The 115,343-nt window shown below is 45.0% G+C and carries 102 protein-coding genes and 1 tRNA gene (2 of these 103 running past the window's edge); 89 read left to right on the top strand and 14 right to left on the bottom strand.

Going from position 1 to position 115,343, the window contains the following annotated elements; all coding sequences use genetic code 11:
- Together hisC and NSQ50_RS20515 are read left to right on the top strand one after the other, a co-directional pair.
- Window positions 1-371: the 3' portion of a histidinol-phosphate transaminase gene (gene hisC / locus NSQ50_RS20520; RefSeq protein ID WP_076223090.1), read on the top strand. Its footprint begins 727 nt before the window's first position; only the last 371 of its 1,098 coding nucleotides appear in the window; the start codon falls outside the window, past its left edge; its stop codon occupies window positions 369-371.
- Window positions 372-417: 46 nt separating this feature from the next.
- Window positions 418-1,512, top strand: a complete 1,095-nt coding sequence (locus tag NSQ50_RS20515; protein ID WP_036676253.1) for a prephenate dehydrogenase — start codon at window positions 418-420, stop codon at window positions 1,510-1,512.
- Window positions 1,513-2,002: 490 nt separating this feature from the next.
- On the opposite strand, the gene NSQ50_RS20510 is transcribed toward NSQ50_RS20515, so the two are convergent.
- Both NSQ50_RS20510 and NSQ50_RS20505 read right to left on the bottom strand, forming a co-directional pair.
- Window positions 2,003-3,307 carry a CynX/NimT family MFS transporter gene (locus NSQ50_RS20510; protein WP_081386863.1) on the bottom strand — a complete coding sequence of 435 codons (1,305 nt, stop codon included), beginning with the start codon at window positions 3,305-3,307 and terminating at the stop codon, window positions 2,003-2,005.
- 219 nt (window positions 3,308-3,526) lie between these two features.
- The gene (locus NSQ50_RS20505) at window positions 3,527-4,093 is read right to left on the bottom strand and encodes a helix-turn-helix domain-containing protein (protein WP_038572428.1); all 567 of its coding nucleotides are present in this window, start codon (window positions 4,091-4,093) and stop codon (window positions 3,527-3,529) included.
- A 196-nt stretch (window positions 4,094-4,289) separates the two neighbouring features.
- Between NSQ50_RS20505 and NSQ50_RS20500 the strand changes: the two genes are divergently transcribed.
- From NSQ50_RS20500 to NSQ50_RS20445, 12 genes are all read left to right on the top strand, one after another.
- Window positions 4,290-4,466: a hypothetical protein gene (locus tag NSQ50_RS20500; protein WP_179087736.1), complete on the top strand. Its 177-nt coding sequence runs from the start codon at window positions 4,290-4,292 to the stop codon at window positions 4,464-4,466.
- Between the two features lie 551 nt (window positions 4,467-5,017).
- The gene (locus NSQ50_RS20495) at window positions 5,018-5,605 is read left to right on the top strand and encodes an RNA polymerase sigma factor (protein ID WP_036676255.1); all 588 of its coding nucleotides are present in this window, start codon (window positions 5,018-5,020) and stop codon (window positions 5,603-5,605) included.
- Window positions 5,606-5,757: 152 nt separating this feature from the next.
- Window positions 5,758-6,204 (top strand): hypothetical protein, encoded by a 447-nt coding sequence (locus NSQ50_RS20490; protein ID WP_051490909.1) that lies wholly within the window; start codon window positions 5,758-5,760, stop codon window positions 6,202-6,204.
- Between the two features lie 178 nt (window positions 6,205-6,382).
- Entirely contained in the window at window positions 6,383-6,970 is a 588-nt protein-coding gene (locus NSQ50_RS20485; protein WP_036676257.1) for a histidine phosphatase family protein, read from the top strand.
- An 89-nt stretch (window positions 6,971-7,059) separates the two neighbouring features.
- Complete coding sequence (locus tag NSQ50_RS20480) at window positions 7,060-8,145, top strand: hypothetical protein (RefSeq protein ID WP_036676259.1); 1,086 nt, start codon at window positions 7,060-7,062, stop codon at window positions 8,143-8,145.
- Between the two features lie 246 nt (window positions 8,146-8,391).
- A complete protein-coding gene (locus tag NSQ50_RS20475; protein ID WP_036676261.1) occupies window positions 8,392-8,571 on the top strand; it encodes an IDEAL domain-containing protein in 180 nt (59 codons plus the stop codon).
- 184 nt (window positions 8,572-8,755) lie between these two features.
- Window positions 8,756-9,175: a DUF2487 family protein gene (locus NSQ50_RS20470; RefSeq protein WP_076223054.1), complete on the top strand. Its 420-nt coding sequence runs from the start codon at window positions 8,756-8,758 to the stop codon at window positions 9,173-9,175.
- Window positions 9,176-9,414: 239 nt separating this feature from the next.
- Window positions 9,415-9,969, top strand: a complete 555-nt coding sequence (locus NSQ50_RS20465) for a QcrA and Rieske domain-containing protein (RefSeq protein WP_036676264.1) — start codon at window positions 9,415-9,417, stop codon at window positions 9,967-9,969.
- A 5-nt stretch (window positions 9,970-9,974) separates the two neighbouring features.
- A complete protein-coding gene (gene qcrB / locus NSQ50_RS20460) occupies window positions 9,975-10,646 on the top strand; it encodes a menaquinol-cytochrome c reductase cytochrome b subunit (RefSeq protein WP_036676266.1) in 672 nt (223 codons plus the stop codon).
- Window positions 10,647-10,672: 26 nt separating this feature from the next.
- Window positions 10,673-11,545 carry a menaquinol-cytochrome c reductase cytochrome b/c subunit gene (locus tag NSQ50_RS20455; protein ID WP_076223056.1) on the top strand — a complete coding sequence of 291 codons (873 nt, stop codon included), beginning with the start codon at window positions 10,673-10,675 and terminating at the stop codon, window positions 11,543-11,545.
- A gap of 91 nt (window positions 11,546-11,636) precedes the next feature.
- On the top strand, window positions 11,637-12,284 hold the full coding sequence (locus tag NSQ50_RS20450; protein ID WP_051490910.1) for a DUF1405 domain-containing protein: 648 nt from the start codon (window positions 11,637-11,639) through the stop codon (window positions 12,282-12,284).
- Between the two features lie 153 nt (window positions 12,285-12,437).
- On the top strand, window positions 12,438-13,340 hold the full coding sequence (locus NSQ50_RS20445; RefSeq protein ID WP_076223058.1) for a sporulation protein YpjB: 903 nt from the start codon (window positions 12,438-12,440) through the stop codon (window positions 13,338-13,340).
- Between the two features lie 60 nt (window positions 13,341-13,400).
- Here the strand turns inward: NSQ50_RS20445 and NSQ50_RS20440 are convergent, their stop codons facing one another.
- Entirely contained in the window at window positions 13,401-14,270 is an 870-nt protein-coding gene (locus tag NSQ50_RS20440; protein WP_036676270.1) for a YitT family protein, read from the bottom strand.
- Window positions 14,271-14,437: 167 nt separating this feature from the next.
- Between NSQ50_RS20440 and NSQ50_RS20435 the strand changes: the two genes are divergently transcribed.
- The 26 genes from NSQ50_RS20435 (at window position 14,438) to NSQ50_RS20310 (ending at window position 39,607) form a co-directional block, all read left to right on the top strand.
- Complete coding sequence (locus tag NSQ50_RS20435) at window positions 14,438-14,767, top strand: nucleotide pyrophosphohydrolase (RefSeq protein ID WP_036676271.1); 330 nt, start codon at window positions 14,438-14,440, stop codon at window positions 14,765-14,767.
- A 59-nt stretch (window positions 14,768-14,826) separates the two neighbouring features.
- Window positions 14,827-15,348 carry a tetratricopeptide repeat protein gene (locus NSQ50_RS20430; RefSeq protein WP_036676272.1) on the top strand — a complete coding sequence of 174 codons (522 nt, stop codon included), beginning with the start codon at window positions 14,827-14,829 and terminating at the stop codon, window positions 15,346-15,348.
- A gap of 34 nt (window positions 15,349-15,382) precedes the next feature.
- On the top strand, window positions 15,383-16,186 hold the full coding sequence (dapB, locus tag NSQ50_RS20425) for a 4-hydroxy-tetrahydrodipicolinate reductase (protein WP_036676273.1): 804 nt from the start codon (window positions 15,383-15,385) through the stop codon (window positions 16,184-16,186).
- 15 nt (window positions 16,187-16,201) lie between these two features.
- A complete protein-coding gene (gene mgsA, locus NSQ50_RS20420) occupies window positions 16,202-16,624 on the top strand; it encodes a methylglyoxal synthase (protein ID WP_036676275.1) in 423 nt (140 codons plus the stop codon).
- Window positions 16,621-17,313 carry a bacillithiol biosynthesis deacetylase BshB1 gene (bshB1, locus tag NSQ50_RS20415; protein WP_038572419.1) on the top strand — a complete coding sequence of 231 codons (693 nt, stop codon included), beginning with the start codon at window positions 16,621-16,623 and terminating at the stop codon, window positions 17,311-17,313. Before mgsA ends, bshB1 begins: the two co-directional genes overlap by 4 nt.
- A gap of 234 nt (window positions 17,314-17,547) precedes the next feature.
- Window positions 17,548-18,708 carry an N-acetyl-alpha-D-glucosaminyl L-malate synthase BshA gene (gene bshA, locus NSQ50_RS20410; protein ID WP_038572418.1) on the top strand — a complete coding sequence of 387 codons (1,161 nt, stop codon included), beginning with the start codon at window positions 17,548-17,550 and terminating at the stop codon, window positions 18,706-18,708.
- A gap of 10 nt (window positions 18,709-18,718) precedes the next feature.
- Window positions 18,719-20,068, top strand: a complete 1,350-nt coding sequence (locus tag NSQ50_RS20405) for a CCA tRNA nucleotidyltransferase (RefSeq protein ID WP_038572416.1) — start codon at window positions 18,719-18,721, stop codon at window positions 20,066-20,068.
- Window positions 20,058-20,858 (top strand): biotin--[acetyl-CoA-carboxylase] ligase, encoded by an 801-nt coding sequence (locus NSQ50_RS20400; protein ID WP_051490911.1) that lies wholly within the window; start codon window positions 20,058-20,060, stop codon window positions 20,856-20,858. Before NSQ50_RS20405 ends, NSQ50_RS20400 begins: the two co-directional genes overlap by 11 nt.
- A gap of 337 nt (window positions 20,859-21,195) precedes the next feature.
- Window positions 21,196-22,062 carry a 3-methyl-2-oxobutanoate hydroxymethyltransferase gene (panB, locus tag NSQ50_RS20395; protein ID WP_038572415.1) on the top strand — a complete coding sequence of 289 codons (867 nt, stop codon included), beginning with the start codon at window positions 21,196-21,198 and terminating at the stop codon, window positions 22,060-22,062.
- A complete protein-coding gene (gene panC / locus NSQ50_RS20390) occupies window positions 22,063-22,953 on the top strand; it encodes a pantoate--beta-alanine ligase (RefSeq protein ID WP_076223060.1) in 891 nt (296 codons plus the stop codon).
- Window positions 22,946-23,329 (top strand): aspartate 1-decarboxylase, encoded by a 384-nt coding sequence (panD, locus tag NSQ50_RS20385; protein WP_036676288.1) that lies wholly within the window; start codon window positions 22,946-22,948, stop codon window positions 23,327-23,329. The genes panC and panD overlap by 8 nt, the downstream gene beginning before the upstream one ends.
- Before the next feature lie 111 nt (window positions 23,330-23,440).
- The gene (locus NSQ50_RS20380; RefSeq protein ID WP_076223062.1) at window positions 23,441-24,082 is read left to right on the top strand and encodes a tetratricopeptide repeat protein; all 642 of its coding nucleotides are present in this window, start codon (window positions 23,441-23,443) and stop codon (window positions 24,080-24,082) included.
- A gap of 126 nt (window positions 24,083-24,208) precedes the next feature.
- Window positions 24,209-27,070 carry an ATP-dependent DNA helicase DinG gene (gene dinG / locus NSQ50_RS20375; protein WP_076104447.1) on the top strand — a complete coding sequence of 954 codons (2,862 nt, stop codon included), beginning with the start codon at window positions 24,209-24,211 and terminating at the stop codon, window positions 27,068-27,070.
- A 130-nt stretch (window positions 27,071-27,200) separates the two neighbouring features.
- Window positions 27,201-27,854 carry a redox-sensing transcriptional repressor Rex gene (locus NSQ50_RS20370; RefSeq protein WP_036676294.1) on the top strand — a complete coding sequence of 218 codons (654 nt, stop codon included), beginning with the start codon at window positions 27,201-27,203 and terminating at the stop codon, window positions 27,852-27,854.
- The gene (locus NSQ50_RS20365; protein WP_076127547.1) at window positions 27,841-29,142 is read left to right on the top strand and encodes an amidohydrolase; all 1,302 of its coding nucleotides are present in this window, start codon (window positions 27,841-27,843) and stop codon (window positions 29,140-29,142) included. Before NSQ50_RS20370 ends, NSQ50_RS20365 begins: the two co-directional genes overlap by 14 nt.
- A 171-nt stretch (window positions 29,143-29,313) precedes the next feature.
- Window positions 29,314-29,832, top strand: coding sequence for a cell wall elongation regulator TseB-like domain-containing protein (locus NSQ50_RS20360; protein ID WP_036676299.1), 519 nt, complete (start codon window positions 29,314-29,316; stop codon window positions 29,830-29,832).
- A 410-nt stretch (window positions 29,833-30,242) separates the two neighbouring features.
- Window positions 30,243-30,785: a hypothetical protein gene (locus NSQ50_RS20355; protein WP_036676301.1), complete on the top strand. Its 543-nt coding sequence runs from the start codon at window positions 30,243-30,245 to the stop codon at window positions 30,783-30,785.
- Entirely contained in the window at window positions 30,778-32,280 is a 1,503-nt protein-coding gene (locus tag NSQ50_RS20350) for an AAA family ATPase (RefSeq protein ID WP_038572410.1), read from the top strand. The genes NSQ50_RS20355 and NSQ50_RS20350 overlap by 8 nt, the downstream gene beginning before the upstream one ends.
- Window positions 32,281-32,413: 133 nt before the next feature.
- On the top strand, window positions 32,414-33,286 hold the full coding sequence (locus tag NSQ50_RS20345) for a 3-hydroxyacyl-CoA dehydrogenase family protein (RefSeq protein WP_036676304.1): 873 nt from the start codon (window positions 32,414-32,416) through the stop codon (window positions 33,284-33,286).
- The gene (locus tag NSQ50_RS20340) at window positions 33,283-34,491 is read left to right on the top strand and encodes an acetate/propionate family kinase (RefSeq protein ID WP_036676305.1); all 1,209 of its coding nucleotides are present in this window, start codon (window positions 33,283-33,285) and stop codon (window positions 34,489-34,491) included. Before NSQ50_RS20345 ends, NSQ50_RS20340 begins: the two co-directional genes overlap by 4 nt.
- 21 nt (window positions 34,492-34,512) lie before the next feature.
- On the top strand, window positions 34,513-35,811 hold the full coding sequence (asnS, locus tag NSQ50_RS20335; RefSeq protein ID WP_038572408.1) for an asparagine--tRNA ligase: 1,299 nt from the start codon (window positions 34,513-34,515) through the stop codon (window positions 35,809-35,811).
- Window positions 35,812-35,842: 31 nt separating this feature from the next.
- Complete coding sequence (locus NSQ50_RS20330) at window positions 35,843-36,595, top strand: DnaD domain-containing protein (protein WP_038572407.1); 753 nt, start codon at window positions 35,843-35,845, stop codon at window positions 36,593-36,595.
- A 71-nt stretch (window positions 36,596-36,666) separates the two neighbouring features.
- Complete coding sequence (locus NSQ50_RS20325; RefSeq protein WP_179087738.1) at window positions 36,667-37,275, top strand: sigma-70 family RNA polymerase sigma factor; 609 nt, start codon at window positions 36,667-36,669, stop codon at window positions 37,273-37,275.
- A complete protein-coding gene (locus NSQ50_RS20320) occupies window positions 37,266-37,763 on the top strand; it encodes a hypothetical protein (RefSeq protein WP_143760466.1) in 498 nt (165 codons plus the stop codon). Before NSQ50_RS20325 ends, NSQ50_RS20320 begins: the two co-directional genes overlap by 10 nt.
- Window positions 37,764-37,778: 15 nt before the next feature.
- Complete coding sequence (locus NSQ50_RS20315) at window positions 37,779-38,885, top strand: hypothetical protein (RefSeq protein ID WP_076223066.1); 1,107 nt, start codon at window positions 37,779-37,781, stop codon at window positions 38,883-38,885.
- Window positions 38,882-39,607 (top strand): hypothetical protein, encoded by a 726-nt coding sequence (locus NSQ50_RS20310; RefSeq protein WP_051490914.1) that lies wholly within the window; start codon window positions 38,882-38,884, stop codon window positions 39,605-39,607. The genes NSQ50_RS20315 and NSQ50_RS20310 overlap by 4 nt, the downstream gene beginning before the upstream one ends.
- A 52-nt stretch (window positions 39,608-39,659) precedes the next feature.
- Here the strand turns inward: NSQ50_RS20310 and proC are convergent, their stop codons facing one another.
- From proC to proB, 3 genes are read right to left on the bottom strand one after another with little or no spacing between them, the layout of a single operon-like run.
- Window positions 39,660-40,529, bottom strand: coding sequence for a pyrroline-5-carboxylate reductase (gene proC / locus NSQ50_RS20305; RefSeq protein ID WP_038572403.1), 870 nt, complete (start codon window positions 40,527-40,529; stop codon window positions 39,660-39,662).
- A 49-nt stretch (window positions 40,530-40,578) separates the two neighbouring features.
- Window positions 40,579-41,826 carry a glutamate-5-semialdehyde dehydrogenase gene (locus NSQ50_RS20300; RefSeq protein ID WP_076223068.1) on the bottom strand — a complete coding sequence of 416 codons (1,248 nt, stop codon included), beginning with the start codon at window positions 41,824-41,826 and terminating at the stop codon, window positions 40,579-40,581.
- Window positions 41,827-41,864: 38 nt separating this feature from the next.
- Complete coding sequence (gene proB / locus NSQ50_RS20295; protein WP_076101454.1) at window positions 41,865-42,968, bottom strand: glutamate 5-kinase; 1,104 nt, start codon at window positions 42,966-42,968, stop codon at window positions 41,865-41,867.
- Between the two features lie 432 nt (window positions 42,969-43,400).
- On the opposite strand from proB, the gene NSQ50_RS20290 reads away from it, so the two are divergent.
- The gene (locus tag NSQ50_RS20290; protein WP_036676321.1) at window positions 43,401-43,598 is read left to right on the top strand and encodes a hypothetical protein; all 198 of its coding nucleotides are present in this window, start codon (window positions 43,401-43,403) and stop codon (window positions 43,596-43,598) included.
- An 85-nt stretch (window positions 43,599-43,683) separates the two neighbouring features.
- Here NSQ50_RS20290 and NSQ50_RS20285 read toward each other — a convergent pair whose 3' ends face one another.
- The gene (locus NSQ50_RS20285; RefSeq protein WP_076101451.1) at window positions 43,684-44,595 is read right to left on the bottom strand and encodes a LysR family transcriptional regulator; all 912 of its coding nucleotides are present in this window, start codon (window positions 44,593-44,595) and stop codon (window positions 43,684-43,686) included.
- A 669-nt stretch (window positions 44,596-45,264) separates the two neighbouring features.
- Here NSQ50_RS20285 and leuC point away from each other — a divergent pair.
- The 17 genes from leuC to mglC all read left to right on the top strand — a co-directional run bounded on the left by leuC (window position 45,265) and on the right by mglC (window position 70,127).
- The gene (gene leuC / locus NSQ50_RS20280) at window positions 45,265-46,689 is read left to right on the top strand and encodes a 3-isopropylmalate dehydratase large subunit (protein ID WP_036676324.1); all 1,425 of its coding nucleotides are present in this window, start codon (window positions 45,265-45,267) and stop codon (window positions 46,687-46,689) included.
- A gap of 29 nt (window positions 46,690-46,718) precedes the next feature.
- Entirely contained in the window at window positions 46,719-47,321 is a 603-nt protein-coding gene (gene leuD, locus NSQ50_RS20275) for a 3-isopropylmalate dehydratase small subunit (RefSeq protein ID WP_036676325.1), read from the top strand.
- 186 nt (window positions 47,322-47,507) lie between these two features.
- Window positions 47,508-49,100 (top strand): N-acetylmuramoyl-L-alanine amidase family protein, encoded by a 1,593-nt coding sequence (locus tag NSQ50_RS20270; RefSeq protein WP_081386864.1) that lies wholly within the window; start codon window positions 47,508-47,510, stop codon window positions 49,098-49,100.
- A gap of 149 nt (window positions 49,101-49,249) precedes the next feature.
- Complete coding sequence (locus NSQ50_RS20265; protein ID WP_038572397.1) at window positions 49,250-50,689, top strand: N-acetylmuramoyl-L-alanine amidase; 1,440 nt, start codon at window positions 49,250-49,252, stop codon at window positions 50,687-50,689.
- Between the two features lie 116 nt (window positions 50,690-50,805).
- The gene (locus NSQ50_RS20260; RefSeq protein WP_036676330.1) at window positions 50,806-51,465 is read left to right on the top strand and encodes a GerMN domain-containing protein; all 660 of its coding nucleotides are present in this window, start codon (window positions 50,806-50,808) and stop codon (window positions 51,463-51,465) included.
- Between the two features lie 87 nt (window positions 51,466-51,552).
- Window positions 51,553-54,285 (top strand): S-layer homology domain-containing protein, encoded by a 2,733-nt coding sequence (locus tag NSQ50_RS20255; protein ID WP_081386865.1) that lies wholly within the window; start codon window positions 51,553-51,555, stop codon window positions 54,283-54,285.
- A gap of 313 nt (window positions 54,286-54,598) precedes the next feature.
- On the top strand, window positions 54,599-55,279 hold the full coding sequence (gene nth / locus NSQ50_RS20250; protein WP_036676333.1) for an endonuclease III: 681 nt from the start codon (window positions 54,599-54,601) through the stop codon (window positions 55,277-55,279).
- Window positions 55,280-55,311: 32 nt separating this feature from the next.
- Complete coding sequence (locus tag NSQ50_RS20245; RefSeq protein WP_036676334.1) at window positions 55,312-55,578, top strand: hypothetical protein; 267 nt, start codon at window positions 55,312-55,314, stop codon at window positions 55,576-55,578.
- Between the two features lie 337 nt (window positions 55,579-55,915).
- Window positions 55,916-59,608 carry a dynamin family protein gene (locus tag NSQ50_RS20240; protein ID WP_076223071.1) on the top strand — a complete coding sequence of 1,231 codons (3,693 nt, stop codon included), beginning with the start codon at window positions 55,916-55,918 and terminating at the stop codon, window positions 59,606-59,608.
- A gap of 149 nt (window positions 59,609-59,757) precedes the next feature.
- On the top strand, window positions 59,758-60,948 hold the full coding sequence (gene purT / locus NSQ50_RS20235) for a formate-dependent phosphoribosylglycinamide formyltransferase (RefSeq protein WP_076218863.1): 1,191 nt from the start codon (window positions 59,758-59,760) through the stop codon (window positions 60,946-60,948).
- Complete coding sequence (locus NSQ50_RS20230) at window positions 60,938-61,402, top strand: GNAT family N-acetyltransferase (protein ID WP_232061416.1); 465 nt, start codon at window positions 60,938-60,940, stop codon at window positions 61,400-61,402. Before purT ends, NSQ50_RS20230 begins: the two co-directional genes overlap by 11 nt.
- A gap of 194 nt (window positions 61,403-61,596) precedes the next feature.
- Window positions 61,597-63,249 (top strand): response regulator, encoded by a 1,653-nt coding sequence (locus NSQ50_RS20225; RefSeq protein WP_036685685.1) that lies wholly within the window; start codon window positions 61,597-61,599, stop codon window positions 63,247-63,249.
- A 2-nt stretch (window positions 63,250-63,251) separates the two neighbouring features.
- Window positions 63,252-65,081, top strand: coding sequence for a sensor histidine kinase (locus NSQ50_RS20220; RefSeq protein WP_081383399.1), 1,830 nt, complete (start codon window positions 63,252-63,254; stop codon window positions 65,079-65,081).
- Complete coding sequence (locus NSQ50_RS20215; protein ID WP_038572394.1) at window positions 65,078-66,100, top strand: substrate-binding domain-containing protein; 1,023 nt, start codon at window positions 65,078-65,080, stop codon at window positions 66,098-66,100. The genes NSQ50_RS20220 and NSQ50_RS20215 overlap by 4 nt, the downstream gene beginning before the upstream one ends.
- 198 nt (window positions 66,101-66,298) lie before the next feature.
- A complete protein-coding gene (locus tag NSQ50_RS20210; protein ID WP_143760467.1) occupies window positions 66,299-67,369 on the top strand; it encodes a galactose ABC transporter substrate-binding protein in 1,071 nt (356 codons plus the stop codon).
- A gap of 146 nt (window positions 67,370-67,515) precedes the next feature.
- Entirely contained in the window at window positions 67,516-69,027 is a 1,512-nt protein-coding gene (locus NSQ50_RS20205; protein WP_076141297.1) for a sugar ABC transporter ATP-binding protein, read from the top strand.
- A gap of 92 nt (window positions 69,028-69,119) precedes the next feature.
- A complete protein-coding gene (gene mglC, locus NSQ50_RS20200) occupies window positions 69,120-70,127 on the top strand; it encodes a galactose/methyl galactoside ABC transporter permease MglC (RefSeq protein WP_036685697.1) in 1,008 nt (335 codons plus the stop codon).
- A gap of 379 nt (window positions 70,128-70,506) precedes the next feature.
- Here the strand turns inward: mglC and NSQ50_RS20195 are convergent, their stop codons facing one another.
- Window positions 70,507-70,734 (bottom strand): hypothetical protein, encoded by a 228-nt coding sequence (locus NSQ50_RS20195; protein WP_143760468.1) that lies wholly within the window; start codon window positions 70,732-70,734, stop codon window positions 70,507-70,509.
- A gap of 295 nt (window positions 70,735-71,029) precedes the next feature.
- Entirely contained in the window at window positions 71,030-71,182 is a 153-nt protein-coding gene (locus NSQ50_RS20190; protein WP_155288159.1) for a hypothetical protein, read from the bottom strand.
- A gap of 187 nt (window positions 71,183-71,369) precedes the next feature.
- Between NSQ50_RS20190 and NSQ50_RS20185 the strand changes: the two genes are divergently transcribed.
- Window positions 71,370-73,955 carry a WG repeat-containing protein gene (locus tag NSQ50_RS20185; RefSeq protein WP_340949692.1) on the top strand — a complete coding sequence of 862 codons (2,586 nt, stop codon included), beginning with the start codon at window positions 71,370-71,372 and terminating at the stop codon, window positions 73,953-73,955.
- Window positions 73,956-74,259: 304 nt separating this feature from the next.
- The gene (locus tag NSQ50_RS20180) at window positions 74,260-74,976 is read left to right on the top strand and encodes a CAP domain-containing protein (RefSeq protein WP_036685704.1); all 717 of its coding nucleotides are present in this window, start codon (window positions 74,260-74,262) and stop codon (window positions 74,974-74,976) included.
- A gap of 133 nt (window positions 74,977-75,109) precedes the next feature.
- On the opposite strand, the gene NSQ50_RS20175 is transcribed toward NSQ50_RS20180, so the two are convergent.
- Window positions 75,110-75,182: transfer RNA gene (locus tag NSQ50_RS20175), tRNA-Lys, on the bottom strand.
- A gap of 239 nt (window positions 75,183-75,421) precedes the next feature.
- Between NSQ50_RS20175 and NSQ50_RS20170 the strand changes: the two genes are divergently transcribed.
- From NSQ50_RS20170 to NSQ50_RS20145, 6 genes are all read left to right on the top strand, one after another.
- The gene (locus NSQ50_RS20170) at window positions 75,422-76,261 is read left to right on the top strand and encodes a GDSL-type esterase/lipase family protein (protein WP_076147235.1); all 840 of its coding nucleotides are present in this window, start codon (window positions 75,422-75,424) and stop codon (window positions 76,259-76,261) included.
- Window positions 76,262-76,363: 102 nt separating this feature from the next.
- On the top strand, window positions 76,364-77,344 hold the full coding sequence (locus tag NSQ50_RS20165; RefSeq protein WP_036685707.1) for an ABC transporter ATP-binding protein: 981 nt from the start codon (window positions 76,364-76,366) through the stop codon (window positions 77,342-77,344).
- Window positions 77,337-78,326: an ABC transporter permease gene (locus tag NSQ50_RS20160; protein WP_036685819.1), complete on the top strand. Its 990-nt coding sequence runs from the start codon at window positions 77,337-77,339 to the stop codon at window positions 78,324-78,326. The genes NSQ50_RS20165 and NSQ50_RS20160 overlap by 8 nt, the downstream gene beginning before the upstream one ends.
- Window positions 78,327-78,495: 169 nt before the next feature.
- On the top strand, window positions 78,496-80,478 hold the full coding sequence (parE, locus tag NSQ50_RS20155; protein WP_036685709.1) for a DNA topoisomerase IV subunit B: 1,983 nt from the start codon (window positions 78,496-78,498) through the stop codon (window positions 80,476-80,478).
- A gap of 178 nt (window positions 80,479-80,656) precedes the next feature.
- Window positions 80,657-83,098 (top strand): DNA gyrase subunit A, encoded by a 2,442-nt coding sequence (gene gyrA / locus NSQ50_RS20150; RefSeq protein ID WP_036685712.1) that lies wholly within the window; start codon window positions 80,657-80,659, stop codon window positions 83,096-83,098.
- A 192-nt stretch (window positions 83,099-83,290) separates the two neighbouring features.
- Window positions 83,291-83,722 (top strand): MarR family winged helix-turn-helix transcriptional regulator, encoded by a 432-nt coding sequence (locus NSQ50_RS20145; protein ID WP_036685713.1) that lies wholly within the window; start codon window positions 83,291-83,293, stop codon window positions 83,720-83,722.
- Between the two features lie 727 nt (window positions 83,723-84,449).
- On the opposite strand, the gene NSQ50_RS20140 is transcribed toward NSQ50_RS20145, so the two are convergent.
- Together NSQ50_RS20140 and NSQ50_RS20135 are read right to left on the bottom strand one after the other, a co-directional pair.
- Window positions 84,450-85,196 carry an RluA family pseudouridine synthase gene (locus NSQ50_RS20140; RefSeq protein WP_076223075.1) on the bottom strand — a complete coding sequence of 249 codons (747 nt, stop codon included), beginning with the start codon at window positions 85,194-85,196 and terminating at the stop codon, window positions 84,450-84,452.
- A 3-nt stretch (window positions 85,197-85,199) separates the two neighbouring features.
- Window positions 85,200-86,063, bottom strand: a complete 864-nt coding sequence (locus NSQ50_RS20135; RefSeq protein ID WP_036685718.1) for a class I SAM-dependent methyltransferase — start codon at window positions 86,061-86,063, stop codon at window positions 85,200-85,202.
- Window positions 86,064-86,294: 231 nt separating this feature from the next.
- Here NSQ50_RS20135 and NSQ50_RS20130 point away from each other — a divergent pair, with 231 nt between their 5' ends.
- The 4 genes from NSQ50_RS20130 to NSQ50_RS20115 all read left to right on the top strand — a co-directional run bounded on the left by NSQ50_RS20130 (window position 86,295) and on the right by NSQ50_RS20115 (window position 88,969).
- On the top strand, window positions 86,295-87,125 hold the full coding sequence (locus tag NSQ50_RS20130) for a helix-turn-helix domain-containing protein (RefSeq protein ID WP_076223077.1): 831 nt from the start codon (window positions 86,295-86,297) through the stop codon (window positions 87,123-87,125).
- Between the two features lie 85 nt (window positions 87,126-87,210).
- Window positions 87,211-87,576 (top strand): VOC family protein, encoded by a 366-nt coding sequence (locus NSQ50_RS20125; protein ID WP_076104466.1) that lies wholly within the window; start codon window positions 87,211-87,213, stop codon window positions 87,574-87,576.
- 171 nt (window positions 87,577-87,747) lie between these two features.
- Window positions 87,748-88,200, top strand: coding sequence for a flavodoxin (locus tag NSQ50_RS20120; protein ID WP_076104467.1), 453 nt, complete (start codon window positions 87,748-87,750; stop codon window positions 88,198-88,200).
- A 13-nt stretch (window positions 88,201-88,213) separates the two neighbouring features.
- Entirely contained in the window at window positions 88,214-88,969 is a 756-nt protein-coding gene (locus NSQ50_RS20115) for a hypothetical protein (RefSeq protein ID WP_179087737.1), read from the top strand.
- A gap of 97 nt (window positions 88,970-89,066) precedes the next feature.
- Here the strand turns inward: NSQ50_RS20115 and NSQ50_RS20110 are convergent, their stop codons facing one another.
- Both NSQ50_RS20110 and NSQ50_RS20105 read right to left on the bottom strand, forming a co-directional pair.
- A complete protein-coding gene (locus NSQ50_RS20110; RefSeq protein WP_038572386.1) occupies window positions 89,067-89,912 on the bottom strand; it encodes a GNAT family N-acetyltransferase in 846 nt (281 codons plus the stop codon).
- An 82-nt stretch (window positions 89,913-89,994) separates the two neighbouring features.
- Window positions 89,995-90,288, bottom strand: coding sequence for a GNAT family N-acetyltransferase (locus NSQ50_RS20105; protein WP_038572385.1), 294 nt, complete (start codon window positions 90,286-90,288; stop codon window positions 89,995-89,997).
- Window positions 90,289-91,047: 759 nt separating this feature from the next.
- On the opposite strand from NSQ50_RS20105, the gene NSQ50_RS20100 reads away from it, so the two are divergent.
- The 19 genes from NSQ50_RS20100 to NSQ50_RS20010 form a co-directional block, all read left to right on the top strand.
- Window positions 91,048-91,365 (top strand): transposase, encoded by a 318-nt coding sequence (locus NSQ50_RS20100; protein ID WP_036683594.1) that lies wholly within the window; start codon window positions 91,048-91,050, stop codon window positions 91,363-91,365.
- Complete coding sequence (locus NSQ50_RS20095; protein WP_143760599.1) at window positions 91,314-92,240, top strand: IS3 family transposase; 927 nt, start codon at window positions 91,314-91,316, stop codon at window positions 92,238-92,240. Before NSQ50_RS20100 ends, NSQ50_RS20095 begins: the two co-directional genes overlap by 52 nt.
- A gap of 1,477 nt (window positions 92,241-93,717) precedes the next feature.
- Complete coding sequence (locus NSQ50_RS20090) at window positions 93,718-94,620, top strand: ArsR/SmtB family transcription factor (RefSeq protein WP_038572383.1); 903 nt, start codon at window positions 93,718-93,720, stop codon at window positions 94,618-94,620.
- Between the two features lie 233 nt (window positions 94,621-94,853).
- Window positions 94,854-96,602: an ABC transporter substrate-binding protein gene (locus NSQ50_RS20085; RefSeq protein ID WP_076148359.1), complete on the top strand. Its 1,749-nt coding sequence runs from the start codon at window positions 94,854-94,856 to the stop codon at window positions 96,600-96,602.
- Window positions 96,603-96,666: 64 nt separating this feature from the next.
- Window positions 96,667-97,620, top strand: a complete 954-nt coding sequence (locus NSQ50_RS20080; RefSeq protein ID WP_076130810.1) for an ABC transporter permease — start codon at window positions 96,667-96,669, stop codon at window positions 97,618-97,620.
- A gap of 16 nt (window positions 97,621-97,636) precedes the next feature.
- Complete coding sequence (opp4C, locus tag NSQ50_RS20075; RefSeq protein ID WP_036685740.1) at window positions 97,637-98,560, top strand: oligopeptide ABC transporter permease; 924 nt, start codon at window positions 97,637-97,639, stop codon at window positions 98,558-98,560.
- 11 nt (window positions 98,561-98,571) lie between these two features.
- Window positions 98,572-99,555, top strand: a complete 984-nt coding sequence (locus tag NSQ50_RS20070) for an ABC transporter ATP-binding protein (protein WP_076148357.1) — start codon at window positions 98,572-98,574, stop codon at window positions 99,553-99,555.
- The gene (locus NSQ50_RS20065; protein ID WP_036685744.1) at window positions 99,548-100,513 is read left to right on the top strand and encodes an ABC transporter ATP-binding protein; all 966 of its coding nucleotides are present in this window, start codon (window positions 99,548-99,550) and stop codon (window positions 100,511-100,513) included. Before NSQ50_RS20070 ends, NSQ50_RS20065 begins: the two co-directional genes overlap by 8 nt.
- Window positions 100,514-100,723: 210 nt before the next feature.
- The gene (locus tag NSQ50_RS20060; RefSeq protein WP_051491406.1) at window positions 100,724-101,332 is read left to right on the top strand and encodes a 50S ribosomal protein L25; all 609 of its coding nucleotides are present in this window, start codon (window positions 100,724-100,726) and stop codon (window positions 101,330-101,332) included.
- Window positions 101,333-101,656: 324 nt separating this feature from the next.
- The gene (locus NSQ50_RS20055) at window positions 101,657-103,504 is read left to right on the top strand and encodes a fibronectin type III domain-containing protein (protein ID WP_218641104.1); all 1,848 of its coding nucleotides are present in this window, start codon (window positions 101,657-101,659) and stop codon (window positions 103,502-103,504) included.
- 271 nt (window positions 103,505-103,775) lie between these two features.
- Window positions 103,776-104,420 (top strand): YhbD family protein, encoded by a 645-nt coding sequence (locus NSQ50_RS20050; protein WP_038572382.1) that lies wholly within the window; start codon window positions 103,776-103,778, stop codon window positions 104,418-104,420.
- A 12-nt stretch (window positions 104,421-104,432) separates the two neighbouring features.
- Window positions 104,433-105,119 carry a hypothetical protein gene (locus NSQ50_RS20045; protein ID WP_036685749.1) on the top strand — a complete coding sequence of 229 codons (687 nt, stop codon included), beginning with the start codon at window positions 104,433-104,435 and terminating at the stop codon, window positions 105,117-105,119.
- A complete protein-coding gene (locus tag NSQ50_RS20040; RefSeq protein WP_038572381.1) occupies window positions 105,112-105,783 on the top strand; it encodes a hypothetical protein in 672 nt (223 codons plus the stop codon). The genes NSQ50_RS20045 and NSQ50_RS20040 overlap by 8 nt, the downstream gene beginning before the upstream one ends.
- A 40-nt stretch (window positions 105,784-105,823) precedes the next feature.
- Window positions 105,824-107,371 carry an MDR family MFS transporter gene (locus tag NSQ50_RS20035; RefSeq protein WP_076148353.1) on the top strand — a complete coding sequence of 516 codons (1,548 nt, stop codon included), beginning with the start codon at window positions 105,824-105,826 and terminating at the stop codon, window positions 107,369-107,371.
- A gap of 1,677 nt (window positions 107,372-109,048) precedes the next feature.
- Window positions 109,049-110,008: an ABC transporter permease gene (locus NSQ50_RS20030; RefSeq protein WP_036685755.1), complete on the top strand. Its 960-nt coding sequence runs from the start codon at window positions 109,049-109,051 to the stop codon at window positions 110,006-110,008.
- Window positions 110,009-110,025: 17 nt separating this feature from the next.
- Entirely contained in the window at window positions 110,026-110,922 is an 897-nt protein-coding gene (locus tag NSQ50_RS20025) for a carbohydrate ABC transporter permease (RefSeq protein WP_036685756.1), read from the top strand.
- Window positions 110,923-111,013: 91 nt separating this feature from the next.
- Window positions 111,014-112,849, top strand: coding sequence for an ABC transporter substrate-binding protein (locus NSQ50_RS20020; RefSeq protein WP_036685758.1), 1,836 nt, complete (start codon window positions 111,014-111,016; stop codon window positions 112,847-112,849).
- 134 nt (window positions 112,850-112,983) lie between these two features.
- Window positions 112,984-114,729 carry a sensor histidine kinase gene (locus NSQ50_RS20015; RefSeq protein WP_038572378.1) on the top strand — a complete coding sequence of 582 codons (1,746 nt, stop codon included), beginning with the start codon at window positions 112,984-112,986 and terminating at the stop codon, window positions 114,727-114,729.
- A protein-coding gene (locus tag NSQ50_RS20010; protein WP_038572376.1) for a response regulator transcription factor crosses the window boundary here: on the top strand, window positions 114,722-115,343 show its 5' portion. The gene runs 785 nt beyond the window's last position; 622 of the gene's 1,407 nt are visible here — the first part of the coding sequence; its start codon is at window positions 114,722-114,724; the stop codon falls past the right edge of the window. Before NSQ50_RS20015 ends, NSQ50_RS20010 begins: the two co-directional genes overlap by 8 nt.

The raw sequence follows: 115,343 nt of genomic DNA, 5'->3' as shown, positions 1-115,343 counted from the left end.
TGATCAACAAGGTACGCGAGCCATTTAATACCTCTCGTATTGCTCAAGCTGCAGCTCTTGCTGCTTTGAATGACCAAGATTATGTGCAGGAATGCCGTCGTCTTAATAGCGCGGGTATTGTTCAATTGCAAGGTGAATTCAAACGCCTGGGCCTAGAATCCTTCCCGGCACACGGTAACTTCATTATGGTAGATGTTCGTAAGCCTGCTGCAGAGGTCTTTGATGCTTTGATGCGTAAAGGAATCATCGTAAGAGCGGGTCATCAGGTTTATCCGACTTATATTCGGGTTACTGTGGGCTCGGCTGAGCAGAATACAGCTTTTATCACCGCGCTGGAACAAACTCTTATAGAGAGTGGAGTACGCGCCTAGTAATAACAGCAAGTCAAGACTAAAGAAGGCAGGTAGTTCAAAGAACATGACGACAAAAATAGCAATATTCGGTGTCGGTCTGATCGGAGGCTCACTGGCCCTTTGCTTTAAAGGCAAGGAGGGCCTGACCGTCGTTGGCCATGCCCACCGTCCTGAATCCGCGAGTAAGTATATTAGCAGAGGTGTGGTCGATAGTGCCACATTGTCTGTGGAGGAAGCGGCAATCGATGCCGATTTCATTTTTTTATGTGTGCCGGTGGGTATGCTAGAGGATTATTTGCAGCAGTTAAGCAAATTGCCGCTCAAGCCCGGCTGCATCATTACAGATGTTGGAAGTACGAAAGCTAGTATTGCCGCATGCGCAGTCTCTTTGGATATTCCTGGAGTACATTTTATCGGCGGTCACCCTATGGCAGGATCAGAGCGTTCAGGTGTTGAGGCAGCTTCATCGCTGTTGTTTGAGAATGCCTATTACGTATTAACGCCTCCACCGGGAGTGCCAGACGAGGCTTATCACGCGTTGGAGTCCTTACTCCACCTTACTAGAGCGCAGATTGTACGCCTTAATCCAGAACGTCATGATGAGATTGTAGGTGCCATTAGTCATTTGCCACATATTATTGCGGTTGCGCTGGTAAATCAGATTAAAGCTTATGATGATACTGACTCCTTGTATAGTACGTTAGCTGCAGGGGGCTTTCGGGATATTACACGGATTGCGTCCAGTGATCCAATTATTTGGCGTGATATCTTGTTAAACAATCGTTCAGTGATGCTTCGATTGTTGAAGGATTGGAACGAGGAAGTTTCTTCTTTTGTTCGTTTGCTGGAAAGTGAAGATGGTGTTGGGATTGAAGAGGCATTTCATGAAGCTAATGGCTTCCGTAGTCAATTGCCTGAACGGCGTAAAGGTATGATAGCACCTTTATTTGACCTACATATTGATGTACCCGATCATCCGGGGATTATCGGTCGTATTGCTACAGAGCTGGGGGATCAAGGAATTAACCTTAGCAACGTACAAATTATCGAAAGCCGTGAAGATGTTCCGGGGATTATGCGTCTCTCTTTCCGTCAGGAGAACGATATGGAGCGGGCGAAGATCCTGTTGCAGCATCATGATTATACGGTATACGTGTAGTATTAAGGTTCGCTCAGGTTCATTTTCAAATCGTAATAAACAGCAAAACAGCGATTCTCATGTGAATAGAGAATCGCTATTTTTTTTGTTTGTTGGTTTGTTGGCTGCTTACTTCAACATGCCGCCGTCAGTATCATCGGTATCGCCATCGCCATCGGTATCACTATAAGTACCAGTATAAGTACCACTATAAGTACCACTATAAGTACCACCTAGTACTTACGGACCCTAATGACGTTATTTGCTCGTTTTTTGCCTTTGAAGCAGTCTTTCGGACTCCACTGACACTATTTCATATGAAGAGGCTTATATTGTGTGTTTTTCGTGACAATAGCTGCTATGGGGTCCGTTAGCATCCCAAATGTGGATTAATGCTGCATTTAAGGTCATCTGTGTCCGATAGCGTCTTCGTACAAGCTAAATGTTTATTGGATCAACGAAGAAAAGAAAGGAGTGCCGCAAAATGCTTCCGGATTTATACCCGCAGACTCTAATTTAGGTTTGGTTTGTTGCAACTGTTCCCAAACTCGCTTTCTTCATTTCGATCAGTATTTCTTCCAAGAAATTCTCTGGTACTTGAATTTTCTTCGTCGTAACTAGCTTGGCTACCTACAAAACGATTTCTTGCTGCTCCTAGACCGACAATAAAGAGTAAAACCGAAGCGCCAAGCAGTATGAAAAGTGGCAGGTTCCAACTATTTGTCGTGTCATGCAAATATCCTATAAGGGCAGGACCAATTGCGGCAAGCAGATATCCGATCGATTGCGCCATACCAGACAGTTCCGCTGCTTGATGCGCACTTTTAGTACGTAAACCGAAAAACATCATGGACAAGCTAAAGGCGCAGCCTCCACCAATTCCGAGTATGATAATCCACAACAGAATGATATTGGAGCTTCCGTAAAGCAGTCCGAGCGTTCCCGTCAAAAGCAAAATGGTTGTGATGAACACTAACGAACGTTGATTTGACATTCGCCCTGCAATAACGGGGACAATAAAGGTAAATGGAAGCAGCGCTAACTGCATTATTGAGAGGTACCATCCTGATTGGCTTGAGTCAATGCCTTGCTGTTTTAAAATTTCAGGCAACCATGCGATTAGCACATAGAAAATCATGGACTGCATCCCCATAAACAAGGTTACTTGCCAGGCAAGAGGGGAACGCCAAACATTCACATCATTGCCGGCCATCTGTTGACTCGTCGAGGCTGTTTGCTTCGTATGCTTTCTTAATTGAGGCAACCAGCAGAGGATCGATATAAAGCTTAGGATCGCCCAAATTCCCAATGCACCCTGCCATTTTAAACCTGCGTTTGCAGCTAGCGGTACACTGATTCCCGAGGCGATCGCTCCAGATAAACTCATTGAAATTGCAAATACACCAGTCATGGCACCGATTTTATTAGGGAAATCGCGTTTGATTAAACTTGGCATTAATACATTACAAACGGCAATTGCAAATCCAAGAATTGCAGTTCCAATATACAGATTTGCAGCCCCAGATAAAGAACGTATTACAATACCAACAGTCAAAAAGATCAGGGCAAACAAAATTAAAAGTTCTACTCCATACCTACGTCCTAGTTTTGGTACTAGAGGCGATATTAAAGCAAAGGTAAGTAAAGGTACCGTTGTTATCAGGCCTGCTAAAGTATTGGAAATATGAACGTCACCCCTTATGAGACCCACTAAAGGACCGACCGAGGTTAAGGGAGCACGTAAATTTGCGGCAATAATAATAATGCCGAGTAGTAGCAGCCCTAAAGATGATGTTACAAATTTTTTATTCGGCATTCTTCATTTTCCCTCCCAGAATTAATGCGTACTAATATCCGCGCGGACAATGAAAGTATAGTATAATATATTTAATTTAACAATAAGTATTTCAAAGTTTACTTTTGTTGAGATAGTTCTATAACTTGAAATGCTTATATTAGTTAAAAAAAATACAACTCAGAGTATCCATATAGAATGGAATACTGAGTTGCATTTTATAGGTGAAATTTTCGACTTTTAGAAACCATATTTTAAGGAGATATGGAGCACTGTTTCGCTATTTGTATGATTGGTATAAGAGTGAGGGCGATCTGCACGAAAACTGATCGTATCATATTGATTCAATGTGTACATTTCTCCATCGACTCGAATTTCAATGGAACCAGTCATTACTGTCGCAATTTCAGTTGTATTCACATGATGACCTTCAGGGTGATACGAACTATTTGGCTGTAAGTAAGCCCGACACATTTCAATATCGTTGCTTACGTTTTTAAAGACGGGTTCAATGATCCAATTCTTTTGATCATTAGAAAACCGGAGACCTTCACCTGCTCGATACAGACTAACAGGGTCTTCAGATTTGAACAAAGCTAATAGGGGCAAAGATATGCCTTTTGAAATTTTCCATATTATCGCCAAAGTTGGATTTGTCTCGCCACGTTCGATATTCCCCAGAGTAAGTTTGCTTACGCCTGTTAATTCCGCTAAGTCATCTAAGCTCATGTTTTTTTCTTTTCTGTACTTTTTCAAGGCACCGCCGATTTGTAGTACCAGTTGTTTTGATTCATCGATTTCATCCATTTCAAATTCACCTCAATAAATAACTTTATAGCTAGTATATTGTTTATTTTGACTCTTTTCCATACGATTAGGATTAGAGGGTGGATAACACACGCAGCTAAACAAAATCTGACGTCTATGTAACGAACCTGCCCGTAGGTTTATCACCGTCCCCGGTTTAATCCTTTATTTTTGAAAAAGGAAGGATACCAATGGGGTGAGCGCAGAGGAGGCTATATTTGTAGTTGATCATCCAATGAATGACGTACAAGCGAGCCGTAACGCAGGGCTGCAAGGCATTTGGAAACGTAATGAGCATATACCTCTTCAAGTGGACGCAGACGGGGTAATAGATGATTGTGGGGATTTGTGGAAGCTAATTCGCTCGCTATAGTAAAATAATCTGATATTGACCATCTAAAAAAGGTAGAGCGCTTTCAGGACAAAAAAAGACCGCTTACAAAGTAAGCGGCTACAGTTCACAATAAATTGGAACCGTTAAGTATTGGATAGGAGTGGAGAGAAACCATACTGTACTTTTATTATATGTATACGTTTACATTTTGTCAACAGTTTTTAAAAATTGATAAATGTGTTATTTTTAAAGCCGGAATCTATGTCAGAAATCCAATGTCGGGTCTTGTTGGCGAGAGGACCTATCTTAAGTCTATTAATGTCATCCTATGAGAATATGTGGTACAATAGAGCAGGTATGTTTCTAGATTCGTTTCTATATTTATTTAAAATTAGAAGTATGCCTTATTTCTTTTTGTCTTCTTCATATACATCATGCCTTAATTATCGGGTAGTTGAATATACATAGGTGTATTTCATAAAAAAACTAAAAATTTGCAGTAACACCGCAACTTTTAAAGCCCAAACCGGTATAATAAGTACGGACCGGATGGGAAAAGACGTGCAAGGGCGAGGAGGGCCAATCTCACCATGACGGATTCCCAGTTGATCCAGCAAATCAAACAAGGAAACACAGAATTATATTCAGAATTAATGCGTCGTTATCAACGTAAAATACTAGCATTTGTATATCATATGCTTAGAAATTCACATATGGAGCTTATCGCAGAGGACCTTTGTTCGGAGACCTTCTACAAGGCATTTCGTAGCTTGCATTCCTTTCGAGAGGTAGATGCTTCATTCTCAACATGGCTGTACACTATCGCCCGCAACACTGTGCTAAGTGAGCTTCGCAAGAACCGTGCCGGTAATGTATCTCTGGAAGAGAGTGGATATACACCAGTAGCACCGTTTGAAGTTGCACCCGAGCAGGCTGCATTGCGCAATGAACGGATGAATTTGGTCCGTGAGGCGATAAATAATCTTCCCGAAAAACAACGCTCTGCACTTATCCTACGTGAATATGATCAAATGGACTATCAAGAAATCGCAGAAATTTTAGATCAGAGTGTAAGCTCAGTGAAATCATTATTGTTTCGTGCCAGGAGTAGTGTGAAGCTTCAACTCGAATCCTATTTCAATGAGCCTGAAGTTGAAGAGCAGGTTGAGAGGGTGTAAGGCGAATGAATTGCAGGGAAGCGCAAGAATGTATTCCGCTCTTGTGGGACGCTCCCCCCACACATCCTAGGCGGATTTTACTTGAAAGACATATTGAAACTTGTCCTTACTGCGCTGCAGAATGGGCTCTATGGCAAGAGAGCAGCCTGCTTATGCAAGATTTGAGGGAAGAGATCAGTGAAGAGCGTGCTGAAGCCATAAATGTTAAAGTCATGGAGCGGATTTATTTAGAGAGTCCATGGTTGATGCCCGGTGACGGGAAATCTGCTGGGACCTCTGCTATTGTTCGCCATCGGCTTAGCTTATGGATCGCATGCTTTCTGGCAATATTTCTGTCCAGCGTTCTTTATTTTACGATGTTCAGAACTCCAGGTGATGCAGTTGTTGCTCAGAGTGGAATTGTGGAGACAGGTGTCGCTGGATCCTCGATGGAATGGCAATCAACGTATCCAATCTTGGGCTCTGAAGGTGGGATCATTGAACCCCTTGTTGTAAGTATGGGACCCACTCATCCTCAATACTGGATGATGTTATCGATGTTAGGTGTAGGCTTTGCAGTATTTTCATTAACTAGGCTGAATCGTTATCGCCGATCATAGAGGGTTATTAGACGTATGTCTTTGCTTCCGTTGTTTATAATATTCAGAACATTGAAGGAGTCCCTTTACTTAATGTAATGAGGGGCTTTTTGCATTGTAAAACTCATAAAAAGAAGACTTTTTATTTCATCCATGTTACATTAAGAGACAAATACTTTGCTGAAAAGGGGGAGGCAACATGCTAATCGGCTTGATACGCCATGGATTGACGGACTGGAACGCGATAGGGAAAATACAGGGACAAAGTGATATTCCACTTAATGATGAAGGACGGATGCAAGCTGCAATGCTTGCTGACCGCTTATTACAGGAACCGTACAGCTGGGACTACTGCGTTACTAGTAATCTTTCCCGCGCTGCTGAGACCGGTAAGATTATTGCTGACAAGTTAGGAATTCCGCTATTAGAACCTGATCAGCGTATCCGGGAACGTGCTTATGGGCAGGTAGAAGGGCTTACTGCCGCAGAACGTGAAGAGAAGTGGGGTAAGGAATGGAGCCAGCTCTCCCTCGGTCAAGAAACCGACGAACAGCTTCAGGCTCGGGCTCTTGCTTTTATGGAAGATATTTCTGCACTGCATCCCAATCGGAATATACTCGTCATATCCCATGGAGGATTTCTTGCTCAGCTGTATACTGCTCTTTACAAGGATAAGTATTCTGAACGAATTGGCAATCTATCCTTGACGATTCTGGAGAAGAAAGAGCGGGAATGGAATCCTATTTTATATAATTGTACTCGCCATATCCTGCAAAATCAGCATTAACCCGGGCTTCGGGTTATTTTTTTTGCAATAAAGGGAATAAAATAGGCAGTATTCCCCATAATGGTAGTAAAACGGTGAGGCGATAAAACATGAATCTGGCGGATATGCTTACTTATGCAGATATTGGACAGCTGACCGCCATAGCGGGCCGCTACCGGTGTGAATGCAAACAGAATTCCAAACACGACTTGATCCAAAGTATTTTGATTATGCTTGGAAGCAGAAGTTTTATGGAGTCTCATATCCGGGAATGCGCTCCGGAGGATTTACGGTTTTTGAATACATTGCTTTTTGATGAACGCACCTACTTTAGTCTTGAGGATTTGTTGGCCGTGGCAAGGCAAGCGTCCTTTGATGCACCTGAAGGGAAAACTGGAGGTTTCCGGGAGATGGTCTCTCGTTTCAAAAGTGGAGGCTGGCTTTTTAGTGGTTCCTCACAGCAGACCAGATATTTGTACCAGGTACCCAAGGATTTAAAAGAACGTTTTCGGGAGACGATGAGTGCACATATCAAAGAGAGCATCGCAACTAGCCCTGAACCTGTTATGTATCGCAGTGAAGGAGAATTAATGATCAGTGATCTGGTAATGCTGCTGAGATATATTAAGGACAATGAGCCAGAACTGAATCAGGAAGGGGCAATGTATAGGCGGTACCAGCAAGGTGTGATGAACGCGCTTCATATTCCGGAGGAGCTTCTTAGCAAAGGCGGTTGGAGATTTGGTTATGGGAGAGCTTGTGAGCATTATCCTCCAAGATTTGCGCTTTTGTATGACTATATTCGTCACCGCCGCTGGATCTCTGAGGAAGGCTTCCGGCTAAGGCTTACTGCGACCGGTGAGGCTGTGTTAAACGATGGAAAATGTGATTCGTTGATGCAGATATTCTCTTTTTGGTTAAGACTATATAAAGGGGCTGTGCCAAATCTACCTTCACTTGTGTATTGGATAAGCATCAGCGCCAGTAATTGGGTGACAGTACCTTCTTTAGTGGATGGTGTGGGGTGGCTAATTAAACCGTTTTATTATGACAGTGCTGCTTCTATTCTAGAGCAACGAATAATACGGATGATGGTGCACCTAGGGATGCTTAAATTGGGCGAGACTTCTGGTGGACTCGCTGTGATGATGACGCCATGGGGGATAGAGACAGCCGTACCTAAGTATCTTCGGTAGAGGTGCGCATGCGAAAAGGCTTATGGGGATTACATACGCAGATGTAGGAATCCGTTAATGCTGCTGATGGGTACAATAGAAGAAGTATTGAGCGTAATGGGCAAATATGTAGAACGAAGACAGGATTGATGAATATGCTTTAGTAGGTGCCGCTTCTCTTGAAACCGAAAACATAATCATCTTGATGGATATCAAAATATCAAATAACAAGAAAAAAGGATCTCTTAAACAGCGGAGGTGTATCGAATGGACAAAATGAAGGCTACGTATGAAGTGATGCTAGGACTTGCGGCAGAAATGGTGTGGGATGAAGCGCTGCGAAAGCGTCGCTCCGACATCTTGCACCGTGAGATTGACACGGCGCTGGCTACCGGAGATGAGATGGCTTTCCGAAATCTTACTGAGGAACTTAAAAGTTTGGCATAAAGAAATGCGCTTAGCGCATTTCTTTTTTTGCTTATAATCTACTCACTTTGCTTAAACGAACGAAAATAAAAAATCTAAATCTGGACGTTCATCCTCCTCCTTCAATATAATGGGTTCTATAACTTCAGGAAGATCTGCGAAAGATCAAAAAGATTAACAATTATACATAGGGAGATGAATGGAAATGAAATTCAGCGATTTTGAAGTGGACACTTGGGAAGAAAATCGAAAATTCTATGATACATGTCTCATACCTTTTACAGGATTAACTGGACTTGAGAGTCCTCCTGAGACCGTTCAGGCACTCGAAAGATTACGTAATTTCATGGATATGGTGGAAATACCGTTCAAGGGGCGGATCGTGACTTACCCAGCCATTCAGTATGCTGGAGAGGGTTATGTGAATTTAATTAATGAGATTTGCCAAAAAGTCAAATCCAGTGGTTTCCAGCATGTTGTGGTGTTGACAGCGGATGTACCTCTCCAAGAAAGCCAAATCTATGAAAGCGATTTAGTTCTCTCTCTGCCTATCATTGAGGCTTCTCCAGAAGGGGAGAATAACAGTGGAATTAGTATCAAAATTCAAGAGATGTGGCGGAGATGAACTCCTTATAAATGTGACAGAAAATCAACAATTACAGGTTGAAACCGCTTTTTAGCCTGTCACAAATTAGACAATATTCTTGACGGGTTTTGGAGCCTAAGCTATTATTAGGTTGAATCCAAATGGTATGTGATGTATTTCATTGAAAAGATTTGAAAACGGATTATTTATATTGAGACATCTCTGATCGGACACCACAGATACTTTCTTATATCTTGAGAAGGGGGTTATATAACAGTATGAGCAGCCATAATGAACAACAGGAGACATGGCCTGAACAACCACCCAGCCGTAAAGAGATGTCGCGCAGGCAATTTTTGACCTACACGCTTGGTGGCGCCACTGCTTTTATGGGGGCGGGTACAATTCTTCCAATGGTCCGTTTTGTCGTAGATCCGATATTACATAAGAAGGGTGCTGGAGATTTTATCAAGGTTGCTGAGATAAGCAAAATCACCGAAGAGCCCCAGGAATTTACTTTTGAATTGAAACAGAAGGACGGATGGTACGACAGTACAGCGACACTCACTGCGTGGATCCGGAAAGACGCGAAGGGTGATATTTATGCGCTTTCACCGATTTGTAAACATTTGGGATGTACGGTCGGGTGGAACAACAATAAAGCTCATCCGGACGAATATCACTGCCCTTGCCATGGTGCACGTTATACAAAGCTTGGCAAAAATCTCGAGGTTGCTCCTAAGCCGCTTGATCAGTATAAAACGAAATTCGATAACGGGTGGGTGCTTTTGGGAGACATTGTGCCAAATACAGTAGCTCGTGAGGAGGCGTAGTTCTGATGTTTAAAAATGTCTATAACTGGATTGACGAACGTCTGGATGTTACGCCAATTTGGAGAGACGTGGCCGATCACGAGGTTCCTGAGCATGTTAATCCGGCCCATCATTTCTCTGCGTTCGTGTATTGCTTTGGCGGACTGACCTTTTTTATTACAGTCATTCAGATTTTATCAGGTATGTTCTTAACGATGTATTATGTTCCGGACATTATTAATGCTTATGCTAGTGTTGAGTATTTACAGACAAGTGTTGCATTTGGACAGATTGTCCGCGGGATGCATCACTGGGGTGCAAGTCTAGTAATTGTTATGATGTTCCTTCATACGATGCGCGTCTTCTTTACAGGCTCTTACAAAGCGCCGCGTGAGATGAACTGGGTAGTTGGAATGCTGATTTTCTTCGTAATGTTGGGACTTGGTTTAACAGGTTACTTGTTGCCTTGGGATAATAAAGCTTATTTCGCAACAAAGGTAACTCTTGAAATAGCTAATTCTGTTCCAGTAATGGGGCCGGTGCTGAAGGAACTGATGCAAGGCGGAACGATTGTTGGCGCCGAAACCTTAACTCGGTTTTTCGCACTACATGTATTCTTCCTCCCAGCGGTGCTTCTTAGTCTGCTCGTAGGACACTTTATTATGATCCGCAGACAAGGGATTTCCGGACCGCTGTAAGTTAATCTGAGAGAGGAGGAATACGGATGGCACATGGAAACAATTCTAAGGAAAAGGTTGTATATGTCGGTGATTCCAGAGTTCGCAAAGGGAACGGATTTATCACACCTCCGGACTACACGGCTTACCCCGGCAAATCGGAAGCCTTTATCCCTAACTTTCTATTGAAGGAATGGATGGTCGGAGTCGTTGTACTTGTAGGAATATTAGTACTTACTATTTCAGAGCCAGCTCCGCTAGGGTTTCCAGCAAATGCTAGTGCTACGGTTATCCCGATTCCTGACTGGTATTTCTTGTTTCTCTATCAGTATTTGAAGCTCCCTTATGCTTCGGGCGATTATATCGTTCTGGGTACACTAGGAGTTACTGGTGTGGCTTTTGGTTCACTTCTGTTGGCTCCTTTTCTGGATACGGGTAGAGAGCGTCGCTTTTACCGTAGGCCGATTGCTTCATCTTTGATGTTCTTGTCCCTAGCAGCAATTGTTTATTTGACCAATACAGCCTGGACTGAATATAAACATGAAATGGCTGAAACGGGTCAGATTCCTGAAGATGTTCAACGGGAAGAAAAGGCGGCGGAGAACAGGGCAAAAGGTCTTCCAACCTCCAGCGCCGTTAAGGCAAAAGAAGTAGCAATTGTGGACAAGGATGATCCAGCTATGGGGCTCTACAAACAAGCCACTTGTATCACCTGTCACGCAGCGGATTTGAAAGGGGCAGGCGGACCTTCGCTTCGCGGAGTTGGGGACACTCATGACAAAGAAGCAATCCTTACTATTATAAAAGAGGGTCAAGGGCAGATGCCAAAAATGTACGATACCACGTTGGGAGCAGGTCTGTCAGAAGCGGATATCGATACTTTGGCCGGCTGGCTTGCCAAACAAAAAAGCGAACAGTAAAATAATGATAACGCAACCTGATCGTGCATGCGGTCAGGTTTTTGTATGTCTAAATGTAAAGTGCCACTACTTGGGGAGGTTAATAATCTGTATGCCAGTTCATTGGTTTAACAAACTGTTTAAGAACCGGGGAATTATTTGGTTGTTATTTATCGTAAATTTCCTGGGCACAATTTATGGCTACATATGGTATGGCAATCAACTGGAGTTCACTGCGGCTAATTATCCACACTGGCTGCTTCCATTTGTTCCGGATAGCCCAACCGCAAGTTTGTTTTTTACCTTAGCTCTGTTGCTGATGCTCTTCCCTCCAAAAAGCTACACAGGAAACAATGTAAGGGAACTTATTGAGGCTTTGGCGGTCGTTACGTCAGTGAAGTACGGGATATGGGCAGTGAGCATTATTTTTGCCGGGGGTTATCACGGTGATGTTTTGGTTTGGAAAGATTGGATGCTGGTAATCTCCCATACGGGGATGGCAGTTGAAGCGTTGATTTATGCAAGGTTTTTTTCTTTCCGCAAAATGATTCCATTAGCCTTACTATGGACACTCGCCAACGATATGCTGGATTATTCTTACGGAATCTATCCGTGGTTACCTTCTGTTTTGAACGATTATGTAATTCAGGTACAGTACTTTACTATGGCGCTTACGCTGCTTAGTGTTGCAGCTGCTTGGTTGTTTAGTAGAAGACAAAGACCGGTAGAGTCAATCTATCAGTTCAAGAATAGACGTTAGTAAGCAGTTCTATCCCTTGTCCCCCTGCCATACATTTAGAATTATAAGAAGTATAAGTTTTATACTATACTTTATCCTTATAATTTTACGAGAAACGAATATCGTCTTTAAAAGACGACAACGTCGTTTCTTCTTGGGTAGGAGGGGAGTTTCATGCTCCGCGGGAGATATTATGTAGTGGTTGTGCTAGTATTCTGCTGGCTACTGACCAGTATGGATGTTGTAAAGGCTTCAGCAGTGCTAGGGGATGATGGCGAAGGGTCTGGCAATGCTTCGAAGCAAAGCGCCGACGTTAGTTCGGGTAACGGTTTGGCAGTAATGAGCGGAAAGACTGGAGCACAGCAGCTGGAACAAGCCGCTGAGGCGTTGTATGGGTATGTTTTGGAAGGGGATGTAATGAAGGTCCGACAGGAGACCGAAGCGATCTCCAAGATCTTTGTGTCCACATCCTTTGAGGGAATGACCTCTGTGGAGGGGATTAATGCGTTGTCAGGGGCCATTATGGACCTGAAGGCTACAGTGGCAGGCGCGAAAATAAATCCACAGCAATGGGAAGCGGCAGCCGCCAAGCTACGTCTAGCTGCCAACAGTCTTAATCATCCGCGTCAGCCTATCTGGCTTCAGTACTACAAGCTGATTCGTGAGGATCTAAATGCGATGGAGCAAAGTGCGGTTGCAAATGATTTGGCGGGCTGGAAAACAGCTCTGGAAAGACTGCAGGGCAGGTATGATAACATCCGTCCGGCAGTGATTGTCTCCCGCCAGCCTGAAGTTGTGAGTGCTTTTGATTCTTGGCTCTCATATGCGGCCGGCATTCCTTCGTCCTCACAAAAAGTTGAACGTGCCCGCCTGCTTGAAATTGTATCTTATGGTCAGGATGCGGTAAGAGTGATGTTCGGAAAAGAGAAGGATGAACCCGCATTGTCCTTGCCGCTGACATCGCAAGAATTTGGGATTTGGGGAGGGTTAGCAGCAAGCTTCATTATAGCTGCGTTAGCCTATGTAGCTTATCGCAAGTACCGTGGTCAGAATCAGAATTGGAAGCCGATTCCGTAGGGTGAAATTATAAACAGCAAAAAGGAGTGTGGGCTTGAAATGGCCTACACTCCTTTTTATTTAGGTTTCTCGAAAGCCTTCTCCATGTACGTCGTGTACATCGCTAATAATTACGAAGGCGCGTGGATCAACGGATTTGACCAGCAGACTTAGCCGGCGAATTTCTTGCCTTGAGACTACACAGTACACCATATATTTAGCTTGCTTGGAATAAGCACCAATGGCAGGGATGAGGGTTACACCACGATCCATTTCCGCTGTAATCAGATCGGCAATTTGCGGTGCATCATCACTGATAATTGTAAATGCCTTGGCAGCATAGGCACCTTCTTGGATAAAATCTATAACTCGTGATGAGATGAAAACTGCGACAAGTGTGTAAAGTATTTTTTCTTTAGGAATGTAGAGGATGGAAGAGCCAATAATAATAATGTCGATGGCCAAAATAATCTGCCCCATGCTCCAGCCAAAATTCCGTCCCAGAATTCTTGCGACAATATCAACACCACCTGTTGTACCCCCAAAACGGAATACTAGCCCAAGCCCCGTTCCAAGCGTTACTCCTGCGTAAAGTGCCGCAAGAATAAAGTCGTGTTCGGTACTGAAGGGGATAATCCATCCCGCAGTAATCATTCGTTCGAAAACCCACAGGAAAAAGGTCAACGCCCCGATCCCTACACCTGTATACACAATTTGCCGCCCGCCTAGGACTTTCCAGCCCAGCAGAAACAAAGGAAGGTTGATCAGCAGTGTGGATAAAAAGATGGGAATACTAAAGGCATAATTAAGGAGAAGTGTGATCCCGGTTACGCCGCCTTCCATCAACTGATTTGGAATGATGAAATACAGTAGCCCGAAGGCATATACTGCGGCTCCGAGCAAGATGGGAGCGACTGTCTTGCTGATTGTAATTACCTTTTTTGAATTCATGAAATCCCTCGTTAGGCCTTTTGTAGGCAGTTTTTCTTTTCCTATAATAACTATACCTTTTCTTGCGTGTGTTAAAATATTCAAAAAAGATTGTCTTCAAAACGTCTTTACGATAACATAGGGGCAAACAGAAGGCAAGATATACAGAGGGGGAGAAGTTACATTTTATGGACAAAAGTCTTGGTGACATACAGCGTGAAGTAGACGCTTATATATCGCAGTTTAAGGAAGGGTACTTCAGTCCACTCTCTATGCTGGCCCGCATGTCCGAGGAAGTCGGAGAACTGGCTAGAGAGGTCAATCATGAGTTCGGTGAGAAGCCTAAGAAGTCTGATGAAGCTGAGAATTCCATTGAACTTGAACTGGGAGATATTCTGTTTATTACCGTTTGTTTTGCAAATTCTCTCGGGATAGACCTGACGGAAGCGCATAATAAGGTAATGCATAAATTTAATACCCGTGATGCGGGACGTTGGACACCGAAAGACACCGATTAGGCCTCTATAACATATGCTGTACCAAACGAACGGGATTTAGCCGTGAGGATGGTGAGTATATGGATCATAAGGATTATGTAAGAGAGGCTTACCGCTCGATATTGCGCAGTGACTTTGCCGAAGCTATTGTTTGCTTCGAGTCTGCAATTGCGGCAAGCCCTGCTGATGCCGAGGTTAGATATCGTTGTTCCATAACGTATGCCCGCAGTGGTATGCTAGATAAAGCTTTAGTTCATGCTCAGGCTGCTGTAAAGCTGGACACCAGCAAACCTGAGTATAGTCTGCATCTGCAGCATTTGCAGGCTATGATGCATGTACAGGAAGCCAAACGGTTGATAGAAGATGAAGACAACAAAACTCGCAACCCTTATCATCCGATTACACTGCTCAAAGAGGCGATTACCCTTGATCCATTATATGGGGATGCTTATGTATGGCTTGCTATCGCGCATAGTCGAGTGAATGAACATTTACAGGCTATGACTGCCTTAAAAGAAGTGATTTCGTTACATCCGGATGATTCTGGCTTGCGGGAATTGATGAGAGACCTTCAGAAATCCATACAATCGTATATGCAATAACTATATAACTAGTGAGAGCGAGGATGGAAAAAATATGAATAACAAGATCAGGGTCGTTGTATCCGGCGCAGGCGGAAGAATGGGTAAAGAGGTTGTTAAACTTGTATTGCAGGACGAAGAGCTGGAGTTAGCAGCAGCAGTAGATCGTTCTTCGGGCGATATTGATGCAGGGCGTCTGGTAGGTCTGGAAGACTCAGGCGTTATTGTAACTTCTGATCTTGAGGCCGCCCTCGCGGGAAGCAACGGAGATGTCCTTGTGGATTTCACTACACCACAGTCAGCGTATACGAATACAGCGCTAGCTATTAAGTACGGAGTGCGTCCGGTTATCGGTACAACCGGATTCACACCGGAGCAGATGGTGGAACTGGACAAGCAGTGTCAAGAACAGGGGATAGGCGGACTTATTGCTCCGAATTTCTCCATTGGGGCTATTCTATTGATGAAATTTGCGGCGCAAGCTTCAAAGTACTTCCCGCATCTGGAAATTATAGAGTATCATGGTGACCAGAAACTGGATGCTCCATCCGGAACTGCGGTCAAAACCGCAGAGATGATTTCGGAAGTTCGTGAGGAACTTCGTCAAGGTAATCCTAAAGAGGAAGAAACCATTGAAGGTGCCCGTGGTGGTTACTATAACGGATTCCGGATACATAGTGTCCGTCTTCCTGGTGTGTTTGCTCAAGAAGAAGTGATTTTTGGCGGATTCGGACAATCCTTGAAGATTCGCCATGATTCTTATGAGCGTGCGGGATATATGCCAGGCGTTAAGATGGGTATTGAAAAGGTAATGGGATATACAGGCTTGATCTATGGATTCGAGCACTTTATAGAATAGACAGGAGAGAACACCATGTTAAAGATCGCATTTATTGCCCACGATCGTAAAAAAGATGAAATCGTAAATTTTGTATTAGCTTATGAACATGTATTTGAAGGTCATGAACTTTTTTCTACAGGGACTACTGGCCAACGGATTATGGATGTAACTAACTTAAAAATTCATCGTTACATGTCTGGTCCATTAGGTGGAGATCAGCAAATCGGTGCAATGGTAGCACAGGATGAACTGGATCTTATTATTTTCATGCGTGATCCATTAATGGCGCAGCCACATGAACCTGATATTTCAGCTCTACTTCGTCTATGTGACGTATACGGGATACCGGTAGCTACGAATATTGCCACAGCGGAGGTTCTTGTGAAGGCGATTGATCGTGGTGATTTTGCTTGGCGTGCACTGGTTCATAAATACAAACCAGGTGTTGATGAATGAAGCTGGACATTCTTGTATTTGGTGCGCATGCAGATGATGCGGAGATCGGTATGGCAGGAACAATTGCAAAACATACCGCTGCGGGACTTAAGGTGGGACTTTGCGATTTAACAGCCGCGGAAATGTCATCGAACGGTACAGTAGAACTTCGCAAGCAAGAAGCGCAGCAAGCTGCAGACCTTCTCGGAGCATCCGTGCGGACAAACCTGGGTCTGCCAGATAGAGGGCTTTTTATTACAGCAGAGCATGTGGCGGCTGTGACTGCTGAAATTCGCCGCTTTTCTCCTACGATAGTTTTTGCTCCTTATTGGGAGGATCGTCATCCCGATCATATCGCCTGTAGCAAGCTGGTGGAAGAGGCTGTTTTTAATGCCAAGCTACGTAAATATATGCCGGACAAGCCGGCAATTCCTGCTCCACAGCTGTACTTCTATTTTATCAATGATTTAGGACGTACCGATCTTATTGTTGATGTTACTGAGCAATATGGCTTGAAGGAGCAGGCGTTGTCCTGCTATCGCTCCCAGTTCACCAAACCTCCGGGTGAGGATGCTGTATCCACACCGTTAACGGAAGGCTACATTGAACGAGTCCGTTCGAGAGATATGCTGCTTGGCCAGCGCAGGCTGATTCCTTATGCAGAAGGGTTTGCAACCAAGGTACCTCATACGGTGGAATTGTTTACTTAAGGAACGGATATAACGAAGTTTGTATGATAATATAATAAGCTGATTATGATTGATCCAGGAGTGCTTGGAATTAATACGCCATTGCGCTCCTGAGAGCTTTTTTTGAACAGCTTAGAGAAATAAAGTCCTGTGATTTTGAAAGAAACGGTGTTCGCTTCGCTTTTTTGAAAGCGGCCGACAAACAATAGATGATTCATTACACGAATCAATACTGGAGAAGAAGGAGACAGGAAGATGGATCGTATGCTGAAAATAGGAATTACCTGTTATCCGTCTCTTGGCGGTTCAGGCGTAGTTGCGACTGAATTAGGTAAACTCTTGGCCGAGAAGGGTCATGAAGTTCATTTTATTACACATAGTATCCCGTTCCGGTTGGGAACGTTTCAGAAAAATATTTTTTACCATGAGGTAGAAGTAAACGATTATTATGTATTCCGCTATCCCCCGTACGATCTAGCGCTTGCTACGAAGATGGCTCAGGTTGCCAAAATGCAAAATCTGGATCTTCTCCATGTTCACTATGCAGTGCCACACGCAGTGTGTGCTTTCCTTGCAAAGCAAATGCTTGGGAACGATATGAAGGTTGTAACGACTTTGCATGGCACGGATATAACGGTGCTTGGTCAGGATGAATCGCTTAAAGATTTGATTCGCCTGGGGATTAATGAAAGTGATGCCGTTACGGCGGTCTCTCAGGATCTTATTAGAGAAACAAGGGATGTCCTCGATATTACCCGCGACATTGATCTCACTTATAACTTCGTGGATCATCGGGTCTATTATCCGCGTGATGTAACGGATCTGCGGGGAGATTTCGCAGCGCCTGATGAGAAGATTCTGATGCATATCAGTAATTTCCGTCCTGTAAAAAGAGTCAGCGATGTTGTTGACGTTTTTGCCAAAGTGAATCGTGAACTGCCTTCCCGCCTGCTGCTTGTAGGGGAAGGTCCGGATCTTCCCAAAATTCAAGCCAAAATTAGCGAAATGGGTCTGGAAGATAAAGTTCGTTTTCTGGGAAGGCAGGATGAAATCGCTCAGGTGATCTCTTTAGCTGATCTGCTTCTGCTTCCTTCCGAGAAGGAAAGCTTTGGTCTGGTTGCTCTGGAAGCAATGGCTTGCGGCGTACCGACGATTGGCTCGCAAACCGGAGGCATTCCTGAGCTTATAGAGCATGGAAAGACTGGATTCCTTGCACCGATTGGCGATACAACGACTATGGCTAAATATGCAGTTAAGCTCCTGTCGGATGAACGTATGGTGCAACAGTTTAGAGAAGCTTGTTTACAAACAGCCTGCAAAGATTTCTGTAAGGATTCGATAACGAAGCAATATGAAGATATTTATTACCGGGTGCTGGGGCGCAAGGTACTTGGACTGGACCCAGTTCGGGGGTAAGGAGTCACATATGGAATGGACAATGGCACCTTCTGCGATGGCAATTGCAGCGGAGATTGTAATTTCCGAGTTAACCCAAAATGGCCACGAGGCTTATTGGGTTGGAGGATGTATTCGCGATGAGCTATTAGGTAGGCCAGTGCACGATATGGATATTACAACCTCAGCACTGCCGGAGGAAGTGATAGCTATCTTTGCGCGCAGTGTGCCAACAGGATTAGCTCATGGTACGGTCACCGTGATACAGGATGGTTGCGGGTTTGAAGTGACGACATACCGGACAGAAAGTGGTTATGTAGACCATCGTCGTCCTGAACATGTTTTTTTCGTGAACGATGTGAAGGAGGATCTTCGTCGTCGTGATTTCACGATCAACGCGATTTGCTGTGGATTAAATGGGGAACTTATTGATCCATTCGCAGGTGAGAAGGATCTACAGCTGCAGGTGATTCGCTGTGTAGGCGATGCGGAGGAGCGGTTTGACGAAGATGCGCTTCGCATGCTTCGCTGCATTCGTTTTGCATCGGTGCTGGATTTCTCCATCGCGAAGAACACGTGGAGGGGCCTGATGCGCCAGCGGGATAAGCTGGCGCATATTGCTGTGGAGCGTGTCCGCGCGGAGCTGGACCGCATCGTCGAGGGGCCGCATCCTCTGCGCGGCCTAGGCATGCTAGCGCGCTGCGAGCTGCTGGCGCGCGGCAAAGCCCCGTTCCCCTGGACCGGAACCGATATGGCGGCTGCTGCCGCCTTAACGGCCGGGATCGGGGAACTGGAGAGCGCCCGCCTGCGGTGGGCGCTTCTCCTCCATGCCCTGAAGCAGTCGGCCCAAGAGGCCGATGTGCTGCTGCGGGCATGGACGTTCTCGGGGACGACGCGGAGCGGCGTCGTCCAGGTGCTGCGGGTCCGCGAAGCTTGGACCGCTGCGCTAGAGGGCATGCCGCCGGATATGGGCGGCATGGAAGGTCTGCGGCGGCAATGGATCGCCGCCGTGCTGGCCTTCGGCGTGGAAGCCGCCGAAGGGTGGCTCTCGCTGCTGGCGATACTGCCAGCAGCCGCACCTACTCTTCCCACTGCGGCCTCTTCTGCCTTTTCCATCGTGGAATCGCCAGAGGCTGCAACCGCACCTGCCGCTGTAAATGTACAAGCGGCAAGAGAATGGATCGCGCAAATGCCGCTAACCAGCCTTTCGGAGCTTGAGATTACAGGCAATGAGCTGCTGGAGTCTTTGGACAAACGTCCGGGACCATGGCTCGGCAAAATGTTAAATGGACTCCTGCAAGCGGTCGCTTCAGGTGATTTACCTAACGATAAACAATTATTGCTGCTTGAAGCAAAAAGGATGGATGGACATGAGCGATGATAAAGCGCTGTCGCTAACTGAGCTGAAGCGAGAGACCTCCGCTTCGAATTGGATAGGCAACGTTCAGTTGCTGGAATCTGTGGTGTCCACTCAAGAAGAAGCTAAGTTTTTAGCGGAAAACGGCGCGCCGGAAGGAACAACCGTCATCGCAGAAGAACAGACGGGTGCCCGAGGCCGAATGGGAAGAAAGTGGTTCTCTCCCCGTGGCAAGGGCATTTGGATGAGTATTGTGTTACGGCCCCAATTACCCTTGTCGGAGACTCCGCAGCTGACATTGCTGGCTGGAGTTGCCGTCTGCAAGGCAATTCGACGGGTGACCGGTGTAGATGCCGGCATCAAATGGCCGAATGATCTGCTCGCAGGCGGTCGTAAGATTTGTGGAATTTTACTCGAATCTTCTCTAAGAGAAGGGGAGCTTCATTATTGCATTGCTGGAATTGGCATTTCCGCGAACATGACAGAGGAAGATTATCCCGATCATCTGCAGGAGGTCGCCACTTCACTTCGGATTGAGCGGGGGGGTGCTCCAGTTGACCGTTCTGAGCTGGTAAGGGCGGTTTTGGACGAACTGGATATGCATTACAATCTGTACATGAAGCAAGGTTTTAAACCTATAAAGGAGCTTTGGGAGTCCATGTCTGTGACTTTGGGGCGCCAGATCGCACTGAACAGCCCTCAGGGGCGTTCTGAAGGTGTGGTAGTGGGTTTGGATGAAATAGGTGGTCTACTGCTTAAAAACAGCTCAGGAGAGATCTCTAACGTATGCTCAGGTGAAATTGAACTTTTATAAGATTTATTTATATGACAGGGGTATCATCCCTTGTCATATTTTTTTCGTGTAATTCCGCGCTCTTTTTGATATACTATGGGTCGGAGGCGGTATCGTTTATCGAACTGTACTCTTGAATTGTAGAACTTTTTATATTTTTTATTACTGAAAGTACCTTCATAACTGCGTTTGACGGTTACGTTGGATTCTGCTCTGAGCCGTAAGGACCGAGACAGAAGGGACGATCGCAAGTGACTCTTTTTTGCCCTTCGGACCTTTTTAGCAAATGATTGCTAAAAGGTTTTTTTGTTGCGATTTTTACGGGCAGGTTACTTAAAAAAGGAGGACGAAAAGAGAAATGACAAACAAACAAGCACTAAATATTGTAAAAATGAAAAAAATGAAAGCAGAAGGTGTGCCACTGAGCATGCTGACCGCTTATGATTATCCATCTGCAGTTCTTGCAGAAGAAGCAGGTATCGACCTTATTTTGGTTGGTGACTCTCTTGGGAATGTAGTCCTTGGATACAATACAACTTTACCGGTAACGATTGAAGATATGGTGTACCATACCCGCTCGGTAACTCGAGGAGCACAAAGTACATTTATCGTGGCTGATATGCCATTTATGACGTATCACGGGAGTATAGATGAAACCCTGCGGGGTGTGCGCAGATTGATGCAGGAAGGGCGGGCTCATGCCGTCAAAATGGAAGGTGGACTTGAGATTTGTGAGACTGTAGCTACGGTTGTGGCTGCGGGAGTCCCTGTGCTGGGACACATCGGGCTTACTCCTCAATCCGTGAATATGATTGGTGGCTACCGGATTCAAGGCAAAGACGCCAAGGATGCCCAACGCCTGATGGATGAAGCTAAGGCGCTTGAGGCAGCAGGTGCTTTTGCAATCGTTTTGGAGCTGGTAACGGAAGAAGTAGCCCATGCAATCTCTGAAGCGCTTAGCATCCCAACCATTGGGATTGGTGCAGGCCGTTACTGTGATGGACAGGTATTGGTTTTCCATGATTTGCTGCGTTATGCCTCACCTTATCGTGAGAAACGTTTTGTCAAAACCTATGCGGATGTGGGTAATGTGATCCGTGAGGGCATCAGCCAGTATGTGAAGGAAGTGAAGGAACGTTCCTTCCCAGATGAAGGTCACGTTTTTAATGCAGATGAAACAGTCTTGGAATCTTTATATGGCGCTGCCAGAAAGGAAGGGAAATAAATGAGAGTGGTCAGAAGCATTGAGCAGCTGCGCGAAGCTTTGGAGTATATGAGACAAGGCGGGCACGCCCCGATTGGGTTCGTTCCTACGATGGGATACTTGCATGACGGACATGCCAGTCTGCTTCGCCGGGCTGGAGAAATGAGCCACACAGTGGTAATGAGCATTTTTGTGAATCCTTTGCAATTCGGGCCAAACGAGGATTATGATTCCTATCCGCGTGACGAGCGTCGTGATTTGGAACTCGCTGAACGTGAGGGAGTAGATATTGTATTTATCCCCAGTGTGGAAGAAATGTATCCGCAGCCTACTCGGACTACTGTCTCGGTATCGGAGCTTACTACCCGGCTATGTGGGGCTTCCCGCCCTGGGCATTTTGATGGTGTAACCACAGTGGTTAATAAATTCTTCAATATTGTACAGCCGGATTATGCTTTCTTTGGGCTGAAGGATGCTCAACAAGTTGCTGTCCTTCGCCGAATGGTGTCCGATCTTAATATGAATGTCGAAATTATCCCTTGTCCGATCGTTCGTGAAGGGGATGGACTTGCGCTCAGCTCACGTAACGTATTCTTGTCTCCAGAGGAGCGTAGTCAGGCATTGGTGTTATCTCGTTCCTTACGTGAAGCACGTCAGTCTATTGAAGAAGGAAAAGTAAGAACCGTTGCTGAAGTGCGGGAATTGTTGACATCGGTTATTTCCAGCTCTCCTCTAGCGGTGATTGATTATGCGGAGATCCTAACATTCCCTGATCTTGAAGGATTAGAGGATGAAGCTCTTTTATCAGAAGTGGATGGGGAAATTATTATAGCGCTTGCCGTGAAGTTTGGCAGAACACGCTTGATTGATAATAATGTATTTATTCCAAAGGAGGTTGCTGCACTTGTTTAGACATATGATGAAATCCAAAATTCACCGCGCAACAGTAACGGAAGCGAATTTGAACTATGTGGGCAGTATTACCATTGATGAGAGCTTGATGGAAGCCGCGGACATTCTTGAGAATGAAAAAGTTCAAATTGTGGATAACAACAATGGTTCGCGACTGGAGACCTATGTAATTCCTGGACCGCGTGGAAGCGGAGTGATCTGTCTCAATGGTGCCGCAGCTCGTCTTGTTCAGCCGGGCGATACAGTAATTATCATTTCGTATGCGATGTTGTCCTCGGAAGAACTGGAGTCACATAAGCCAACGGTGGTATTCGTGGATGAGAATAACAAACCAGTGAAGCTGGCTGATCATGAATTGCATGCTACAATCGCTTAATGTATGGACTTACGCCATGTAATGAATGGCAGGGATGAAAGACCCCGATCTCGCAGAAAATGAAGTCAGGCAAGCTGAACTGATTTCATCTTCAGTAAGGGGGGATAGCCCATGTTTCAACATTTGTTTGCTGAAATGAACAAGGTGCTTCAGGAGATCGTAACAGATTACCCTACAGCGGAGGGTGCCCGCCGGAACGAGCTTTTATGCAATTATAATATGCTGCATAGACTGAGCGATAAAGTGATGGATGAATGGCTCGCTTTTGCTGAGAAGCTAAGTCACTTTCGCGAAAGTGCGGATTTTACAGCAGTGGTCGAAGAGGAAGTGCCGGAACAGGAAGCACCAGAGCTGTGTATGGATTCCTTTGTAAGAGGTCAGGGATATTATAAGCTGCTGATGTATGGAAAGTGTATTGATCAGTTTAAAGAAGTTATTGCGCAATACCCGGATAGCTTGGCTGCTCGATTATATTTAGCCATCTCTTATCTGCAGGAAGGTGACGGTGAAGCCGCTTGGAGTCATCTGAGCCATATGCTGGGCTTGATACGGGAAACCAAGCTGAAAGCCATGGTATATAATGCTTTAGGCTGCATACGAGCCTCACAGGAACGTTTTAATGAAGCGCAGGAATTGTTTGACCTTGCCTTGCAGCATGACCCGGCGCTTCCGGAGCCAAACGTTAACTTAGAGGTATGCCGCCGTCGTGGAGGGAAGCTGCATTTTGGAAATCAGCTGGTTTCCCTTTTGTAAAAGAATAACGGTTTTGGAAATTTCTATTCAAGCGATGCATCCCCTGAACCAGTGGTGTGCATCGCCTTTTTTCGCAACTTCTGTTATGCTGATTAAGAGTCTCAATTGAAAGGGAATAGAATTATAATGAAATTTGCCGTGCTTGATTTTGAAACAACAGGAACCCAATCCGTGGGTGAAATTATCCAGGTTGGCCTTGCAATTATAGAAGAAGACCGGTCCATCTCCCGGGTATATGGTTCCTATGTCAAGCCCGGAACGCCGATTCCTCCTTTTATAACAGGTCTGACGGGGATTACCGATGATGATGTGAAGGATGCGCCTGAGCTGGATGAGATGATGATGGAGCTTGTTCCGCTCTTGGATGATGTTGTGCTTGTAGGGCATAATGTCGCTTTCGACTTCCATTTTTTACAAAATGCTTTAGATCGTTGTGGTTATTTGCCATTTCAAGGGCGGATTTTGGATACGATTGATTTTCTGAAAATTTGCTTTCCTTCGCTCACATCTTATCAGCTAGGCTCTGTCAGTGCTCATTTTGGAGTGACACATGATCGTCCGCATCAGGCAGATAGTGATGCACTTGCGACTGCTTTAGTGCTGTTGAAATGTCTGGAGGAGCTCTACGAGCTGCCGCTGCTTACGATCCAGAGACTCTGTGAGCTGTTTACCGAAGAGGATAGTGATCTGGGCTGGTACTTTGATGGTCTGCTGCGAGAGCGGGAAGCGGAGACGCTACAGCCCGAAGGTGATCTGACTTTCTATCGTCAATTAGCGCTTGCAGTAGGAGACTGGACGGAGTTAGCGCCACCTAGAGATGAGCATGTAGAGAATCCGCTAGCGAATTTATCTTTTACTGATTATATGGACGAAGTAACCAAACGACTTAAAGACACATTACCGCAGTATGAAAGCCGGGAAGCTCAGGATATTATGATCAATGAGGTGATGACGGCACTTGCCGAAGACAAACACCTACTGATCGAAGCGGGCACAGGAACCGGTAAATCGCTCGGTTATTTGTTGCCTGCCATTTATCAAAGCGTTCGCACCAATGAAAAAGTCATGGTCAGCACTCATACCATTAATCTGCAGGACCAATTGCGCGAGCGGGATATCCCTTTGTTAACGCAGGTAGTTCCTTTTCCGTTTAAAGCTGCTATTTTTAAGGGAAGAGGACATTATTTGTGTCTGCGTAAGTTTGAGCATAAAATTAATAAAAAGGACTTTATAAGCCCAAGGGAAGATGCGCTTACTGCAGCTCAGATGATCGTATGGCTCACTCAAAGTGAATCAGGGGATGATGAAGAGCTGAATTTAAGCGGCCGGGGCGGTGATTTCTGGGAGACGGTGGCAAGCGATACCGATTCCTGTCTGGGACGTTCCTGTCCTTGGTTCCGCAAATGCTATTATCATAGGGCCAAGCATGAAGCTGGGATTGCTGACGTGGTCATTACGAACCACTCCAAGCTATTCGCAGATGTTAAAGCTGGGCACCAGCTGCTTCCAGCTTACGAGCATCTTGTAATTGATGAAGCACATCATTTAGAAGATGTGGCTGGTAAACATCTTGGCATGCATATGAAGCATTTCACTGTGGCACACACGTTATCGCGACTGTATAAAGATAGCCGAAACGGACAGCTTCCTGCTCTGCGCCAGATCTTACAGTCGTCAGGCAGTGAAGAGGCTTCAGAATGGAGCGGAGTCATCGATCGGATCTACCCGGATCTGCTTACTGTCAAAGAAACCTGGGATGCACTCAGCGACAAGCTGTTCAGCCTTTTGCCGGAACGCAGTGATGCAGCAGCAGGGGAAGCGGGACAACTGGTTATGCGTTTGCTTCCCGCCCGTAAGCCGAAGGATTGGGATGAATTAGTTGCGCTTGAGAACACTATGAATCTGACGTTAAGCGACATCATCCGTAAGGGTGATAAAATGCTTAATGAGATGCGTGACCAGGAAAGCCAATCCTCAGCAGACAGTCTTGTTACTGATATTAGCGGTTTATTTAAGGATTTGGCTTCCATACGTGAGCAAGTAAGATTCTTTATGGGGCTGAATGACGATAATGTAGTATATTGGCTGGAGGCAAATGGAAATTACCGCAGCAAATCACTGCAGATGTATGCCGTCCCTGTGGATGTTAGCAGCCAGCTTAAAGAGTTGTTCTTCGATAAGAAAAAAAGCATCGTGCTTACCTCGGCGACGCTGTCTGTAGATAAATCTTTTCAGTTTATGATTGATAATCTCGGACTTAACGAAGCTGCGGAAGAGGGACGTCTAATGACCTCACTCCTTCCTTCTCCCTTTAAGTATCGCGAGCAGGCGCTTCTAGTTATACCGCGTGATTTTCCTAGTGTGAAGGGCAGTGTGGGCGATGCTCGATTTGTCGATACACTCGTACAGTCGTTAGCAGAAGCTGCCAAAACAACACGTGGGCGGATGCTGGTTCTGTTTACTTCTTATAAAATGCTGCGTCAGGTATATGATCCGCTTAAAGAGGCTTTGGCCTCACAAGAGATTACGGTGCTTGGTCAAGGCGTGGAAGGTGGCAGCCGGAGCAAGCTGATCCGCCGCTTTCAGGACAGTGCAGCATCCGTTCTGCTGGGGACGAGCAGCTTCTGGGAAGGTGTAGATATTCCAGGTGAAGCACTGACTTGCCTGGCCATCGTGAGACTTCCGTTTCAACCGCCGAATCACCCGTTGGCGGAAGCGAAGTCGGAGTTATTGCAGGCTCAGAAGAAGAATCCGTTCATGAAATTGTCTGTTCCTCAAGCGGTTATTCGCTTTAAGCAGGGATTCGGAAGACTGGTTCGCACGGCGCAGGATCGCGGAATAGTTATTGTTTATGATACAAGGGTTATTGAATCTCATTACGGGAAGTATTTCCTTTATTCATTGCCTGGTCCCAAAATGGAGCATATGCTGACTGATCAAATGGTCCCCCGCATAGCGGAATGGCTAGAGGATGGCGGCGCTTCTTAAAATGCTCGTCTTCAGTTTAGCTCCTCCTTATCCTTAAGGGCGGTAAGTTACAGTACCGCCCTTAATAAGGAGAGGTATACGTTTGAATATGGATTTTCACAAGAACATTACTATTTTTAGGAGGAAAAATATGAAATCGGATAAAATATCAGAAGCCGTTGTTCGCAGACTACCTGTGTATTTGCGTTTTTTGAATGATCTCCAGAATCGCGAAATATTAACAGTTTCCTCTCAGGAACTTGGACAAAAGCTTGATCTTAATCCCGCACAGATTCGTAAGGATTTAGCGTATTTTGGTGACTTCGGCAGAAAAGGTATCGGCTATGATGTAACGTATCTTATTGAGAAAATCCGTCATATCCTGAAGCTGGATCAACAGCTTAATGTAGCTTTAGTTGGAGCAGGTAATCTCGGACATGCCTTGTCTAATTACAATGCATATCTCAAAGATACTATGAAAATCACCGCTATATTTGATTCGTACGCTCCTAAGGTTGGACGTAAGATCAACTCCCTTACTGTGCAACCAATGGATGAACTAGGCAGCACGATTCGTGAGCAAGGTATTCGCATTGCCATTATTACCGTACCTGATTCAGAAGCTCAAAATGTAGCAGATATTCTCATTTCTTCTGGGATTGAAGCAATTTTGAACTTTGCCCCTGTGATTCTGAAGACACCACCGAATATCCGGGTGCATGCAGCTGATTTTACAACTGATCTGCAAAGTCTTGCGTATTACTTGCGGGATGGAAAGGAAGAAAGCGAACATGAACAACAATAAAACGATAATTAAGGGCGGGTATTTTCTGACTCCGGGAACGGATGAGCCGGTTCTGAGTGGATATATGACTATTGAAGATGATTTAATCACTTACATAGGAAAAGAAGAGCCTCAGATGGAAGCTGGAGTGCAAGTGGTTGATGGCAGCCGTCTGCTGTTCATGCCTGGACTTGTAAACACACATGGTCATGCGGCGATGTCTTTGCTGCGTGGATATGGAGATGATTTAGCGCTACAAGTGTGGCTTCAGGAGAAGATGTGGCCGATGGAGGAAAAGTTCACCGGTGATGATGTATACTGGGGAACCTCCTTATCTGTATTGGAAATGCTGAAGGGTGGAACTACGACCTTCCTCGATATGTATGATCATATGGACCGAGTAGCTGAGGTAGCTGAGTTATCAGGTATCCGTTCCGTATTGATGCGTGGTGTGATTGGGTTATGTCCAGAGGATGTACAGAATCACAAGCTTGCGGAAGCGATTTCTTTTGCCCGTAACTGGCATGGAAAGGCTGACGGTAGAATTACTACTATGATCTCGCCGCACGCCCCTTATACTTGCCCTCCGGACTTCCTGGTTAAGTTCGTGCAGGCAGCGCATGATCTGGATTTACCGATGCATACGCATATGTCCGAAACGAAACGTGAAGTGGAACAAAATGTGGCGGATTACGGGTTGCGTCCTGTAGCTCACTTAGAGAAGCTTGGAATGTTCACACGTCCCTCGATAGTTGCACATGGTGTTCATTTAAATGATGAAGAGATTGAGATCTTGGCTCGCCATAATGTGGGTGTCTCTCATAATCCGGGCAGTAATTTGAAGCTGGCTAGCGGAGTGGCTCGGGTTACTGATCTTCTAAAAGCTGGTGTGAAGGTGTCTCTTGGCACGGATGGCGCGGCAAGCAACAATAACTTGGATATGTTTGAAGAGATGCGGCTTGCAGCTCTCATTCATAAGGGTGTCAGCGGTGATCCAACGGCTGTTCCAGCTCCAGAAGCTCTACGTATGGCTACAGAATATGGCGCCCAGTCCATCTTTTTAAATAATGTAGGTAGACTTGCTGTTGGGATGAAAGCTGATTTCATTGCAATTGATATAGATCAGCCGCATTTGCTGCCACACACAGATCTGTTGTCTCATGCAGTTTACTCTGCTAGCGCTAAGGATGTTGAGCATGTGTGGGTGAATGGTAAACAGGTCATCAAGCATGGACAATGCTTAACCCTGGATGAGGAAGCTATCCGGCGTAAAGCGCAAGAAGCCTTCGAAGGTTTATTGAAGCGTTAAGTCTGGAGAATAACGAATAAATAATAGGCTGCGACTTTTTGCTTTTAGCAAAAGTTGCGGCCTTTTGTACATTTTAAGGCTGGGAAAGCTAGAAAATTATGAAATTTTGGATAAACACGCGGGTGTGTTATATAATCAAAAAAGATATATTACTAGAAAGGGAGCTGTACCTTGAAGAAAAGGAAAAAATGGATCCTCCTGGGGTCAGTTCTGATTCTGCTCCTGGGGTTTGGACTTATCCAGTTCTATGCCTATATTATGAAAGATCAATGGAACGAGCGGGATATCGCCAAGGATGTTGCCAAAACCAGAGCGGGTCTAACAGAGGTAACCAAAGCACAAAAATCGGTTTGGGATGAAAATGCAGTGTACTGGGTTTTAACAGGAAAAAATGAAGCCGGGACTGCTCTTATGGTCTGGGTCCGCTTTACGGTAGATGGAAAATTTGCTGAAGGCGACGACGCAGTGTTTGCTGAGGAACTAAGTAAAGGAACCTCAGAAGCCCAAATACGCGGCATTATCAAAGCTGATCTTCCGGACATAACGATTGAACGCTTGCTGCCGGGAGTATATAACGGAGAGTATGCTTGGCAGCTTTTTTATAAACAGAGCGGTCGGTATTATTATCAATTTTATCGGTTTTCGGATGGGTCCCGAATGGGTGAAGGTTACAGTTTACCTAAAAGTTAAGCCGAACATAAGGAAATTAAGGGTGGCAATGTAAACAAGCGAACTTATTATAAGTTCGCTTGTTTACATTTATTTGATGTACAAAAGTGATATACTAAGTGATATACTGAATGGGTGGTTATCACCGAATATTCTCTTAAATTCACATACAAAAATAGGCCGATTGATTAAAAATCAAGGCCGATTTTGTCGAAAACGAGGAATATATTTGGTATTGATGGAAATATTTAAAAAATTAAATTTTAAATATATTCACATTTATTTTGAAATTAGTATATACACCTGTGATATACTACTACTTGTAATTAGAACAGCAATAAGAGACTTCAGTCTCTCTGATGAGCTCTCAAGTAGCTATAAATTATTATACTGAGCTTTATATTTTGTCATCTTTGAGAGGAGGACGTTTCTTGAAATTACGTCTTGTACCTGTGCTGATAACGTCTCTACTGTCGGCTACTCTATTGTTTGGTGGCTTCTTTTTGTATCGTCAGTTTGCAATGCAGGAACCACTTCAGAAGATTGTATCTCAATATGAGGGCGTCAATGATTCTCATATCAGTATTAACCGCAATGAGGTCACTTTGAAACTTGATCTCCAGCCAGGCACGAAATTACGTGAACTGGTTCAGTACGTCTCTAAAGAAGGAAAATCGATGATTGATGGACGTACACTGAAACTTGATGTAGAACAGAACTCCAGTGAACTGCTGGATGAATACTGGGATAAAGCGATGTTCTCTGTAGCTGAAGCCATGGAGAGCCGTAAATATACACTTATACCCACAGAACTTGATGGACTCAAAGCGCAATATCCGCAATATAAAAATGTGATAGCCTCAACAGAAATTGACGACAATAATGTCTATGTAAGCTTAAGTAATGGAAAAGAAAGCAAATTTATTATTTTGCCGCGCAAACCTGCGACATTGGGGGTATGGAATAATGCCTAAATACCTTAAAGAAATTCTAATCGGATTTGTTCCTGTCTTGTTTATTTTTATGGCTTTTCTAGGCATTAATATATTCCCGATTGTAATTGCTGCTGGGATGCTCACGGCTTTACTTATCATTGCTCATTTAAGAGGCGGACTTGCGGTAAATGCAGGTGCCGGGAAGAAACGCAAGAAGGATGGACCTTCAAAGCTTACTTTTGAAGAAATTGGCGGGCAAGACAATGCAAAGCAGGAGCTTCGTGAAGCGTTGGATTTTCTGATCCGGCATGAGGAAATCAGCAAATTCGGGATTCGGCCTTTGAAAGGGATTCTGCTTACAGGCCCTCCAGGAACAGGTAAGACCCTTATGGCTAGAGCAGCAGCACATTATACGAACTCTGTATTTGTGGCAGCATCAGGCAGTGAGTTTGTAGAAATGTACGTAGGTGTCGGTGCCGGCCGTATTCGCGATTTGTTTAAGGATGCCCGTACCCGCGCCCTTAAGGAAAACAAGCAAAGCGCTATTATTTTCATAGATGAAATTGACGTAATTGGCGGTAAGCGTGAAGGCGGACAGCAGCGAGAATATGATCAGACCTTGAATCAGCTGTTGACCGAGATGGACGGGATCTATAACAACGAAACGCCGCGCATTCTGCTGGTAGCAGCCACTAACCGTAAAGAAATGCTTGATTCAGCATTGCTGCGTCCTGGACGGTTTGACCGTCATATTCAAGTCGACATGCCTGATAAAAAAGGCCGTAAATCGATTCTCGAATTGCATGCCAAAAATAAGCCGCTTCATGTAAATGTGAACCTCGACAAAATTTCCGAAGAAGCCTATGGTTTTTCCGGTGCTCAGCTCGAAAGTGTTATGAATGAGGCAGCAATTTATATGATGCGTGAGGAATTGACAGAGGTTGAGCAGCGGCATCTGTCGATGGCGATTGACAAGGTTATGATGGGGGAAAAAACGGACAGAGAAACTAACCACGAAGAGAAAAAACGGGTGGCGATCCACGAATTGGGACATGCCATTATGGCAGAGCTGCTGCGTCCGGGAAGTGTTAGTCAGGTTACGCTGACTCCGCGGGGGCAAGCCCTTGGTTATGTACGTCACAATCCTCAGCAAGAGCAGTATTTGTACACCAAAGATTATCTCGAAGATCAGATTATGATCGCACTTGGTGGAGCGGCTGCAGAAGAAATGTATTATGGCGGACGAAGCACTGGTTCGCGTGGCGATTTTGATCAAGCCCTGAATATTGTCGAAACCATGATGAAATCCGGATTAACTTCGTTGGGTATCGCCAAGCTGGAAATGGTTACCACCGAAGAGCTTATGAAGGAAAACAGTAAAATATTGGATGAATTGATGGTGCGTACTCACGACCACCTTGAAAAGCAACGAAATGTATTTGATTACTCCCTTGACATTTTAATGAAGGAAGAAGTGCTCTCTGGAGAGCAATTTCGATGTCAATTTCGTGACAGCGTGCGTTTACCAGCATAAATATTTATGCTGGTTATTTTTTTTTACTTTTCAGGCATGCTAAGATATCATTATATGTCGGGCTTTATAAATTTTTGCGACAGACAAGGTACAATACAAAAGTATAGATACCTGAAAGGATGGAGACTTTTTTATGAATTTCAAGAAAATTGGTGTCATCGGCGGTGGCACAATGGGACAAGGGATTGCCGAAATGCTGGCAGCCAAGGGCCTGGATGTATTGCTGGTGGAGAAAACCCCTGAGAAACTGGACTACTCCTACGAAATGATCGAGACAAGTCTAGATAAGCAACTGGAGAAATGGGCGATCACTCAAGCTGAGAAGAAGCTGATTCTTAGCCGCATTCAAAAAGTGACACATTTCGCAGAGCTGAGCTCTTGTGACATGGTTATCGAAACAATCGTTGAGGATTTAGAAGAAAAGAAAAAAATATTAAATCAACTGGATCAAGTATGTCCAAACCACATTATTCTTGCCAGCAATACGTCAACACTTAGCTTGACTGAACTTGCAAGTTCTACAATGTATCCGGAACGCGTGATCGGAATGCATTTCATATACCCTGTAGCTAAAGTGGATCTTGTTGAAATTGTACGCGGTCTGAAAACTTCAGATGCTACTTTTGAAGATACAAAATCCTTTGTTGATGAAATTGTTGAGAAAAAAGGTGTAATGATTTATGAATCCCCAGGATTTGTAACATCACGCCTCATTTGCTTGTTTATCAATGAAGCTATGCACGTGCTGCAAGAAGGCGTTGCCTCCGCACAGGATATTGACGATGCTATGCGTATTGGTTATCAATTCCAATATGGACCGCTTGAAATGGCTGACAGATTCGGTCTGGATTCGGTTCTTGCTGCACTTGAAAATATGTTCCGTGAATATGGTGAGCTGAAATATCGTCCTTCCACGATCCTTAAGAAGATGGTGCGTGCAGGACAATTGGGTATGAAATCAGGCGAAGGCTTCTTCCAGTACGACAAGGATGGTGACCGTATATGAATATTCTAGTAATTAACTCCGGTAGTTCTTCTTTAAAATATCAATTGTACAATATGGCTGATGAATCCGTTTTGGCTAAAGGTTTGGTGGAACGTATCGGGATGGATTCCTCCATTCTGAACCATAAACCTACTGGTAAAGCTGAAGTAACAGAAGTAAGTGAAATTTTGGAGCATAACACAGCGATTCGTAAAGTTCTAGCTTGCCTAACGGATAAAGAGCATGGCGTTATTGAATCCATTAAAGAAATCAATGCTGTGGGTCACCGTGTAGTACATGGTGGTGAATTCTTCAAAGCTTCCGCACTTGTGGACGCTGATGCCAAGACTAAAATTCGTCAATTGTTTGACCTTGCACCACTGCATAACCCAGCAGCAATGATGGGGATTACGGCTTCTGAAGTAAATATGCCGGGTGTACCGCAGGTTGTTGTATTCGATACTGCATTCCACCAAACAATGCCTGAAAAAGCTTATATGTACGCGATTCCTAGAGTACTGTACAATAAATATAAAGTTCGTCGGTATGGCGCACACGGTACATCACACGACTTCGTAAGCAAAGCTGCTGCGGAGTACTTGGAGCGTCCGTTGGAAGATCTGAAGATCATTACTTGTCATATCGGTAACGGAGGTAGCGTAACTGCAGTTCAAGATGGAGTGTCTGTGGATACTTCCATGGGTATGACTCCTCTGGAAGGTTTGATGATGGGGACTCGCAGTGGTGATCTTGATCCAGCAATTGTTCCTTACGTGATGAATAAGGAAGAATTGTCCGTAGGAGAAGTTAACTCCATGTTGAACAAACATAGTGGACTCCTAGCAATTTCGGGCGTAAGCAGTGATATGCGTGATATTATTGAGGGTATGGAAAAAGGTGAGCCTAATTCCACGCTAGCTTTTGAAATGTATGAGTACCGCTTGCGCAAGTATATCGGTTCTTATGCGGCTGCTATGAACGGTGTAGATGCTATCGTATTCACTGCTGGTGTTGGTGAAAATGCTTCATTGCTACGTGAGAAACTGCTAAATAACCTTACGTTCCTGGGTATTGAGTTGGATGTTGAAGCTAACAAAGTTCGCTCCGGCGACCCGCGTCGTATCTCTACGGTAGATTCCAAAGTGCAGGTGCTTGTAGTTCCGACTAACGAAGAACTTGTCATCGCACGTGATACAAACCGTATTGTGCAAGGAATTAACGGCTAAATTAGAGGAGAGATTGAAGGCATGGCTAACAAGAGTGTAATCAAGAACGTGAATGAACATGTTGGAGAAAGTGTTGTTATCGGTTGTTGGGTAAACAACAAGCGCTCCAGTGGTAAAATTCAGTTCCTGCAGCTTCGCGATGGTACAGGTTATATTCAGGGAGTTGTAGTGAAATCAGAAGTGCCTGAAGAGGTATGGGACGCAGCTAAGAGCCTCACGCAGGAAAGCTCATTGTATGTGACTGGTATTATTCGTGAGGAGCCTCGCAGTCAATCCGGTTTTGAAATGACTGTTACCGGAATTGAACTTCTGCACCTTACAGAGAATTATCCAATTACTCCGAAAGAGCATGGCGTTGATTTCTTGATGGATCACCGTCACCTCTGGCTCCGTGCCTCGAAGCAGCGGGCTGTTCTGGTTATTCGTGCGGAGATTATCCGGGCAATTCAACAGTTCTTCAACGAGAGCGGATTTACAAAGGTGGATCCTCCGATTCTGACGCCAACGTCAGCAGAGGGAACTACTAACTTGTTCCACACGAAATACTTCGATGAGGATGCTTACCTGACCCAAAGCGGACAGTTATACATGGAAGCTGCAGCTATGGCACTGGGCCGTGTATATTCCTTTGGACCAACCTTCCGTGCGGAGAAATCTAAGACTCGTCGCCACTTGATCGAGTTCTGGATGATCGAGCCGGAAATGGCCTTCACAGATCATGAAGAAAGCTTGAAGGTTCAGGAAGAGTTTATTAGCTTCGTAGTGCAATCCGTATTGAAGAATTGCCGTGCGGAGTTGGAAGCGGTAGGCCGCGATATTTCCAAGCTGGAGAATATCAAAGCACCATTCCCACGCATTACTTATGACGATGCGATCAAGTTCTTGAATGATAAAGGCTTTGAAGATATTGCTTGGGGTGATGATTTCGGTGCACCTCATGAAACAGCAATCGCTGAAGCATACGATAAACCTGTATTTATTACTCATTATCCTGCTTCATTCAAAGCGTTCTACATGAAGCCGGATCCAAATCGTCCTGAAGTCGTACTGTGTGCTGATATGATCGCTCCTGAAGGTTATGGAGAGATTATTGGGGGTTCACAGCGGATCGATGATCCTGCACTGCTTGAAGAGCGTTATAAAGAGCACAATCTTTCGATGGATTCTTATAAATGGTACATGGATCTGCGTACTTACGGATCTGTACCTCACTCCGGTTTTGGACTTGGGCTTGAGCGTACTGTAGCTTGGATCTGTGGTCTTGACCATGTACGTGAGACTATTCCATTCCCACGTACACTGTACCGCCTCTACCCATAAGTTCTTAGGATTTGAACAAAGGGGGAAGCACATGGACGGCAAGACATGGAGTACCTGGAGCGAAGGCGTCTCCTTCGGTCTGGAGAACGGAATGGCCGTCATACCTTACGCTTTACTGAAGTATTACCGGAAGCTGAATTTAAGCGGAAGTGAAGCCATGCTGCTGATTCATCTGCTCTCCTTCAGGCAAGTAGAAGGGATTGAGTTCCCTTCTCTGGAGGAGCTTCAGGTTGTAACTGGTCGTAGCATTTCCGTTCTAGCCGGAGAATTGCAGAAGCTCATGAAGGAAGGTTTCATTAGCATCGATGGAGACAACGATGAGCTAAGAGATATCCATTATGAACGCTACAATTTCTCAGGGCTATATGGAAAGCTAGGTGCTTATCTTGCGACAGCTGTACAAGAAAATGAGCAAGATAAGGACAAGGGAGCATATGGAACATCAGCTCCCCGGGCTGCTGCGTCAGGTGGAGGATTCGGAACTCCCCCCACATCTCCTTCTTCACTTGGAGATAAAGAGGAGAGCCGGAATCTATTCAGTATTTTCGAGAAGGAATTCGGGCGCCCGCTGTCTCCAATGGAATGTGAGACGATTTCCAGCTGGGTGGATCAAGACCGATATCCTGAAGAGCTGATTCTATTAGCACTCAAGGAATCCGTATTTGCGGGGAAGGTTCATTTTCGTTATATCGACCGGATATTGCTGGAATGGGCCCGTAACCGGGTCAAGAACGCTCAGGATGTTAAGACGTATACACAAAAATTCCGCAATGGTGGAAGATAGATCGTTTAGGAGAGAACCGTATTGCTTTAGCTATTGCTAGAGTCTGTACGGTTCTTTTTTTATTTTTTTAGATAAGTGCAGGGGTAGGCGAAGATCTCAGCGTCTATTATTGTGGGAAGGAGGGGAGAGTCATTGAGGAAGAGCTATTAATCAAGCGGATTTGCCAAGGAGACGAAGATGCGTTTCGCCAGTTTGTAAATACATACAGTCAGCATATATACAAAATCACCTATTCTGTATTACGTGAAGCCAAAGGGGCTGAAGACGCTGCTCAGGAAGCTTTTCTTCAGATGTATAAATCTCTCCCTGACTACCGTTATCAAGGCTTAAAATCATGGATTACACGGATCGCCTTAAATAAGGCTATTGATGCCAAACGTAAACGTGATCGGCTACGAGAGTTGCCTGTTGACTATGAGCTTGTGCTGAGCCAGACACCTTCTAATGAGGAGGATGTACTAGCCACTGTTGTCCGTCGTGACCGGATGAATCGTCTGTCGGGTGAGATCAACAATTTACCGGAGGGTCATCGGGAAATTATGGTGGCTTATTATCTGGAAAATAAAAAATATGAGCAAATTGCTGCTGAAAATGAAATTACTCTGAAGACGGTGGAGTCCAGACTATATAGGGCGAGACAATGGATGCGAAAACATTGGAAGGAGGACGAATGGCTATGATGAAGAGTGGAGAAAACCTAATTCGCCGCGAGCAGGCAAAAGCTTATCTTGAAGGGCAAGAAGATAGTATAGAGCGAGATGAATGGGAACAGTTGCTGCTCAAGGATGAAGACACATTTGTTTCGTACATGGAGATGCTGGATGAGCTAAAGGAGGATCTGCCTTCATTGGAGAATTCGTCTGCTTTTACAGAGAGAGTTATGGGAGATTGGGTGGTTACAGTGAGATCTTCAGTAGTCATAGAAGAAGTAGCGGGGCAAGAAGAAGGATCACGGCGTTATCGCTGGTATGAAAAAACAATCTTTCATTATGCCGTTGCTGCTTCATTAACGCTGTTGATTATGTCTTCCGGGATGTTTGATAAGTTACTCACGGGTGAAATGGAGCTTGTTGTCCCTAAGAAAGATAATGCGCCATCTTATAGCGAACAATTCATGCAAGCCACCAGCGGATGGTTGAGCCGGATTATGGACGGAAGACAGAAATGAGAGGAGAAATGAACAATGCAACAGCAGCGTAATAAAATTAAGGGTCTTTTTCTTAATATGATTCCTGGAGCAGGTCATTATTATATGGGAAGACGCCCACAAGGGATTGTTTATTTTTTGCTAAGCTTTGGTGTGTTATTTATGTCATTCTTAATCGCTATGGCTGAAGGGGATGAGGGAATTCTGGCATTGGGAGTGATCGGATTCTTACTTCTATGGATTCTTTCGATGATTCATCTGGTGATTAAATTACTGCAAATGCCCACTCCAATTGTAGCGCCTGATGGATCAATGCCGGATTTTAGTTCTACTATGCCCGTAAAGACGGAGGATAATGACCGTGTACATGTCATTTTATTGTCTTTCATTCCTGGATTGGGTCATTTTCATATGGGGCTGATGCAGCGTGGACTATCCTTTCTGATTTCTTTTTTCGGATTCATGACCGTTATGTTGTTCTTGGCCGGAATTACTTCGAGTGATGCATTTTTGCTGCTGTTTGGAGTATTGCCAGTAATTTGGCTGTATTGCATGTTTGATGCAGTTCAGCTGATCCATCGTAAACAAGCAGGAGAAATGCTTGTTGACCGCACATTATTCGAAGAGATGGAGGCTGGACGTGAGGAAGGTCGACGCAGCAAAGTATTAGCGACATTACTCTCCGCATTTCCTGGTGCTGGACAGATGTATCTGGGACTGCAAAAAAGAGGACTCCAGCTCATGCTTCTTTTCTTAGGAAGTATTTATGTCATGGATCTATTGCGGTTAACATTGCTCTTTTTCCTTATCCCGGTCATTTGGTTCTATAGCTTATTCGATGGCTTACAGTTAGTTAGCCGATATGGACGTGAACCTTTGCAGGATAAGCCGGTTATCGAAGGTTTCTTAAATCATCAAGGCTGGCTCGGAGCAGTCCTGATGTGTCTCGGATTATACTTTATTGTTGTGAATGTCGCAGTTCCTGCCATCGATATCAGATTTCCAGAATGGCGGCTGGAATATCGCGTAAATGAATATTTTAAGACCATTGTCGTCTCCGTGTTATTGATTGGTGGTGGGGTGAAGCTGATGACTGGAAGTAAGAATAATAAGAGTAGAAAAGGGGCGGGGGGTCAATCTTGAATAATCCAGTAGAAGTAGAGCCGGGAGTCATGGTAACTAGCGAGTTTCCAGTGAACGAAGGGAAATCTAGAAGTTGGCGTGTAGGTACGTTGTCGATGGGACTGAGCCTTTTATTTCTGGGGGCATTAATAATGGTCTCTCAGTGGAAAGGAGCGGATGTGTTCGAGACAACGCTTGCTTGGTGGCCGCTCATTTTTATCTTACTTGGTTTAGAAATTGTAATTTACACCTTATGGTTCCGTGGTAAAGGGAAAATGTACTATGATGTGCTAAGTGTTCTGTTCGTCGGATTTCTGGCAGTGTGCTGTTTAGTATTCGCAGGAGTCAGCTCTTTAGGATTAACACAAGAACTTAGACATGTGATCTCATCTACGGAGGAGAATTATTCCTTGCCGGAATGGAAGGGGAATGTTCCACAGGGTGTAGGCACACTTATAATCCAGGCTGCTGAACCTTATGGAATTATGGTTGATCGAACGGCTGGGAACGAGTTGAATGTATTTGGGAGTTATTCCACGGCAGAAGGGCAACTCAAGCAAGAGCAAGAGAAGCGGCTGTTGCAAACTAAACAAGTCGGAGACACATTTTACGTCATTTTAGGAGACATACCTAGACATCTAGTATTCGATAACTCCAGGAATGCATTGAACGTGACCATTGCGGCTCCTGTAAATCTAAAGGTAATCGTAAGAGATAATTATGGAAATGTTGTAACAAGATAAAAAAAAGATCGCTTCCCACCCGATGAGGGGATGGACTGCGATCTTTTTTTGGTTAAGAACGAAGCTCTTTCTCTAGGGCAGCACCCATTTCACGTGAGCGCTCGGCACATCGGTTAACTGCAGCAATCACAGTTTCAAAGAATTCCCCTCGTTCAAGCACTTCTATAGCTGCTTGTGTTGAACCGTTAGGGGAAGTAACCTTCTTACGGAGTGCTGCGGGTTCTTCTCCCGTCTGTTGTACCATTCGGGCAGCACCCAGCACTGTTTGAACAGTTAATTCGGTGCTTTGATCAAGTGGCAGCCCACCACGGATACCAGCGGCGATCATGGCTTCCATCATGTAATAGATATACGCAGGCCCGCTGCCTGAAATTCCGGTCAAGGTTTCCATACGTTCCTCATCAATGACTGTTGTAAGCCCGACAGCCTCAAAGATATTAAGAGCAAGGCGACGGCCTCTTTCGTCTACTTCTTTGGAGAAGGCTAGACCAGTGGCACCCAGACCGATGGAACTGGAAGTGTTAGGCATTGTGCGAACAATAGGCTGTGCTTTGCCAAGTAGACCTTGCATGGTGCGAATAGATAGACCTGCAATGACAGAAACTACGATCTGATCCGGAGAAAGAATTGGACCTAGTCCGCGTAAGGATTCTGCAGCATCTTTAGGTTTCATTGCCAGTACTATTACTGGTGCGTTCCGTAAGTATTCTATTTTTTGTTCGGGATCATTTGTGCCTATTACACCATAACGGCTTTTTAGTTCTGCCAGACGTTCACTGCTGCTGCGATTGAGCATGATGACATTATCGGACTTCACGATATTGCGGCTAATCATCCCGCGAACGATGGCTTCTGCCATGGAGCCTGCGCCATAAAAAACAATATTATGATTCATGAGTGGAACTGATGGATGCTGACACATGGCTAAAATCCTCCTAAAAGTTGTGTGATAGAAAACTTAAACGTGTATACTAACCCCGAATTTGTCCCGTTCCGTAGATCTTATATTTGGTTGAAGTTAGAGCAGGCAGACCCATCGGGCCACGAGCGTGGAGTTTCTGGGTACTGATACCAATCTCTGCACCGAATCCAAATTCAAAGCCATCCGTGAAGCGGGTTGAGGCATTGTGATAAACAGCGGCAGCATCCACTTCTTGTAAAAAGCGTGTGGCGTTCTCCTGATCTTCTGTTACGATACAATCCGAATGTTTCGTACCATACTGCGCGATATGCTGCATAGCATCTTCCAAATCACTGACGATTCTAATATTAAGGATATAATCGTTGTATTCTGTAGCATAGTCTTCTACGGTTGCAGGTAATACCCATGGGACAAGAGAGATGGTTTGTTGACAGCCACGAAGTTCTACATGAACCTCACGAAATGCTTCGGCTAAGGATAACAGATATTTGCTCGCGTAATCCTGATGAACGAGTAGTGTTTCCATAGAGTTACATACCGAAGGGCGCTGAGCTTTGGCATTTAAACTAATGTCCCGTGCCATTTCTGGCAAGGCAGTTGTGTCGAGATAAGTATGGCAGATGCCTGCTCCAGTTTCAATTACAGGAACGGTTGCGTTAAGGACTACATTTTGAATAAGAGAGCTGCCTCCGCGCGGGATAATCACATCTAAAAGTCCGTTCAGCTTTAGCATTTCATCTACTGAAGAACGATTAGGATCTTCAATCAGCTGAAGCGCGTTAGGCGGCATTGAGGTTTCAGCAAGAGCATTGTGCAGAACCTCGACAATTTTACGGTTGGAGGACAGGGCAGAGGAGCCCCCGCGCAACACAACAGCGTTGCCGGTTTTGAGACATAGACCTGCAGCATCAACAGTTACATTGGGACGTGCCTCGTAGATGATGCCGATCACACCAAGCGGAACACGCAGCTTCTGGATGTTGAGGCCGTTAGGACGTTCAATGCTTTCTAGCGTGTCACCGATAGGATCCGGTAATACAGCGATTTGTTGCAGGCCTTCGGCAATGCTGTTAATCCGGTCCACATCTAACGCTAACCGGTCGAGCATGGATTCCGGAGTTCCATTGAGTCTTCCTCGTTCCAAATCCTCCGCGTTGGCGGTGATAATGGCGGGAGCTTCGCGGCGAAGCGCATCGGCCATGACCAGCAGTGCTTCATTCTTCTGGCCAGTTGTTAAGCTTGCTAGAACTCCTGTAGTCACCTTGGCTAATTTACTCTTATTAATTACTTCACTCATGACGATTCCTCCCTATATTTGAATTGAAAAAAAATTGTTTATCTCAGTGTAATCCATTCGTCACGGTGAATGACCTCAAGCCGGTGTACTTCTCCCAGCTTTGGTACAATCTCACGGCTTGGCAGACCTTGAATGCTGCGCAGCTGAGCATCATCGTAATTTACAATCCCACGTCCAAGCAATTTGGAGTCGGGTCCAAGTACTTCTACAACATCTCCTGCGTGAAAGCTACCCTCTGTCTGTTTGACGCCTACAGGCAACAGGCTGTGACCGCCATGTAGCAAAGCTTCTACAGCCCCTTCGTCCACGTACAGGGAGCCGAGAGGGGTAGACATAAAGCCAAGCCATTGCTTTTTGACGGGGAGAGAGGATAGCTTCGTTGCAAAATAAGTGCCCCTGCCTTCTCCTGTTGCAGCAAGCTGTAAATCTCCAGGTTCGGTGGCTCTTCCGACAAAGACAGGAACACCACCCCGAGTAGCGATCTTGGCCGCATCGATTTTTGATCGCATACCGCCTGTTCCAACACTAGAGCCAGCTCCACCAGCAATAGCATATATCTCCGGTGTAATGTCATCTACGAACTGATAGCGGACAGCATCCGGATGCTTGCGGGGATCTCCACTGTATAAACCATCCATGTCGGTTAAGACAAGTAATCTAGAGGCTTTTAACAGGTTGGCTACTAGCGCAGAGAGGGTATCGTTATCGCCAAATTTCAGTTCATCTACGGAGACAGTGTCATTTTCGTTAAATACGGGCACCGCTCCTTGGCGAAGCAGCTCTTCTACAGTCATCATAGCGTTATTCATGGCTCTGCGGCTGCAGAAATCGGTGCGAGTCAGCAATATTTGCGCGGTAGTAATTCCATGCTGGGCAAAAGCTTCCTGATAGGCTTGCATCAGCAGCACCTGGCCAACAGCCGCAGCGGCCTGCTTCTCATGCAGCAGCTTCGGACGTGCTGGATAACCGATACTGCGGAAGCCTGCGGCTACCGCACCAGAGGTTACTAACAACACCTCACAGCCGTTTTTCTTCAACTCGGCAATCTCTGAGGCAAAAAAGGAGACTGCTTCACGATTCAAACCGCCCTCGGGTCCGGTCAGCGAGCTGCTGCCTATTTTGACCACGATTCGCGTCGTCATTTCTGTCCACATCCTCTTCGTTTATTAAGTCCTGAAAACAACAAAAAGCCCCCATCCTTAGACTTAGCAAAGGACGAAAGCTTATAAACTTCCGCGGTACCACCTTCATTGATGAGGGATCATCCGACTTCATTCTCATAACGGGAGGATCCGTCCTGTTAGACACAGGCCGCTCGGGGGTAGGATTCGGAACGAAAACCGCGGTAAATTCTTTCAGCCTGTCGGAATCTACTCTCTAGGCGCGGTTAGACTCATTCTTACTGGTCCCGTCTGCACGTTTCACTTATTTTCAATAGAATACCATGGAGCTCGTTGCATTGCAAAGGGAAAACGTAGGATATATTTCTTCATGCAGAAAGCTCTAAATATTATGTTTAACCTCAAAGAGAAGGGGTAAAGAACTTATAATCTGTTACCAGGAGGTGGATTAAATTGACTAAAGACAACAATGCCGAGCAGGGACAGAATCAAGATTCAAACGAAGTAGCAGAGCTTCAGAATAGTGTGACTCGTGAATTTGTGGAAGAGCACACCGGGGCTCCAGTTGATAAGGGATTGGCTGATTCAAGTAAAGCACATGTGTCGGATGATCAGAACCGCCTGATTACACAGCGTAATTTGCGTAAATAATCTAGTACTGTTAAAAGAGGTTTACCTGAAAAAGTGCCCCGACAACCACGCGAATGGTTACTGGGGCACTTTATTTGTATATATTCTATTCTTCCGTTAATTCAGACACTGTTGATTTGAATGTCTCTACAAAAGCCTTTGCGGCCTTGGATAAATATCGTCCGCGTCGATATGCTACAACTAGCGTACGACTAGGCACTGGATCAGCGAGCGGTAAGTAGACTGGAACAAATTCACTCCGCGGTGCACGAGCGATAAAACGAGGAACAAGAGTCACGCCCATACCTGTTGCCACTAGGGATTGAACGGTTTCCATATTATTGCTCTCGAAAACGATTCGTGGCTCGAATCCGGCTTTCCGGCATAGTTCCACAGTCATTTTGCGGAAGCCCTGACCTTCCTTAAGTACGATAAAAGGTTCGTCCTTAAGCTCTTCAAGTGAGGTCCGTGTTCCATCTAGGATTCGTTTAGCGAGTGGATGTTCAGGAGGAACAGCGAGATCGATTCTTTCCTCTCCAAGCTCTTCATAAGCTAGTGCAGGAATTTCGAGGGGTAAGGAGAGCAGGCTTAAATCGGTTTGGCCACTTGCCGTGAGCTTCTCTAGGTTCATTGACGAGTCTTCGAGCAGCGTTATTTCTACCTCAGGATAATTTTGTTTAAAAACTGGAAGTACATGCGGCAGAAGATGTGCACCTGTAATCGGCATACTACCCACAACTACACGTCCAGTACGCAGTTCTGATATGTCGGACATTTCTTGCCGCAGCAGCTCCACTGCGTCAATGATAATCTGGGCTTGTTCAACGAATTTAGAACCTGCGTAGGTCAGCTCAACTGAGCTGGTATTACGCTGAAACAGCATTACGCCGAGCTCTTTTTCCAGTTTGGAAAGCTGCTGGCTGAGCGAGGGCTGGGCAATATGCAGCTTGTCCGCTGCACGAGAGAAGTTTTTTTCGGCTGCGATTTGCAGCACATACTGCAGTTGTCTCAGTTCCATGTATGAACTCCTTAGGAAAATGATTTACTTATAAGTATATCCTATTGGATTATAGTTTTGTATAGGCAACCCGAAAGAGCTTTCACTTCATCGCTCCTCAGGATTTGCGGGCTTGATTTCAAGAGATTAACCCTCCAACACTGACCGAAGTATCCGATATCCTCTAACAGTATATTTTTAGCGCCGGATCTTGAGAGTATCTATGAAATAACTGTATTTTGTACAGCTATTTCGTATGCAAAAGGGATCATTTTGGTTTTAAGTGTATTCTATACAACTAAAAACTAGAGTTCCCAGCTATAAGGCGATAATTCAAGAAAATAGCTGTACAAAATGCAGCTATATTCATTAACGAATGATTCACAGGAATATAGCTGTACAAAATACAACTAAACGCACCTACACACTACGCTTGCGCATCGCACCTACACATCACACTTGCGTATCGCTTCTACACACTACGCTTGCGCATCGCACCAACACCTCACACTTGCTCATCGCTCCTACATATTGCGCCTCAACATACCCTAACTCGGCTTATAGGTTCAGGCTATCACTTTTATAGATATCATATCTTGGAATTATAAAGACAGGGGTGTTATATTTAGATCATTCAAGAGAGACTCCACGCTCTCTTCCAATGAACGATTCTATTAATGAGGTGAAATTATGAGCAACAAGACAATGTTTGAGAAGATTTGGGAGAATCACGTTATTCATCAAGAGGAAGGTAAACCTAGCATTATTTATATTGATCTGCATTTGGTTCATGAAGTAACTTCTCCACAGGCTTTTGAAGGGCTTCGTCTCAGCAACCGGAAGGTTCGCCGTCCTGAGCTGACTTTCGCAACGATGGATCATAACGTACCAACTAAAGATCGTTTTAACATTAAAGATCCAATCTCCAAGCAACAAATTGATACCCTTTCTAAGAACTGTGCTGATTTTGGTGTAAGACTGTTCGATCTGAATGATATTGATCAAGGCGTTGTACACGTAATGGGTCCTGAAATCGGCTTGACACATCCTGGCAAAACTATCGTTTGCGGCGACAGCCATACCTCAACGCATGGTGCATTCGGCGCACTGGCATTCGGTATCGGAACTAGTGAAGTTGAACATGTAATGGCTACGCAATGTTTGCAGCAATCCAAAGCTAAGACAATGGAAGTACGCTTTACAGGCAAACGTAACCCTGGCGTAACAGCAAAAGATATGATCCTAGGTGTTATTGCTAAGTACGGTACTGATTTTGCCACAGGTTATGTAATTGAGTATACAGGCGAAGCTATTCGTGAATTGTCGATGGAAGAACGTATGACTGTCTGCAATATGTCGATCGAAGGTGGAGCAAGAGCTGGCTTGATTGCCCCTGATGAAACTACTTTTAATTATCTGCGTGGACGTCAATACGTACCGCAAGGCGAGGCTTATGATGCTGCTGTAGAAGCATGGAAGAGTCTTGTAAGCGACGAGGGCGCTCAGTACGATACGGTTGTTGAATTTGATGTGGAAACATTGATTCCACAAGTGACCTGGGGGACTAGCCCGGGCATGGGTACTGACATCAACTCCAGCGTACCGAATCCGGCTGACTTCACCACTGAAAATGAACGTAAAGCTGCTGAAAAAGCGCTTGAATATATGGATTTGACTCCTGGAACACCTATTTCTGAAATTCCGATTGATTATGTATTTATTGGTTCCTGCACTAACGGACGGATCGAAGATTTGAGAGCTGCAGCAGTGGTAGCTAAAGGTCATAAGGTGTCTGAAAAGGTTACTGCCATTGTTGTTCCAGGCTCGGGCCGTGTTAAGATGCAGGCTGAGAAAGAAGGACTTGATAAAGTCTTTACTGAAGCTGGCTTTGAATGGCGTGAAGCGGGATGCAGCATGTGCTTGGCCATGAACCCGGATGTTCTGCAGCCTGGACAACGCTGTGCATCTACCTCGAACCGTAACTTTGAAGGACGCCAAGGACGCGGAGGACGTACACATCTGGTATCTCCAGCTATGGCAGCCGCAGCTGCGATCAAAGGTCGTTTCACTGATGTACGTGATTGGAATTATAAGACGGAAGCCGTCAGCTCATAGAACTAGAGAGAACACGGGAGGATAAAACTATGGATGCTTTTAAAAAATTAACAGGAATTGTTGCACCAGTTGACCGGGTGAATGTAGATACGGATGCGATTATTCCGAAACAGTTTTTGAAACGGATTGAACGGACGGGATTTGGACAGTTTTTGTTCTATGAATGGCGTTTTGATGAAGAAGGTAACGATAATCCAGCCTTCGAAATGAATAAACCACGTTATCAAGGGGCTTCTGTTCTGATCTCACGCGCTAACTTTGGTTGTGGATCCTCTCGGGAGCATGCACCATGGGCGATTATGGATTACGGGTTCAGAGTTGTAATTGCACCTTCTTATGCGGATATCTTCTACAATAACTGCTTTAAGAACGGCATTCTGCCGATTAAGCTTTCGGAAGAGCAAGTGGATGAATTGTTCAAACGGACAGCTGAGCATGAGGACTACAAGCTGACAGTTGATCTTGAGAACAACGCTTTACAAGATGAATTCGGACTGAGCATCAACTTTGATCTGGATGAGCACCGTCGTCAATTCCTGCTGCAAGGCTTGGATGATATCGGTTTGACCCTTCAACATGCGGATGAAATTGCTGCTTATGAAGAGCGTCATGCTGCCAAGCTATTCTCTTAAAAAGAGGATATAACTGGTCTGATTCTTAAACTTTACAAAAGATACGCAAAACTTCTATTTCCGGGTGTCGGAAATAGAAGTTTTTTTGCTATAATCGATATATTCATTGGTCATTAAGGAAACATTTGGTGATTTCTGTCGTCTAAATACTTATCTAGGATCTATTACTTGCAGAAGGAGCGGAAAATGAGAATGAGAAGAGCTGGGCTTCGTATATTGCTGCTTTTGTTACTGCCATTATTATTATTATCATCCACCGGACAAGAAGCTGCCGCAGCTGGTAGCAGCGCAGGCAGAATTATTATGGACAATCAGGAACTTGCTTTGCCAAAAGGAATTAAGCTCGAAAACGTAAATGGTAGCGTTATGATTCCGGTCAGAGTGGTAGTAGAGAATCTTGGATTCGAGGTGTTATGGGAGCAGCAGACCCGGAAAGTAACCGTTCACCAGGATGGTAAAAGCATTGAGCTGGCGGTAGGACGGAAAACAGCTGATGCAGATGGGGTGACGTTTGATTTAAATGCAGCTCCTAAGCAGAGTGGCGGCACAGTACTCGTTCCAATTCGTTTCGTAAGCGAACAGTTCGGCTTAAAGGTGGGCTGGGATAATGTTGATAAAACTGTCTATTTGACAGGTGGACAAGTTAGCAATTCTGCAATGACACCTGAGGGGAATACTACCAATCCAACAGCAACTAATACACCTGTCCCAACTCCAAGTGCTACGCCGGGAAGTGACAACGGGACAACTGCTGGCAGTGTAGTGACTTCACCCAGCCCGACACCAGTTCCACAAACAACTACGGCACCGGGAAGCACAGCAGGAATTCCAACAGGCCCTCTAGTAAACGGGGCAGTATTCACTGAGAACCGACTTATTATCGCTGTGTCGGGGGCTACTAAGCCTAACGTTACAAAAATGAGCAACCCTGATCGAATCGTCGTAGATTTTCCGGGTGCTGCGTTCGATCCGGATTTCATTGGAAGTCTTACGGGTGTTACCACCACTGGCGGTCCACAAGGTAAGCTGGACGTTGCCGGCTACCCGCTCGTTTCTGAGATCCGTTATGCACTGTTCAGTGTGAGTCCGTCCACTGTCAGATTCGTAATTCAAACGGTTGGAAATCAACCGTACCAGCTTAGTACGGATGAAAGCACCGGGCTGGTTACGATTGATTTGAATGTAACTAGCAGCGGAGGCAACACCCCAGGGGCTAATGGAACGTTAGGTAAACCCATTGTAGTTCTAGATGCGGGGCATGGCGGAACTCAATCTGGAGCTGTCAGTCTCACAGGCAAGCTGGAAAAAGACTTCAATCTGGCCGTCATCCGCAAAGTACAAACGCTATTAACGCAGGAAGCATTAGTTGACGTGGTCTTTACTCGAACGGATGATGCTACCTTGGGGCTTCAGGATCGCGTGAAAATTGCGGAGGCTGCTAAAGCGAATCTCTTTATTTCAGTGCACGCGAATTCGCTAGATGTTGGATATCCAAATAGAGATAAAATAAATGGCAGTGAAACCTATTATTCTCGCAGTGATAGTCTGCCTCTTGCTCAGATTATGCATAAGCATTTATTAGCCGCTACTGGTTTTAAAGACAACGGGATTCGTACGAAAAGCCTACATGTTACACGAGAAACTACTATGCCGGCAGTCTTGCTGGAGGTAGGATATCTTACAAATTCAGGGAATGAGTCGGCGATGTATAGTGAGCAGCTTCAAGAGAAATTAGCGAGAGAAATTGTTGCCGGGATTAAGGAATATCTGGGGCTTTAAGATTTGAGGTTGGTGAGATTTCTCAATTTTTATGGAATATATTCGCAACCTTTATAGATTACCAGCGTCTAATAGAGGTCTGAGGTTGACGGAGACAGGGCACCACGATCGCCATTCACAGGCGAATACTAGATTCTTAGAGGTGAAGAATGAAGAAATTCAGTTTGATGTTGTTTTTGTTGCTCTTTGTGTTGGTTTTGCCTGAGCATGGACATGCTGCTGCCGCGAATAGCAAGATTTATCTGGACGGCAAAGAGATTACTGCAGGGCAAAAAGTACCGGTTGAAAATGTGAATGATACTATCATGGTACCGTTGAGATTGATCTCCGAGAGTCTTGGTTATACCGTGGGCTGGGATCAAAAAAGCAAAACGGTGACGATTGAACAGCAAGGTAAGGTCATCAAACTTATTGTTAATCAAAAGACAGCTTCGGTTGATGACAAAACAGTACAGCTTACCACTGCACCTGTCCTGCGGAGTGATACGACACTTGTACCTATACGGTTCATAAGTGAGCAGTTTGGTCTCACCGTCACTTGGGATAATGCAAAGAAGATCGTGTACCTTATTACCCCAGGATCCTCAAATGAAAACGGAAGTTCAGATGGAAACTCTGGAAATGGTGGATCTGAGGTTGTTCCGCCGGTAGATCCTACTAAGAATTTAACCATGATAAATGGTTTGAGCTTTAGTGAGAATCGTTTGAGCATTGCGATGGAAGGTAATTCAGCGCCAAAAGTAAGTGTAATGACAGGGCCGGATCGGTTAGTTATTGATTTTCCTAATGCCACTTTCTCAGATCTGTTTGGTACGGGACAAGTTCTTGATCCTGATCTGAATGGCAAACTGGAAGTGAAGGATTATCCTGATGTATCAGGCGTACGGTATTCGCTTTATAGCTCCAACCCTTATACTGTACGTTTTGTAATTGATTTGAATTATCCTAAGAATTATAACATCAGCGTATCTGGAACTGATTCTAAGTTGGTCATCATTGACCTGAATGCAGAAAGTACGGATGATACTTCAACACAGCCAGGTAATGATGGCAAGAAGCTCGTAGTACTGGATGCAGGGCACGGAGCTAAAGATTCTGGTGCAGTAGGAGTAACAGGAAAATACGAAAAGAATTTTAATTTAGCTATAGTACTTAAGACAGCAGCATTGCTGAAAAAAGAAAGTAATATCGACGTCGTACTGACACGCAGTGACGATACATTCTTGGAGCTCAAGGATAGGGCGGCTATGGCTAATAATTTAAAAGCAGATCTATTCATTTCTGTACATGCCAACAGTTCCGCATCTTCTGCGGCAAGCGGGACAGAAACGTATTATCAGCGGGAAGCCAGTAAGGCCTTAGCGAAAGTGATGCATAAGTATCTAGTTGAGGCTACAGGGCTTAGTGATCGCGGTGTACGATACGGGAATTTCCATGTCATTCGTGAAACGAAAATGCCTGCTGTTCTACTTGAAGTAGGATACCTTAGCAATAAGAAGGATGAGACATTGCTATTTACGGAAGCATTACAAAACAAAGTTGCTGCTTCAATAGTGAGTGGAATCAAGGAATATTTGGGTATAAAATAACAGACCAGTGGCAGACGAGCGCCGCAAAGTCAGCTTTCTGCTTTTATCTATAAAAAGGCAAGAAGTGGTTTTGCGGTACCTGTCTGCCCGTATTCATCTAGAGGAGGCGTTTATTAATGTTTAAACAAAAATGGACTATGGTTGGGGTTGCTGCGCTGCTTCTACTAGTGATTGCTGGCTGTGGAGATAAGCCTACTGCAGCTCCTGCTAATGGAGTGGAGCAAGATACTACAAACGTTGTAAGTGGTGCGGGAGAAAGTACCCCAGCTCCGTCTGATGATCAGGAAAGCGAAGTGGCTAGCACTCCGCAACCGACAGCAGATAATACTAATGCAGAAACACAGCCGTCATCGAAGCCGGTAGAAAATGAGACACAAAAGCAAAGCCAGAGTATTGAAGTTTATTACACAGATTCGCAAATTATGGATTTAGTGCCTGCTAAGACTACGATTAACTACTCTGACGATGTTGAGAAATATACAGAGACGTTCAAAGCACTGCAAAGTAATGAGAATACAGATCTTGTACCTTTATGGGGTAAAATTGAGCTGAAATCATTGAAATTCGTAGAGGGTCAAATCGTAATGGATATTCATAAACCAGATGAAGCTCAGCTTGGTGCGGGTGGAGAATCCTTTGCCATTACTTCACTTGCCAAAACTTATTTTCAATTTGCGGAAGTAAAGAGTATCGAAGTTTTAGTTGATGGTGAAAAGGTAGAAAGTCTGATGGGCCATGTGGACCTATTGCATCCTATGACTAGAGATAATTCTTAATTGGTCATGCAACAAAGGAATTAGGCATCTAGCTGACGAATTTTTAAACATACTATTTATTTGAGTCATAGAGAGGGGAATAATCTATTGTCCGCGCAAAAAAGGTCAAAACGTCCATTGAAGGCTTATTCTAATAAAGCAGTGTCGGCTGTTATGGCTGGTGTTATGGTTTTTGGTGGTGCAAGTGCAGTGTTTGCAGACACAGCTGCCACTACACCGACATCAACCACTACTCAATCTGTAGGGATTTTTAGCGATGTGAAGACAGGCTTCTGGGCTGAAAAACATATTTACAAACTCGCTTCACAAGGAATTGTGGTTGGGAATAATGGATTGTTCCGTCCTGGAGATTCTGTAACTCAACAGGAAGCAGTGCTTATGGCCCTGCGGTTTATGAAGTTGCAGGATAAAGTGGATGCTTCTTCTGCGGTAGCATTGCCTACCGATTTTAAGGTTACGAATTATTACAAGGATTATGTTGTGTTGGCTTTTCAACAAGGATTACTCGATAAAGCAACCGAAATGGCTCCAGATAATCTGAAGACTTCTTGGGGAGAGCGTAAAGCATCCCGGGAATGGATTGCGGAGCTGTTAATCCGCTCCCTTGGAAAAAGCGCAGATGCAGCAGGGGCTGCTAGTGAGCCAACTGGCTTTGCAGATGATACCAAAGTGTCTGCCAACAAACGTGGTTACATCAACGTTGCCGTTGATTTAGGCCTAGCCAATGGACTTGATGGCAATCGTTTTGATCCGCAAGGCGCTGTAACACGTGCGCAATTGGTGACTTTTTTCAGTCGCGCTGAAGCTCACAATACGGTTGAATACGACAACACGGTATCAGGAACGATCAGTCAATTAGCAGATGGGAAACTATCCGTCTATAACAACGGAAAGACTTCTACATATACCCTGGGAGCAAGCACTGCTTATTACACAAGTGCTTCTGAAAGCAGAATCAATCTAAGTGATGTCCAACCCTACACTAAGGTTACTGTAATTGGTGCGACATATAACGCGGCTTATGTTGAAGTGACTGACCCTACACAACAAGTAGAGACTCTGTCAGGAAACTTCGCCATGGTAGCTCCAGGTAATAAGCTTTGGTTAAAGTCACCAACAGGGTTCACTGAATACTACTACGATGAGACTACTTCCTTTGTGGATGTAAATGGAGCTGGAATTGAACCTGCTTCGCTGGTAACAGATAGTGTAGTTTCACTGCAACGTGAAACGTACAGTGGTTCGCATAAAGTAGTGAAGGTTCAAGTGACTTCAGGGGTCGTTAACAAAACAACAACAGGCACCATTCAAAGTGTAGACCTTACTGGCAAAAGCATTACTTTCAAAAATACCGCGGGTACAGTAGAAACTTTTAAATGGGAAGATGGGACTTCATTATTCAGCTCCCAAGCATCAGTGCTGAAACCTGCAGATTTGAAGACAGGTAATGCGGTGAAATATACGATTCAAGATAATGTGATCCGCACTGTAGAAGTGACGGAAGGTGTTGAACGGACAGTTGAGGGGGTACTTACCGAGCTGACTAGTTCCACAGTTGTTTACAAAAAAGCAGACGGAAATCGTGAGGTTAAACTGCTTGGCACTAAACCGACGATTGTTATTCCGAACATGAGTGGAGCAGTAGCTGATGATCTTATTGCTGATGCAGTAGGTGGGGACAAGATTCAGGTTACCTTAAACAGTAGCGATCAAGTCACCAAAATTGAAGTGTTAAGCCGCCAAATTGAGCAGTATAGTGGAGCAACAATTGTGGATTATAATAGCAAAACACAGCTCCTTACAGTTATGGACAGCAGCAAAAAAGCCCATGTGGTTCAGTTGGATGAGAAAACAAAGCTGATTTATGAAGGTGCATTGCCTAACTTAACTAATATGGGTGCGAAACTTATCGAGAACCGCAAAGTTAATCTGAAGGCAATAGGACAGCGGGCTTTGTCTTTGGAAATTGTCACAAAGTACGAAGGAACTTTAACAGCTGTTAATTCTACGTCGAAAACTCTTGTTTTGAAGCTTAATGATGGACAAAGTTTAACGATGCCTTATCCGCAACTTGTTGATCTCTTTGGTAAGACTAGTCCTTCCCTAAGTGATATTCCTATTGGAAGCAATGTAACGGCTTCACTGACTACAGGTCAGGATCTGATAGCGGTATTGAAAGTGAAGACTGTGCTGCAAGTTGAAGCGGCAACCGTGAATTCTGGAACCAACCGTTTGGGCATCAAATGGAATGGGGGAACCAGTGATATTAATACTTTGGCAATCCCGTTGACCAATGAAGCTGGTGAGAGCATTAAGCTAACGGATTTAAAAGCGGGAGATTATCTTAATGTGACTTTTGATGGTAGCTCACCGCTGGCTATTCAAGCAGTTAAGCTCACAACAGGCCAGGTAAGTTCTGTAGATGCCGCTGGGAATAGCGTAGTCGTGAAGGATTATGCTGGAGCTGCACAGACCTTAGCGGTAAGTGGAGGAGTCAAAATCATTCGTGACGGCTCGACAACGACTGCTCTTAGCAACTTGACGGCAGGGGACAGAGTAGAGATTCGCAAGGATCCGGATGGATCTACAACGATTCGTATTATGTCTCAGCTCAGTAGAACATTCTCACGTTATGAGAGTGCAACAAACTCATTGGTGACGAAGAGACCTAATTTGAACGATAAATATCAATTCTTTGTTCCTGCTAATGTTTATATTCATCAGGGAGATTCGACTTTATCCGTGCAATCTTTGAAAGAAAATGATAATATTATAATGTATTTCAATAATGATATTTTGGTTGAAATTGTGAAACAATAGTTGCAATGGTGGATTTCTGAGTGAATCACCGTCTTGACACAGGGGGCTTTACCTGCGTCAAGACGTTTTTTTTGAAATATAAGAAAGTATAAGTATTGCTCTTATACTGTATGTCTTATATTTCTCTCTTAAACGCTTACTGTTCTTATTAGGACAATCAAGGCGTTAATACTTGAAATATAATGCCAGTATCGTATGTGTTGAAATGTATGAATCCATACGTTATAATACATACTTTGCTTATATTTCTAACATTTGAGGTGAGACGCTCGATAGAATTTTCTGAGCGTTTTTGCTCCGTGGAGGGGACACTATGAAAGCTGCAGACGTCCGCCACATTTTGGATACGATTGGAGATTTGTTTCCGGATGCACATTGCGAGCTGAATCACAGTAACGCTTTTGAATTGACAATAGCGGTGCTGCTGTCAGCCCAATGTACGGATGCAACGGTGAACAAAGTGACCGAGGACCTGTTCCAAAAGTACAAAGCCCCCATCGATTATATTTCTGTGCCGCTGGAGGAATTGGAGGGGGATATCCGGCGCATCGGCTTATATCGTAACAAAGCTAAGCATATCCAAAGCCTGTGCTCTATACTCATAGAACAGTATGGCGGAGAAGTGCCTGAGGCACATGACTTGCTTGTAACGTTGCCAGGAGTAGGTCGTAAAACCGCTAACGTAGTAGTATCCAACGCATTTGGAGTTCCTGCCATTGCTGTGGACACTCATGTGGAGCGGGTTGCTAAACGACTTGCATTGGCAGGCTGGAAAGATTCTGTGCTGGAAGTGGAGAAAAAGCTGATGAAGGCTGTGCCACGTGATGAATGGACGCTCACGCATCACCGGCTAATCTTTTTCGGACGATATCACTGTAAGGCTCAGAATCCAAAATGTCAGGTTTGTCCGCTCCTTGATGTATGTCGAGAGGGCAAAAAACGTATGAAAACGGCTGTCGTCAGGAAAGCTAAAGATCATACGCCAAAAAGTTAAAAGTTAGAGTTGAAGAAGAGGATGGGATAGAGATGAAATGCATTTCTGTATACACAGATAATTTTGAGGTATTCTCGGATATTTTTGACCGCGTAGTGGAAAGCCCGCTGGAAGAAAATGAAGAGCAAGAAGTAGAGGGCATTACGATCAGTCATTCCGGTGACGTGCCTGAGCACTATCTGGAGCGTATGTCTGTAAAACCAGAGGTTGTCGTAATGAGAGACAAATCTCGTGGATTGACTATTCTGCAGCACGGAAAAGTATTCGAAATTCTGTTGCCTGTTTTGGAAACTGCATAATTGAGAAGTGACCTGAAATGGAGTCGGCCCTTGGGGCTGGCTCCTTTTTTTATTGAATATCTTTATATTTCTACGAGAAACGACTGTTGGCTTTACAGGACGACAACGTCGCTTCTTTTTTTTTATCATTTCGTAGGAGATGATAGGTTATTTTGTAAGTAGTGTGTATTTAATTTGTGTCAAACTGGTGATAAACTGTAATTATTATTTATAAAAATGTTCCGCGCTAAAGTTCAGAAATTGCACCTATATAAGTTTTGCATAAAAAAGAGCTTAAATCAGTATTCATGAATGGATTAAGATCAGTGCATGATTAAAAGGTAACTGTGGAGGTGGAATGTCTGTGGGAGCGGAACGGGTTAGAATTCAGAGAGAGACATTAAGTGAAACAGCATCGCTGCTTTCCCAGCTGAAAGATTTAATGCGCCACTGGGGCGATGAGAGTGCTGAACGAATATATGAAGATTTACAAAATAAAGAGGGTGGGAATGAACTGACCCTTGCTTTTTGTGGGCATTTTTCGGCAGGGAAATCCAGCATGATTAATCTTTTATGCGGTAGCTCAGTGTTACCTTCCGGACCTGTGCCGACTAGTGCCAATATTGTTTCAATCCGCAGCGGGGCTCCACGAGTGCTTATCTATCCAAGGGTTGAGGGAAATGAAAATGAATCTACCCCTGTAGAGACAACACCAGAAAGATTACAGGAATATTGTCGAAATGGCGGAGAATATTCCGCTATTGAAGTCTGGAATGAGTTTCCTCTTCTAGGGAAGCATGGTGTTCTATTGGATACACCTGGCGTGGATTCGACGGATGATGGCCACCAGGCGGCCACTCGTTCCGCGCTGCATTTAGCTGATGTCGTCTTTTATGTTATGGATTATAACCATGTACAGTCAGAGAATAATTTAGCATTTGCCAAAAATCTTAGTGACTGGGGCAAACCGCTCTATCTTATTGTTAATCAGATAGACAAGCACAGAGAACAAGAAATTTCCATTGAAGAATATAAACGCCAGCTTGAAAATGCTTTTGAGCAGTGGGGGATTCATTGTGCGGGGATTCTGTTTACCTCACTCAAAATGAAAGAGCACCCATTGAATCATTGGGATAATCTGCTGAACCTTATAACAGAGCTGTTGGAGCACAGGGAACAATTGCTTCAATATAGCTTGTCACGTTCCATTCATCATACAGCAGATTCTTCGCTAACCGCGTTCCGTGAAGACCAGCAGGAGGAACGGGAAACTTTTTTAGCTGAGCTAGAGGGTGCAGCGGTTACAGTTGTGATGGAAGAGCTGAAATCGCTGGAAGAAGAGAAGGCACTGCTTGAGGAGCTGCCTCAGCAATCACGAGCTAGCCTGCGAAGTGATCTTGATGCCTTACTCAATAATGCTAACTTAATGCCTGCGGATGTTAGAGAGGCGGCAGGGAGCTATGTGGAGAGTGTCAGCCCAGGCTTCCGCTTAGGTTTGTTCTCTACAGCCGGACGGCGGGAGAAGGAACAAGGCAAACGACTGGATGCCTGGCAAGGATTACTGGTCCGAGAGGTTTCCGCTCAGCTGGAATGGCATCTGATTCAGCTGGTACGTCAATGGGCGGAGAATCTCGGACTGTGGGCAGAGGAGGCAGAGACGACTCTGAAGCAAGGGTTCCCGGCGGTGAGCCAGGAATGGCTGGCGGCTGCAGTTAAGCCGGGAACGGGGAATAGCGGCGAGGCGCTGCTCAATTTCTGCCGCACACTTGCGGCAGATCTGAAGAGTCAATTCCGCCGCGCTGCGCTTTTAGTTGGCGATGAGCTGCTGGCGAAGCTGCCATCGCTTATTGAGGAGCAGCGCGCGGAACTCCAGCGCCGCGAACAGGCCCTTACGCGGCAGGCGAGCGCTGCCCGCGCCCTAGCCGCCCTGGACCGCGCGGCTGACGCCCGCGCGCACGAGCTAGCGGCGCTGCTGCCGCCGCGCCGGACCCTCACCCCCGGCATCCTGCCGGAGGTGAAGGTCACCCTGCGTGCGGCTGCGCAGAGCGCCGCACCGCGGGAGACCCAGCCGCGCGAACGCGCCGCGGCTGGAAGTGCCGCCGCCGCAAGCTGGGCGGCGGGAACGGCTTCGCCGGCGGGCGGACGCCGCCGGCTCTCGGCAGCCGCTGACGCGCTGGCGGCTGCGGCAGAGCTGCTGCGCCGCGAGCCAGCGATGGCATCTGCGGCGCGCAGTCTGGCTGCACGGGCGGAGGATCTCGCCGGCGGCCGCTTTACCCTTGCGCTGTTCGGTGCGTTCAGCGCAGGCAAATCTTCCTTCGCCAATGCTTTGCTCGGCGAAGAAGTGCTGCCCGTGTCGCCACACCCTGCCACGGCCGCAGTTAACCGCATATTGGCGCCGGAAGGAGACTTCCGCCATGCCAGCGCGGTTGTAACGATGAAGAGCATGGCGGATTTCTGGGATGACATCTGCCATTCCTTCAGCGTGCTGCAGCTTGGAGAGCCGCAACAGGATACGTGGACAGCAGTACTTGCGAACCTGCCAACACGGGGAATCCACCCCTCTGCGCTGCCGCATGCAGGATTTCTAAGAGCCGCAGCATCCGGTTGGGCTGAAGCGGAGCCGTTGCTAGGAACGGTGCGGACGGTTGATTTGGAAGAATATCGAAACCTAGTTGCGGAAGAGACCCGAGCTTGCTTTGTGCAAGGGATTGACCTCTATTATGCCTGTCCTTTGACTGAGAGCGGGATTGTGCTCGTAGATACACCAGGAGCAGATTCACTGCATGCACGTCACACTGGCGTAACCTTTAGTTACATGAAAAATGCGGATGCGATCTGTTTTTTGACCTATTATAACCACGCTTTTTCGAAGGCGGATCGCGGCCTCTTGGCCCAGCTGGGCCGCATTAAAGACAGCTTTGCTCTCGATAAAATGTTCTTTATTATTAATGCCTCCGATCTCGCTTCAAGCGAAGAAGAACTAGATGAGGTTAAAGCACATGTCGTTCAAAATCTGCGTGCCGGAGGTTTGCGGTCTCCGAGAATCTATGCTTTGTCCAGCTTGCTTGCTCTAGAAGCTAAAACTCAACATAATCACGATCTTTATGGAACCTCCCGCTTCAATGAATTTGAGCAAGCACTATCCAGCTTTGCTGGTGATGAGCTTCCTCAGCTTTCACTTAACGCAGCTGCTGAGAGTATCGCATCGGTTCGGCGCCGGGCTGAGGAATGGCAGAATCTGGCTTCCAAGGCGGCGGGCGAGCGTGAAGCCGGGTTAAAAGAACTGCAGGAACGGCGTCAGTTCGCCATGAAGCGGTTGTCTCTTTTGGAGACTGAGGAACGTCCTAGCAGAGATCTTATTCACGAAAGTGAAGAACTGATCTATCATGTGTGCCAGCGGATTAGCTTCTCCTTCAATAGAAATTTTCAGGAATCTTTTCATCCCTCCTTACTGCGTGAGGATGCAGGGAATTTAAAAGCCATTTTCTCTGCCTGTGGTGCCGAACTAATGCGTACTACTCAGCGCGAGCTTGAGCAAGAGCTATGGGCAACAACGCTGCGGCTAGAGAGCACGGGACGCAGGCTTGTTCATGAAGCTGCTGAAGCGGCAGCTACAGAGCTGCTCTTTTCCACGGAGGAATTTCATCTTATGGAGAATGAGGAGCAGGCTTGGCCATCTCCTAAGGATCTGGAATGCCAGCTTCAGCCTGTGCAGTGGTCCGCTTTATGGGGCCATTTCAAATCCCCGCGTTATTTCTTTGAGGGAACTGGGCGGGAATTGGTCAAAGGTGCGGCAGAGCCGCTTTTGAAAGAAGCGGTTAATCTTGCAGCGGCAGTGCAGAAGGAAAAATTAATTGCTCATTACGTCGAGAATATCAGCAGAGAATTAAAATCTGCTGCCGAAAGCCTGCAAGAAGGGCTTGCGGAGCAAGAGAAAGCGATGTTAGATCTCCTTAAAGGGGGTGAGACTGCAGATCATTGGGGCCAAATAAGCCACCAATTATCACGTCTAGAACAAACTTTCGTTGATAAAGTCGACAAAGTTCTGTGAAGTTTGTAGGAAAATGTCGAAGAACACTTGCAATCTGGCGTATGATGGATGAAAATAAAGAAGCCTGAAAATATACAATGAAACTGTTACGTTTTCTGAAATTCATAAAAACGAGACAGTCAATTTGCCGAAAGAGGTTGGAATCGACAATGTGGGGAGCTCCTTTTTCAGCTCAAAGCCGCAAGCTGTTGCTGCTGGGCAGCGGGGAACTGGGTAAGGAAGTCATAATTGAAGCTCAACGCCTTGGCGTAGAGACCGTAGCTGTAGACCGTTATACCGATGCACCGGCGATGGGTGTAGCTCATCGTTCACATGTAATTGATATGCTGGATGCAGAGGCGCTGAAAGCGCTGATTCGCTCTGAGAAACCGGATGTCATTGTTCCGGAGATTGAGGCAATTGCCACTCATGCTCTTCAAGAGCTTGAAGAAGAAGGCTTTTTCGTTGTTCCGACGGCGCGGGCGGCTCGGCTGACCATGGACAGAGAAGGGATTCGTCGTCTTGCGGCTGAAGACCTTGGACTGCCAACCGCTGATTACCGTTTTGCGGATAGTCTGGAAGAGCTGCAACAAGCTATAGCCGAGCTAGGCACTCCTTGTGTCATTAAGCCGATTATGAGTTCTTCTGGCAAGGGTCAGAGCGTATGCAAAAGCCCTGAGGATGCAGAAAACTGCTGGAACACTGCTTTGGATGGAGCGAGAGCTAAAGGAACACGGGTTATCGTGGAGGCTTTTGTTACTTTTGAGAGCGAGATTACTCTTTTGACGGTGCGTTCTGTGTCTGGAACGGTATTTTGTCCACCTATTGGACATATTCAGAAGGATGGAGATTACGTGGAATCCTGGCAGCCTCACTTTATGAAGCCAGAGCTGCTTGAAGAAGCGCAATCTATTGCAAAAGCAGTAACGGATCAGCTCGGAGGTTTCGGTATTTTTGGAGTGGAACTTTTTTTGACAGATCGAGGCGTATTGTTCAGTGAAGTGTCACCTAGACCCCATGATACGGGGATGGTCACGATGGCGACGCAGGATTTATCTCAATTTGCAGTGCATGTCAGAGCTATTCTTGGTTTTCCTGTCCAGTCAGTACAATTGCTGACACCTGGTGCCTCAGCTACGCTGAAGGCTGATGGAGAAGGACGAGCCTTTGCTGTGACCGGAATTGGTGAAGCTTTGGAACTGCCCAGGACTCAGGTTCGCGTATTTGGCAAACCGGAAGTTCGTCCTGGTCGGCGGATGGCAGTAGCGTTAAGTGCGGCGGAAGATGTGGAAATCGCGCGGACGATAGCCAAGCAGGCGGCGTCTATGCTAAAAGTGGAGGTATATGAGGATGAACAGTAGTACCATGGCACCTGTACTGGAAATTCGCAAATGCGGCTTGAATGATCTGGAGAGAGTTACAGCGCTTCTGCGGGAATTCGGCTATCCAACAACGCTAAGCGTGATGAAAGAGAGACTGGAAAGCATGGAGAACAGCAATCTCCAATGCACACTTGTAGCAGAGCTGAATAATGAAGTTGTGGGTATGATCGGCCTTAGACAGGTAAGCTCGTATTACAAACAGACAGATTGTATCACAGAGATTACTGCACTTATCGTATCAGAAGAACTCAGAGGAAACGGACTCGGTAAAAGACTTGTGGCCGCAGCAGAAGAATGGGCACGTGAGCAAGGTTGCTGTCAGCTTTTCCTCAGAAGTGGCAACCGCGTAGAACGCGCACCGGCACATGCTTTTTATCGTCATATCGGTTTCGAAAAGACAGCAGGCTATCGCTTTAACAAAGCGTTGCTATAATACTTATAGGTTACCGATCATCCCCATCCCAGCTACGGCGGGATGGTTTTTTTTTGCTCTGGAACTCTTTTTTTATATGTATTTAATATATTAATACCTAAAACTATTTAAATAACTTAACCATAGATGGATTGGTTTGAATCATATACAATAAAATTTATGACATCTAAAACGTTTCCAAAGAGGGATGAGACATGTATAAGCTAGTTCTTGCTGAAGATGAAGAAGACGTTAGGGAAGGCGTTATCGGGCAGATTGACTGGGAGCGTTACGGATTTGAGATTGTTGAGCAGGCGGAGAATGGACGGGAAGCTGCGGATGCCATAGACCGTTTGCTGCCGGATGTGGTAGTTACCGATATCCAAATGCCTTTTATGAATGGACTTCAGCTGGCTGAATGGATTCGTAGTCATCATCCTAACACTAAGATTATCATTTTGACTGGGTATGATGAATTTGAATATGCTCAGAAGGCGATAAAATTGCAAATTGATGAGTATATTTTGAAACCGTTCTCTTCGCAGGAATTAATTGAAGTATTGCTTAAGGTTAGAGCCACTATCGAGGCTGAAATTGCAGAAAAAGAAAATGTATTTGTACTCAGTGAGCATTACCGGAAAAGTCTGCCTGTGTTAAGGGAGCAATTTTTATCGTCCCTTATTTCGCGTAGATTGCGTACGGATGAAATTGCTGAGAAAAGCTCTGAATATGGCATAAAATTAACGGGACGGTGGTTTCAGGCTTCGGTAATTAGTGTGGATTATATTCGTCCTGAGCGGGAATCGGCTGGGGGTGCAGCAGGCAGGCAAATTTCTTTACGAGACACTGGTGAAAAGAATTTACAGCTATTCGCTGTGCTGAATATTGCTGAAGAAATATGCTCGAAGCATGGTTTTGGAAGGGTGTTTATTCATCGTGATGAGGTCGTATTGCTCACAATCCATGAAGAAGGGGAAGAAACTGATATCACTGGAAAGACTTTTGAGCTTCTTGAAGAAATCCGCCAGAACGTACAGCGTTTTCTGAAGCTGACGGTAACGGCAGGCTCCGGAACGGTCTGTTCATCGCCTGCTTTGTTATTTAATTCATTTGGGGATGCCATGCAGGCATTAGATTATCGGCTTATTCTCGGCAATAACCGGGTGATCTGGATTGAGGACGTTGAGTCACGTTCCAGCACACTGCTAACCTATGATGAACTAACCCAGCAATCCTTAATCCGGACGATTAAACTAGGTACGGTGCAAGAACTTAAAGAGGTTGTTGAGGAGTTATTTGCTGGTCTTGACGCAGAGCAGGTGTCTACACAGGATTATCAGATTTTTTTGCTGGAGATTTTTACATCTATCCTGCGAGTGGCTAAAGAATCCGGCAGTGAGGCTGCAAAGTATATTGGTTCTGGCATTTCGTCGCTAACTGCCATTAATAAATTTAATAGTATGGCCGAAGCCAAGCAATGGATTATTGCAGTCTGTAGCGGTTTAATGGATACGATTGCATTAGAACGTCAATCTTCCTATAAGCTGCTTATTGATGAAGCTAAAGAATATATACGCAGCCACTATGTTGAATCTGATATTTCCATCGGCAAGGTTTGTCAGCATTTACATATAAGTACCGGCTATTTTAGCAGTATTTTTAAGAAGGAAATGAAAATGACATTCGTTAGTTATCTTTTGCAAATTAGGTTAGAGGCAGCCAAGGAACTTTTGCGGTCCACAGAGCTAAAGGCTTTTGAAATCGCAGAAAAAATAGGTTTTGCCGATCCTAACTATTTCAGCTTTTGTTTCCGCAAAAAATATGGCCAATCTCCTAAAGAGTATAAAAACAGCTCCAGAGGAGGGTAAAGATGCTGAAGGATAAACCATATTCCTTTCCTCTAAGACCGCAGCATCCCAAAGGCGGAAAACGTCGGTTGTCCTCCAAGCTCCGAAGCATTCAAGTTACGATTACACTCACTTTTACATCTGTTGCCGTGCTGGTAGCTGTCGTTGTCAGTCTTATGCTGTACAACAAGTTTGCCAAGACCGCAGAAGAGAATGCCAATATGAATATGCAGCAGATCATTGAGCAAGTGAATTACAATCTGGGTCTTTATGTTAAGGGAATGCGCAATATTTTTGAGACAGCGGAGGAGCAGATTACGAATAGCCCTTCCGTGGATTCCGCTTTATTGACGGAAAGAATGGCTATGCTAATGGGGAGCAGAGAGGATCTGGTCTCGGCGGCTGTTTTTACACCACAGGGGAAATATGTCGTGGGTACACCCGGTCAGAAGCTGCGCAGCAACACACAGCTGGAGACTCAGAGCTGGTTTACGACGGCGCAAAGAACATCAGAGCTCTCCTATTCCGCACCTCATATTCAGAATTTATTCAAAGGTCAATATATCTGGGTCGTGTCTATCAGCAAATTAATTCAATATAAGGAGAACGGAGTCTTAAAAACCGGCATCCTGCTGATGGATTTTAACTTTCGAACCATTGATGAGCTGAGCAAGCAGGTTAAGCTTGGCAAAAGAGGATACGCTTACATCCTCGATCAGCTAGGAAATATTGTGTACCATCCCCAGCAGCAGCTGATTTACGCTGGCTTAAAATATGAGAATGTGGAGCCAGTACTGGAATATGCTTTTCGTAGCTATTTGGATGAGTCTACGGGTGAAAAACGTTTTATCACCGTAAGGACACTGGAACAGACAGGCTGGAAGATCGTGGGCGTGGCTTATTACGATGAGATTGTAACCACCAAACGTGATCTAAACACTTTTTTATCCTGGTTTTTAGCGGTAGTCATTTTATGCGTAATTATTGTATCCGTCTTTTTGTCTGCACGTATTGCCCGCCCTATCCGCAAGCTGGAACGGACGCTTCAGCAGGTGGGCGAAGGGGATCTCAACACTCGAATAGATGTCAGCGGGGCGTATGAGGTGGAACAGCTGTCCAAACGGTTTAACCTTATGCTGCAACGTATCCGCCAACTGATGGATCAGATTATTTATGAACAGGAAACCAAACGTAAAGGTGAGCTTGAAGTGCTGCAATCCCAGATCAATCCGCACTTTCTGTACAATACCCTGAATTCTGTGATCCGGCTCGCTGAACGCGGCAAGACTGAGGAGGTAGTCACGATGATTCAGTCCTTATCAAAGTTTTTCCGGATTAGCCTTAGTAAAGGGAATAATATGATTACCGTGCAGGAAGAGCTTGATCATGTTCGTCATTACCTTGTGATTCAGAGCTTTCGGTTCAAAAATAAGTTCCGCTACGAGATCGAGGCTCAGGATGAAGTGCTGCAGTGTCAGACTATTAAGCTAATTTTACAACCTATTGTGGAGAATGCCCTGTATCACGGGATTGAAATGATGCCTGATGAAGGTTTTATTTCGATCCAAGCGGAGCTGAAGGATGATCTTGTCATCATCCGCATTCGTGATAATGGACTGGGTATGTCCGAGGAGACTATGAAGGTTCTTTTAACTGGCGGCAGTAAGAGTATGCATGGCTCCGGGGTAGGCGTTAGAAATGTTAACGAGCGTATTGAGCTGTATTATGGGCGTGATTATGGTCTTTCTTTTGAAAGTGAAATTGAAGAAGGCACTACGGTTACTCTTATCTTCCCGGCACTCGCAGCAGGCGAGGGCAATCCTGGACATGAGGAGGATGAGACATCGGTATGAAAATCGTTCGTTTTTGGCTAACCCTGCTGGTATGTGTGGTGTTATGGACCACGATCACGTCTTGTTTTAATTCGGCACCTAATTATATCAATACGAACAAAACCCGCAATATTCATCTTATTGTGAAAATGAACAAAGGCGACTATTGGAATACAGTTAGATTGGGTGCAGAAGCCGCGGCACAGGAATTTAATGTGAAATTAACGTTCAAAGCTCCGAATGCGGAGAGTGATATTGCGGAACAGGTCAGAATGGTTGAGGACTCCATTAAAGAAAAAGCGGACGTTATTATTTTAGCTGCCAGCAGCTACATGGGACTTGCACAAGTGGTCGATCGGGCGGCATATTCCAAGATTCCCGTATTGTCTGTGGATGCAGAAGTCGGTTCGGCCAGAGTAAGAGCCTATGTGGGTTCAAACGGCTATGAAGCGGGACAAAAGTCTGCAGAAAGACTCATTCAACTGCTAAATGGATACGGGGAGGTCGGCATCATTAACTTCACAAATTCATCTTTGGGGGCGGAGCAGGAGTCTTCAAACGGCATTGAATATGGTGCAAGAGATGCAGAGGAACGGGAAAAGGGATTTTTAAATTACGCTGCCCGATATCCGAACATACAGGTAGTAGAGATTTCTTATACCACTTCGAGTATTAGTGATGCTGAAGAGCTGACACGGTTAATGCTGCTGAAACATCCAAATCTTCGCGGGATCGCCAGCTTGAATGAGACAGCTTCACAAGGGGCGGCAAAAGCTATCCAGAGCCGAGGGCTGCATAATATTAAAATGGTTGCGTTCGACAGCTCCCCGTCAATGATGGAGTTGCTGCAGGAGGGGACGGTTCAAGCGACCGTAATCCAAAATCCTTTTAGTAACGGGTATTTAGCCGTAAAACATGCCGTTGAGGTAATCGAAGGAATGGATGTTCCTGAACGTGTCGATACGGGCACTAAACTCATTGATTTGGACAATATGCTGTGGCCTGAGAATCAAAAATTGTTATTTCCCTTCGTCAGATAGTGGACGGGTTATTTTTGAAAAGACGAATGCCATCCTTAAAATGGGAGGTATTCGTTTTTTGGGTTCAGTAGAATTTTTATAAAAGTGAGTAGGATTTTATATTCGAAACCGTTTTCACCTAAGGCATAATATGGATGTGCCCGAGAGAATTCGGGGTTAAACCAAAAAAAAGAAGTATAAACAGGAGGTCAATGAATAATGAAAAAAATCACTTCCGTTCTTTTAGCAAGCGCAATACTGGGTGCAGCTCTGGCAGGCTGTGGCAATAGCAACAATAATGCAGACAGTGGTAAAGCTACCAATGCTCCAAAAACTGAAAATGCGGGTTCTTCCACTGAAACGCCAAAAGTAGGGGTAGCCATTTACAAATTTGACGATACCTTCATGACGGGTGTTCGTAACGCAATCGACACTGCTGCCAAAGGCATTGCTACTGTAGATATCGTAGATAGCCAAAATTCTCAACCCACACAAAATGACAAAGTTGACTTGTTCATCACCAAAAAATATAAAGGCATGCTGATCAATCCGGTTGACCGTACTGCGGCTGGCGTTATTATCGAAAAAGCAAAAGCGGCAAATATTCCGGTGGTCTTCCTGAACCGCGAGCCGCTGCCAGAAGATATGAAGAAATGGGATAAGGTTTATTATGTAGGCGCTAAAGCGGAAGAATCCGGAACTATGTCCGGTCAACTGATCGTGGACTACTGGAAGGCACATCCTGAAGCGGATAAAAACGGCGACGGTGTCCTCCAATACGTAATGCTAAAAGGCGAACCGGGGCACCAAGACGCTGAGCTTCGTACTACGTACTCCATCCAAGCAATTGAAGATGCCGGCATCAAGGTAGAAAAGCTGGCTGAAGATACTGCGATGTGGGACCGCGTAAAAGGGCAAGAAAAAATGGCAGCCTTCCTTGGCTCCCATGGCGACAAAATTGAAGCTGTGCTTGCGAACAACGACGATATGGCTCTCGGTTCAATCGAAGCTCTGAAAGCTTCAGGTTACTTCACGGGTGATAAATTTATGCCGGTAGTAGGTGTAGATGCTACTGCTCCTGCGATTCAAGCGCTGCAAGATGGAACGATGCTTGGTACCGTGCTGAATGATGCGAACAACCAAGGTAAAGCTGCGATCACAGTTGCTGCTCTGCTTGCTAAAGGAGAAACACCTACAAAAGATAACGTAGGCTTTGATATCACAGACAACCAATACGTGTGGATTTCCTATAAAAAGATCACCAAAGATAATATCGATGACGCCAAATAATAACGCTCTAATCTAGATGGAATTCATGATCATATAGCAGCAACGGGGAGCGGATATTCGCTCCTCGGATTTCTTTCAGGCAGGGAACAGGATGAAACCGCTGTGCCTCTCATGAAAAAAGAAAAAAGCGTAGGGGGCGTAACAACATGGAAAAAGCTGAGTTTTTGCTAGAAATGAATGACATTACTAAAGAATTCCCCGGCGTCAAAGCGCTGGATGCAGTTAGTTTAAAGGTCAGACCAGGTTCGGTGCATGCCCTTATGGGCGAGAATGGTGCGGGTAAGTCCACTTTAATGAAATGTCTCTTTGGTATTTATTCACCGGATGCCGGTGAGATTTTTTTGGAGGGTGAGAAGACCTCTATCGGAAGCTCAAATGACGCTTTGAAAAATGGGATATCCATGATTCACCAGGAGCTGCATCCCGTGCCGTTCCGAAGTGTGATGGAGAATATCTGGTTAGGACGTTTCCCAACCAAAGGGATTGGACCTTTTCAGTTTATTGACCATAAGAAAATGTACACTGACACGGAGAATTTGTTTAAAGATCTGGATATCGATCTGAATCCCGAGACATTAGTGGGTAAGCTGTCTGTATCCAAAATCCAATCCATTGAAATTGCGAAGGCTGTCTCTTTTCACTCCCGCGTTATTGTAATGGATGAACCTACTTCCTCCCTGACCAGTGTGGAGGTGGAGCATTTATTTCGGATCATACGGGATCTTAGGAGTAGAGGCGTAGCTATTATTTATATATCTCACAAAATGGAAGAGATTCTCGAAATTTCTGACGAGGTTACCATTATGCGGGACGGTAAAAAAATCGGAACCTGGCCAGCGGCGGAATTGACTACAGATCTTATCATTTCCAAAATGGTCGGCCGCGACTTGACCAATCGATTCCCAGAACGCTTTAACGTGCCTGGCGAAGTATATATGAAAGTGGAAGGATTAACCTCCCCTGAGGAAAGATCGTTTAAAGATGTTTCTTTTGAATTAAGACGAGGTGAGGTTTTAGGGATTGGTGGTCTGGTAGGCGCTCAGAGAACAGAGGTTATTGAAGCATTATTCGGCCTGCGGGCTATTAAATCGGGGACGATTTCTATCGATGGTAAGCGCATTCATATCCAATCTCCCAAGGATGCTAAGAAACACGGAATGGCCTTGCTTACCGAGGAACGGCGTGTCACTGGTATTTTTCCAGTCTTGTCTGTTCATGAAAATGGCGCAATCGCTAATCTGCATCGATACCAGAAACTACTACTTTTACTAGATGGAAAAAAGAAAAAAGAAGAAGTCGATAAAATGATTGAAAAATTACGGACCAAAACTCCAACAACCAAAACGCTGATCATGAATCTTTCTGGTGGTAATCAGCAAAAGGTGCTGCTCGCCAGATGGCTTCTAACCGAGCCCGAAATCCTGCTTCTGGACGAGCCGACTCGCGGTATCGACGTAGGGGCTAAATTCGAGATTTATTCGATTATTGCCGACTTGGCGCAGCAAGGGAAAAGCATCATTATGATCTCCTCAGAAATGCCGGAGCTGCTCGGAATGTCTGACCGTGTAATGGTCATGTCGGAAGGTAAGCTTACCGGAATACTAGAAGGCGGGCAAGCTACGGAAACCGAAGTTATGCGGCTCGCTGCACAGCATTAGGATAGGATTTCAATGATAGTTTTGCTGGGCGAAACTAGATTGGTTTACGAAGAGAATTACTCTTCGCGTAACTTTAAGGAGGAACACTACTAATGAACGCTAAAAGAGCCCAATCTTTTATTACTCAAAATGCCATTTATATTGTCTTGGTAATTCTGATTATGGGTATTGCCTTATATGAGCCGGCCTTTATCTCTGTAAATACTTTACGGGACATTCTTATTCAATCGTCAACACGGATTATCATCGCGCTTGGTGTTGCCTTCATCCTTATCACAGCTGGGACGGACTTGTCTGCTGGACGTGTGGTTGGTTTTACGGCGGTAATCTCTGCTTCGATGCTGCAAATTCCGGATTATTCCCGGCGGTTTTTTCCTGATCTGCCGCAGGTGCAAGTGTGGCTTCCGATCCTTATAGCTATCATCGCTGGTCTTCTCTGCGGACTCGTCAATGGTATTGTCGTCTCCAAGCTGAATGTCCCGCCGTTTATCGCAACACTGGGTACGATGGTTATCGTCTACGGCTTGAATTCCTTGTACTTTGACATGGATCCGAACCAATCGCAGCCGATTGGCGGTCTGCGTCCAGATTTCACTACAATCGGTTCCGGGTTTATTGGCAAGGGGCAATATTCAATCCCGTATATTGTGCTGATAGCCTTGGGTGTCGCCGCCATCGTATGGGTGGTGTTCAATAAAACCAAGCTGGGTAAGAACATGTACGCTATCGGCGGTAACATACAGGCAGCTAAAGTATCTGGCATCGATGTTTCCAAGAACTTGATCTATATCTATGCCATTGCTGGAGCCCTTTATGGTCTGGCGGGTGTGCTAGAGGCTGCAAGAACAGGTGGCGCAACCAATAACTACGGGAACATGTATGAGCTTGATGCGATTGCTGCTTGTGTAGTGGGCGGGGTGTCTACAACCGGTGGTATCGGAACGGTGCCAGGTGTCCTGGTCGGTGTTATTATCTTTACCTTAATCAACTACGGCCTGACCTTCATTGGCATCAGCCCTTACTATCAGTTGATTATCAAAGGTCTAATCATCATTGCCGCCGTCGCGTTTGATATGCGGAAGTATTCTTCGAAGAAATAGTTGCGTGTTGGATGTATGGTGATCATAGCGTTTGCTATTTATGGCAAACGCTTTTTGGTTTGTCCATTTCGCTTGCTGAGATTAAGCAATTCATAAGAAGCAATTCATAAGAAGCAATTCATAAGATGCAATTCATATGAACCAATTTAAAGTACCAATTCATAAGATGTAATTTAAAAGTACCGATTCATAAAAAGCAATTTAAAAGTACAATTTCACAAGTACCAATTCACAAGTACCAATTCACAAGTACCAATTCACAAGTACCAATTCACAAGTACTTAACGTCGCCCCCTTGCTCCTCGCATAGAAAAACTACGCACGAGCACGAAAACTACCCACCATAACTATGTATGAAAAACTACCCACAAAAACTGGTTTAATTAGTTGGGGATAAACCACTTCCGCTCCCACTAGTACCATTGGCACCACCATCAACTACGCCAATAATATCAATTACACCAATAATGCCAACTACACCAATAATGCCACTAGCAGCACTGCTAACTACAGCGCTGCTAACTAAAGTACTACTAACTACGGTACTGCCAACCACAGCACTGTCAACCAAAACACCACTAACTACAGTACTACCAACTACACACAACACCAAAACTACCCACTAAGATGCGACCACGACCAAATAGCGTCGTCACCACCAACACACAGATCAACAATGGCTACTACCAACATGAAACAAACACACCACAAAAACTACCCGCGAAAATGTAACCACAACTAAACAGCGCCAGCAACACTAACATCAACATCAACATCAACATCAACATCAACATCAACATCAACATTATTTACCACCACAAACTTCAATCAACATTGCCACCCTTGCTCCATCAAATCTAATATTCCACCAATAGGATTTACTCGACCCAATAGTTGCACCTTCACCGCCACGGAACATCTACAGCATCATTACCATCACCAATTAATGTCATCAACACAAATACGGCTATCACACTCCACTCAATATTATCAGCATGAACACAGCAATCACGCCCACAAATCAATATCAGCAGCAATAACACGACCATCGCCATCAGGAGCACCACGAAAACACATCATATTCATCATAGCTCCCCAACAATATCAACAAACTAATATTAGTAACAGAACAGAAGCACCATGAGGCTAAAGAACGGTATAAATCCCGTAGGATTGGCTGAAATGAGCTATGTGGGACGATAGAACGGTAAAAATCCCGTAGAATTGGCTGAAACGAGCTACGTGGGGCGAAAGAACGGTATAAATCCCGTAGAATTGGCTGAACCGAGCTATGTGGGACGAAAGAACGGTATAAATCCCGCAGAATTGACTGAAACGAGCTATGTGAGGCGAATGAACGGTATAAATCCCGTAGAATTGGCTGAAACGAGCTACGTGTGGCGAATGAACGGTATAAATCCCGTAGAATTGGCTGAAACGAGCTACGTGTGGCGAATGAACGGTAAAAATCCCGTAGAATTGGCTGAAACGAGCTATGTGAGGCGAATGAACGGTAAAAATCCCGCAGAATGGGCTGAAACGAGCTATGTGAGGCGAATGAACGGTAAAAATCCCGCAGAATTGGCTGAAACGAGCTATGTATGGCGAATGAACGGTAAAAATCCCGTAGAATTGGCTGAAACGAGCTACGTGAGGCGAATGAAAGGTAAAAATCCCGCAGAATTAGCTGAAATGATATACAGAGGACGAAAGAGAGGCGAAAATGTCCTAGAATACGCCTACCCCCTCTGCGGATTCCCCACCAAAGCTCCTCTCTCCCCAGCCCCAAAGATCAAAAAGCACATAAACCAACGTTCTCCCATATTCTATAGGCAAATGCCTTTGTTAAAGGGGAGCGACTGGATGTTAAGGATTAGGTTGAATGAGCTGGGGAAAGGGAATGACAATGGACTGATACAGGCGGATGTATGGAAATGGGATGGCATTGGCTGGAACGAATATATTACTCAGCAGGATGAGGATTTCATACGTACGGAAGAGGAGTTATTTGTCACGATTCCGGCAGAAGCGGGATTATATCGTGTAGATTACTCTAATAAGCCTTTTGAGGCGCCATACTTATTGCCGGAGTGGGTGGGGGACGATCTGCGGACCACGGGTCTGCATCCGGCGCCGTTTAATCTCAAAGAGGGCACACTTTGGGGATATATTAATGACGAAGGCCGTGTTCAGATTGAACCTCGGTACGAATATGCTGAAGATTTTCAAAAGAACGGTCTTGCCGTAGTTCAGCGAAAAAATAGCAGCGGGCTCATTGACAGCACTGGAAGAGAACGAGTGAAGCCGATCTATTCTTTTATTGCGCCTTTTTCGGAAGAGCGCGCGGTAGTGTCGGATGCCAAGGGGTACACTTTTATTGATGAAAAAGGCAAAGAAGTGACGTCCGCCCGGTATGATTATCTGAACTCATTACATGAGGGGCGTGCACTATTTTCAAAACAAAATACAACCGGTGGCCAATCGCTATATGGATATGTGGACGCGCAAGGTAAAGAGGTGCTGCCCGCGATTTATGTGGATGCCAATGATTTTATGAACGGCGTGGCTTTGGTTAAAATCAAAGAAGGAGAGTATGCGCTCATCGATCCGGCTGGGAACATCCTGCATACTTATAACCATCCTTTTGTAGGAAGTCCGGGAGAAGGTTTACTCGCCTATCAAGCGACTGAAAACGGTAAATATGGCTATTTAAATACGGATGGTTCTGTAGCTATTCAGCCGCAATTCACCTCTGCTTTACCTTTTTCAGAGGGACGTGCGGTGGTGAATACCGCTGAGAATTATGGCAACGCCTACGGGCTGATTGATAAACAAGGGAAAATGATCATCCCGGTAAAATATTATGAAGTATTGCAGCTAGGTGAAGGCAGAGTAGCCATAGGAACGCCTGTATTCCCCAGCCAGCCTTATCGCGGATCACGTTACGTAATTGCAGATGCGGAAACGGGAGCGGTCCTGAGCAATCACACCCTGCTTGGCGTGAACAATTACCAGGAGGGATTGGCGTCTGTATTTGATGCAAAAGATACCTATTTTATCGATAGAAGTGGAAAAAAGGCAGCCCAGCCTCCAGTTATTCCAGGTGCAGGAACACTCACCCTTAGCGGACGTTTGATAAGAGCAGATGTAGATCAACGCACCTCTTATTATGATCGGCAGGGAAAGCAGGTTTGGCGCCAAAATGGAGTCATTCCGCTGAGACCTCCCTATTCCGTAGTGGAGAAGAAATACAAACCGAACAGGGATTATCTGGTGTATTATCCGGTCGTTGAAGGGATTGCCAGTGCGGAAGTTTCGCGAGAGGTTAACGATAAGCTGCGCAAGCTATCCCTTGCTGAAGACGTTGGGAGTGGAGGGGTTTCCCAGGACTTTAGTTATAATGGTGATTTTTCAGTCTCTTTCTTCCGTAAAAACCTGCTGGTGCTGGAGCTGACCGGATATCGTTTTCCTTTTGGAGCAGCACATGGAATGCCTACCAAAATCTATCCGCATATTAATTTGCGCAGCGGCAGGTTCTATAAGCTGGGAGATTTGTTCAAGCCGGGCAGCAGATATGTGGAGAAGCTCAGTAAAATTGTGGGCAAACAGATCGAGAACGATCCACAATATTCATATGTTTTTCCGGATACGTATAAAGGAATTACCTCGGATCAACCCTTCTTTGTGGATAATGAAGCGTTGTATCTGTATTTCGCACCTTATGAGATCGCTCCGTATTCTGCAGGTTTTCCAACCTTCCGGATTCCTTATGCGGAGATCATGGGATTGATCTCTACGGAGGGCGAGTTCTGGCAGTCGTTTCATTAATTGACAGGTATCCATAGGTTTGCTGAAGTTGCCGTCCTTTCGGGGAGGGCGACTTTTTTTGTGCTTTCTTTCGCGAATAATAGATGAATTGGTATTTTTAGGCAGGAAAACAGCGAAAGAAAGCGAATGTATCTAGGAATCAGAAATCTTACAGTCAAGACTATTATATGTAAAAAATTAGAAGCGCACATTTGAGAGATTTATGCTACAATGACTGAGGAACAAATTACAACTTTGTAACATTTGTAGATGGTCACTCTAGGCACAAGCATATATTACACGCAAGAAAAAAGGAGATGGCAGATTGAAGAACAAGACATTAAAAGCAATCATCGGTGGTAGTGTGGCAGCTGTTATGGCACTTAGTATTTCTCTTCCATTGGAAGCAAATGCGGCATCGAATGAATCGACAGTAACAATAAAAGGCACAAGTTATGAGCAAATATTACAATATTTTAAACAAGCTAATCTTGAGGGATTCCCTTTTTCGAATAGCACAATCGTGGTGACTAAGCCGCAAACTGGAACAGTACCAAACAAAGACAACACGACCACAACTACAACTACAAAACCGGTTACAAAGCCAGCAGACACAACTACTGTAACTAAGCCGACAGATAATACAACTACAACAGGTGCTGTGAGCAATAAAGGAACCTATGTTCAGCAAATCGTAACGCTGGTAAACAAAGAACGTGCAGCAGCTGGTTTGTCACCTGTAGCTGGATTGGACAGCCTGCACAAAGTTGCCGCTACAAAAGCTACGGATATGCGTTCGAATAACTATTTTTCACATACTTCACCTACGTATGGTTCACCATTTGATATGATGAAATCCTTTGGCATCACTTATAAAGCCGCAGGCGAGAACATCGCAATGGGACAAAAAACACCAGAAGAAGTTATGAAGGCATGGATGAATAGTCCAGGTCACCGCGCTAATATTTTGAATGCTAACTTCAATTATATCGGTGTAGGTTATGATAATAATTACTGGGTTCAAGAGTTTATTGGTAAATAATACGAGTAGATGCTTCAGGAAGAAATCGTTCTCCGATGTAAGTCGGGGAGCGGTTTTTTTTGTGTGGTGAAGATCAAAAATGCAACAAAAAAAGAAGCAAGGAACTTGTCCTTACTTCTTCTGTCTAGCTCTATGGGTTATGCAGGGGTCGAACCTGCGACCTGCCGATTAAGAGTCGGCTGCTCTACCAGCTAAGCTAATAACCCGTAATGTCTAAAGAGTCAACGGGAAATATTATATAATGGCATTAATTAAAAAGCCAGTATTTTTTTATTTTCAAAAAAGTCCACACTCGCTCCTCGGCATAAACACTGTAACAGCGGGATTTATTTCTTTGCTAGACATTTGCAAAACTTCTATGGAAGAATTATGTTTATGTAACATAGTTAAGATCTTTGTAAATTGTGGAACAATACATAATAGAACGGCATACGGAGGGATAGCTTTGAAGGATTCGAAATGGACATGGCGCAGCGTCAGCTTGATTTCCATAGTAACAACTATAGTTTTGATGGTTGGTTTATTTTATGCGGTTAAAGATATTATCTATCCGGTCGGAGAGGTTACCGAGAGCAGCTTGCCTCAGCAAACAGCCGCACCGGTGACGGAGACTGTCAAGCTCCTCAAAATTGTTGCGCTCGGGGATTCGCTTACCAAGGGGACTGGTGATAACACCGGAGAAGGGTTTGTTAAGCGTACGGTTACTGGTTTATCTGCAAAAGGTGTCACAGTAGACTTTTTAGGTAATATGGGGATTAACGGGTTGACTACTGCGGGGCTGTTAAGCAAACTGAACGAAGATGGTGTGGAGTATGCCTTGCGCATGTCGAATGTTGTTTTGCTATCCGTCGGAGGAAATGATCTGTTTAAGGATTCGGATATTCTTGAGAATAATGGGGCGCAGCAAGGAAACACAACTTCATCAACCTCTGAGCAGGAGCTGACTCCAGAGTCTTTATTAGCCGCTCTGCCAGAAGCAGCAGCTAGGCTGGAGAAGATTCTCGATAAAATCTCACAGATCAATCCAAATGCGCAAATTTACTATATGGGGCTGTATAATCCCTTTGGCGATATTCCAGAATTACTGGTACCAGGCAATCAAGCGGTAACGAAGTGGAATAATACGGCAATGGATATTATTAATAAGCATAGCAACATGACCTTGGTTCCTACGTTTGACTTGTTTAACAGACATTTGGACAAGTATCTATCCACCGATCATTTTCATCCTAATGGTGATGGCTATCAGCGAATCGGAGAACGGTTCATACAGGCTGTGCAGTAGTATATAGGTGAGTGTTAAATTTTGCAGTAAGATCATGTAGGTAAATGCCCTTTGAGCAAGTACAAACCGAGAAAATGACAGTCACAAGGAGCTAAATTAAATATGACAAAAGCGAATAGTGAAGACTCCGGCACAGTCGTCTTGTCTGTGGACGGGGTACGTAAAAAAATAGGACGGAAATGGATAATAGATGATGTTACTTTCGATGTGAGAAAAGGGGAGATTTTCGGCTTTCTCGGCCCTAACGGCGCTGGGAAGACGACCACGATCCGCATGCTTGTGGATTTGATTCGTCCTACTGAGGGCAAGATTACAGTATGTGGGTACAATGTGAACCGAAATCCGGAAAAAGCATTGCAATATGTAGGCTCTATCGTTGAGAATCCTGAGGTATATACCTATTTGACCGGGTGGGAGAATTTGCAGCATTTTGCCCGGATGCAGCCTGGTGTAGACAATGAACGTATTAGCGAAGTGGTAGATATTGTTCGATTAGATCAGCGGATACATGATAAGGTAAGTACATACTCGCTTGGGATGAGACAACGATTAGGCATTGCGCAGGCACTGTTGGGACGTCCACGGCTGCTTATTTTGGACGAGCCGACGAATGGACTTGACCCTAAAGGTATTAAGGAGCTGCGAGAATTCATTCGCAAGCTGGCGGATGAAGGGCTGGCGGTGTTCGTATCGAGCCATTTGCTAAGCGAAATTCAACTTCTTTGCGACCGTGTAGCGATAATTAGTAAAGGGCGTGTATTGGCTGTTGGTGCGGTAGATGAGCTGATCGCTCGTAATTCGCCGTATGTACTTTGGGAGCTGGAGCCTTTTGCTGAGGCTCGGGAAATGCTGGCTGATCGTTCAGATATTCAGATTCAGAAACTGGAAGACGTCACATTAGATGACTCAATTATTGCAGGGATGGGCCCCAATTCTTTAATAACGATCATGGATCAGGATCTGATCCCCGAGATTGTGGCCGTAATGGTTACTGCTGAAATCGAGGTGAGGGCTGTGCATAAAATTAATCCGACACTGGAACAGCTATTCTTGAAACTAACGGAGGGTGAGAATGTTGAGTAACTTGCTTCCGCTAATCCGTAATGAGTGCTTGAAGATTATAAAAAAGAAACGGTTTTATGTTATACTGCTGATTCTGATTGTACTGGTGCCTATGTTCACCTATGCACAGATGCGTTCAGCCGAACGGAGCCGGGAGAAGTTTAATTCCGATTGGCGGCTTGAGATCCAGCAGCAGATTATCGATAATCAAAATTCACTGGGAAGTGACCGGATTCCAGAGGAATGGAAGACTTATCGGCGAATATTTGTACAACAGCTTCAGTATTATCTTCACCATGACGTTAATCCGAATGAACCTAGCGGGGTTACCTTTACCCGTGAATTTATGGATAATTCGGTTACATTATTTATTCCGTTGCTTATTATGGCGGTGGCCTCAGATTTGGTCTCGGCCGAAAGGACAACTGGAACTATCAAAATGCTGTTGACTAGGCCGGTCAAGCGCTGGAAGGTGCTTTTTAGCAAAATGACAGCACTGCTAATGTTTGTCTCGCTTATCGTACTTTCCACATTTGCAATCAGCTACTTTATCTCTGGTCTCGCCTTTGGTTTTAAAGGCTTTAACATTCCTGTTTTCACAGGCTTTAAAATAAGTGGTGATTCGCTAGATATGTCTACTGTACATGCAGTGCCTCAGTGGAAATATATGCTTATGCAAGGTGGTTTGATTTGGTTCGTCAGCGTAGTGGTTGCACTGCTCGCATTCATGATCTCGGTGCTTGTTCGCAGTACTGCCGCGAGTATAGTAGTTATGATGGCCGCGCTGATTGCAGGTAGTATACTGACCAATATGGCCTCTGCCTGGACAACAGCGAAATATTTATTTATGGTAAATCTTGGACTGACCAGCTATTTGTCTGGTACTCCCGCCCCCATTGAAGGGATGTCCTTGTCATTTTCCATGGCTGTGCTGGCTGTATGGGGAGCCGCTTCGGTGATCATTTCATTCGCCGTCTTTACGAAAAGGGATATTTTGAATTAGAATGAACAAAGTGACCAAAACGTTTGTTTGCATTTCTTAGAAATATAGGAGAGTATAATTTCACGTTATATTCTATCCTTAGGTTTTTGGCAGTAACGGATACCGTTCTTAACAAAAAGGACGGCCAAGCCGTTTCTTCTTAGTATAGAGAAAAGAAGGAGGAGCATGAATGCTCGAACAGATCGATATGTTTGCTGAAGTTTCTAATAACGGCGAGAATGGCCGTACTGGATACGATGCTGACGACATTCAAGTGCTCGAGGGTCTGGTTGCAGTACGCAAACGACCTGGCATGTATATCGGCAGTACGAGTTCTTCAGGACTACATCATTTAGTATGGGAAATCGTAGATAATGCCGTAGATGAGCATTTAGCCAAGTATTGTACAAAGATTGACATACTGCTTCGCAAGGATGGCTCGGTAACCGTTAGCGATAATGGACGGGGGATCCCGACTGGAATGCATAAGACAGGGGTACCTACACCGCAAGTTGTATTTACAATTTTGCATGCGGGCGGTAAGTTCGGTGGATCGGGTTATAAAAAATCAGGCGGTTTGCATGGCGTAGGGGCTTCTGTCACAAACGCTTTGTCTGAATGGCTCGAAGTAGAAATTTATCGTGAGGGCAAAATCCATCGTCAGCGGTTTGAGTACTGGGTGGACAAGAAGGGCAAAGAGCATGTCGGCGAACCTGTAACTGGTCTTGAAATCTTGGGTAACACCAATAAAACTGGTTCGAAAATTACTTTCAAGCCAGATATTCGTGTCTTCCCAAATGGAATTGCTCTGAATTATGACACGCTGGCAGAGCGGGTTCAGGAGATTGCTTTTCTGAATTCCGGTCTGCGTATTACACTGCAAGATGAGCGGAGCAACCGTCAGGATGAGTTCTTTTATGAAGGTGGTGCCAGTCAATTTGTGCAGTTCCTCAACGAAGGTAAGGATGTTCTCCATGATGTTATTCATTTCAGTGCAGAAAAGGATGATATCGAGGTAGAAGTAGCTCTTCAATACAACGGAGGCTACACAGAAACCTTGGCTTCCTTCGTAAACTCCATTCCAACTCGCAGCGGGGGCACACATGAGACCGGCTTTAAAACTGCGTACACTCGTGTATTAAATGAATATGCCCGCCGCACGCAATTGCTTAAAGAAAAGGATAAAAACCTGGAAGGTAATGATCTGCGGGAAGGTATGATGGCTGTCATCAGTGTAAAAATGTCCGAGGTTGAATTTGTTGGACAGACGAAGGATCAGCTTGGCAGTGCTTCCGCCCGTAGTGCAGTAGATTATATTGTTTCTGAAAATATGGCGCGTTTCTTGGAAGAAAATCCACAAGTTGCGCAGAGCCTGCTGAAGAAATCGATTCAAGCGTCGAAAGCCCGGGAAGCGGCACGTAAAGCCCGCGATGAGATCCGCACAGGCAAGAAACGCAGCGAAAGCTCGAATCTTGGCGGTAAGCTGTCTCCTGCACAATCAAAGGACGTTACACGTACGGAGCTGTTCATCGTGGAAGGTGATTCCGCGGGTGGTTCGGCTAAGCAAGGCCGTGACTCTAAGATTCAAGCGATATTGCCGCTAAAAGGTAAACCGATGAATCCGGAGAAGGCTAAGCTGCTGGACATCCTGAAGAACGACGAGTATAAAGCAATTATTTCTACGATAGGCGCTGGAATTGGTCCGGATTTCACTGTCGAAGACAGCAATTATTCCAAAATTATCATTATGACCGATGCCGATACCGATGGAGCGCATATTCAGGTGCTGCTGCTGACATTTTTCTATCGTTATATGAAGCCTTTATTAGATGCAGGCAAGGTCTTTATCGCTCAGCCTCCACTTTATAAGTTGACCCGCAAAACGGGTAAGCTGGAGACCGTAAGGTATGCCTGGAGTGATGAAGAGCTGCAAAATTACTTAAAGGAATTCGGCAAAAACTTCGAGCTTCAGCGTTATAAAGGGTTGGGTGAGATGAACCCTGATCAGCTGTGGGAGACAACGATGAATCCAGAGTCGCGTACGCTGCTTCAGGTACAGATTGAGGATGCCGCTAAGGCGGAGCGCCGTGTTTCAACACTTATGGGTGACAAAGTCGATCCACGTAAACGCTGGATTGTTGAAAATGTCGATTTCACCGAAATTGTAGAGTAATGTCAGTGCTGCAAGTGACGATAATCCCGATTTTCTAAGAGTTTGGTGATTTATGGGACCAAGAAGATTTTTGGAACTGTAGGAGCGATAGTGCCCGGAATTCCAAAAATCCCTGAAGTACCCGAGAATCACCACACTATTTTAAAACGGGCAGTTTGAGGAACAGAAGGTGAGCAAAGTGAGTAGTTTATCAGAACAATTTTTGCCGGCATTTCTGGAAGAGGTCGTCGGTGACCGCTTTGGTCGGTATTCAAAATATATTATTCAGGACCGGGCAATCCCCGATGTCCGTGATGGACTTAAACCCGTGCAGCGCCGGATTCTTTACGCGATGTACGACTCCGGCAACACACCTGACAAGCCATACCGCAAGTCAGCCAAAACCGTCGGAGATGTAATGGGTAATTACCATCCACATGGTGACTCCTCTATTTACGATGGTATGGTACGTATGGCACAGCCTTGGAAGATGGGGCATGTGCTAGTTGACGGTCACGGCAACTGGGGCTCCATGGACGATGACCCAGCTGCGGCAATGCGTTATACAGAAGCACGGCTGTCTCCCATTGCAATGGAGATGATGCGTGATATCGAGAAGCGGACCGTCTTGTTTAAAGATAACTTTGACAATACCGCCAAAGAGCCTGTTGTGGTTCCTTCCCGGTATCCGAATCTGCTCGTAAATGGCACGAGTGGGATTTCTGCGGGTTTTGCTACTGAAATTCCGCCACATAATCTGCGTGAAGTAATTGACGCTTGTATCGCAGTGATGCAGAAGCCAAATATTGAGCTGGAAGAAATTATGACCTTTATGAAAGGTCCGGATTTCCCTACAGGCGGCACGATCATGGGCGGAGACGGCATCATGGATGCTTACCGCACAGGTAAAGGCCGTATTTACCTGCGCTCCAAGACAGAGATTGAGAATATGCGGGGCGGCAAGCAGCAAATCGTGATTACGGAAGTTCCATTCCAGATTGTAAAATCACGGCTGGTTACTTCCATGGAGAATATTCGGCTGGAGAAAAAGATCGATGGCATTGCCGAGGTTCGTGATGAGAGCGGCCGTGAGGGATTGCGGATTGTAGTCGAACTCAAAAAAGAGGCTGATGCTCAAGGCGTGTTGGCGTATCTGCTCAAAAAAACCGATCTTCAAATCACCTATAACTTCAATATGGTTGCTATTGTTAACAAAGCGCCTCAGCAGCTTGGTCTAAAAGCCATCCTGGAAGCTTATATCGCGCATCAGCGTGAAGTTGTGACTCATCGCACCCAGTTCGATCTGGAACGCGCAGAAGACCGTGCTCATGTCTTAGAGGGCTTAGTTAAAGCACTGAACATCCTGGATGAGGTTATCGCTGCGATCAAAGCTTCGAAAAACCGTCAAGATGCTCAGAACAATCTCGTATGGATGTTCGGCTTCAGTGAACGCCAAGCCGATTCGATCCTTACTTTGCAATTGTATCGTCTGACCAATCTGGAGATCACTTCACTCCAGAAAGAGTTAGATGAAATGATGGCAAAGATTACACATCTGCGCGGCATTTTGGAAAGCGACAAAAAGCTAGTTTCTGTAATCCGTAAGGAACTGCTGGAGATTCGCGACAAATACGGCATTGATCGCCGTTCTCTGATCCAAGGCGAAGTAGAGGAGCTCAAGGTTAGCCTTGAAGCGCTGGTCAACGCGGAGGATGTGCTAGTTGCTCTTTCAGCAGATGGTTATATTAAGCGGACTGGTATGCTTTCCTTCACCCGTTCAGGTGGGGAGCGTCATACCTCAGGCGTCAAAGAAGGCGACCATATCGTCAGGCTGCTGGATGTGAATACCCGTGACAGTCTGCTGGTATTTACCCGCAAGGGGCAATACTTCTTGCTTCCTGTGCACCAGATTCCGGAGTTTAAATGGAAAGAGCCTGGTACAGCGATTGTGAATGTCATTGGATTGTCTAAAGGAGATGGAATCGTTAGTGTGATTCCGGTTAATAATCTAGATGATCCGCAGCAAAGTCTTGTGTTCGTCACCCGTCGGGGTCAGGTGAAGCGTACAGAGCTCAAGGAATACTCTACAAGCCGTTCTGGAGCTGTAGCGGCCTGTAAGGTAGCCGAGGGTGATGAGATCATTACAGTGGCTTCCAGTACGAATGACAAGGACATTGTGCTGGTTACCCGTGAGGGAATGAGTATCCGATTCCATGAGAATGAGGTTAACCCTATGGGTCGCGTTGCATCTGGTGTAAGAGGAATTCAGCTGCGCGAGGGCGACGAGGTGATTTCCTGCTTCTGGGTCAGCGAAGATGAAGGCGAAATCCTTGCTATTTCTGATATTGGTTATGCGAAACGTTCATTACTTGTGGATTATCCATCACAAAGCCGTGGTGGCAAAGGAATGCCAACCTTCGAATTCAAGGAAGGCAAACGAATACGTCCAAATGGCAGCAGGTTAGCAGGGGCTTTCTATTGCAAGGAGCCATTAGAACTGAATGCCGTTACTCGTGAGAATGCCCACCATACGTTCTCCTCTGAATCAGCGCCGCTGGGCGAGCGTCGTTCTACAGGCAAACAGATTGTAGCTGTGGAGAAAAAGGATGAGATCATAAATCTTTTCCCATCGGTTCATTAAAACTAGCGATTAACAAGTGATTTTATAACGGCGTTTAGTCCGCTCTTTTGGAGGGTTGACTAAGCGTCGTTTTTTATTTTTTTATGCTGAAGGTCCGGCAGATTTATTTTTTCTTCTTTTGCAGGAAATGGAAGTTGTTTCGCGAAAATGTAGATATACCGGATAGAACCGCGAGGAAAGGAAGGAATAAGTGTGCATGCTTCTGAATTCAGTAAAATTTGGCATAAGATTTTAAAAGATTATAAATTACATATGGACAGTAATCTTGCTCCAACGCTGACGGATGCCCAACTTACTGTACTTGAACTGCTTCAGGAACGCGACGCCATGAAGCCTTCTGATCTGGCTCCACATTTGGCGACCAGTCCTGCAGCGGTTACGATGTTACTTGATCGGATGGAGAAGCATGAGCTTATTGTGCGGGAAAGAGATGCTTCGGACCGGCGGATTGTATGGGTGAGCATAACGGAGACTGGAAAGGAAGAAACTGCACGTGGTCTAAAGATCCGCAGTGATTTTTTTGCGGAAGCGCTTGATCCGATCTCCTCTCATAACCAACAGTTACTGCTCTACTTAATGGGCAAAATGGTTGTTACAACTACACCGGAGGGTTCTACACCTTGAAGCAAATAGCTTTGCTGTATCACTAGTGCATTTAGAGTATGTAGAAGCATTTAGAGGATGTAGAAGCATTTAGAGTGTTAGAAGTATTTAGAGTATGTAGAAGCATTTAGAGTGTTTTAGAGCAATTAGAGGCACCTAGATGAATCTAGATGCATTTAGTTGTATTTTGTACAGCTATTGTTTGCTAATTACTCGATTGATGAAATATAACTGTATTTTATACAACTATTTTCTTGATTTACTTCTCTTTTTGCAGTTTCCCTGATTTTTAATTGTAAAAAGTACACTTAAAATCCGATCTACTGCTTTTTTATTCGGAATAAGTGTATAGAATGCAGTTATCTTACTTTTCATTTCAGATTCCATCTAGGATCCACTGCTGAACCACTGCTGAACCACTGCTGAACCACTGCTGTTCCACTACTGATCCACCGCTGATCCACTGCTAAACAGAGCGGTTGACCGTTAGCTAAGTTCAGGCTGGAAGGTGGAAGGAATGTTTAATCTCGAAAGGATGTTTAATCTCAAAGGGATGTTCAATGCCCGGCTGGAATAATTGGACTAAGCATATCCTGCGGAGCTAGGAAGAACACTCCAGCGTGCGTGGATCCTCTTCCCATAGTCTGTTCAAGTAGCAGACGCAGAACCAAAAACGAGGCAGTGATTCTCCACTAACCGGAGAATCACTGCCTCGTTTTTATCGTTTCAATGCCTAGAAACGGCTGCTTTAGAACAGCCCTTTTTGTAGTGTTTCCCGCGGCCACAGATCCCAAGGATGGGTTTGTGGGGGCAGAGAGATGAGTTCCACTTCTTCTTTAGTAACAGGGTGAGGGAATCCTACAAGTGCTGACCATAACGCAATTTGTTGCCCCGGTTTGTTCACTGAAGCCCCGTACTTCTGATCACCGTATAATGGGCAGCCGATCGAACTTAGCTGCACCCGAATTTGGTGGGAACGCCCTGTAAGTAAATCAATCTTAAGCAGGCTGTATCCTTCTGCACTGTCAAGCACTGTGTAATCCAGAATTGCTTCCTTGCCGCCGGGAGTTCCTTTTCGAACCACGGTGACGGTGTTACTCTTTGCGTCTTTAAGCAGCGTATCTGTAAGACGGCCACGAGTGGCTGGCAGTTTACCATGCACGACTGTTAAATACACCTTATGAAAGCCGTGAGTACGGACACTCTCGGATAGTCTTGAAGCCGCTTTGGAAGTCTTGGCAAAAATCATTGCTCCCCCAACCGGTCGGTCCAAACGGTGGACCAGACCTATATAGACGTTGCCGGGTTTGTTGAAACGTTCCTTCACATCTTCTTTCAGCAGGTTCAGCAGGTCAGGATCGCCTGTTGCATCCTCCTGAACAGGAATATTCACAGGTTTTACAATCCCCAGAAGATGGTTGTCTTCGTACAACACTTCAAAGCGTTGCGATCCGCCGCTTACAGCCTCGTTGTTGCCGGAACTATGCTGTGTCATGGCTTACGCCTCCCAGCGACCCAGGATACCACATGGCAGGTTCATGCCGGAGGAGGTGATCGGAAGACCGATTTCGCCGGAGGTAAGCTTTCCGCCATAACGTTTGCCCATGGTCATGGACAACATGTTGCGCAGTACAGTTGGAGAAATACCAGTGGTGTAGGAATTAATGAGCATGAACAAAGGGTTGTCGCTCATAATCTCCATACAGCTCTCAAGGAAAGGGTACAAGCTTGATTCAAGCTTCCACATTTCTCCACCAGGTCCTCTTCCGTAAGAAGGAGGGTCCATAATAATCGCATCATATTTACTTCCGCGGCGTTGTTCACGTTGTACGAACTTGAATACATCATCCGTGATAAAGCGGACTGGACGTTCTCCAAGACCAGACAGCTGAACGTTTTCTTTCGCCCACTGCACCATACCTTTGGCTGCATCTACGTGAACGACAGACGCACCGGCACTCGCCGCTGCCACAGTAGCTCCACCTGTGTAAGCAAAAAGATTCAGCACTGAGATTGGACGGTTAGCCGCAGCAATCTTGTCCATCATCCAGCTCCAGTTGGCTGCTTGTTCAGGGAATAGTCCTGTATGCTTGAAGTTTGTAGGACGTAAGTGGAATTTTAATTTACCATAGCTAATCTTCCAATCGTCCGGAATCGTTTTTTTCATTTCCCATTGTCCGCCACCAGCGGAGGAACGGTGATAATGTCCGTGCACATCACGCCATTTAGCGGTCTCATTATTTAGAGGCCAAATAATCTGTGGATCAGGACGACGCAAGATAATATCGCCCCAGCGTTCGAGCTTTTCTCCACCGCCTGTATCAATTACTTCATAGTCTTTCCAATCGCTCGCTATATACATGATTTAATCCATCCTTCAAAAAAATTCATTTAGCCTTTATTGTACAACATTTCACCTGATTGCTACAAACAAATTACGCCTCAGCCAGCTTCACCAATTATTTTGTCCAATGCTAATGAAGTGTATAATATTCCCATGCTTATGCGGCTATTCAACTGGTGCTGCAAGACTTGATTGTGTATGATCAGATAGTAGAGTCCTTACCCTATTTACGATCGGAGAACTAAAGCTATGTTCAATCTCTCACCGCTGTATTTCCCTATAACTGCAAAACCCAACCACACTAGTGAGTTTCTGCCCAGCCATGCCTTGCAGCCGTTTATTCGCTGTTTTTGGGGTTCTGTAGATGTGGAGTCTATACAACAACCTGAGACGGAGACAATAATTCCGGACACCTGCATGGATATTATTTGGGATTTGGATAGGGTATCAGGCAATACAAATACTTTTTTCTCCGGCATCAATGACACTCCATTTGAAGTCTCTTCAGACAGAAAACCAGGGGGGAGTACAACCTTTGGGATCCGATTTCATTTCTGGGCAGTTCATTTTTTTGCAGATGATCATCTGCGGAATGTCTTGAATGCACATGTCGATGTAGAACATTATTTTGGCACTTTTAAAAAAGAGCTTGGTCATCTATTGGAGAAAGTAAACTCGATGGACGAAAGGATTGCAGCCGCTGAAGCCTATCTGCTTCGTCGTCTTGAGCGTGGAGGGCGGACTAACGATCGGATGATGAACGCAGTCTATACTATGGTTAAACAAAAAGGGATTGTGACCGCTGAGGATTTGGAGACCAGTTCTAATTTAAGCAGACGACAACTTGAACGGCTTTTTCAAGAATATATAGGTGTATCGCCTAAAAAAACAGCAGATCTCGTGCGGTTTCAGAATGTATGGCGGGAGATGTGTCATTTACCTGGGCAGACAAAGAATATGCAGGATCTTATTTTCGCGTATGGTTACAGTCACCAGTCCCATTTTATCAATAATTTCAAAAAATATGCTGGAAGAACCCCACTTGAAGCCTTGGTCTATGCAGGCCGAAGAATGTCGTAATTTTGCAATACAAAGCGTGTTAACCTTGTTAGACTAAACCCATGTAAGAAATGAGACATATTATGAAAATGAGAGGGGACAAGTTATGATTTCGTCTTTTGAAGGGACTAACATTTACACTAAAGATACTGCGGCGTCAGCTAAATTTTATACGGAGGTACTAGGAATTCCTATGCCTTTCGAAGGTTACGGTAATTTCGACGGGGCAAAGCTTGGTTTTGACAAGAAACAGCCGGGAATTATTATTTGGGATGCTGCAAAGTGGGAAAATCTTACGACAGGTTTTGTTAATTTAGTATTCGGCTGTGATAATCTTGATGAGACATACGAGCAGTTGAAAGCTAAGGGACTGGATTGTCAGCCACCTGTTACGATGGAATATGGCGGTAAAGAAATGAATTTTCGTGATCCTGATGGGAATCACATAACCTTGCTGGAAGGTGCTTATTAAGCTTCTTTTTAAGAAAAATGAGACGGAGCGCAAACTTCAACCGTGTGTAATAACGGGGAGTTTGCGTTTTTTTAACTTTATTTATTGACAATGATAATCATTATCAAATAGAATGAGGTGAAGCGTATATGATTTAAATTTAAGGTGTTAGTAGGGGAGGAACAGGAGTTTATGGCTAAAGTGCTTGTGGCATATGCTAGTTTAACTGGCAACACTGAAGAAATGGCTGAATTGATTGTAGAAGGAATACGCCAAGCAGGCGGTGAGGCTGTTTTGAAGTCGGTCACTGAATGTAATGCGATTGAGATAAAATCATATGAAGGCGTTCTGCTAGGGGCATATACTTGGGGAGACGGAGAGTTGCCGGATGAATCTCTTGATTTCTATGAGGAGATGGATGAACTTGATTTGACTGCCATGAAGTCAGCAGTTTTTGGTAGTGGGGATACAGGCTACGCCATTTATTGTGGGGCAGTGGATGTTATCGAGGAGAAGTTAAAGGAGCGTGGAGCAGTCATTTTGCAAGATAGCCTAAAGATTGAGTATGGCCCTAATGCTGTAGAAAAAGAAGCCTGCCGTCAATTCGGACGTCAATTCATCGAAGCCTGTATGGCGGTAACCTAAGATGGGGGGGCCAGTGGGAAGTTGGTTTAACAAAGCAAGGGCTGTACATACCCCTCCGTATAAACGGCTGCACGATTATCGCATGGAGCATATTATGCTGGGTGGGACTGAGAATTTAGCTAGCGGAGCTCAAGCGACGGGTCTCCCACGTTGGCGCCAGCAGGTTCAATATGCTGTGGGGCATACGCTTAATGACTTCTATAGTCTGCTGCCGGAAGTGCGGAGAGAGACACCTATACAATTTCTGTTAGAGCGACGGTGGCCTCCTAGGGGAGATGCTTTTCCCTCCCTTTTGCAATATTGGGATATCAAAACGAGTGTAGCTGATGAGCTTATGCGTATCGTTTCAAGCAATCATCTACAGGAGATTCCAGTGATGTTATATGAACAGTGGCATGTCCCAGTTCCAGCGTTGAATTTGGAGTTATCGATGATTACACAACTGGCTTGGAACTCTTCAAAAAGTGGCCGGAGCGTGAACATTCAGAAGTTTATGGTTAATGGCAATGAGGATATCATCACTGGATTTATGCATATGGCCAATGTTTTTTGCCATCATGCTTATGGTGAGCCAGCGGAGACCGTGGAAGTTTTCTCGCTGCTGGATGGACGTAAATACTGCTTTGCTGGAGAGGCAATCTCGCTTATGGAGTCACTGGATTATGTGCGTTTGTTATCCGTATTTCTTGAGCGTGAAGTGTTAGCTGACGGTTCCTTAAGCTGCAGCGATCGTAGAAATGAGAGAGGCGAAGCGAATTATTTACTATAATAAATATAGACCTCCTTATCTGCAGGTTAGAACACCAGCAAGTAAGGAGGTCTTATTGTTACTGCTTTATTAAAATCTCAAGAGTTAGGTCGGGGGATTAGCCGATAAATCGGTAATAATCCTGTTTATTCTGAATGACAAAGCCGCAGCTCTCATACAGCTTAAGTGCATTGGGATTATCCAGTGCGACCTCCAGATTTACACCATTATAATTTTGGCGCTCTCGTTCGATGGTCTGAAGAAGGGCGCTGCGGCCAATGCCAAGCCCACGTAGCTTTTTGTCGACTGTAAATCCATAGATCCAGGATTCATTATCTTCAGTCCACACTCGCATTTTCCCAACAGGCCTGCCGTCCATCTCGATCATAATATTCTCTTGCATATCTTCCTGTTTGTGCAACTCATACTGCTCGGCAGCATCTTCTGTCTTCATATCAAAACCTCCACAATCCAGTTCGACCAGAATGTGTGCCTCTTCTTCACGAGCTGGCCGTAAGACCACAGTCCCTGTTGCTGAGCTAACATCAGAAGAAACCATGGAATTGCCATCCCATTTCATTTGATATTCAGCGTGATTGAACTGTAGAGGCAAGGTTTGCAGGAAAGCAGTTCCAGATGAAGAAGCGGCGGGTGCATTTAGAAGAAGAGTAGAGACTTTATTGCGTTTGATTATGTTTTGTGCTCGGTTCCACAGAGAGGTGAAGATTCCGCGTCGACGGTAGCCTGGCCGAACCATGCCACAGACCTCCATATCGCTTCCAAAACCATAGAGTCCCAAGAAACCGACCAGTAATTCGTCCTCATAAGTCACAAGCCATTCCGTATCACCTGCGCTTGATGGCTGGCGGAGCATATCCCAATTCAGTTTTAATGAGATTCCTTCATATTGCTCACAGCGTTGTTGCAATTCCTCAATATTCTTAAAAGTGTCGGCAGACGTCAAACCCGTTTCCCCCTAAAGTGTATTTGAACTATTATAAGTTCGCATAGTTACTAAAAAAGCTTCGCGGAAACGGGAGCAGGTTTTAAGCTCTCCCGCCAGTATTCCCGCTCAGCACGTCTTTGTACTCCGGGTACTTCTCAAATTGATGCGCAGCATAGGAGCACACGGGTACAATTTTTAAATTCTCATTCCGAGCCTTGTCCACAACAGCACGTACAAGCTCTTGTCCAGTACCTTGCCCGCGCAGTTCTTCGGAGACACGAGTGTGGTCAATGACCAATTCCCCGGTTTCTTTATCCAAACTGTATGTGATTTCGGCAAGGTCCTTACCGTCATTAGCAACAAAAAAACGTCCGTTTTCATTTTGAATTTGCATCTTATGGCTTCACTCCTAATTAGTTATTGCCTATATTTTACTACCATTAATTGCAAAAAGCGAGGAGCGAACCAGATTGATTGTTCTTCGGGCTGAATGTTGCTTTCCTTGTTACCCGTGGATCGCTGCGCTGTATTTTTTGTTCATGTGGGCAACTTGGCCAAGCAGAATATAGCAAGTGAGAGTTAACTAACCTCGAGTATTTGTTTTGGTAAGCTGAAAACTGGGAACCCCCGGAACCCCCGGAACCCCGAAATGCCAGAACCCCGTAACCCCGTAACCCCGTAACCCCGTAACCCTTGGTTTTCCTATCCGCAGAACCTTTCGGACCCAGCTGACGCTATTTGCATATTTTTAGCCTTTTAAGTAAATTTTCGGACACCAGCGCAGCTATTCCTGTGGAATAGGCACTAAATTGGCGTTTTTTATGCCAATAGCGCCTATGGAGTCCGATAGCATGCTGAAAAGGGGATAATACTGCGAATAAGGTCAACTGTGTCCGATAGCGTAGGATACTAATCCTCCGTAGAACCTTTCGGACCAGAGTTCTAATTTCCCACTGATGCTTTCGGACCCAGCAGACGCTATTTGCACATATTTAGCCGTTTGAGTAAATTATCGGACACCAGTGCAGCTATTCCTTATGAATAGGCACGAAATAGGCATTTATAGTGTCAATAGCGCCTATGGTGAAGCTAGAATAAAAAGTGGACAGTAGTTAACAGACTGGCGATAATGAGTCCACGGAGGTGTGTTCACATGGGAGAACATCGACAACGGTATAACGAAGAATTTAAAAAACAGACAGTGCAGTTCATTCAAGAGCAAACAAAGACAGTGGGCGACTTGGCGGAAGAGCTCAACATCCCAAAAAGTACCCTGCATCAATGGATGAGCCAGTATCGAGAACTAAAGAATGAACCGGCAGCTAGCGTGGATCGAGTACGGGAACTCGAGGCACAGTTGAAAGAAATGAGCCGTCAACTTCAAGAAAAAGATAACAAGATTGCTGATGTGGAAGAGGAATTAGCGATCGTAAAAAAAGCAGTGCACATCTTCAGCAAACCAAGGAACTGAGATTCCAGTTTATTGAAAAACATCGCTCCGAGTTTCTCTTGGAGAAGATGTGCATGACCCTACATGTGTCACGGAGCGGGTACTACAAGTGGCGGACAGAAAAAAACAGTACGCATATGCTTCGTAAGGCTGCGATAATGAAGCGAATTCAGTATCATTTTGCAGACCATCAAAAGCGGTATGGGAGTCCGAAGATCACCCGCCTGTTGCATCAAGAAGGTTATACCGTTACCGAACGCACGGTGAGTGTGTACATGCGACATATGAAGCTTCGCTCCATTGTCTCCAAAACGTATCGCGTACAGACCACCGACTCCAATCATGACCATCCGATTGCCCCGAATACGCTGAACCAGCAATTTAAAATACTCAAACCCAATTCAGTATGGGTTACCGACATTACGTACATTCCTTGCCGGGGAGGGCGCTTGTACCTGGCTAGTGTGATGGACCTTTGCACGCGCGAAATCGTGGGGTGGCGCTTGGAGAACCATATGGAAACTAGCTTAATTTCGGGCGCCTTACAAGATGCTTACGAAGCTAAACAACCGGAAAAGGGTCTATTACATCACTCCGATAGAGGTTCTCAATATACTTCTCATGAATACACGAAGCAGTTGAAAGCGTATGGCATGGAGTCCAGCATGAGCCGCAGAGGTAACTGTTATGATAACGCCTGTATCGAGTCGTGGCACAGCATTTTGAAAAAGGAGCTCATTTATTGTAATCCACGATTCAAAACTAAGGAGCAAGCCTACCAGACACTTTTTCAATATATTGAGTTTTATTATAACCGCAAGCGAATGCATGGCGCGCTGGGGTATCTTTCTCCAGTTCGTTTTGCTGAGCAATTGACTAGAATGTCTGTTGCGTGACTGTCCACTTTCTTGACAGAGGTCCATGGAGTCCGATTGCTCACAAAAAATGGGATAATACTGCGAATAACGTCAACTGTGTCCGATAGCGTAGGATACTAATCCTCCGTAGAACCTTTCGGACCAGAGTTCTAATTTCCCACTGATGCTTTCGGACCCAGCTGACGCTATCTGCACATATTTAGCCGTTTGAGCAAAGTTTCGGACACCAGTGCAGCTATTCCTTATGAATAGGCTCGAAATAGGCATTTATAGTGTCAATAGCGCCTATGGAGTCCGATTGCTCACAAAAAATGGGATAATACTGCGAATAACGTCAACTGTGTCCGATAGCGTAGGATACTAATCCTCAGCAGAAGCTTACGGACCAGAGTCCTAATTCCCCACTGATGCTTTCGGACTCAGCAGACGCTATTAGCACATTTTTAGCCTTTTGAGCAAATTTTCGGACCCCAGTGCAGCTATTCCTTTGGAATAGGAGCGAAATAGGCATTTTTAATGCCCATAGAGCCTATGGAGTCCGATTGCACACAAAAAATGGGATAATACTGCGAATAACGTCAACTGTGTCCGATAGCGTAGGATACTAATCCTCAGCAGAAGCTTACGGACCAGAGTCCTAATTCCCCACTGATGCTTTCGGACTCAGCAGACGCTATTTGCACATTTTTAGCCTTTTGAGCAAATTTTCGGACCCCAGTGCAGCTATTCCTTTGGAATAGGAGCGAAATAGGCATTTTTAATGCCCATAGAGCCTATGGAGTCCGATCGCACACAAAAAATGGGATAATACTGCGAATAACGTCAACTGTGTCCGATAGCGTAGGATCCTAATTCTCCGCAGAAGCTTACGGACCAGAATCCTAATTCCTCACTGATGCTTTCGGACCCAGCAGACGCTATTTGCACATATTTAGCCGTTTGAGTAAATTTTCGGACACCAGAGCAGCTATTCCTTTGGAATAGGCACGAAATAGGTATTTTTAATGCCCATAGTGCCTATGGAGTCCGATAGCATGCTGAAAAGGAGATAATACTGCGAATTAGGTCAACTGAGTCCGATAGAGCTGAGTCCTGATCTCCCGCTGAAGCCTGCGGACCCAGCAGACGCTATTAGCACAAGGTCAACTGAGTCCGATAGAGCTGAGTCCTGATCTCCCGCTGAAGCCTGCGGACCCAGCAGACGCTATTAGCACAAGGTCAACTGAGTCCGATAGAGCTGAGTCCTGATCTCCCGCTGAAGCCAGCGGATCGAGCAGACGCTATTAGCACAAGCTCAGCTGTGTCCGATAGCGCCCACGCTCGCGGAAATGACAGCTAAACCAGCGTGCAATGCAGAAAATTCGGTGCTGAAACAGCAGCTAATGAATTTTTATACACTCCCGTTTATAGAGTAGCTTGCGTATTCTCAGGATAATACAATAAGATTAAGAGAATATCTCACTACTGAAAAGAACCGCTAGCAGGAGGAATCATTGTGGAATACAAGGTTGAGGTTGAATTTGGATCGATTTATGAATTGTTGAACAGCTTACATACTTATCTCTGCAAAAAATCCTATAAGAAGATTGATTTAGGGGTAGCGTGGGCTAATGAAATTGAAAGCACGCTCAGTGAAGAGCTGTTATCCCGTCTGAAAGAAACCGAACTAAACAATGAGTGGAAAATGTTGAATCTGCTCATTTACTGTTGTCCATTTAAGGATGATGTAGACAGTGTGTTGAACTGGATTGAACGGTTATCGGTTGGTGAGTTATATGAGACCTTATCAAAATATGTAAAGGTATTTCCAAGCCATATGGAGGATTACCGTAACCGCGTAGTATTTTTACTTTCCGAGTGGAACCGCCAGTACTTTAGCCAATGCAATCCTGCGATTTTGAGCAAACTGCAGCAGCATGCGGATTCGAAGAACACGGAGCTTAATGAACTGGACACTGCGGATTTCGTGAACAAGACGACCAACGGATTTTACTTCATGCCTACGGATGGGCTTAAGAAGCTCGTACTGATTCCACAGTATCATTTTCAGCCTGCTAATATTATCTATTGCTATGGGGAATTAACGATCTGCCATTATGCGGCGTGGATATCGATGGAGAATGAGGAAATCTCCCCTTTTATGTACAGAGCGATCCGTAGTCTGAGTGAAAAAAGCCGGCTAAAAATCCTCCAAGCCCTTAGTGATGGCCGTAAGACGTTTACCGAAATTGTTAAGCATGCGGGGATCTCGAAGGGGATTGTGCATGATCATATTTTTAATCTTCGTTGTGCAGGTTTGCTTCATGCCTATATTGAAGGAGAGAATGTCACCGGATACAGTCTGCGTCTTGAAGGTATTCATCGGATGAATGAGCAGCTATTCGAGTATTTGAAATAATGATTTTGAAAAAATATAACCGTCTGAAAGCCAGGACTTCTCTTATATATAGAGGGTTTTGGCTTTTTTTATTTGTTTTAATTATCGCCTAATTCTGTTTATGGAGAATTTTTTTGAAGTTCTCTCTTTACAGAACTCGAAAACCTTTCTATAATGAACATCAGATGTTATTCATACTTAACGGGTAGGAATTATAGTTATTATTCTATCAGAGAGAAAAGGGAGATAGGTACATGAGAAAAAATGCGATTGTAATCACTTCATTACTGCTTACGGGGTCACTGTTACTTTCTGCTTGCGCTAACAACAGTAATAACGAATCCTCATCCGCAAACAATGCGGCTGCAGGGACTAATTCAACCAATGTGGAAGCAACCACTGCACCAGAGATTGTTCCTGCGGGTGCTCTAAGCGAACCTTTTACTGCCACGGATTTATCCAAACTTCCAGCGGTGGCCCAGAAACGTACAGATACCATTATCGTCGGGCTTACGGACCCAAGCGGAGCGTTCACTCCTTATTTTCAACAAAGTGGTTATGATGGCAATGTCTCTTCACTGCTATACGCTTCTCTCGTAACTGTTGATGACAAAGGCGTTCCAACGCCGGAGCTTGCGGAGAGCTGGGATGTTTCAGATGATCAGCTTACATACACGTTCCACTTGAGAAAAGATTTGAAATTCAGCGACGGTTCACCGTTAACAGCGGATGATGTGGCATTTACATGGACGATCCAATACGACAAATCGTATGACGGTAGCTCCCAGCTTCCATCGCTAAATGTTAAAGGCGGCAAAGCCTACAAGGAAGGTACATCCCCTACAGTTGAGGGCATTAAAGTAATTGATCCACAGACGATCTCAGCAACCCTTGAGCAACCGAACGCAACGGCACTAGTACAGCTCGGCTCGAACGTACTGTCGAAAGCTTACTATGGCAAGGACTATAAAATTGGAAATCTTGAATACATTAAAAAGCTACATGAGAAGCCACTTGGCGATGGACCTTACAAGCTGGAGAAATTTATTCCTGGTCAAGAAGTGCGTTTTGTAGCGAATGAGAATTATTTCAAAGGTAAACCAAAGACGGAGCATTTCATCTACAAAACTACGGAAGGCGACGTGTGGCAGTTCGTAGAAACTGGTGAAGTGGACTACGCTTCCTTTAGTGCGACAGACGAGAATATCGAGAAGCTGAAAGCACTCGGTTTTGTGAATATTATTCCTTACACTCCAAGTACCTATGGTTACTTGCAAGTTAACCTGAAGCATGAGCAGCTCAAGGATAAGCTTGTACGTCAAGCTATTGTGTACGGTTTGGATCGTCAGAGTATTTATGTGGATGCAGCACAAGGTGCAGGTTCTATTGCCAACATCCCGGCATCGCCGATTTCCTGGTCTTACACTGAGGAAGGTATTAATCCTTACAAATATGATCCGGAAAAAGCAAAACAATTACTCGATGAAGCTGGCTGGACGGTAGGCGCGGGGGGGATCCGTGAAAAAGATGGCAAACCGCTGTCCATCCATTACCTCGGTTCGAAGAGTAAAAACACAGATATTTTCATCGCTGTAGCTAAAGAGAATTTTGAAGCGCTGGGTATCGAATTCCAGCCTGAGGTTTTCGCAGACTTTAACTCACTGGTATCGAAAGTAGAAGGTGGGGACTACGATCTCGTATCCTTCTCCACAAGCATGTTGACTGATCCGTCTGACGGGTTCATGCAATTCTTCGATGGAGAAATCACGGATTATGACAATCCGAAATTCCTGGAGCTGTACAACAAAGCCTTGGCCACTACTGATATTGAGGCACGCAAAGCGGTATATAAAGAGCTGTATCAGCTTTTCAATGATGAACTGCCTATTATTTTTACAAGTTATAAAAAGACAGTATACGCCTATAACGGACGTATTGAGAATCTATCGGTCAGCCCGTTCATCGGTCTTGCTGGCAGTCTGCCAACTTGGAGCCTGAAATAAATAAACCAGTGTCCCCTGCCCTGACTGGATTCAAGGGCAGGGGACGAATCATAAGGAGTCTGTCATGAGCGCTTATTTATCGAAAAGACTGTTGTACATGGTCATCATCTTATTTGCGGCATCATTATTGATCTTCTGTCTGTATGCTTCAACTCCCGGTGATTTCATAACCGGAAATATTAAATTGACCGCTGAACGCAAAGCTGAGCTTCGTGAAATCTACGGCTTAAACAAGCCTGTGCTTGAACGGTATGGGATCTGGATGAAGAATGCGCTGCATGGTGATTTCGGGTATTCCTTAGCTCAACAAAAGCCTGTGCTGCAGCTTTTTAATGATTATATTTGGAATTCCTTTTTGCTGGCTGCCGTATCTACGTTTCTAACGTGGGTGATTGCGGTCATTATTGGCGTCATCTCTGCCTATAAGCAATATTCCTGGTTCGATACACTCGTGATGATCGCTATATTTGCAGCAATGTCGCTGCCGTCATTTTTTATAGGCTTATTCCTGATCAAAATCCTGGCCGTCGATCTCAAGTGGCTGCCTCCAGGTGGAATAATCACCACGGGGAGTAATGCTACGGGTTTGGCTTACTTTAAGGAGATCGTAACGCATATGACCCTTCCGGTTGTAGTTATGACCCTTCTGGGATTAGGTTCGCTCACCCGTTATTTCCGCAGCAATATGATTGATGTCTTAAAACAGGATTATATCCGTACGGCACGCGCCAAAGGCCTAAAAGAACGCAAGGTGCTCTTTACACACGCCTTACGTAATGCCTTGCTGCCCGCAATTACACTGGTTGGTTTTGAGCTTCCAGCACTATTTGGCGGATCACTTATTATTGAGAAAATATTCAATTGGCCTGGGATTGGCCAACTGTATATGCAGTCCTTCGGACTAAGGGATTATCCTTTGCTGATGGGCTTTACGATGTTTATTGCCATACTTACCGTCATAGGAACGTTGCTTTCGGATGTTTTGTACCGGATTGCCGATCCTAGAGTTCGGCTATAGAGAGGAGGAAGCTGACGTGGCAGTTCAAAGTAATGTAGCTGGGATCGCGAAGCCGCAGACCACCAAAGGAAAATCCTCTTTATTCCGGCAATCCATGCGGAGGTTGCTAAAGAACAAGCTGGCGGTATCCGGATTTGTGGTGGTGATCTTTATGTTTGCGCTTTGTTTTATTGGTCCGCTGTTCTCACCTTATACGGATAACAAAATTAATATGGCTATGATGAACAAGGCACCCAATATGAAGCATTGGCTGGGCACTGATGCATTGGGCAGAGATATTCTGACCCGGGTAATGCAGGCGGGGCGCATTTCACTGACCGTAGGACTAGCATCAATGGTTCTTTCGGTGTTCATCGGTGCTCTTTTGGGGGCTATTGCTGGGTATTACCGCGGTATTGCCGATCAAATCATTATGCGGATTGCAGATCTTTTATTGACGGTCCCGAGTCTGCCACTGCTCTTTATTTTTGGTGCGTTATTATCGGAGTGGAAGATTCCAACGGATTATCGGATGTATATCGTTATGCTGATGCTTAGTATTGTTAGCTGGCCGGGTATGGCACGTATGGTACGGGGGCAAATGCTTAGCCTGCGTGAACGTGAGTTTATGCAGGCGGCGGTAGTATTAGGCCTCCGTGACCGACGTAAATTATTTAATCATTTGCTGCCGAATATCGTTCCGTTACTGATCGTTATGGCTACACTTAACATCGGTGGCGCTATATTGAGTGAATCGGTTCTTAGCTTTTTTGGGCTAGGTGTTATGCCGCCAACTCCAACCTGGGGCAATATGATTGATGCTGCGAATAATATGATCGACTTTCAGGATCGGCCGTGGCTGTGGATTCCACCAGGGTTATCGATTTTTGCGACAGTGATCGCGATCAATATCTTTGGAGACGGACTCCGGGACGTGCTTGATCCTAAACAGAAGAGGTAGGTGACCCTCAGATGAGTGATTTAATGAATATAGACGGTCTAAGTACATACTTCTTCACGGAAGAAGGAAAAGTGAAAGCCGTTGATGATGTAAGCTTCCGTGTTCGCGAGGGAGAGACGGTATGTATCGTTGGAGAATCGGGCTGCGGCAAAAGCGTGACCGCGATGTCCATCATGGGGCTTGTTGAGGAACCCGGGGGCAAGGTAGCCCAAGGGAAAATTGATTTTCAGGGTGAGGATTTGTTGAAAATGGACAAAAACACACTGCGAACCATCCGCGGGAATGAAATCGCGATGATCTTTCAGGAGCCCATGTCCTCCCTTAATCCTGTAATCAAGATCGGTGAGCAAATCATGGAGCCGCTGATTGTACATCTGAAGATGAACAAGAAACAGGCGCGTATCCGGGCGATTGAACTGATTAAGCAGGTAGGCATATCACGACCAGAGCAAATTGCTGATAGTTACCCGCATGAATTAAGTGGAGGTATGCTGCAGCGGATCATGATTGCTATTGCCATTGCCTGCAGTCCAAAACTTTTGATTGCTGATGAACCGACCACGGCGCTGGATGTAACGATTCAAGCGCAAATTCTGGATATGCTGCGTGAAATTAAAGATAGCTCGGGCATGTCCATTCTACTAATCACCCATGATCTTGGCGTAGTGGCAGAGATGGCCGATTATGTGATTGTTATGTATTCCGGAAAGATTGTGGAGGAGGGGGAAGTTGTTGAATTGTTCAACAACCCCAAACATCCCTATACAAAAGGGCTGCTCAAATCGAAGCCGGTAATCAATCAGCGACAGGATGAGCTGTATTCCATTCCAGGTCAAGTGCCAAATCCGCTTGAGCTGGTGCCCTCTTGTTATTTTCATGACCGCTGTGAGCATTGCATGCCTGTATGTGTCAGCCAGCAGCCCCTGCTTAAAGAGGTGGCCAGCAGACAAAAGGTAGCTTGCTGGTTGTATGAGGAGGCGGTTGTTCATGCCTGAGGCACTGCTTGAGGTCAATCATTTAAAGAAATATTTCCCTGTTACTAAGGGGCTCCTTAACCGAACCGTTGGGCATGTAAAGGCTGTTGACGATATTAGCATTACCCTTCAACCTGGGGAGACGTTTGGGCTTGTAGGGGAATCTGGGAGCGGCAAAAGTACAGTCGGACGGACGATTTTACGGCTAACGGATAAAACGGCAGGTGAGATCAAATTCAAAGGGATAGACATTCACTCCCTGTCTCCCGCTGAATTGCGCAATATTAGACCCCAAATGCAGTTGATCTTTCAAGATCCTTATAGCTCTCTTAACCCACGGGTTCGTATAGGAGATGCCATTGGTGAAGCTTTACTGGATCATGGTTTATGCTCAAGGTCCGAGGTGCGAGATCTGGTGCTTGAAGCGCTAGCAGCTTGCGGTTTATCTTCTTATCATATTGATCGCTTTCCGCATGAATTCTCCGGGGGGCAGCGGCAGCGGATCGGGATCGCCCGTGCGCTTGTTTTGAATCCTGAGCTGATCATTGCAGACGAACCAGTTTCAGCACTGGATGTTTCCATCCAAGCACAGATTATTAATTTATTCAGTAAGCTCCAGCAGAGTCGAGGGTTAACGTATTTGTTCATCTCCCATGACCTGAGTGTTGTGGAGCATTTGTGTTCAAGAATCGGTGTCATGTACCTGGGCTCTATGATGGAGACGGCTTCAAGAGATGAACTGTTTAAGAATCCGCTCCACCCGTATACCAAAGCGCTGCTGTCGGCTGTTCCGATTCCTATTCCAAAGCTGAAAAGGGAAAGGATTGTACTTAAGGGAGATATTCCGAGTCCGGTGAACCCGCCTTCTGGCTGTAAATTCCATACCCGTTGTCCCTTTGCGCAAGAGGTTTGCAGATCTGAAATCCCGGTATTTCGTGATGTTGGCAGTAACCATTTTGTAGCTTGTCATTTAGTTTGATAGTTGTCACAAATATAGCAATGATTTACTCCTAAGACATGAATAATTAATGTTGAATTGTATAATAATACAATTTGACCTTATTTTTGCCTGGGCTCAAAAGTCTTGAGAGGTTTCAAAGCCAGGTCAATGGGGTAATTAGAGAGTGGTTAGGTTAGGCGTACATATCTAATCGGTCTAGTATAAAATCCCTACTTAGGAGGAATCATCGTGAATACAACAGTACGTTTGACAGAAAGATCCGGCTCGACTTCTTCACAGCGCAGAAAAGGCTTTGTACCGGTAGTCGTGTACGGTGCAGGTTCAGATAGCCAGTCCTTTACAGCGGATGCTAAGACAATTTCAGGTATTTTAGCCAGCAACCCACGGGCTGTTCTTACTTTGGAATTGCCAGACTCGGGCAAAAAGAACGTGGTTATTCAAGAAATCCAACGTCAGCCAATATCCAAACAACTGCTGCACATTGATTTTCAGCAGATTGATATGAAGGCCAAATTGGATACCAAAGTAGCGTTCCACTTTACAGGTGAACCAGTAGGTGTGAAGAGCGGCGGCGTGCAACAAATTGAATTGCATGAGCTGGATATTCGCACACTTCCAGATAAAATAGCTGCATCCTTTGAAGTGGATATCAGTGGACTAGATATTGGTGATCAATTGCTGGTATCTGATTTGCCGAAGCATGAAGGCTGGGAAGTATTGACGCCTGAGGACACTTTGATTGTCCGTATTTCACCTCCAGCAGCGCAAGAGCCAACAGAAGAAGATACTGCTGAACCCGCTGCAGCTGAAACTGCTGGCGAAGATAAAGCAGAATAGTATAGAGATAAATAGTAAAGAGCAGATAGAATCCTTATAAAGGAGCTGTCTGCTCTTTTTGTTTTGCCTTCATAAATATGAATTCATAAAAAATATGCTGGTCTTTCGTATGGTTTCTCAAATGGCAATTTTGGTTGTTTCGCCTCATTTAGTTAAAAATTTACATAAAATCGTTGACGAACGGGTTTCTAAGCCTGAAAATGAGGACAATTACCATGGTGAAATATTCAAAAGTCCCTGTTGTTGCTGTTTGAAAACGCTTTAGTTTTTATGCTTCAAAGAACTCTCATTGCCTAGTTCATCATGATTAAGAGGAGGAAAGTTATGAAGATGAGGAAGCTGTTTTCGATCTTAATGACAAGTTTGCTGGTGCTTGGGGTAGCTCTACCCTTTGGTGGAAAAGCGAATGCAGATGCTGCAAGTGACGCTTCAAATCGTGCTTTAATCTGGTTGAAAGCCCAGCAGGATGTAACAGCGGGGTATGCTTTTGAGGGACTGGTAGATAGCTTTGAAGATTTCTGGGGACCAAACAACCCCAAACAGATTGTATACACGTATGATCAAGCGGTTGCAGCTATCGCCTTTATTGTAAAGGGTGAACGGACGCGGGCAGAGCAGGTTTTGAACAAAATGCGGGACATTCAAGATCCTTCCGGCTTCTGGCTGAATTCTTATTGGTATAACAACGGCTTCGGAGAAGAAATCCGTAAACATGTGGGACCCGTTGTATGGATGGCAATGGCTGCTATGGCTTATGAGAAGCAATATAATGATACACGGTATCGTCCGATGGCACTTAAAGCACTCGATTGGAGTTTACAGTATAAAAAGGCTAATGGCAGTATTGCAGGAGGATGGAGTGGTTGGAGTAATTCCGATGAGCCTTGGAGCTCAACCGAGCACAATATCGATATTTACCGGGTATTGCAGTATTATGCTTCGGTGGATTCCTCAAAGGCAGCCACTTATAACAGTGCGGCTTCTGGAGTCAAAACCTTCCTGGATAATTATGTGTGGGATGACACTGTCAAACGTTTCAAGGGGGGCTGGAAAAACGATACAAATCTGATCGACCCCAAAATACCTTTAGACGTGAACCCTTGGGGAGTGTTAGCTTTAGGCGTATCCGGGGCCCATAACTACGGCGCAAGCTTAACCTATGTGGAAAATGCCTCCGGCACCCCGGGAACACTAGCAAATCCGCGTTACAAGCAGACGCTTACTTACAATGATGCTGGGAATACGCTCACCGGATACGATTTTGACTGGACAGACGAAGTATTGCCGGCGTATGACGATAACGGAAATCAAATTGGCAATACGGGTGCTGACGTATGGTTTGAAGGAAGCGCATTCATGTCACTCGCTTATTATCTGCAAGGCAATGCCTCAAAGGCAGACGCCATTAATACAGAGATTATTAAAAAACAAGGCACAAGCGGTGCTTCGCTCGGGGGTATTCCCTACTCGCTGAAAGGGTCCAGCAACAGTTATTGGGTGATGGCGCAGCAAAACTGTGTTTCCAGCACAGGCTGGTTAATAATGTCCCTGCACCGGTTTAATCCATTCACAGGTCAATATTTGACGGGTGGTGGTAATACTGGGGATGCAGCCGCGCCAACCGCTCCCGCTAATCTAACGGTAACCAGTAAGACGGATACAGGAGTTATCTTAACCTGGTCCGCTTCTACCGATAATGTTGGCGTTACAGGTTATATTGTTTATCGCGGAACACAGCAGGTGTCCACTGTGGGGGGAACTACAGCTACTGTTAGTGGACTTACTCCAAGCACAGCCTATACGTTTACAGTAAAAGCTACGGATGCAGCAGGTAATTTATCCTCCGCTAGTAATACCGCAACAGTTACTACTAATTCCACTGGAGGCAGCGGAGGCGGTGATCATGTGACGGCTGACTTTACAGCAGGGGTAACGAGACTTTCTGCTACAGAGGCGAGTATCTATATTACACCTGTAACCAGTGCTCTTTATGTAGATGTACATTACAAGATTAGCGGTGGTTCCCAGCTTAATTACCGGATGACTAATAACTCAGGAACATGGAAGCAGACGGTGAGTGGATTAAGCGCTGGCAGCAGTATTGAGTACTGGTTCACTTATGAGAAATCCGGCCCGCAATATGATTCAGCACATTATACTTTTGTTCAGTAAGATTAGCAGTTCGTAAAAATCATTCTAAGAGAAGGCTGTTCCATGCTGCCATTTATAAGCGGCGGGGGCAGTCTTTTTTTGTGGGAAAAATAGTGAATAACCGTTAAATCCTTCTCAAGACGGAGGTCTGCTCTTAAGGTATGCTTTAAAATCTTTGGGGGAGACGTTAGGACTCGATGGTCACTAGCGTAGGTAGGTATGAGGTGAGTTTATTTTATTGGTTTTACAACGTAACAGTGTTATGTTACGATGGCTTCAAGGAGTGATAAGCATGGAAGAGGATTTGATCTCGAAGAAGCAGCTATTGGAATTAACCGGTATATCCTATGGGCAATTGTACCGCTGGAAGCGGAAGCAGTTGATTCCAGAGGAATGGTTTATCCGTAAATCTACGTTTACTGGACAGGAGACTTTTTTTCCAAAAGACATGATCTTGTCCCGTATCGATAATATTGTGAATATGAAAGATGGACTTTCTTTGGATGAAATGGCTGATAAGCTGTCAGATAAGGCTTCTTTTGACAGAGTAAGTGTATCTGCTGCGGAAATTATAGAACGTAACATTGTTTCGTCAGTGACACTGGGGAAATTTGGAGAGAGGCTTGGTGTCAAGAATGGATATAGCTTCGATCAGCTCACTTATTTATTGGCTGTAGACCGCCTGCTTAGTGCAGGGGAGATGAATATGGAGGAAGCAGAGCTCCTGTTTCGAACCTTAATGAATAAAGCCTCCAATCTTGAGAGTGAAAGCTGGGAGTTGTTTTTTATCCGCAAAATGGGGGTGTCATCCTTTATTCTGGCTCAGGCACCAGCGGAGTTATGGTTCGATGAAGGGGTAAAGCTGGTCAGTAAAATACTCAGTGCAGATGTAATAGAACAATTGAAAGGTAAGCTTGCTTTTAAGCTTGTTGAATAGGGGGTTACTGTAATGGATAAACGACAGCTGCCGGATCTGATTATAAACGGAGTCAGCGGGGGGGCAGGAGGTACTTATAACAGTGTGCAAATCGATGGTGTAGGCAAAGTAACGGGACCCATCGTGACGCGAATTTTTAAAGGAAATGGGCATATGAATTTGAAGAATGATCTCTCGGCGGAAGAAGCGGAATGCAATGGGACGATGAAAGTGCTGGGACATTTGCGTTTTAACTCCCTAAAGGTGGATGGAATGATTACTGTCGGTGAGAGCTTTCGGGGAGAAAGTTGCACTCTTCATGGAATGCTGAATATCAAGGGTGATTGTGAGCTTGAGGATTTTGCGGGGGAAGGAAGCTTTAGTGTCGGAGGTTTACTTAGTGCAGGACATGTAGACTTCAAACTGCAAGGGCAGGGAAAGGCGCATGAAATTGGTGTGGAGAGTCTAGTGATCCGGCAAACGAATAGTGGAGTCTGGAGCAAAATGTTAAGTGGAATCATCCCTAAATTAAGATCGGAGCTGCGGGCTCGGACTATTGAAGGAGATTTTATTGATTTAGAGTATACAATAGCGGATGTTATCAGGGGCAATATTGTGATTGTAGGGCCAGGCTGTACTATCGAACGGATAGAGTATCGTGATCAGATCACAGTACATCCAGAAGCAAAGGTTGGAAAGGTGGAGAAGATCGGTGAGTGAAGAAACAACTCGGAGTAATTTGAAAATAATAGGCACAACGACCTCAGCGGGAGGCTTCTTTCGGGACATTAAAGTTACTGGGGAAGGTCATTTTGCAGGTGATGTAGATTGTGAGAAGCTGAGCCTGACTGGAAATGCCAGAGTAGATGGAAACCTGCTAATGACCAAAATGAAAATAACCGGTGAGATGACACTTTTGGGTAATCTTGAAGGGGATTCCTTGCGGGGTCAGGGTGAAATTAAAGCAACCTCCGTAAAAATCGACGATATTCATCTTAATGGTAATTTGGAGGTCAATGGTGATTGTGAAGGTGAACATCTGCGTATTTCGGGCGCTCTCAATGTGGCAGGACTGCTAAGTGCGGAGCAACTGGAGATCAATTTATATGGAATAAGTAGAGCGAAAGAGGTTGGAGGCAGTGCTTTAACGATCAAAAAAAGCAAGACCGGAAAATTCCTGCATTTGATGAAGCAGAATCCTAAAGTGCTTTTTGAGGCTGGGCTCATTGAAGGCGATACGATAGAGCTGAATAATACAAAAGCAAATATTGTCAGAGGAGATCGGGTAATCATCGGTGTGGACTGTGAGATTGATACTGTGGAATACCGTAGTGTTTTGGAGATTCACAAGAATGCAATAGTGAGGCATCAAGTGAAGTTGTAACACATAGTTATAGATCTTTTGACAATGGGGAGTGGAATAAATGAGTGCTGCCAAAGCGCCCAATCTGGGCATTGTTATCGCAGGTCTGCTGTTAGGAATACTGATGGCCTCCATGGACAGCACCATCGTTGCTACAGCAATGGGCAATATTGTTGGGGAACTAGGCGGTATGGACAAATTTGTCTGGGTAACATCAGCTTATCTTGTAGCTGAGATGGCGGGGATGCCTATCTTTGGCAAGCTGTCTGATATGTATGGGCGTAAAAAGTTTTTTATTTTTGGGATTATTGTATTTATGGCAGGTTCGGCGCTTTGCGGGACGGCAGATACAATTACTCAGTTGGCTGCTTATCGGGCGGTTCAGGGAATTGGAGGCGGCGCGCTAGTGCCGATTGCTTTTGCCATAATGTTCGACGCCGTACCACTGGAGACACGGGGAAAGCTGGGCGGTGCATTTGGTGCGGTGTTTGGATTATCAAGTATTTTTGGTCCATTGCTAGGCGCGTATATCACCGATCATATTGCTTGGCAGTGGATATTTTATATTAACTTGCCGCTTGGACTATTGGCTTTTGTGATGGTCGTATTCTTTTATAAAGAATCACACGAGCATTCTAAACAACCTATTGATTGGCTGGGTGCGGGCACACTGCTGGGCTCTGTCATCTGCTTAATGTTTGCGTTGGAGCTGGGTGGAAAAGAGTACGCTTGGGGCTCATCGATGATCCTCGGCTTATTTGCAGCTTTTGCTATATTGGCGGCAGTGTTCCTTTTTGTAGAGACGAGAGCGAAAGAGCCGATCATTTCCTTTGCTTTATTCAAAAAAAGACTGTACGCCGTCAGCATTCTGTGCGCGCTATTTAGCGGTGCTGCATTTATCGTGGCTTCCGTATATATCCCGATCTTTATCCAAGGTGTATTAGGGGGTTCGGCTACCAATTCAGGACTTGTCCTGCTGCCGATGATGGTCGGCTCAGTAATTACCGCCACAACGGGAGGATTCCTGATGGCAAAAACCAGTTACCGCAATCTGCTGATTCCTACATTTATACTTTTGGTGATCGGCACAGGACTGGTAGCAACGCTTACTCCGGAAGCTTCACGTCTCTTGGTTACCTTGTACATGATTTTAATCGGATTGGGCATCGGCGCTTCCTTCTCTGTGTTAAGCACAGCAGCTATTCATGGTCTGACTGCGCAGCAACGCGGCTCCGCCAGCGCAACACTGAATTTCATTCGTTCGCTTGGCATGACCATTGGAATTACTACATTTGGCATTATTCAAAGCCATTATTTCTCGGGCAGTCTAACTAAGTTGCTCACAGCAAATGGAGGAGGAGCTGCTTCTGCGGGGGCTGTGGGGGCTATGGATTTTAAAGATCCGCATTCCCTGCTGTCGCCTGAGACTAGAGCACTCATTCCACCGGAAATTTTGAGCAAAATTACAGAGGGACTTTCCTCTTCCATTGCGAACACCTTCGCTTGGGCGGTTATTCCAGCTGCATTAGCTTTGCTGGCTTCCTTTTTTATGGGGCGTCAGAAAATGGATGCCTCCGCGGAGGGGGAAGTTAAGACGCCCGGGCATTAGGTTTTGCGGAAGACGTTGGGCATTCGAATAATGAGCGGAAAATAGTGCGTATTATACGGAATGCAGTGATTTGGTGTAAACAAACTATGGTTGTAAAGTGATGGAGCAGCTTCTCATTTGAGAGGCTGCTTTTTTATGTGTGGTTGGGAGTACAAATGAGCATGAACCCTCGAAGTAAGGGAGCTGCGTTGAAGGATGAGTAAATGCGATGAATCCTGGAAATAAGTGCATCTGAGTCCGATAGATGAGGGAATGCGATGGATTCAAGAATGAGTCCGATAGCATGAGCAAATGTCATGGATTCAAGAATGAGTCCGATAGCTTGAGCAAATGTGATGGATTCTTGATAGAAGTGCGCCTAAGAATGATGCGTGGAGTGTTGCGGACCGTATAGTCGCTATTGCTGATTTTTTAGCTACTTTGCGGTAGTTTCGGACTGTATTGTTCTTATGGGCATGAATTTGCTCATATTTGGACTATATTTGTGTGAATAGCTGCACCTGAGTCCGATAGCACGAGGAAAAACGCTGAATCCCGGAAATAAGTGCATCTGGGTCCGATAGCATGAGGGAATGCGGTGGATTCTAGAATGAGTCCGATAGTACAAGAAAATGTGATGGATTCTAGAATGAGTCCGATAGTACAAGAAAATGTGATGGATTCTAGATAGAAGTGTGCCAAAAAATGATGGGTGGAGTGTTGCGGACCGTATAGTCGCTATTGCTGATTTTTGAGCTACTTTGCCGTAGTTTCGGACTGTATTGCTCTTATGGGCATGAATTTGCTCATATTTGAACTATATTTGTGTGAATAGCTGCACCTGAGTCCAATAGCACAAGGAAAAACGCTGAATCCCGGAAATAAGTGCATCTGGGTCCGATAGCATGAGGGAATGCGGTGGATCCAAGAATGAGTCAGACTGTATGAGTGAATGCGATGAATTCTCGATAGACGTGTGCCTGATTTCGCAGCATGAAGTGTGTTTCGGACAGTATAGTCGCTATTGCTGATTTTTAAGCTACTTTGCGGTAGTTTCGGACTGTATTGCTCTTATGGGCATGAATTTGCTTATATTTGGACTATATTTGTGTGAATAGCTGCACCTGAGTCCGATAGTACGAGAAAATGTGTTGAATCCCGGAAATAAGTGCATCTGGGTCCGATGCAAGATCTATGAAGTGTGAAAGACCATAACGGATGAAGAGGACAAAGCGCACCATAGTTGATGTAGCGGACGAAGAGGACAAAGCGCACCATAGTTGATGGAGCGGACGAAGAGGACAAAGCGCACCGTAGTTGATGTATCGGACGAAGAGGACAAAGCGCACCATAGTTGATGTAGCAGATGAAGAGGACAAAACGCACCATAGTTGATGTAGTGAACGAGGAGGGTCTAGTTGCCCATAGCTCCCAAGCGTCCCTTAGAAACCATTTCTTTCAGCGGCAGGATGAGGGGAATTCCCGTCATCCTGCCGCTTTTTATAAGCCAAAAGGCATGTAGGCTCTACATCACTAGACCCACAGTGATTAGGTAGAAAATGGTCGAAATAGATGCGAATTTGGTTCACAAGCATCAGACGGTTCTCCAGTGAGGCCGTTCTGTGTTCTATCTCGCCATACATAATGGTTCTGATACTATGAAAACGTAATCAAAATCTGGGTATAGGAGATTCCGACATGGGGGTACCTTCTGGTGAATTACTTCCCAGCGTCGATCCGGTTCATCGATCCCGCTGGAAGATGAAGAACAAACATAAATTGTTCTTCATGGCTTTTCCGTTTCTTATTGTCACCTTTATTTTCTATTATCTGCCGATCAGCGGATGGATTTATGCATTTTATGATTTCATTCCCGGAATACCGTTGTCTGACACGCCATATGTCGGGTTGAAATGGTTCAAGACGATTGTATCCAATCCAACACAGACCGCAGAGGTTGTGCGCGTGCTGAAGAACACTCTTGCCATGAGTTCACTTGGACTAATTACCTCGATATTTCCAGTGATCTTTGCGATTTTTCTGACCGAGATTAAGTCAGGCTGGTATCGCAAGATGGTGCAGACGCTAACCACGATTCCGAACTTTATCAGCTGGATTCTGGTATATGCATTGGCTTTCTCGTTGTTCTCCGTTGATAACGGGGTCATCACGCACATTTTAGTGCAGCTTGGAATCGTTGATGAAGGTTATAACTTTTTAGCCTCCAGCTCGAATATTTGGGTCACGATGATCATTTGGTATTGGTGGAAATCGTTAGGCTGGGGTGCCATTCTCTATCTTGCTGCAATCGCAGGCATTGATCAAGAATTGTACGAGGCCGTTGAGGTGGATGGTGCAAGCCGGTTCCGTAAAATCTGGCATATTACCATTCCGGGTCTTGTCCCAACCTTCTTTGTCCTACTGCTGCTCTCCATAGGTAACCTAGTCAATAACGGGATGGAGCAGTACTTTGCCTTTCAAAATGCGATGAATAAAGATTCCATAGAAGTGCTGGATCTTTATGTATACAATATTGCGTTCGCTAACAACTTTCCGTTTGCCACAGCTGTCAGTATGCTGAAGTCGGTCGTCAGTGTAATTCTACTGTTCGCGGCAAACACATTATCCAAGATGGTGCGTGACGAATCTATCATTTAAGGCGGGGGTGATCCCATTTGAGAAAGAAAAAACTAACTTCTGGAGAATTAATCTTTCAAATTATTATCTACACACTCTTTGGATTGTTCACCCTGTCATGCATTTATCCATTCTACTATTTGTTCATTAATACGATCAGTTCGAATGATCTTAGCGCAGCGGGGTATATCAAATTTTATCCAAGGCAGATCCATTTTGATAACTATAGTAAGGTTCTAAGAATCAGTGGTTTAGGTCATGCGGCGACAGTCTCTATTTATAGAACAGTTGTTGGTACTTTGCTCACCGTTGGGTCTTCGGCATTCCTTGGGTACTTGTTCACCAAAAAGGAGATGTGGGGCCGGAGTATTTGGTACCGCAGTGTTGTAGTTACGATGTATTTCAGCGCAGGGCTGATCCCATGGTATATCACCATGCATAACTTGCATCTGACTAATAACTACCTGGCTTATATTTTGCCAACCATTATTACTCCTTTTAATATCATTTTGGTCAAAACCTTCGTCGAGGCTATTCCGCCCTCACTTGAGGAGTCGGCGTCAATGGATGGAGCAGGTTACTTCCGGGTGTTCTGGAGTATCATTGTTCCTCTTACAACACCTATCTTGGCTACGATTACGATTTTCTCAGCGGTGAATCAGTGGAATGCCTTTATTGATACGGCGTTTCTAATGACAGATACGAAATACTTTACGCTCCAGTTCTTATTATGGCGTTATTTGAACGAATCCAGCTCGCTCGCGGCCTTAATTCGTAATTCGCCAGATATGGCCGCTAGTGCAGCGAATATGCAGACTCCAACCTCTGTGCGGATGACTGTAACGATGATCGTCGTATTGCCGATTTTGATCGTGTATCCGTTCTTCCAACGCTTTTTCGTCAAAGGAATTATGATTGGTGCGGTTAAAGGCTGATGGGTGGCCGCTCTGGACCAGAACTGGGTTTTCCTCTGCTATAAGCAGAGTTGAACTATAAGTGAAGAGATGAAAGGGAGGGTATAAAGCAATGAGATTAAGAAGAGCATCGCTTGTCATGCTATCCGTAATCCTGGTCTTCGTTCTTGCAGCATGTGGCGGGGGGAATAATACGGCTAATTCGGGCAAAAACACGAGCACAGAGAAACCTACGTCGGCTGCCACAAATGCCCCGGCGGAGGAGACAGCAGCACCGGATGACGGAGCGCTTGATCATTCCAAGCCGCTGAAGCTGACTGTATTCTCAACAACCGCTAACTATGCCGGTCCACAGACCGGATGGTTTGCAAAAATCATCAAGGATAAGTTCAACATTGAAATGGACATTGTAGCTTCAAACCTGACTGGTGGAGATACCAAAATCTCTGCAATGATGGCTTCCGGTGATCTTGGAGATATCATTATTTTCGGTGACGACAAGAACCACTATCCAAATGCCATCAAAGGAAAGCTGCTCTTGGACTGGACACAGGACGGTCTTTTGGACAAATACGGAAAAGACATTTCTAGCACTTTCCCAAAAGCTATTGAGAAAGCAAAGGTAGCTTTTGGCGGTGGATCATCAGTCTTTGGTATGGGGAACAGCGTAGCTTCTAACCCATCCGGACCTTCTGAAGGAAAAGATATGACTTGGGGTCCAGACCTGCGCTTTGATCTTTACCAACAAATTGGAGCGCCAGAAATTACAAAGATTGAAGATTATCTGCCTGTGCTGAAAAAAATGCAAGAGCTCGAGCCTAAGAACGAACAAGGCAAAAAAACCTATGCTTTCTCGATGTGGTCTGATTGGGATGGCAACTATAAAATGACATTGGCTAAACAGTTCGCAAACATGATGGGCTATGACGAAATTCCTGATACTGCTGTGTATGTTAAGGCAGATGAAGAAAAGTATTATGACTTTTTATCCGAAGATAGCTGGTACATGAAATCGCTCAAGCTGTATTTTGAAGCTAACCAAATGGGGCTGGTTGATCCGGACTCTATGACGCAAAAATTCGACGATGTTGTAGCGAAATACAAAGATGGTCGTCTATTGTTCTCTTGGTTCCCATGGCTAGGAGCTGCTAACTACAATACACCAGAAAGAACAGCCGAAGGTAAAGGTTTTGCGCTAGTTCCGTTCAAAGATGAATTGATGTATTCCACAGGCTTCAATGTTTACGGTGGTAACGGTATTATTGCAATCGGCGCAAAAGCTAAGGAACCTGCTAGAATTATGGAATTCATTAACTGGATGTACACACCGGAAGGTGCAATGATTTCTGCAGGAAGTGGTACAGCAGTACCTAACGGACCTCAAGGTCTGACTTGGGATATTGATGCAAACGGCAAACCTGCAGTGACTGATTTTGGTTGGAAAGCTTATACTGATCAACAGAATACTCAAGTTCCTGCTGAATACGGCGGTGGTGACTACTACTATGGCTCCAATCAAATGAACTTCTCGTTTGTGGTTCCGGCGATGGTGAATCCAGAGAATAGTGAGCCATTCGATCATAATCTGTGGACAACAACCCTGGAACGTAACCCTTCCAAGCTTGATAGTGACTGGAGAGCGAAAATGGGCGTTCTGACTCCTAAGGAGTATTTTGAGAAAAACAATCTATTGGCTGTAGCACCACAAGGCTTCACTGGCAAAGAGCCGTTAACCATGGATAAAACAGTGGAACAAAAGAATAAACAAATCGGTACGGTTATTCAACAGATTTCCTGGAAAATGGTCTTTGCTAAAGATCAAGCGGAATATGATAAGTTGAATAAAGAAATGCATGATAAGGTAAATGGTCTTGGTTATTCCGAAGTTATGGATTTCTCGATTAAAAAGGCTGAGGAATTGTTCGAGGCCCGTAAAAGCGTTAAATAAACACGGCTAGTAACTATAAAATAAGGCGGGGCGGCGTGGAGGCTGTTCTGCCTTATTCTATTCAATTAAGGATAAATGTGGTATTCTCACATTAATATAAAACGCTTTCAGATAGAAAGAAGAGGATAATCCAGATGGTAAGAGTACCCCTGCGGAGTCATACTCCAGCTGTCAAATCCTTACGCAATACCTTATTTATCTATCTGGTAATCGGAACACTACTTCCGCTTCTCTTAGTAGGATTCGTAACCTACACCTCTATTTACTCCATCCTTTCAGGTAAAATTGGCAACGGGATCAGCGCTAGTCTGAGACAGGAAGCCTCAAGCCTGGAGAATGCCATCGACAATATGGATTTTGCCTCCAAGCAGTTTGCTCTGGACGGGCAGATTGTGCAGGAGATGTCCTCATTTATTCAGGAAAAACAAATTTTTCGCAAATCGCAAATGATGAATTCCATCAACCAGAAGATCAATCTAGTCAATTTTACGAACCCTTATATTGGACTTACAGCCTACATTATGCCGGACAGCGATGATCCCGTTCTGTTCACCAACATGAGCGCACGCAGAAATTTTGATATCAGTACATTGCCGTCTTTTATGCGATATAACGGGGCTGACTATTATGGACCACATCCCACTATGTACGCTGTTGGTGATAATCTCGTGTTCTCGGAGCAGCGGATTGTCCGTGTGCCGGGCCAGCATAAGCTTTATATTTATTTGGAGACGAATTATAGTTTGTTTCGCAAAATCTTCAATCAGGAGTCCTACGGGATGAAAGTAAATCATCTGCTGGTCAATCAGCAAGGTAATAGTACAAAAGTGATCGATGGCAAACTTCCGCTAAGTATTATTAAAGCTGCGGGAAGCAACTCTAATCTCACTCATGAAACGCTTAGTGGATATCATCTGTTTCGTTACGCGAGTCCTCAGGGCTGGAAGCTTATTGCCGTTGTGAAAAAATCTGAATTCAACAGTGAAATTTATTCTTGGTTTTATAAAATGATCTTACTTGCCTTCTCCACCCTTCTTTTTGCCGGATTTCTGGCTTGGATCATCTGGATGAAAATTTATGGTCCGTTGCGTAAGGTCAACCTTGAAATCAACCGAATGGCGGAAAATGTTACCGCTCCGGTAGCCTATACGAATGTGGAAGAATTTGATTTCGTGCTTACCAACTTTCAGCAGATGAAAAAACAGGTGAATGAGCTGATTGTTGCGGTTGCCCATAATGAGAAACAGAAAAGCCAATTTGAGATTGAGAAGTTGCTCAGCCAGATCAATCCTCATTTTTTGCATAATACCTTAAATACGGTACAGTGGATGGCCCGGCTAAACGGCCAGAAGGAGATCGACAAGCTGGTCACTCTTCTTGTAAAGGTGCTGCATTATAATTTGGGCAAGCAAAGCATCATTGTTACCATTGGCGAGGAAATTGAAGCGATTCGAAATTATATGGAGCTGCAGCGTATCCGTTATGATTATGAATTTGAATTTAACGTTGAAGCTGATGAGGATGTATTGTCTGTGGCAGTCCCGAGATTTTTGCTTCAGCCTCTGGTGGAGAACTCGATTTATCATGGATTAAGCGATAATGGCAAGGTAGATGTTGAGATAACGAAACATGGTGAAGGAGAAGTTCAGTTATGTGTAAAAGATAACGGCGCTGGGATGGATGCAGATACATTAGATCAGCTGTTGTCTGATGATGGAGCGAAAAAACGGGGACTTGGAATTGGTTTTTCATATGTGAACCGGATGCTTAGAACCTATTATGGAGAACAAATGAAGCTAGAGATGTTCAGTAAGCCAGGAGAAGGTACGGTTGTATCCATTGTGATTCCGAGGAAAGGTAAGGAGGACTTCGATGATTAAGGCTGTAGTTGTCGATGACGAGAGACTCGTGCGAAAAGGCTTCATATCCCTGATCGACTGGTCATCCTTAGGGATTGTTATAGTTGGGGAGGCAGGTGATGGTAAATCTGCTTTGGAGCTGCTTCAACAGCAGGAAGTAGATTTATTATTTGTGGATTTGACCATGCCAGGCATTTCAGGCTTCGAGCTCATTAAAATGGTTAGACAACGTTTCGCAGGTATTCGCTGTGTTGTCCTTACTTGTCATCATGAATTTGACTATGTTCAGGAGGCTATGCGTTTAGGAGCCGTTGACTATATTGTAAAAACACTGCTTGAGATGGAAAATGCGGATGATACTATCAGACGTCTTGTCGATCGCATTAAATGGGAGGACAATACTCGGGATGCTCTGGTTCGTGGGGAAAGTAAACGTATGGCTGCTGATAAAGCTCTGCTGTATTTGCCCCAAAATCATCAATGCAATGAAGAAGAATTATTTCAGCTGTCCAGCGTGAAAAATAATCCGCTTATTACTTTTCATGAGATGTGGATGTCGCCCTTATTGCATCGTTTCTCAATAGATGAGAGCAAACGTGAACTAAAGATCCAGCTATCCGGACGATGGCAGACCG

It is taken from the genome of Paenibacillus sp. FSL R10-2788 (assembly GCF_038003885.1).
Taxonomy (GTDB): domain Bacteria; phylum Bacillota; class Bacilli; order Paenibacillales; family Paenibacillaceae; genus Paenibacillus_AQ; species Paenibacillus_AQ odorifer.
The sequence above is the reverse complement of the archived record's forward strand: the minus strand, read 5'-3'. Positions and strand labels throughout refer to the sequence as shown.

Coding starts and splice junctions, on each gene's coding strand:
- NSQ50_RS20300 (WP_076223068.1), bottom strand. CDS start 41,826: ATGAGTGAAGTAATTAATAAGAGTAAATTAGCCAAGGTGACTACAGGA.
- leuD (WP_036676325.1), top strand. CDS start 46,719: ATGGATGCTTTTAAAAAATTAACAGGAATTGTTGCACCAGTTGACCGG.
- NSQ50_RS20210 (WP_143760467.1), top strand. CDS start 66,299: ATGAAAAAAATCACTTCCGTTCTTTTAGCAAGCGCAATACTGGGTGCA.
- NSQ50_RS20220 (WP_081383399.1), top strand. CDS start 63,252: ATGCTGAAGGATAAACCATATTCCTTTCCTCTAAGACCGCAGCATCCC.
- dinG (WP_076104447.1), top strand. CDS start 24,209: ATGAAATTTGCCGTGCTTGATTTTGAAACAACAGGAACCCAATCCGTG.
- mglC (WP_036685697.1), top strand. CDS start 69,120: ATGAACGCTAAAAGAGCCCAATCTTTTATTACTCAAAATGCCATTTAT.
- NSQ50_RS20020 (WP_036685758.1), top strand. CDS start 111,014: ATGAGATTAAGAAGAGCATCGCTTGTCATGCTATCCGTAATCCTGGTC.
- NSQ50_RS20465 (WP_036676264.1), top strand. CDS start 9,415: ATGAGCAGCCATAATGAACAACAGGAGACATGGCCTGAACAACCACCC.
- bshA (WP_038572418.1), top strand. CDS start 17,548: ATGGATCGTATGCTGAAAATAGGAATTACCTGTTATCCGTCTCTTGGC.
- nth (WP_036676333.1), top strand. CDS start 54,599: ATGAAAGCTGCAGACGTCCGCCACATTTTGGATACGATTGGAGATTTG.
- NSQ50_RS20030 (WP_036685755.1), top strand. CDS start 109,049: ATGGGGGTACCTTCTGGTGAATTACTTCCCAGCGTCGATCCGGTTCAT.
- qcrB (WP_036676266.1), top strand. CDS start 9,975: ATGTTTAAAAATGTCTATAACTGGATTGACGAACGTCTGGATGTTACG.
- NSQ50_RS20265 (WP_038572397.1), top strand. CDS start 49,250: ATGAAGAAATTCAGTTTGATGTTGTTTTTGTTGCTCTTTGTGTTGGTT.
- NSQ50_RS20270 (WP_081386864.1), top strand. CDS start 47,508: ATGAGAATGAGAAGAGCTGGGCTTCGTATATTGCTGCTTTTGTTACTG.
- NSQ50_RS20260 (WP_036676330.1), top strand. CDS start 50,806: ATGTTTAAACAAAAATGGACTATGGTTGGGGTTGCTGCGCTGCTTCTA.
- NSQ50_RS20315 (WP_076223066.1), top strand. CDS start 37,779: ATGCAACAGCAGCGTAATAAAATTAAGGGTCTTTTTCTTAATATGATT.
- NSQ50_RS20080 (WP_076130810.1), top strand. CDS start 96,667: ATGAGCGCTTATTTATCGAAAAGACTGTTGTACATGGTCATCATCTTA.
- NSQ50_RS20240 (WP_076223071.1), top strand. CDS start 55,916: ATGTCTGTGGGAGCGGAACGGGTTAGAATTCAGAGAGAGACATTAAGT.
- NSQ50_RS20245 (WP_036676334.1), top strand. CDS start 55,312: ATGAAATGCATTTCTGTATACACAGATAATTTTGAGGTATTCTCGGAT.
- NSQ50_RS20190 (WP_155288159.1), bottom strand. CDS start 71,182: ATGGCGATGGTCGTGTTATTGCTGCTGATATTGATTTGTGGGCGTGAT.
- NSQ50_RS20455 (WP_076223056.1), top strand. CDS start 10,673: ATGGCACATGGAAACAATTCTAAGGAAAAGGTTGTATATGTCGGTGAT.
- NSQ50_RS20215 (WP_038572394.1), top strand. CDS start 65,078: ATGAAAATCGTTCGTTTTTGGCTAACCCTGCTGGTATGTGTGGTGTTA.
- NSQ50_RS20430 (WP_036676272.1), top strand. CDS start 14,827: ATGGATCATAAGGATTATGTAAGAGAGGCTTACCGCTCGATATTGCGC.
- NSQ50_RS20380 (WP_076223062.1), top strand. CDS start 23,441: ATGTTTCAACATTTGTTTGCTGAAATGAACAAGGTGCTTCAGGAGATC.
- mgsA (WP_036676275.1), top strand. CDS start 16,202: ATGTTAAAGATCGCATTTATTGCCCACGATCGTAAAAAAGATGAAATC.
- NSQ50_RS20035 (WP_076148353.1), top strand. CDS start 105,824: ATGAGTGCTGCCAAAGCGCCCAATCTGGGCATTGTTATCGCAGGTCTG.
- NSQ50_RS20205 (WP_076141297.1), top strand. CDS start 67,516: ATGGAAAAAGCTGAGTTTTTGCTAGAAATGAATGACATTACTAAAGAA.
- asnS (WP_038572408.1), top strand. CDS start 34,513: ATGGCTAACAAGAGTGTAATCAAGAACGTGAATGAACATGTTGGAGAA.
- leuC (WP_036676324.1), top strand. CDS start 45,265: ATGAGCAACAAGACAATGTTTGAGAAGATTTGGGAGAATCACGTTATT.
- NSQ50_RS20135 (WP_036685718.1), bottom strand. CDS start 86,063: ATGTATATAGCGAGCGATTGGAAAGACTATGAAGTAATTGATACAGGC.
- dapB (WP_036676273.1), top strand. CDS start 15,383: ATGAATAACAAGATCAGGGTCGTTGTATCCGGCGCAGGCGGAAGAATG.
- NSQ50_RS20085 (WP_076148359.1), top strand. CDS start 94,854: ATGAGAAAAAATGCGATTGTAATCACTTCATTACTGCTTACGGGGTCA.
- NSQ50_RS20365 (WP_076127547.1), top strand. CDS start 27,841: ATGAACAACAATAAAACGATAATTAAGGGCGGGTATTTTCTGACTCCG.
- NSQ50_RS20450 (WP_051490910.1), top strand. CDS start 11,637: ATGCCAGTTCATTGGTTTAACAAACTGTTTAAGAACCGGGGAATTATT.
- proB (WP_076101454.1), bottom strand. CDS start 42,968: ATGACGACGCGAATCGTGGTCAAAATAGGCAGCAGCTCGCTGACCGGA.
- NSQ50_RS20495 (WP_036676255.1), top strand. CDS start 5,018: ATGACGGATTCCCAGTTGATCCAGCAAATCAAACAAGGAAACACAGAA.
- NSQ50_RS20485 (WP_036676257.1), top strand. CDS start 6,383: ATGCTAATCGGCTTGATACGCCATGGATTGACGGACTGGAACGCGATA.
- panB (WP_038572415.1), top strand. CDS start 21,196: ATGACAAACAAACAAGCACTAAATATTGTAAAAATGAAAAAAATGAAA.
- NSQ50_RS20165 (WP_036685707.1), top strand. CDS start 76,364: ATGACAAAAGCGAATAGTGAAGACTCCGGCACAGTCGTCTTGTCTGTG.
- NSQ50_RS20065 (WP_036685744.1), top strand. CDS start 99,548: ATGCCTGAGGCACTGCTTGAGGTCAATCATTTAAAGAAATATTTCCCT.
- NSQ50_RS20320 (WP_143760466.1), top strand. CDS start 37,266: ATGGCTATGATGAAGAGTGGAGAAAACCTAATTCGCCGCGAGCAGGCA.
- NSQ50_RS20130 (WP_076223077.1), top strand. CDS start 86,295: ATGTTCAATCTCTCACCGCTGTATTTCCCTATAACTGCAAAACCCAAC.
- proC (WP_038572403.1), bottom strand. CDS start 40,529: ATGTGTCAGCATCCATCAGTTCCACTCATGAATCATAATATTGTTTTT.
- NSQ50_RS20475 (WP_036676261.1), top strand. CDS start 8,392: ATGGACAAAATGAAGGCTACGTATGAAGTGATGCTAGGACTTGCGGCA.
- purT (WP_076218863.1), top strand. CDS start 59,758: ATGTGGGGAGCTCCTTTTTCAGCTCAAAGCCGCAAGCTGTTGCTGCTG.
- NSQ50_RS20045 (WP_036685749.1), top strand. CDS start 104,433: ATGGATAAACGACAGCTGCCGGATCTGATTATAAACGGAGTCAGCGGG.
- NSQ50_RS20505 (WP_038572428.1), bottom strand. CDS start 4,093: ATGGATGAAATCGATGAATCAAAACAACTGGTACTACAAATCGGCGGT.
- NSQ50_RS20140 (WP_076223075.1), bottom strand. CDS start 85,196: ATGACACAGCATAGTTCCGGCAACAACGAGGCTGTAAGCGGCGGATCG.
- NSQ50_RS20340 (WP_036676305.1), top strand. CDS start 33,283: ATGAATATTCTAGTAATTAACTCCGGTAGTTCTTCTTTAAAATATCAA.
- NSQ50_RS20480 (WP_036676259.1), top strand. CDS start 7,060: ATGAATCTGGCGGATATGCTTACTTATGCAGATATTGGACAGCTGACC.
- NSQ50_RS20515 (WP_036676253.1), top strand. CDS start 418: ATGACGACAAAAATAGCAATATTCGGTGTCGGTCTGATCGGAGGCTCA.
- NSQ50_RS20015 (WP_038572378.1), top strand. CDS start 112,984: ATGGTAAGAGTACCCCTGCGGAGTCATACTCCAGCTGTCAAATCCTTA.
- NSQ50_RS20125 (WP_076104466.1), top strand. CDS start 87,211: ATGATTTCGTCTTTTGAAGGGACTAACATTTACACTAAAGATACTGCG.
- NSQ50_RS20285 (WP_076101451.1), bottom strand. CDS start 44,595: ATGGAACTGAGACAACTGCAGTATGTGCTGCAAATCGCAGCCGAAAAA.
- NSQ50_RS20435 (WP_036676271.1), top strand. CDS start 14,438: ATGGACAAAAGTCTTGGTGACATACAGCGTGAAGTAGACGCTTATATA.
- NSQ50_RS20470 (WP_076223054.1), top strand. CDS start 8,756: ATGAAATTCAGCGATTTTGAAGTGGACACTTGGGAAGAAAATCGAAAA.
- NSQ50_RS20330 (WP_038572407.1), top strand. CDS start 35,843: ATGGACGGCAAGACATGGAGTACCTGGAGCGAAGGCGTCTCCTTCGGT.
- parE (WP_036685709.1), top strand. CDS start 78,496: ATGCTCGAACAGATCGATATGTTTGCTGAAGTTTCTAATAACGGCGAG.
- NSQ50_RS20100 (WP_036683594.1), top strand. CDS start 91,048: ATGGGAGAACATCGACAACGGTATAACGAAGAATTTAAAAAACAGACA.
- NSQ50_RS20120 (WP_076104467.1), top strand. CDS start 87,748: ATGGCTAAAGTGCTTGTGGCATATGCTAGTTTAACTGGCAACACTGAA.
- bshB1 (WP_038572419.1), top strand. CDS start 16,621: ATGAAGCTGGACATTCTTGTATTTGGTGCGCATGCAGATGATGCGGAG.
- NSQ50_RS20510 (WP_081386863.1), bottom strand. CDS start 3,307: ATGCCGAATAAAAAATTTGTAACATCATCTTTAGGGCTGCTACTACTC.
- NSQ50_RS20070 (WP_076148357.1), top strand. CDS start 98,572: ATGAGTGATTTAATGAATATAGACGGTCTAAGTACATACTTCTTCACG.
- NSQ50_RS20345 (WP_036676304.1), top strand. CDS start 32,414: ATGAATTTCAAGAAAATTGGTGTCATCGGCGGTGGCACAATGGGACAA.
- NSQ50_RS20350 (WP_038572410.1), top strand. CDS start 30,778: ATGCCTAAATACCTTAAAGAAATTCTAATCGGATTTGTTCCTGTCTTG.
- NSQ50_RS20400 (WP_051490911.1), top strand. CDS start 20,058: ATGAGCGATGATAAAGCGCTGTCGCTAACTGAGCTGAAGCGAGAGACC.
- NSQ50_RS20105 (WP_038572385.1), bottom strand. CDS start 90,288: ATGCAAATTCAAAATGAAAACGGACGTTTTTTTGTTGCTAATGACGGT.
- NSQ50_RS20225 (WP_036685685.1), top strand. CDS start 61,597: ATGTATAAGCTAGTTCTTGCTGAAGATGAAGAAGACGTTAGGGAAGGC.
- panC (WP_076223060.1), top strand. CDS start 22,063: ATGAGAGTGGTCAGAAGCATTGAGCAGCTGCGCGAAGCTTTGGAGTAT.
- NSQ50_RS20370 (WP_036676294.1), top strand. CDS start 27,201: ATGAAATCGGATAAAATATCAGAAGCCGTTGTTCGCAGACTACCTGTG.
- NSQ50_RS20405 (WP_038572416.1), top strand. CDS start 18,719: ATGGAATGGACAATGGCACCTTCTGCGATGGCAATTGCAGCGGAGATT.
- NSQ50_RS20050 (WP_038572382.1), top strand. CDS start 103,776: ATGGAAGAGGATTTGATCTCGAAGAAGCAGCTATTGGAATTAACCGGT.
- NSQ50_RS20440 (WP_036676270.1), bottom strand. CDS start 14,270: ATGAATTCAAAAAAGGTAATTACAATCAGCAAGACAGTCGCTCCCATC.
- NSQ50_RS20055 (WP_218641104.1), top strand. CDS start 101,657: ATGAAGATGAGGAAGCTGTTTTCGATCTTAATGACAAGTTTGCTGGTG.
- NSQ50_RS20490 (WP_051490909.1), top strand. CDS start 5,758: ATGCAAGATTTGAGGGAAGAGATCAGTGAAGAGCGTGCTGAAGCCATA.
- NSQ50_RS20445 (WP_076223058.1), top strand. CDS start 12,438: ATGCTCCGCGGGAGATATTATGTAGTGGTTGTGCTAGTATTCTGCTGG.
- NSQ50_RS20230 (WP_232061416.1), top strand. CDS start 60,938: ATGAACAGTAGTACCATGGCACCTGTACTGGAAATTCGCAAATGCGGC.